This is a genomic window from Streptosporangium sp. NPDC002524, assembly GCF_040295985.1.
GTDB lineage: Bacteria > Actinomycetota > Actinomycetes > Streptosporangiales > Streptosporangiaceae > Streptosporangium.
Map to the genome: position 1 here is coordinate 344,488 of NZ_JBEOWK010000001.1, position 114,848 is coordinate 459,335.

Annotated in this window: 102 protein-coding genes, 7 tRNA genes and 1 riboswitch (1 of these 110 running past the window's edge); of the genes, 68 read left to right on the forward strand and 41 right to left on the reverse strand. The window is 70.8% G+C overall.

What is annotated here, in order from left to right; genetic code table 11:
• The 3 genes from ABT053_RS01375 to ABT053_RS01385 all read left to right on the forward strand — a co-directional run.
• Positions 1–51 carry the final stretch of an SDR family oxidoreductase gene (locus tag ABT053_RS01375; RefSeq protein WP_350966817.1) on the forward strand. The gene continues 690 nt to the left of window position 1, outside the view, so 51 of the gene's 741 nt are visible here — the last part of the coding sequence; the start codon falls outside the window, past its left edge; the stop codon is at positions 49–51.
• 127 nt (positions 52–178) lie between these two features.
• The gene (locus tag ABT053_RS01380; protein ID WP_350966818.1) at positions 179–2,671 is read left to right on the forward strand and encodes a DEAD/DEAH box helicase; all 2,493 of its coding nucleotides are present in this window, start codon (positions 179–181) and stop codon (positions 2,669–2,671) included.
• Positions 2,672–2,732: 61 nt separating this feature from the next.
• Positions 2,733–3,251, forward strand: a complete 519-nt coding sequence (locus tag ABT053_RS01385) for a DUF2087 domain-containing protein (protein ID WP_350966819.1) — start codon at positions 2,733–2,735, stop codon at positions 3,249–3,251.
• Between the two features lie 61 nt (positions 3,252–3,312).
• On the opposite strand, the gene ABT053_RS01390 is transcribed toward ABT053_RS01385, so the two are convergent.
• Positions 3,313–4,275: a helix-turn-helix transcriptional regulator gene (locus ABT053_RS01390; RefSeq protein WP_350966820.1), complete on the reverse strand. Its 963-nt coding sequence runs from the start codon at positions 4,273–4,275 to the stop codon at positions 3,313–3,315.
• Between the two features lie 63 nt (positions 4,276–4,338).
• Between ABT053_RS01390 and ABT053_RS01395 the strand changes: the two genes are divergently transcribed.
• Positions 4,339–6,591 carry an excinuclease ABC subunit UvrA gene (locus ABT053_RS01395; RefSeq protein ID WP_350966821.1) on the forward strand — a complete coding sequence of 751 codons (2,253 nt, stop codon included), beginning with the start codon at positions 4,339–4,341 and terminating at the stop codon, positions 6,589–6,591.
• Between the two features lie 218 nt (positions 6,592–6,809).
• On the opposite strand, the gene ABT053_RS01400 is transcribed toward ABT053_RS01395, so the two are convergent.
• The 4 genes from ABT053_RS01400 to dusB all read right to left on the reverse strand — a co-directional run bounded on the left by ABT053_RS01400 (position 6,810) and on the right by dusB (position 12,722).
• Positions 6,810–7,901, reverse strand: coding sequence for a sulfite oxidase (locus ABT053_RS01400; RefSeq protein WP_350966822.1), 1,092 nt, complete (start codon positions 7,899–7,901; stop codon positions 6,810–6,812).
• Between the two features lie 268 nt (positions 7,902–8,169).
• Positions 8,170–9,159 (reverse strand): TAXI family TRAP transporter solute-binding subunit, encoded by a 990-nt coding sequence (locus ABT053_RS01405; protein WP_350966823.1) that lies wholly within the window; start codon positions 9,157–9,159, stop codon positions 8,170–8,172.
• Positions 9,156–11,117: a TRAP transporter permease gene (locus tag ABT053_RS01410; RefSeq protein WP_350966824.1), complete on the reverse strand. Its 1,962-nt coding sequence runs from the start codon at positions 11,115–11,117 to the stop codon at positions 9,156–9,158. Before ABT053_RS01410 ends, ABT053_RS01405 begins: the two co-directional genes overlap by 4 nt.
• A 483-nt stretch (positions 11,118–11,600) precedes the next feature.
• Complete coding sequence (gene dusB / locus ABT053_RS01415; RefSeq protein WP_350966825.1) at positions 11,601–12,722, reverse strand: tRNA dihydrouridine synthase DusB; 1,122 nt, start codon at positions 12,720–12,722, stop codon at positions 11,601–11,603.
• Between the two features lie 91 nt (positions 12,723–12,813).
• Here dusB and ABT053_RS01420 point away from each other — a divergent pair, with 91 nt between their 5' ends.
• From ABT053_RS01420 to ABT053_RS01480, 13 genes are all read left to right on the forward strand, one after another.
• Complete coding sequence (locus ABT053_RS01420) at positions 12,814–13,485, forward strand: ACT domain-containing protein (RefSeq protein ID WP_350966826.1); 672 nt, start codon at positions 12,814–12,816, stop codon at positions 13,483–13,485.
• A 176-nt stretch (positions 13,486–13,661) separates the two neighbouring features.
• Positions 13,662–13,733 (forward strand) — tRNA-Gly (locus ABT053_RS01425).
• A 25-nt stretch (positions 13,734–13,758) separates the two neighbouring features.
• Positions 13,759–13,829: transfer RNA gene (locus tag ABT053_RS01430), tRNA-Cys, on the forward strand.
• A gap of 17 nt (positions 13,830–13,846) precedes the next feature.
• Positions 13,847–13,921 (forward strand) — tRNA-Val (locus tag ABT053_RS01435).
• 248 nt (positions 13,922–14,169) lie between these two features.
• A complete protein-coding gene (locus tag ABT053_RS01440; protein ID WP_350966827.1) occupies positions 14,170–14,445 on the forward strand; it encodes a hypothetical protein in 276 nt (91 codons plus the stop codon).
• A complete protein-coding gene (locus ABT053_RS01445) occupies positions 14,414–14,932 on the forward strand; it encodes a DUF6879 family protein (protein WP_350966828.1) in 519 nt (172 codons plus the stop codon). Before ABT053_RS01440 ends, ABT053_RS01445 begins: the two co-directional genes overlap by 32 nt.
• 13 nt (positions 14,933–14,945) lie before the next feature.
• Positions 14,946–15,803 (forward strand): helix-turn-helix domain-containing protein, encoded by an 858-nt coding sequence (locus tag ABT053_RS01450; RefSeq protein ID WP_350966829.1) that lies wholly within the window; start codon positions 14,946–14,948, stop codon positions 15,801–15,803.
• Positions 15,804–15,990: 187 nt separating this feature from the next.
• A complete protein-coding gene (locus ABT053_RS01455) occupies positions 15,991–16,227 on the forward strand; it encodes a hypothetical protein (RefSeq protein ID WP_350966830.1) in 237 nt (78 codons plus the stop codon).
• Positions 16,228–16,354: 127 nt separating this feature from the next.
• Entirely contained in the window at positions 16,355–17,035 is a 681-nt protein-coding gene (locus ABT053_RS01460) for a hypothetical protein (protein WP_350966831.1), read from the forward strand.
• Between the two features lie 125 nt (positions 17,036–17,160).
• Positions 17,161–17,379 (forward strand): DUF397 domain-containing protein, encoded by a 219-nt coding sequence (locus tag ABT053_RS01465; RefSeq protein ID WP_350966832.1) that lies wholly within the window; start codon positions 17,161–17,163, stop codon positions 17,377–17,379.
• A 194-nt stretch (positions 17,380–17,573) separates the two neighbouring features.
• Positions 17,574–17,870, forward strand: a complete 297-nt coding sequence (locus ABT053_RS01470) for a hypothetical protein (RefSeq protein WP_350966833.1) — start codon at positions 17,574–17,576, stop codon at positions 17,868–17,870.
• Positions 17,871–18,064: 194 nt separating this feature from the next.
• Positions 18,065–19,318, forward strand: coding sequence for an alkyl sulfatase dimerization domain-containing protein (locus tag ABT053_RS01475; protein ID WP_350966834.1), 1,254 nt, complete (start codon positions 18,065–18,067; stop codon positions 19,316–19,318).
• Positions 19,319–19,681: 363 nt separating this feature from the next.
• Entirely contained in the window at positions 19,682–21,322 is a 1,641-nt protein-coding gene (locus ABT053_RS01480) for a DUF885 domain-containing protein (protein ID WP_350966835.1), read from the forward strand.
• 366 nt (positions 21,323–21,688) lie between these two features.
• On the opposite strand, the gene ABT053_RS01485 is transcribed toward ABT053_RS01480, so the two are convergent.
• Positions 21,689–24,895, reverse strand: a complete 3,207-nt coding sequence (locus ABT053_RS01485; protein WP_350966836.1) for an AfsR/SARP family transcriptional regulator — start codon at positions 24,893–24,895, stop codon at positions 21,689–21,691.
• 359 nt (positions 24,896–25,254) lie between these two features.
• The gene (locus ABT053_RS01490) at positions 25,255–25,404 is read right to left on the reverse strand and encodes a hypothetical protein (RefSeq protein WP_350966837.1); all 150 of its coding nucleotides are present in this window, start codon (positions 25,402–25,404) and stop codon (positions 25,255–25,257) included.
• 250 nt (positions 25,405–25,654) lie between these two features.
• Here ABT053_RS01490 and ABT053_RS01495 point away from each other — a divergent pair, with 250 nt between their 5' ends.
• From ABT053_RS01495 to ABT053_RS01505, 3 genes are all read left to right on the forward strand, one after another.
• Positions 25,655–25,993 (forward strand): hydroxyisourate hydrolase, encoded by a 339-nt coding sequence (locus ABT053_RS01495; RefSeq protein WP_344748401.1) that lies wholly within the window; start codon positions 25,655–25,657, stop codon positions 25,991–25,993.
• A gap of 41 nt (positions 25,994–26,034) precedes the next feature.
• Positions 26,035–26,874, forward strand: coding sequence for an AfsR/SARP family transcriptional regulator (locus ABT053_RS01500; protein WP_350966839.1), 840 nt, complete (start codon positions 26,035–26,037; stop codon positions 26,872–26,874).
• An 86-nt stretch (positions 26,875–26,960) separates the two neighbouring features.
• On the forward strand, positions 26,961–27,740 hold the full coding sequence (locus ABT053_RS01505; protein ID WP_350966840.1) for a hypothetical protein: 780 nt from the start codon (positions 26,961–26,963) through the stop codon (positions 27,738–27,740).
• 279 nt (positions 27,741–28,019) lie between these two features.
• On the opposite strand, the gene ABT053_RS01510 is transcribed toward ABT053_RS01505, so the two are convergent.
• The 13 genes from ABT053_RS01510 to ABT053_RS01570 form a co-directional block, all read right to left on the reverse strand.
• Positions 28,020–29,066: an FAD-dependent oxidoreductase gene (locus ABT053_RS01510; RefSeq protein WP_350966841.1), complete on the reverse strand. Its 1,047-nt coding sequence runs from the start codon at positions 29,064–29,066 to the stop codon at positions 28,020–28,022.
• 13 nt (positions 29,067–29,079) lie between these two features.
• Positions 29,080–30,375 carry an MFS transporter gene (locus tag ABT053_RS01515; protein WP_350966842.1) on the reverse strand — a complete coding sequence of 432 codons (1,296 nt, stop codon included), beginning with the start codon at positions 30,373–30,375 and terminating at the stop codon, positions 29,080–29,082.
• Positions 30,372–31,610, reverse strand: a complete 1,239-nt coding sequence (locus ABT053_RS01520; RefSeq protein ID WP_350966844.1) for an ATP-grasp domain-containing protein — start codon at positions 31,608–31,610, stop codon at positions 30,372–30,374. The genes ABT053_RS01515 and ABT053_RS01520 overlap by 4 nt, the downstream gene beginning before the upstream one ends.
• A 65-nt stretch (positions 31,611–31,675) precedes the next feature.
• Positions 31,676–33,052: a cation:proton antiporter gene (locus ABT053_RS01525; protein ID WP_350966845.1), complete on the reverse strand. Its 1,377-nt coding sequence runs from the start codon at positions 33,050–33,052 to the stop codon at positions 31,676–31,678.
• On the reverse strand, positions 33,049–34,854 hold the full coding sequence (locus ABT053_RS01530; RefSeq protein ID WP_350966846.1) for an ABC transporter substrate-binding protein: 1,806 nt from the start codon (positions 34,852–34,854) through the stop codon (positions 33,049–33,051). The genes ABT053_RS01525 and ABT053_RS01530 overlap by 4 nt, the downstream gene beginning before the upstream one ends.
• A gap of 2 nt (positions 34,855–34,856) precedes the next feature.
• Positions 34,857–35,252 carry an avidin-fold protein gene (locus ABT053_RS01535; protein ID WP_350966847.1) on the reverse strand — a complete coding sequence of 132 codons (396 nt, stop codon included), beginning with the start codon at positions 35,250–35,252 and terminating at the stop codon, positions 34,857–34,859.
• Positions 35,249–36,097 carry a dimethylargininase gene (gene ddaH, locus ABT053_RS01540; protein WP_350966848.1) on the reverse strand — a complete coding sequence of 283 codons (849 nt, stop codon included), beginning with the start codon at positions 36,095–36,097 and terminating at the stop codon, positions 35,249–35,251. The genes ABT053_RS01535 and ddaH overlap by 4 nt, the downstream gene beginning before the upstream one ends.
• Positions 36,094–37,353: an ATP-grasp domain-containing protein gene (locus ABT053_RS01545; protein WP_350966850.1), complete on the reverse strand. Its 1,260-nt coding sequence runs from the start codon at positions 37,351–37,353 to the stop codon at positions 36,094–36,096. Before ABT053_RS01545 ends, ddaH begins: the two co-directional genes overlap by 4 nt.
• On the reverse strand, positions 37,350–38,885 hold the full coding sequence (locus tag ABT053_RS01550) for a class I tRNA ligase family protein (RefSeq protein WP_350966851.1): 1,536 nt from the start codon (positions 38,883–38,885) through the stop codon (positions 37,350–37,352). The genes ABT053_RS01545 and ABT053_RS01550 overlap by 4 nt, the downstream gene beginning before the upstream one ends.
• Positions 38,882–39,247, reverse strand: a complete 366-nt coding sequence (locus tag ABT053_RS01555; protein WP_350966852.1) for a cupin domain-containing protein — start codon at positions 39,245–39,247, stop codon at positions 38,882–38,884. Before ABT053_RS01555 ends, ABT053_RS01550 begins: the two co-directional genes overlap by 4 nt.
• 37 nt (positions 39,248–39,284) lie before the next feature.
• Positions 39,285–40,583: a SidA/IucD/PvdA family monooxygenase gene (locus ABT053_RS01560; protein ID WP_350966853.1), complete on the reverse strand. Its 1,299-nt coding sequence runs from the start codon at positions 40,581–40,583 to the stop codon at positions 39,285–39,287.
• A gap of 73 nt (positions 40,584–40,656) precedes the next feature.
• Complete coding sequence (locus ABT053_RS01565) at positions 40,657–40,791, reverse strand: hypothetical protein (protein ID WP_350966854.1); 135 nt, start codon at positions 40,789–40,791, stop codon at positions 40,657–40,659.
• 151 nt (positions 40,792–40,942) lie between these two features.
• Positions 40,943–41,311 (reverse strand): hypothetical protein, encoded by a 369-nt coding sequence (locus tag ABT053_RS01570; RefSeq protein ID WP_350966855.1) that lies wholly within the window; start codon positions 41,309–41,311, stop codon positions 40,943–40,945.
• A 473-nt stretch (positions 41,312–41,784) separates the two neighbouring features.
• Between ABT053_RS01570 and ABT053_RS01575 the strand changes: the two genes are divergently transcribed.
• Positions 41,785–42,774 (forward strand): LuxR C-terminal-related transcriptional regulator, encoded by a 990-nt coding sequence (locus tag ABT053_RS01575; RefSeq protein ID WP_350967100.1) that lies wholly within the window; start codon positions 41,785–41,787, stop codon positions 42,772–42,774.
• A gap of 119 nt (positions 42,775–42,893) precedes the next feature.
• On the opposite strand, the gene ABT053_RS01580 is transcribed toward ABT053_RS01575, so the two are convergent.
• Entirely contained in the window at positions 42,894–43,424 is a 531-nt protein-coding gene (locus ABT053_RS01580) for a hypothetical protein (protein ID WP_350966856.1), read from the reverse strand.
• Between the two features lie 296 nt (positions 43,425–43,720).
• Between ABT053_RS01580 and ABT053_RS01585 the strand changes: the two genes are divergently transcribed.
• From ABT053_RS01585 to ABT053_RS01600, 4 genes are all read left to right on the forward strand, one after another.
• Positions 43,721–45,394, forward strand: a complete 1,674-nt coding sequence (locus tag ABT053_RS01585) for a purple acid phosphatase family protein (RefSeq protein WP_350966857.1) — start codon at positions 43,721–43,723, stop codon at positions 45,392–45,394.
• 340 nt (positions 45,395–45,734) lie between these two features.
• Positions 45,735–46,415: a hypothetical protein gene (locus ABT053_RS01590; protein ID WP_350966858.1), complete on the forward strand. Its 681-nt coding sequence runs from the start codon at positions 45,735–45,737 to the stop codon at positions 46,413–46,415.
• Entirely contained in the window at positions 46,382–47,212 is an 831-nt protein-coding gene (locus tag ABT053_RS01595) for a nickel/cobalt transporter (protein WP_350966859.1), read from the forward strand. Before ABT053_RS01590 ends, ABT053_RS01595 begins: the two co-directional genes overlap by 34 nt.
• Positions 47,213–47,668: 456 nt before the next feature.
• Positions 47,669–48,067, forward strand: coding sequence for a hypothetical protein (locus ABT053_RS01600; RefSeq protein WP_350966860.1), 399 nt, complete (start codon positions 47,669–47,671; stop codon positions 48,065–48,067).
• An 85-nt stretch (positions 48,068–48,152) separates the two neighbouring features.
• Here the strand turns inward: ABT053_RS01600 and ABT053_RS01605 are convergent, their stop codons facing one another.
• Positions 48,153–48,668, reverse strand: a complete 516-nt coding sequence (locus ABT053_RS01605) for a methyltransferase family protein (RefSeq protein WP_350966861.1) — start codon at positions 48,666–48,668, stop codon at positions 48,153–48,155.
• A 249-nt stretch (positions 48,669–48,917) separates the two neighbouring features.
• Here ABT053_RS01605 and ABT053_RS01610 point away from each other — a divergent pair, with 249 nt between their 5' ends.
• From ABT053_RS01610 to ABT053_RS01620, 3 genes are all read left to right on the forward strand, one after another.
• Positions 48,918–53,159, forward strand: a complete 4,242-nt coding sequence (locus ABT053_RS01610; RefSeq protein ID WP_350966862.1) for a Pls/PosA family non-ribosomal peptide synthetase — start codon at positions 48,918–48,920, stop codon at positions 53,157–53,159.
• 67 nt (positions 53,160–53,226) lie between these two features.
• Positions 53,227–54,519, forward strand: coding sequence for a M1 family metallopeptidase (locus ABT053_RS01615; RefSeq protein WP_350966863.1), 1,293 nt, complete (start codon positions 53,227–53,229; stop codon positions 54,517–54,519).
• Positions 54,520–54,573: 54 nt separating this feature from the next.
• Positions 54,574–54,888, forward strand: coding sequence for an L-rhamnose mutarotase (locus ABT053_RS01620; protein ID WP_350966864.1), 315 nt, complete (start codon positions 54,574–54,576; stop codon positions 54,886–54,888).
• A 263-nt stretch (positions 54,889–55,151) separates the two neighbouring features.
• Here ABT053_RS01620 and ABT053_RS01625 read toward each other — a convergent pair whose 3' ends face one another.
• The 6 genes from ABT053_RS01625 to trxA form a co-directional block, all read right to left on the reverse strand.
• The gene (locus ABT053_RS01625) at positions 55,152–55,751 is read right to left on the reverse strand and encodes a dihydrofolate reductase family protein (RefSeq protein WP_350966865.1); all 600 of its coding nucleotides are present in this window, start codon (positions 55,749–55,751) and stop codon (positions 55,152–55,154) included.
• A gap of 286 nt (positions 55,752–56,037) precedes the next feature.
• Entirely contained in the window at positions 56,038–56,505 is a 468-nt protein-coding gene (locus ABT053_RS01630; protein ID WP_350966866.1) for an ester cyclase, read from the reverse strand.
• A gap of 125 nt (positions 56,506–56,630) precedes the next feature.
• The gene (locus tag ABT053_RS01635; RefSeq protein WP_350966867.1) at positions 56,631–57,782 is read right to left on the reverse strand and encodes a glutathione-independent formaldehyde dehydrogenase; all 1,152 of its coding nucleotides are present in this window, start codon (positions 57,780–57,782) and stop codon (positions 56,631–56,633) included.
• Between the two features lie 198 nt (positions 57,783–57,980).
• On the reverse strand, positions 57,981–58,430 hold the full coding sequence (locus ABT053_RS01640) for a DUF1931 family protein (RefSeq protein WP_350966868.1): 450 nt from the start codon (positions 58,428–58,430) through the stop codon (positions 57,981–57,983).
• A 27-nt stretch (positions 58,431–58,457) separates the two neighbouring features.
• Entirely contained in the window at positions 58,458–60,128 is a 1,671-nt protein-coding gene (locus tag ABT053_RS01645; protein WP_350966869.1) for an FAD-dependent oxidoreductase, read from the reverse strand.
• A complete protein-coding gene (gene trxA / locus ABT053_RS01650; protein ID WP_350966870.1) occupies positions 60,112–60,747 on the reverse strand; it encodes a thioredoxin in 636 nt (211 codons plus the stop codon). Before trxA ends, ABT053_RS01645 begins: the two co-directional genes overlap by 17 nt.
• 1,044 nt (positions 60,748–61,791) lie before the next feature.
• Between trxA and ABT053_RS01655 the strand changes: the two genes are divergently transcribed.
• Genes ABT053_RS01655 through ABT053_RS01670 form a run of 4 tightly spaced genes read left to right on the forward strand, consistent with a single transcriptional unit; the run spans position 61,792 to position 65,196 of the window.
• Positions 61,792–62,706, forward strand: coding sequence for an SRPBCC family protein (locus ABT053_RS01655; protein ID WP_350966871.1), 915 nt, complete (start codon positions 61,792–61,794; stop codon positions 62,704–62,706).
• 23 nt (positions 62,707–62,729) lie between these two features.
• Complete coding sequence (locus ABT053_RS01660; protein ID WP_350966872.1) at positions 62,730–63,899, forward strand: zinc-dependent alcohol dehydrogenase; 1,170 nt, start codon at positions 62,730–62,732, stop codon at positions 63,897–63,899.
• A gap of 16 nt (positions 63,900–63,915) precedes the next feature.
• Complete coding sequence (locus ABT053_RS01665) at positions 63,916–64,353, forward strand: ribosomal maturation YjgA family protein (RefSeq protein ID WP_350966873.1); 438 nt, start codon at positions 63,916–63,918, stop codon at positions 64,351–64,353.
• A gap of 33 nt (positions 64,354–64,386) precedes the next feature.
• Complete coding sequence (locus ABT053_RS01670; protein WP_350966874.1) at positions 64,387–65,196, forward strand: Fpg/Nei family DNA glycosylase; 810 nt, start codon at positions 64,387–64,389, stop codon at positions 65,194–65,196.
• Positions 65,197–65,293: 97 nt separating this feature from the next.
• Here the strand turns inward: ABT053_RS01670 and ABT053_RS01675 are convergent, their stop codons facing one another.
• Positions 65,294–66,148 carry a tryptophan 2,3-dioxygenase gene (locus ABT053_RS01675; protein ID WP_350966875.1) on the reverse strand — a complete coding sequence of 285 codons (855 nt, stop codon included), beginning with the start codon at positions 66,146–66,148 and terminating at the stop codon, positions 65,294–65,296.
• Positions 66,149–66,297: 149 nt separating this feature from the next.
• Here ABT053_RS01675 and ABT053_RS01680 point away from each other — a divergent pair, with 149 nt between their 5' ends.
• Positions 66,298–66,723, forward strand: a complete 426-nt coding sequence (locus ABT053_RS01680; protein WP_350967101.1) for an Lrp/AsnC family transcriptional regulator — start codon at positions 66,298–66,300, stop codon at positions 66,721–66,723.
• 176 nt (positions 66,724–66,899) lie between these two features.
• On the opposite strand, the gene ABT053_RS01685 is transcribed toward ABT053_RS01680, so the two are convergent.
• A complete protein-coding gene (locus tag ABT053_RS01685; protein WP_350966876.1) occupies positions 66,900–68,261 on the reverse strand; it encodes an alpha/beta hydrolase in 1,362 nt (453 codons plus the stop codon).
• Positions 68,262–68,289: 28 nt separating this feature from the next.
• On the reverse strand, positions 68,290–68,976 hold the full coding sequence (locus ABT053_RS01690) for a GntR family transcriptional regulator (protein WP_350966877.1): 687 nt from the start codon (positions 68,974–68,976) through the stop codon (positions 68,290–68,292).
• Between the two features lie 246 nt (positions 68,977–69,222).
• Between ABT053_RS01690 and ABT053_RS01695 the strand changes: the two genes are divergently transcribed.
• The 5 genes from ABT053_RS01695 (at position 69,223) to ABT053_RS01715 (ending at position 74,306) form a co-directional block, all read left to right on the forward strand.
• Positions 69,223–70,623 carry an MFS transporter gene (locus ABT053_RS01695; protein ID WP_350966878.1) on the forward strand — a complete coding sequence of 467 codons (1,401 nt, stop codon included), beginning with the start codon at positions 69,223–69,225 and terminating at the stop codon, positions 70,621–70,623.
• 234 nt (positions 70,624–70,857) lie between these two features.
• Complete coding sequence (locus tag ABT053_RS01700) at positions 70,858–71,877, forward strand: SPFH domain-containing protein (protein ID WP_350966879.1); 1,020 nt, start codon at positions 70,858–70,860, stop codon at positions 71,875–71,877.
• A gap of 248 nt (positions 71,878–72,125) precedes the next feature.
• Complete coding sequence (locus ABT053_RS01705) at positions 72,126–72,683, forward strand: GNAT family N-acetyltransferase (protein WP_350966880.1); 558 nt, start codon at positions 72,126–72,128, stop codon at positions 72,681–72,683.
• Positions 72,684–73,085: 402 nt separating this feature from the next.
• Complete coding sequence (locus ABT053_RS01710; protein ID WP_350966881.1) at positions 73,086–73,832, forward strand: sirohydrochlorin chelatase; 747 nt, start codon at positions 73,086–73,088, stop codon at positions 73,830–73,832.
• A gap of 66 nt (positions 73,833–73,898) precedes the next feature.
• Complete coding sequence (locus ABT053_RS01715; RefSeq protein WP_350966882.1) at positions 73,899–74,306, forward strand: nitroreductase family deazaflavin-dependent oxidoreductase; 408 nt, start codon at positions 73,899–73,901, stop codon at positions 74,304–74,306.
• Between the two features lie 43 nt (positions 74,307–74,349).
• On the opposite strand, the gene pgeF is transcribed toward ABT053_RS01715, so the two are convergent.
• Positions 74,350–75,036 (reverse strand): peptidoglycan editing factor PgeF, encoded by a 687-nt coding sequence (gene pgeF / locus ABT053_RS01720; protein ID WP_350967102.1) that lies wholly within the window; start codon positions 75,034–75,036, stop codon positions 74,350–74,352.
• A 96-nt stretch (positions 75,037–75,132) separates the two neighbouring features.
• Between pgeF and ABT053_RS01725 the strand changes: the two genes are divergently transcribed.
• Complete coding sequence (locus ABT053_RS01725) at positions 75,133–75,498, forward strand: PH domain-containing protein (protein WP_350966883.1); 366 nt, start codon at positions 75,133–75,135, stop codon at positions 75,496–75,498.
• Positions 75,499–75,615: 117 nt separating this feature from the next.
• Here the strand turns inward: ABT053_RS01725 and glgA are convergent, their stop codons facing one another.
• Positions 75,616–76,800, reverse strand: a complete 1,185-nt coding sequence (gene glgA / locus ABT053_RS01730; protein WP_350966884.1) for a glycogen synthase — start codon at positions 76,798–76,800, stop codon at positions 75,616–75,618.
• A gap of 48 nt (positions 76,801–76,848) precedes the next feature.
• Here glgA and glgC point away from each other — a divergent pair, with 48 nt between their 5' ends.
• Positions 76,849–78,075: a glucose-1-phosphate adenylyltransferase gene (glgC, locus tag ABT053_RS01735; protein WP_350966885.1), complete on the forward strand. Its 1,227-nt coding sequence runs from the start codon at positions 76,849–76,851 to the stop codon at positions 78,073–78,075.
• Between the two features lie 246 nt (positions 78,076–78,321).
• Positions 78,322–79,557 carry a DUF5685 family protein gene (locus tag ABT053_RS01740; RefSeq protein WP_350966886.1) on the forward strand — a complete coding sequence of 412 codons (1,236 nt, stop codon included), beginning with the start codon at positions 78,322–78,324 and terminating at the stop codon, positions 79,555–79,557.
• A gap of 49 nt (positions 79,558–79,606) precedes the next feature.
• Here ABT053_RS01740 and ABT053_RS01745 read toward each other — a convergent pair whose 3' ends face one another.
• From ABT053_RS01745 to ABT053_RS01770, 6 genes are all read right to left on the reverse strand, one after another.
• Complete coding sequence (locus ABT053_RS01745) at positions 79,607–80,740, reverse strand: mechanosensitive ion channel family protein (protein WP_350966887.1); 1,134 nt, start codon at positions 80,738–80,740, stop codon at positions 79,607–79,609.
• Between the two features lie 79 nt (positions 80,741–80,819).
• Positions 80,820–81,815: a ribonucleotide-diphosphate reductase subunit beta gene (locus tag ABT053_RS01750; protein ID WP_350966888.1), complete on the reverse strand. Its 996-nt coding sequence runs from the start codon at positions 81,813–81,815 to the stop codon at positions 80,820–80,822.
• Between the two features lie 45 nt (positions 81,816–81,860).
• Positions 81,861–84,308 carry a ribonucleoside-diphosphate reductase subunit alpha gene (locus ABT053_RS01755; protein WP_350966889.1) on the reverse strand — a complete coding sequence of 816 codons (2,448 nt, stop codon included), beginning with the start codon at positions 84,306–84,308 and terminating at the stop codon, positions 81,861–81,863.
• 116 nt (positions 84,309–84,424) lie between these two features.
• A riboswitch (cobalamin riboswitch) is annotated at positions 84,425–84,625 on the reverse strand.
• Between the two features lie 4 nt (positions 84,626–84,629).
• Entirely contained in the window at positions 84,630–85,565 is a 936-nt protein-coding gene (locus ABT053_RS01760; RefSeq protein WP_350966890.1) for a tripartite tricarboxylate transporter substrate-binding protein, read from the reverse strand.
• Positions 85,566–85,903: 338 nt separating this feature from the next.
• Positions 85,904–87,724: a glutamine--fructose-6-phosphate transaminase (isomerizing) gene (gene glmS, locus ABT053_RS01765; protein ID WP_350966891.1), complete on the reverse strand. Its 1,821-nt coding sequence runs from the start codon at positions 87,722–87,724 to the stop codon at positions 85,904–85,906.
• A gap of 51 nt (positions 87,725–87,775) precedes the next feature.
• On the reverse strand, positions 87,776–88,051 hold the full coding sequence (locus ABT053_RS01770) for a hypothetical protein (protein ID WP_344743159.1): 276 nt from the start codon (positions 88,049–88,051) through the stop codon (positions 87,776–87,778).
• A gap of 153 nt (positions 88,052–88,204) precedes the next feature.
• Here ABT053_RS01770 and ABT053_RS01775 point away from each other — a divergent pair, with 153 nt between their 5' ends.
• From ABT053_RS01775 to ABT053_RS01905, 27 genes are all read left to right on the forward strand, one after another.
• Positions 88,205–90,763 carry an N-acetylmuramoyl-L-alanine amidase gene (locus ABT053_RS01775; RefSeq protein ID WP_350966892.1) on the forward strand — a complete coding sequence of 853 codons (2,559 nt, stop codon included), beginning with the start codon at positions 88,205–88,207 and terminating at the stop codon, positions 90,761–90,763.
• An 88-nt stretch (positions 90,764–90,851) separates the two neighbouring features.
• Positions 90,852–90,923 (forward strand) — tRNA-Gly (locus ABT053_RS01780).
• 25 nt (positions 90,924–90,948) lie between these two features.
• Positions 90,949–91,019: transfer RNA gene (locus ABT053_RS01785), tRNA-Cys, on the forward strand.
• 74 nt (positions 91,020–91,093) lie between these two features.
• A tRNA-Gly gene (locus tag ABT053_RS01790) sits at positions 91,094–91,165 on the forward strand.
• Positions 91,166–91,178: 13 nt separating this feature from the next.
• A tRNA-Val gene (locus ABT053_RS01795) sits at positions 91,179–91,253 on the forward strand.
• A 245-nt stretch (positions 91,254–91,498) separates the two neighbouring features.
• Positions 91,499–91,738 carry a hypothetical protein gene (locus ABT053_RS01800; RefSeq protein WP_329429265.1) on the forward strand — a complete coding sequence of 80 codons (240 nt, stop codon included), beginning with the start codon at positions 91,499–91,501 and terminating at the stop codon, positions 91,736–91,738.
• Positions 91,713–92,234: a DUF6879 family protein gene (locus tag ABT053_RS01805; RefSeq protein ID WP_350966893.1), complete on the forward strand. Its 522-nt coding sequence runs from the start codon at positions 91,713–91,715 to the stop codon at positions 92,232–92,234. The genes ABT053_RS01800 and ABT053_RS01805 overlap by 26 nt, the downstream gene beginning before the upstream one ends.
• A 19-nt stretch (positions 92,235–92,253) precedes the next feature.
• Positions 92,254–93,099 (forward strand): helix-turn-helix domain-containing protein, encoded by an 846-nt coding sequence (locus ABT053_RS01810; RefSeq protein WP_350966894.1) that lies wholly within the window; start codon positions 92,254–92,256, stop codon positions 93,097–93,099.
• Between the two features lie 156 nt (positions 93,100–93,255).
• Positions 93,256–93,552, forward strand: coding sequence for a hypothetical protein (locus ABT053_RS01815; protein WP_350966895.1), 297 nt, complete (start codon positions 93,256–93,258; stop codon positions 93,550–93,552).
• Entirely contained in the window at positions 93,549–93,734 is a 186-nt protein-coding gene (locus ABT053_RS01820; protein WP_350966896.1) for a hypothetical protein, read from the forward strand. Before ABT053_RS01815 ends, ABT053_RS01820 begins: the two co-directional genes overlap by 4 nt.
• The gene (locus tag ABT053_RS01825) at positions 93,731–94,372 is read left to right on the forward strand and encodes a hypothetical protein (protein WP_350966897.1); all 642 of its coding nucleotides are present in this window, start codon (positions 93,731–93,733) and stop codon (positions 94,370–94,372) included. The genes ABT053_RS01820 and ABT053_RS01825 overlap by 4 nt, the downstream gene beginning before the upstream one ends.
• Before the next feature lie 923 nt (positions 94,373–95,295).
• Positions 95,296–96,843: a pyridoxal phosphate-dependent decarboxylase family protein gene (locus ABT053_RS01830; protein WP_350966898.1), complete on the forward strand. Its 1,548-nt coding sequence runs from the start codon at positions 95,296–95,298 to the stop codon at positions 96,841–96,843.
• Positions 96,840–98,381, forward strand: coding sequence for a phenylacetate--CoA ligase family protein (locus ABT053_RS01835; RefSeq protein WP_350966899.1), 1,542 nt, complete (start codon positions 96,840–96,842; stop codon positions 98,379–98,381). The genes ABT053_RS01830 and ABT053_RS01835 overlap by 4 nt, the downstream gene beginning before the upstream one ends.
• Before the next feature lie 48 nt (positions 98,382–98,429).
• Positions 98,430–98,969, forward strand: coding sequence for a DUF8788 domain-containing protein (locus ABT053_RS01840; RefSeq protein ID WP_350966900.1), 540 nt, complete (start codon positions 98,430–98,432; stop codon positions 98,967–98,969).
• Positions 98,970–98,994: 25 nt separating this feature from the next.
• Entirely contained in the window at positions 98,995–99,777 is a 783-nt protein-coding gene (locus ABT053_RS01845; RefSeq protein ID WP_350966901.1) for a hypothetical protein, read from the forward strand.
• Between the two features lie 34 nt (positions 99,778–99,811).
• A complete protein-coding gene (locus ABT053_RS01850) occupies positions 99,812–100,297 on the forward strand; it encodes a DUF8788 domain-containing protein (RefSeq protein ID WP_350966902.1) in 486 nt (161 codons plus the stop codon).
• Positions 100,294–100,842: a DUF8788 domain-containing protein gene (locus ABT053_RS01855; protein ID WP_350966903.1), complete on the forward strand. Its 549-nt coding sequence runs from the start codon at positions 100,294–100,296 to the stop codon at positions 100,840–100,842. Before ABT053_RS01850 ends, ABT053_RS01855 begins: the two co-directional genes overlap by 4 nt.
• A 562-nt stretch (positions 100,843–101,404) precedes the next feature.
• Positions 101,405–102,169, forward strand: a complete 765-nt coding sequence (locus ABT053_RS01860) for an MBL fold metallo-hydrolase (RefSeq protein ID WP_350966904.1) — start codon at positions 101,405–101,407, stop codon at positions 102,167–102,169.
• 513 nt (positions 102,170–102,682) lie between these two features.
• The gene (locus ABT053_RS01865; RefSeq protein WP_350966905.1) at positions 102,683–104,614 is read left to right on the forward strand and encodes a condensation domain-containing protein; all 1,932 of its coding nucleotides are present in this window, start codon (positions 102,683–102,685) and stop codon (positions 104,612–104,614) included.
• 99 nt (positions 104,615–104,713) lie between these two features.
• Positions 104,714–104,965, forward strand: a complete 252-nt coding sequence (locus ABT053_RS01870) for a hypothetical protein (protein WP_350966906.1) — start codon at positions 104,714–104,716, stop codon at positions 104,963–104,965.
• A gap of 50 nt (positions 104,966–105,015) precedes the next feature.
• Positions 105,016–105,447, forward strand: coding sequence for a PPOX class F420-dependent oxidoreductase (locus ABT053_RS01875; RefSeq protein WP_350967103.1), 432 nt, complete (start codon positions 105,016–105,018; stop codon positions 105,445–105,447).
• Between the two features lie 580 nt (positions 105,448–106,027).
• Positions 106,028–106,915 (forward strand): hypothetical protein, encoded by an 888-nt coding sequence (locus tag ABT053_RS01880; protein WP_350966907.1) that lies wholly within the window; start codon positions 106,028–106,030, stop codon positions 106,913–106,915.
• A 30-nt stretch (positions 106,916–106,945) separates the two neighbouring features.
• Complete coding sequence (locus ABT053_RS01885; protein WP_350966908.1) at positions 106,946–108,130, forward strand: hypothetical protein; 1,185 nt, start codon at positions 106,946–106,948, stop codon at positions 108,128–108,130.
• A gap of 163 nt (positions 108,131–108,293) precedes the next feature.
• Positions 108,294–110,147, forward strand: coding sequence for an endonuclease/exonuclease/phosphatase family protein (locus tag ABT053_RS01890; protein ID WP_350966909.1), 1,854 nt, complete (start codon positions 108,294–108,296; stop codon positions 110,145–110,147).
• 28 nt (positions 110,148–110,175) lie between these two features.
• Positions 110,176–110,667, forward strand: a complete 492-nt coding sequence (locus ABT053_RS01895; RefSeq protein WP_350966910.1) for a thiol-disulfide oxidoreductase DCC family protein — start codon at positions 110,176–110,178, stop codon at positions 110,665–110,667.
• Positions 110,664–111,290 carry a pyroglutamyl-peptidase I gene (gene pcp / locus ABT053_RS01900; RefSeq protein WP_350966911.1) on the forward strand — a complete coding sequence of 209 codons (627 nt, stop codon included), beginning with the start codon at positions 110,664–110,666 and terminating at the stop codon, positions 111,288–111,290. The genes ABT053_RS01895 and pcp overlap by 4 nt, the downstream gene beginning before the upstream one ends.
• Before the next feature lie 145 nt (positions 111,291–111,435).
• Entirely contained in the window at positions 111,436–112,173 is a 738-nt protein-coding gene (locus ABT053_RS01905) for a class I SAM-dependent methyltransferase (RefSeq protein WP_350966912.1), read from the forward strand.
• 38 nt (positions 112,174–112,211) lie between these two features.
• Here ABT053_RS01905 and ABT053_RS01910 read toward each other — a convergent pair whose 3' ends face one another.
• Both ABT053_RS01910 and ABT053_RS01915 read right to left on the reverse strand, forming a co-directional pair.
• A complete protein-coding gene (locus ABT053_RS01910; RefSeq protein WP_350966913.1) occupies positions 112,212–113,261 on the reverse strand; it encodes a hypothetical protein in 1,050 nt (349 codons plus the stop codon).
• Between the two features lie 135 nt (positions 113,262–113,396).
• Complete coding sequence (locus ABT053_RS01915; protein ID WP_350966914.1) at positions 113,397–114,833, reverse strand: glutamate-cysteine ligase family protein; 1,437 nt, start codon at positions 114,831–114,833, stop codon at positions 113,397–113,399.
• Positions 114,834–114,848: the final 15 nt, after the last annotated feature.

The window sequence follows — 114,848 nt, forward strand, 5'->3', positions numbered from 1 at the left end:
GCCCGCTGGGTCAACGGGCAGGTGCTTCGCGTCAACGGCGGCATCATCTGATTTGATCAGCATTTATGCCGAAAAAAGCAGCCATAACTACACAAAGTCACGCACTTTACCTGGAATGTAAGGTGATCCGTGACCGCCTCCGGTCCGACCACCTCAAGTTCTTCGGCAGTATTGAACCGTGAGCCTCGTAGACCGCCTGCCAGAAGAGATCGACGCCGACCCCGATGCCATCTTCGACGCCTTCGTCGAATGGAACTCCGAGCGGGGACTGACCCTCTACCCGGCGCAGGAGGAGGCTCTTATCGAGGTGGTGTCGGGAAACAACCTCATCCTGGCCACCCCGACCGGCTCGGGCAAGAGCCTGGTCGCCGCCGGAGCCCATTTCACCGCGCTCACCAGGGACGTGCGCACCTTCTACACCGCGCCGATCAAGGCGCTGGTGTCGGAGAAGTTCTTCGACCTGTGCGCGGTGTTCGGCACCGCGAACGTCGGGATGATGACCGGCGACGCGAGCGTGAACCCCGGGGCGCCGATCATCTGCTGCACCGCGGAGATCCTCGCCAACGTCGCGCTGCGCGACGGCGCCGCGGCCGACATCGGCCAGGTGGTGATGGACGAGTTCCACTTCTACTCCGAGCCCGACCGCGGCTGGGCCTGGCAGGTGCCGCTCCTGGAGCTGCCGAACGTCCAGTTCATCCTGATGTCGGCGACCCTGGGAGACGTCACCAGGTTCGAGGAGGACCTCACCCGGCGCACCGGCAGGCCCACCGCCGTGGTGAAGAACGCCGAGCGCCCGGTCCCGCTCGTCTACTCGTACCGGATGACCCCCCTCCACGAGACGCTGGAGGAGATGCTCACCACCAACCAGTACCCCGTCTACGTCGTCCACTTCACCCAGGCCTCGGCCATGGAGCGGGCGCAGGCGCTGATGAGCATCAACATGTCGACCAAGGCCGAGAAGGAGGCGATCGCCTCCATGATCGGCCACTTCCGGTTCACCACCCGGTTCGGCAAGGCGCTCTCCCGCCTGGTCCGGCACGGCATCGGCGTGCACCACGCCGGGATGCTCCCGAAGTACCGCCGCCTGGTGGAGCGCCTCGCCCAGGCGGGCCTGCTGAAGGTCATCTGCGGCACCGACACGCTCGGGGTCGGCGTCAACGTCCCGATCAGGACCGTGCTGTTCACCGCGCTGTCGAAGTACGACGGCAACAAGGTGCGGCGGCTGCGCGCCCGCGAGTTCCACCAGATCGCCGGGCGGGCCGGCCGGGCCGGGTTCGACACCATCGGCTACGTCGTCTGCCAGGCCCCCGACCACGTCGTGGAGAACGAGAAGGCCCTCGCCAAGATCGGCGACGATCCCAAGAGACGGCGCGGGTTCGCCCGCAAGAAGCCGCCGGAGGGCTTCGTCGGCTGGAGCGAGGAGACCTTCGAGAAGCTGCAGACCGCCGAGCCGGAGCCGCTGAACTCCCGGTTCAAGGTCAGCAACGCCATGCTCCTCGCGGTGATCAACCGGCCCGGCGACTGCTACGCGGCGATGCGCCACCTGCTCACCGACAACCACGAGGACCGCAAGTGGCAGCGGCGGCATATCAGCCAGGCCATCGCGATCTACCGGTCGCTGCTGGCCGGGGGCGTGGTGGAGAAGCTGGAGGAGCCCGACGACCACGGCCGGATGGCCCGCCTCACCGTCGACCTGCAGGAGGACTTCGCGCTGAACCAGGCGCTGTCCACCTTCGCGCTCGCCACCCTGGAACTCCTCGACATGGAGTCGCCCAACTACGCCCTGGACATGGTCTCGATCATCGAGTCCATCCTCGACGACCCCCGCCAGATCCTGTCGGCGCAGCTCAAGAAGGCGCGCGGCGAGGCGGTGGCGCTGATGAAGGCCGACGGCGTCGAGTACGAGGAGCGGATGGAGCTCCTCAACGACATCACCTACCCCATGCCGCTGGCCGACATGCTGCTGGGCGCGTACGAGACCTACCGGCGCGGCCACCCCTGGGTGGGCGACTACACGGTCAGCCCCAAGAGCGTCGTCCGCGACATGTACGAGCGGGCGATGACCTTCGCCGACTACGTGCAGTTCTACGAGCTGACCCGCTCCGAGGGCACCGTGCTGCGCTATCTCGCCGACGCCTACCGCACCCTGTCGCGGACCATCCCCGAGCACCTCAAGACCGAGGACCTGGTCGACCTGATCGAGTGGCTCGGCGAGCTGGTCCGCCAGGTCGACTCCAGCCTCCTGGACGAGTGGGAGCAGCTGCAGAACCCGACCGGGGAGGTCGAGGCGCCCTCGCTGGAGGAGAGCACCAGGCCGGTCACCGCCAACACCCGCGCGTTCCGCGTGCTGGTCCGCAACGCGATGTTCCGCCTGATCGAGCTCGCCTCCGTGGAGAACGAGCAGGAGCTGGAGCAGCTCGCCCCCGACGTCGACTGGGGCGCCGCGCTCGACGCCTACTACGACGACCACGAGGAGATCGGCACCGGCCCGGACGCCCGGGGGCCCGGCCTGCTGCGCATCGAGGAGGAGAAGGAGTTCTGGCGGGTCCGCCAGGTCGTCTCCGACCCGGCCGGCGACGGCGACTGGGGCATCGACGCCCAGGTCGACCTCGCCGCCTCCGACGAGGAGGGCCGCGCGGTGGTCCACGTCATCGGCCTGAACCGCCTCTGACGGCGCCGGGCCCTCACCCCACGGCGCGGAAATCCCGGGCGGGACCGGCGAGAATGGCGAGATGAGCGACGACGCGATCAGGCAGGTGCTGGGCCTGCTGTACCAGGAAGACACGTTGAAGGTGCTGGCCGCCCTGGCGCTGGGCGGCAAGCCGGAGGAGGAGACCGGCCTCGACAGGGAGGCGGTCAGGCGCGCGCTGGACCGCCTGGAACGCGGCGGGCTCGCCGTACGGGCGGAGGGCGGCGAGTGGGAGGTGCGGCGCGAGCGCTTCCGCGAGCTGCTGCACGCCACGGCGAGGCCCGCCACCCCGGTCTCCCCCGAGGAGAGGGTGCTGCAGTCCTTCCTCGTCGAGGGACGGCTGCGGGCGATCCCCACCAAGCGCGACAAGCAGCTCGTCGTGCTCGACTACGTGGTCCAGGTCTTCGAGCCGGGGGTCCGCTACTCCGAGAAGGAGGTGAACGTCGCGCTGCGCGCCTTCCACGACGACTACGCGGCGCTGCGCCGCTATCTGGTCGACGAGGCCATGCTCAGCAGGGAGAACAACGTCTACTGGCGCAGCGGCGGCTCCGTCGAGGCCTAGGAGAACGAGCGGCGAAGGCCCCGCCGAGACCTGAAGGCGAGCGGCCGGCGTCCGGCCACGCCTACCGGCGCGGCGAAGGCTCCGTCGAGGCCTGGAGGCGGGCGGCCAGCGTCCGGATGTGGTCGATCAGCTCGGGCGGCTCCCGTACGGTGAAGTCCAGGCCGAGCTGACCGACGGTGAGCGCCAGCCACTCCAGCGAGTCGCCGCCGGTGCGCAGCAGGCAGCTGCGGCCGTCCAGCTCCTCCAGCGCCCAGTCGGGTCCCGAGAAGCGTTCGGCGACCACGGCGAGGGGCGCGTGCACGACAACCACCGCCCGGTGGCGGCTGATGGGGGCGACGATCGACTCCTCGACGTAGCCGGGGGGCGGCTCGCGCGGCGGGAAGCGCACGCCGGTGCCCAGCGGGGCGGTGAGCCGGTCCACCCGGTAGGTCCGCCAGTCCTCCCTGCCGGTGTCCCACGCCACGAGATACCAGCGCCGCCCGGTCGAGGCGAGCCGGTACGGGTCGGCGACCCGGGCGCTCTCCCGCCCGTCGCGGCGGCGGTAGCCGAAGCGGATCCGCTCGCGGTCCCGGCAGGTCTGGGCGAGCAGCGCGAGGGTGGCCGCCTCCACGGTGGGCGTCGCCCCGACCGGCGCCACCGCCTGCGTCTGCGTCTGCAGGGTGTGCACGCGCAGGCGCAGCCGGGAGGGCAGGACCTGTTCCAGCTTGGCCAGGGCGCGGGCCGAGGTCTCCCCGATCCCGGCCACCGTGCCGCCCGCCGCCGTGCGCAGGCCCACCGCGATGGCGACGGCCTCCTCGTCGTCGAGGAGCAGCGGCGGCATCGCGGTGCCCGCCTCCAGCCGGTACCCCCCGGCCGGGCCGGTGGTCGCGTGCACCGGGTAGCCCAGCTCGCGCAGGCGGTCGATGTCGCGCCTGAGCGTGCGCGGGCTCACCTCCAGCCGCTCGGCGAGCTCGGGCCCCGGCCACTCCCGGTGGGCCTGCAGCAGCGACAGCAGTCTCAGCACCCGTCCCGTGGTGTCGGCCATGCCGTCCACGATGCCACCGGTCGCGGCCAGGATCTGACCTAAACCGTGGCTAGCGTGCTCCGGATGAGCCACATCGAGATAACGGGCGCCCGGGAGAACAACCTCAGGAACGTCTCCCTGAAGATCCCGAAAAAGCAGATCACGGTCTTCACGGGCGTCTCGGGGTCGGGCAAGTCGTCCATCGTCTTCGACACGATCGCCGCGGAGTCGCAGCGCCAGCTCAACGAGACCTTCACCTCGTTCGCCCGCAACCGCCTGCCCCACTACGGCCGGCCGGACGCCGACGCCATCGGCAACCTCTCCGCGGCCGTCGTCGTCGGCCAGCGGCGGCTGGGCGGCAACTCGCGCTCCACCGTCGGCACCGTCACCGACATCAACCCGCTGCTGCGGCTGCTCTACTCGCGCGCCGGGACGCCGCCCGCGGGCTACTCCAACGCGTTCTCCTTCAACAACCCGGCCGGGATGTGCCCGGAGTGCGAGGGCGTGGGCCGGAAGATCGCCCTGGACGTGAACCTGGCCCTCGACCGGTCGAAGTCGCTCAACGAGGGCGCGATCCTGCTGCCGGGCTTCCGGGTCGGCACCTGGCAGTGGAACCTGTACGCCCACTCGGGGCTGTTCGACAACGACAAGCCGCTGGCCGACTACACCGACGACGAGTGGGAAACGCTGCTGCGCGGCAACGGTCCCGTCATCTCCTTCAGGACCAAGGCCGGGATGGCCCCGCAGAAGTACGAGGGCGTGATCGACAAGTTCAACCGGCTCTACATCAAGCGGGACATCGAGGAGAGGGCCAACCGGGACGCGGTGATGGAGTTCGTCTCGGCGCTGCCCTGCCCGCTGTGCGAGGGGGCGAGGCTCAACCAGGCAGCGCTCGCCTGCCGGATCGGCGGGCGCAACATCGCCGAGCTGGCCGCGATGGAGGTCCGGCACCTGGTCGACGTGGTCGCCGGGATCGACGCCCCGGTCGCGGCGACGATGGTCCCGGCGATCCTGGCCCGGCTGCGGCACCTGGTCACCATCGGCCTCGGCTATCTCAGCCTGGACCGGCCGACGCCCACCCTCTCCGGCGGGGAGTCGCAGCGGATCAAGATGGTCAAGCACCTGGGCAGCAGCCTGACCGACATGACGTACATCTTCGACGAGCCGACCATCGGGCTGCACCCGCGCGACGTGACGCGCATGAACGACCTGCTGCGCGAGCTGCGGGACAAGGGGAACACCGTGCTCGTCGTCGAGCACGACCGCGACGTCATCGAGATCGCCGACCACGTGGTGGACGTCGGGCCGCGCGCCGGGACGAACGGCGGCGAGATCGTCTACGAGGGCGGCGTCGAGGGCCTGCGGCGGGCCCGCACCCTCACCGGGCGGCACCTGCGCCGCAACCCGCCGCTCAAGGCGTCGTTCAGGGAGCCGACCGGCGCGCTCGCCGTCACCGGCGTCACCGCGCGCAACCTCAGGAACGTCACGGTCTCCTTCCCCACCGGGGTGCTCACCGTGGTCACCGGCGTCGCGGGGTCGGGCAAGAGCACCCTGGTCAACGAGGCGCTCCTGGTCCGGCACCCCGAGGCGGTGGTGATCGACCAGGCGGCGGCCGGGACCTCGATCCGGTCCAACCCGGCCACCTACACCGGGCTGATGGACGAGATCCGCGGCCTCTTCGCCGCCGCGGGCGGGGTGAGCCCCGCGCTGTTCAGCTTCAACTCCAAGGGCGCCTGCCCGGAGTGCCAGGGCCTCGGGGTCATCCACACCGACCTGGCGTTCATGGACGGGATCACGTCCCGGTGCGAGGTGTGCCGGGGACGGCGGTTCCGGCCCGAGGTCCTGCGGCACACGCTGCGCGGCAGGTCCGTGTCCGACGTGCTGGAGATGACGGTCGACGAGGCCGCGGAGTTCTTCACCGAGCCGAGACCGCTGCGCACGCTGGGGACCCTGCGGGAGGTCGGCCTCGGCTACCTCGGCCTCGGCCAGCCGCTCAGCAGCCTGTCGGGGGGCGAGTGCCAGCGGATCAAGCTGGCGGGGGAACTCCACAAGAAGGGCAGCGTCTACGTGATGGACGAGCCGACGACCGGGCTGCACATGGCGGACGTCGAGCACCTGATCGGGATCATGGACAGCCTGGTGGACGCCGGCAACACCGTCATCGTCGTCGAGCACAACCTCGACGTGATCAAGAACGCCGACTGGGTCGTCGACCTCGGCCCCGACGGCGGTGACCGGGGCGGCACCGTGGTCTTCGAGGGCACGCCGCTGCGCCTCCTCGACGCGCGGGGCTCCTTCACCGCCGAACACCTCCGCCGCGACCTGGCCAGACCGTAACGGGCCTCCGCGCCGCGACGGAGCCGGGGACACGCGGCGAACGCCCTCCCGAACCTTTCAAGGAGCGGACGCAGGCGTCCGGCGGCGCGCCTCCGGACCCTGTACGCGCCCGGCGGCCGCCCTCCCAAAACTCGCAGGCGTCCGGCGGCGCGCCTCCGGACCCCGTACGCGCCCGGCGGCCGCCTCCCAGACCCCTGACGCTCCCACCCCCCGTTCCCTCAAGGAGCGCAGGTGACGCGGACGCGGGACCACGACGTGTTGGCGTACCCCTTGGGATTCCACACGTCCTGGGCCGACTCCGGCTGGGTGGCCCCGCAGCTGTCCCAGGCGCGGGCGGCGATCACGGTCTCGCCCTCCCCCAGCTCGGCGGTGGTGTGCCAGTGCCGCCACGCCCAGGGGCCCGCCTGCTCGCCGAGATCCGCCTGGATCCAGCTGCCGCCCCCGTCGAGGGAGACGTCGACGCGGGCGACGGTCCGGCCGTCCCCGGCGTAGGCGTAGCCGGTGATCCGCGTGAGCCCCGGCCGAAGGCGGTCGCCGTCGCCGGGGCTCAGGATCGCGGTGTTCAGGACGACGGGTCCCAGGGAGATGCCGTCACCGGGTCCCGCCTTGGCGGGGTCGGCCTCGGGGGGCAGGAGGCGGTAGGCGGTCGCCTGGAAGTAGTTGTCCGAGGGATCCTCCCGCGCGGTGACGCGCTGCAGCCATTTCACGCTGCGGGCGCCGATCCAGCCGGGGACGACGACGCGGAGCGGGGCGCCGTGGGCCGGGGGCAGCGGCCGGTCGTTCATGGCCCAGGCCAGCAGGACGTCCCCGCCGACGGCCTTGGCCACGGGGATCGAGCCGCCGTAGGGCTGGGCCGGATCGGCGAGCTGCGAGACGTCGGGGGCGGCGAAGGCGATGTGCGCGGCCTCGGGGCGCAGCCCGGCGCGGGCGAGGACGTCGGCCAGGCCGACACCGCTCCAGCGGGCGGTGGAGGTCGCGCCCGGCCCCCAGGGATCCTCACCGGGGATGTCGCGCACCTCGGCCAGCCCGGCCCGGCGGTTGCCCGCGCACTGCAGGGTCGCCACCAGGCTGCGCTCCGGGAACCCGGAGCGCAGGTCCTCCAGGGACAGCGTCAGCGGGCGCTCGACCAGGCCGTCCACGGTGAGGCGCCAGGCCCCCGGATCCAGGTCGGGGACGGGACCGTGGTTGCGGCTGTAGAAGGTGTCGAGCGGGGTGAGGATCTGGTCGGCCAGGGCACCCGGCGGCGCCTCGGCGTTGTACGGGTCGGTCCCGTGGACCACCATGTCGTTTCTTTTGTCCCAGGTGTTCACACGCTTCGGAGTACCCGAGGACGGGGACACGACACGGCCTCCGGCCGAGACGGGCCGGACGGCTCGACCGGCGGGCCCGCACCGATCTCGCCGACACGGCCCGTAAGGCCGGGGTTCGCGTGAGGCCAGAAGTCGTATAAGACCAGGAGTCGCGTGAGACCAGAAGTCGCGTGAGACCAGAAGTAGCGTGATCGCCATCGCGTCCGGCGACCCACGGCCGGGCGCCCCCGTGATCGGGCGGGCGCCGGGAGCCCGCGCGAAACGCCGTTCAGCCGTAGTACTTCTTCGCGCCGTCGTGCAGGGGCACCGGGTCGGTCTTCTGAGCGTTGTCGCGGGTGATGTCCTTGGCCGCGGGGTGGACCTTCTCCAGGTCCGCCTTGCGGTCGAAGAGCAGCTTGGTCAGGCTCCCGGCCAGGGCGGGGTCCATCTTCTCGCTCACGACGAGCAGGTTGGGAACCGAGATCGTGGACACGTCGGCCGGGGTCTCGTAGACGTCCTTCGCGATCGTCCCCGCGGCGTACACCGGGCCGTGCTCGGCCTGCATCGCGGGCAGCACCCCGTCCAGCGGGACGAAGGCGACCTGGTCCTTGAGGGAGGTCAGCAGGTCGGTGAGGCCCGGCGTGGGCAGCCCGCCCGACCAGACCAGGGCGTCGAGGTCGCCGTCCTTGACGGCCTGCACGCTCTCGGGCAGGCCCAGCGACTGCCGGGTGACGTCCTTGTCCGGGTCGAGACCGGCGGCCTTCAGCAGGCGCAGCGCGATCACCTCGGTGCCGGAGTTGGGCGAGCCGGTGGAGACCCGCTTGCCCTTGAGGTCGGCCACGGACTTCACCCCCGAGCCGGTGGTGGCGACCACCTGGGTGTAGTTGTCGTACAGGCGGGCGACGGCGCGGATCGGCTGGGGCGCGGTGAAGGCGCCCTTGCCCGCGACGGCGTCGGCGGCGGAGTCGGCGAGGGTGAAGGCGATGTCGGAGTCGCCCCTGACGACCCGCTGGATGTTCTCCACCGAGGCGCCGGTCGCCTCGGCCGTGGCCTGGTAGCCGGGGAGGTTCTTGCCGATCTGGTCGGCCAGGCCCCCGCCGAGGACGTAGTAGACGCCGGTGGTGTTGCCGGTGGCGATCGACAGCCGCTTGCCAGCGGCGCCGCTCTGGCCCGCGCTCTGCCCGGCCTGCCCGGCCCGTTCGGCCGACCGGTCGCCGCCGCACCCGGTGAGGAACAGGACCCCCGCCGCCAGCAGGACGGCCACGCGTTTGACGGTCATCGAACCACCTCTCGTTTGCGCATCACCAGATGGAGGGAGACGGCCACGACCAGGAGCCCCGCCCCGGCGAGGGCGGGCACGGGCGACAGGAACAGCAGCAGCACCGCGGCCACCGCGCACAGCACCCGCTCCACGGGACCCGCCGGGCCGAACAGCCGCCCGCCGGTGGCGGCGGCCAGCGCGGCGACCGCGAGCGCCGAGACCCCGGTGGCCGCCAGGATCTCCCCGATCGTGCCCTGGGCCAGCAGCCCGGCCCCGCCGGGGGTCAGCACGAAGGCGAACGGCACCAGGAACGCGGGCAGCGTGTACTTCCAGGTCGCCATCATGGTCCGGTAGGCGTTGCCCCCGGTGATGGCCGACGCCGCGAAGGCCGACAGCGCCGTGGGCGGGCTCACCTCCGACAGCACCGCGTAGTAGAAGATGAACATGTACGCCTCGGCCTGGCTGACGCCGAGGTCCGTGAGCGCGGGCCCGATGATGACCGCCGCGATGACGAACGACGCGGTCACCGGCACGGCGAGGCCGAGCACGAGCACCGCGACCGCGCACAGCAGCGCGGTGACCACGAGGATGCCGCCCGAGGCCCCGACGATCAGCGAGCTCGCCTTGAGGCCGAGACCGGTGAGCGTGACGACGGCGACGATGAGCCCGGCGGCGGCGCAGGTCGCCGCGACCGGCAGCACCCCGGTCGTCCCCGCGGCCAGGGCCCTCGCCGCCCTGCGCGGGGTGAGGGCGTGCTCCCTGTCGAGGAAGGAGAGCGCGACGGCCAGCAGCGTGGCGTACACCACGGCGCGGAACGGCGACTGGCCCAGCGCCATGAGGATGACGATCACGAAGAGCGAGCTGAAGTGGTAGCCGAACCTCCTGACCAGCGGCCAGAACCTCGGCGCGTCCACCTGGACGGCCCGCGTCCCGTACTTGCGGGCGTCGATCTCGATGGCGAGGAAGATGCCCAGGTAGTACAGGACCGTGGGGATGGTGGCGTAGAGCAGCACCGTGAGATAGCTCACCCGCATGTACTCGGCGATGATGAACGCCGCCGCGCCGAGCGTGGGAGGCGACAGGATCGCCCCGATGCCCGCCGCGGCGAGCACTCCCCCGCCCTGCTCGGGCGGGTATCCCGCCCTGCGCAGGATCGGCCAGGCGACGCTGCCCACGCTCACCGTCGTCGCGACGCCCGAGCCGCTCACCGTGCCGAGCAGGAACCCGGCGAGGGTGACCGTACGGCCCGGCGCCGAGCGCGAGCGGCGGAACGCGGCCAGGGAGACGTCGACGAAGAACCTCCCCGCCCCCGAGTGGTCGAGGACCGCGCCGTAGACGGTGAACAGGATGATGTAGGTGGCCGCGACGTCGAGCGGCACCCCGTACACGCCGTCGGTGCCCATCACGAACGAGACGACGATCCGGTCGATGTCGTAGCCGCGGTGCCCGATGACCCAGTCGAAGGGCAGGTAGCCGCCGTAATAGGCGTAGAGGACGAACGCGACGCAGACCGCGGGCAGGATCCATCCGACGGTGCGGCGGCAGGCCTCCAGGACGAGCAGCACGATGACGGCCCCGGCCGCCACGTCGAGGGCCGTCGGCTCGAAGGCGCGCCGGATGAAGTCGTCGAAGACCACCAGCGGGTAGAGGCAGGCCGCGAGCGCGAGCAGGGCGAGCGCCCAGTCCGCGACGCCCGGCCGGTCGGTGCCCCGCCGCCCCGGCTTGTAGCAGACGAAGACGAGCGGCAGCACGACCGCGAGGAAGATCATCCGGTACGGGAGCACGGAGCCGGGCCGGAAGGCCCGGTACAGGACGTACAGCGACAGCCCGAGGGCGACCAGCGTGACGGCCCCGGCCACCCAGCCGGAGAGCCGCCGGGCGGGCCGCTCCGCGTCGAACTCCGCGATCAGCTCGTCCGCCGACGCGGCGCCCGCTGTCGTACCGCTCGCCGATCCCGCCGATGTGGTGCCTGTCAAACCGCCGTCTCCACGTGTGAGCCGCGACCTTTGACCGCACATTACATAGATCACTGACGCCCGTCCGTCAGGGCACGGTCACATTCGCGTCACACCTGCTGTGCGGGAGGCGTCAGGCCATACGGAACGTACGAAGAGAGCGAAATGTCCGGAGAGCAGGACCGAAACCGGAGCGACCGGGAGCGAACGCCGGGACTGGAGGACGTGACCTCCGGGACGGGAGAACCCGGTCACCGGGACGGGAGGCCCGGTCACGGGAGCGGGAGAATCCGGCCACCGGAGCGGGAGGCCCGATCGCCGGAGCGGGAGAATCCGGTCGCCGGGCGGGAGGACCCGCTGCCGCCCCGGATCCTGGAGCGGGCCCTGAGCCCTGGAGCGGCCCCAGCCCCTGGAGGGCCCCTGGGTCCTGGAACGGCTCCGAGCCCTGGAGTGACCTGAGTCCTGGAGCGGCTCCGGCGCCGTCGGACGTCGGCCGCCCGGGGTTCAGCCGCCCGAGGTGTCGTTCTCGGCGTCCGCGCTGGGGACCGCGAGGTCGTAGGGGTCGTCCAGCCACCCGGCGGGCAGGTGGACGCGGTCGCGCGGGTTGGTCTTGCCCCGGGGGGTGTCGACGCCGTCGGGCCACGGCTGGGTGACGTCGAGCTCGGCGAGCCCCTCCCGCAGACCGGCCAGGCTCTCCGCGGTGGCCAGGCGGCGGCGGAGCTCGGCACCGACGGTGAAGCCCTTGAGGTACCAGCCGACGTGCTTGCGGAAGTCGACCACCGCGTGCCGCTCGCTCTCGAAGCACTCGGCCATCAGGGTGGCGTGCCGGTCCATGGTCGCGGCGACCTCGCCCAGCAGGGGGCGGCTCCGCTCGTCGCCGCCCTCGCACATGGCCGCCAGGTCCGCGAACAGCCACGGACGCCCCAGGCAGCCCCGGCCCACGACGACCCCGTCGCAGCCGGTCTCGTCCATCATGCGGCGCGCGTCGGCGGCGCTCCAGATGTCCCCGTTCCCCAGCACCGGGATCTCCGTCACGCTCTCCTTGAGCCGCGCGATCGCCTCCCAGTCGGCGTTGCCGCCGTAGTGCTGGATCGCGGTGCGGCCGTGCAGCGCGACCGCGGAGACGCCCTCCTCGACGGCGATCCGCCCGGCGTCCAGGTAGGTCAGGTGGTCGTCGTCGATGCCCTTGCGCATCTTCACGGTGATCGGCAGCGTCCCCGCGTTGCGCACGGCCTCGCGCAGGATCGCCCGGAACAGGTTCCGCTTGTACGGCAGCGCGGAGCCGCCGCCCTTGCGGGTCACCTTGGGCACCGGGCAGCCGAAGTTGAGGTCGACGTGGTCGGCCAGGTCCTCCTCCGCGATCATGCGGACGGCCCTGCCGACGGTCACCGGGTCGATCCCGTACAGCTGGATGCTGCGCGGGCTCTCCTCGGGCTCGAACCGGATCATCTTGAAGGTCTTGGGATTGCGCTCCACCAGCGCCCGCGTCGTGATCATCTCGCAGACGAACAACCCGCCGCCCTGCTCCCGGCAGAGCGTACGGAACGGCGCGTTGGTGATCCCGGCCATCGGGGCGAGGACGACCGGCGGCCATACCTCCAGCGATCCCAGCTTCAACGACTCCACCTGGCTTTTCTACCGCACTGCGACGAGCAGGACGAATCATCGCTGGGTATGGTGACTCTGACGTAGATCAACGTGACACGGGAGGCCGCGGATGCTGTTGCGACTGCGGATCGCACTGCCCGATCAGCCGGGCTCCCTGGGGAAGGTGACCCGTGTCCTCGGTGTCGCGGGCGCGGACATCACCCAGGTGGTCGTCCTCGAACGCGGCGAGGGCCGGGCGCTGGACGACATCACCGTCTACTGGCCCGACTCCGCTCCCAGGGAGAACCTGGCCGAGGGGCTGGAGAGCGTCCCCGGTGTGAGGATCGAGGGCATCTGGAGCACGCGCGAGGCGCCGGGGACCTACCCGGAGCTGGAGATCCTCAAGTACATCACCACTGCGGGCGACCGCGCCCTCGCCACCCTGCTCGACTCCATGCCCGTGCTGTTCAGCGCCGACTGGGCGGCGGCGGCGACCGAGAAGAGCCCGCGCACGATCGTCCACTCCAGCTGGCGCGCGCCCGAACAGGTGCCCTTCCCCGACGAGACCCCGGTCCGCCCGGCGGCCTTCACCCTCGGCTCCGGCCTGCACGTGATCGCCGCCCCGCTGCCCCCGCTCGCCCTGACCTTCCTGCTGGCCCGCGCCGACGGCCCCGCCTTCCACCGCATCGAGGTGCACCGCCTCACCCGCATCCTGGAGATCTTCCTCACCCTGCCCGCCGTGGAGCGCGTCGTCGCCCGCCAGCTGCGCCGCCCGCCCGAGCAGCCCGAGCAGGACGTCTGAACGATCACCCGGCCGAGCCCCTCCGTACGGGGCCCGCGGGCGGGTTCGCCCGACGGCCACGGGACCGTTCGCGCGACGGCCACGGGACCGGCGGCTGAACGCGCGGTTACGCAACCGCCGGGAAAACCCGCTAGAGTTCTCTCGTCGCCACCGGGTACGAAACCCGGAGGAAACACGCGGAAGTGGCTCAGTGGTAGAGCATCACCTTGCCAAGGTGAGGGTCGCGGGTTCGAATCCCGTCTTCCGCTCGAAGGGTCTTCGGGCTCTCACTCCGGTGGAGTGGCCGAGAGGCGAGGCAACGGCCTGCAAAGCCGTCTACACGGGTTCAAATCCCGTCTCCACCTCTGGTCTTTCCCCATGCGGACGATTAGCTCAGCGGGAGAGCACTTCCCTGACACGGAAGGGGTCACAGGTTCAATCCCTGTATCGTCCACCACCGCCCATCCACGGGCAGCTCAACCAGAACGGCCGCCAAAGTCCCAGCTTCAAGGGCCTTGGCGGCCTTCTGCTTTCTTTGGTTGGTTACCGTTGATCAGCGTTGACTCCTGTCCTGTGATGACTTGTGCTGACCTATATCAATACGCCAGAAGCCCAGGTCAGGTCGTGGACAACAGAACCTTGACTCTGCCGACCCATCGCATGACTCTTGGGGCTCACGGGTGTAGACCAGGAGGGCGAAATCTCGTGCAATCCTACGATGATGGAGACAATCTCTCTCTTAACTTCTACTGCAAGGACCCTAACTCCAATCAGGACAACGAGTGCGAGACGTTCTATCGGACGGATCGAGGGTCGTGGCTCGTACAGGTCAAGAAGCGCGGCCCCAGGGTAGGGGCACAGCTCATCGGCCTCGGGGAAGATGAGACGTTCGGGGAACTCTCCGAGCGCACCATGAACTCGTTCGTCCGGATGTACGTGAGGGAGCACTATGGAGTCGATCTCCCCGAAGGAACGGGCTGATCTGGTCAACAGCATCGGCAGGGAAGCACTCCATGTCGAGATGCGAGACAACTACGGCATAGACGCTGATCTGTTCGCCAATTGGCAGGCAGGTGACCGTGAGGAGGTCCCTCGCGTCCTCAAGCCGTGGTGTGACCGGGTCAAGGCCGGGATCGCGGAGGGGAAGACATACCGTCGTGTGTGCGTGGTGTCGGAGCCTCTTTCGGCCTACCAGCGGTGGTGCTTCGAGGCGACGAACGGCCTTAAGGTCGAGGCCGGGGAAGACCTGCGTTGGGTTCCGCGACGGCTGACCTCGACGTTGAGCCTTCCGGGGAATGACTTCTGGTTGCTCGACGGTGAGACGGTCGTGTTCAACGTCTTTGACGGAACGGACAAGCGCTCCGAGATTCAGCTCTACCGAGACCCTGCCATCGTGAAGCACTGCGCTGACGCCTTCTCGGCTTTGTGGGATCTGGCCATCCCGCACCGCGACTACCGGCCCGCCTGACAGCGTCCCGGCCTTGTCCGAACAAGATCAAGTACAAGCCGCCCGCAAGGCGTTCGGGCAACGGCTTCGCGGCCTGCGCCTGGACGCCAACCTCAACGGCCGTCAACTCTCGGCTCGATCCGGAATGCGCGACTCCAAGATTTCCCGGATCGAACTGGGACGACAGAACCCCACGGAAGACGACATCCGGGTTTGGTGCCGTGCGTGCGACGCAGAAGACCAGATCCCCGAACTGATAGCCGCACATCGGCAGATCGATGAGATGTGGGAGGAGCACCGGCAGGCGATGCGTGCCGGGCTCAAGCAGCAGAGCGAACGAATTAAACCGCTTTACGAACAGACCAGGCTGATACGCGCCTACGAGCCTCAGACCGTTCCCGGCTTCCTTCAGAGGCCGGGATACACGCGGGCCGTCATCGAAGATGTGGCCCGGTTCCACGGCCTGACCGACGATATAGACCAAGCCGTCGAGGGACGGCTGAACCGGTTGCGTGTCCTTGAGTCCGGCAAGTGCATGTTCTCGTTGGTCGTCGAGGCTGGGGCGCTCTATGCCCAACGTGGCAGTGTCGCGGTGATGTTGGATCAGCTCGACTACGTCGAACGCGCGGCCGGCTTCGCGAATGTGGCGCTGGGCATCATCCCTCTCGGCCGACTTCGAACCATCTGGCCGGGGGAAGGGTTCTACGTCTATGACGAGTCGCTTGTTCGCAGCGAGCACTGGACCGGGGGTTACCGCGCCAAGCGCCCCAGCGAAATAGAGACATATTTACGAATCTTCAAGCTGTTGCAGTCTCAGGCCGTCTATGGCGATTCCGCACGAGCGGAGATAGACGCCGCACGGAGGTTGCTGCAATCCCGGGAAATTTCCTAGCTCCAGTTCTGGCCGGACTCCTACCGTCTGGGTTATGACATCCGGACAGACAGTGACAGAGGCCCGCGCCGGGGGGCGAGGGGACGGCGAGACAGCGACCTCTGCAAGGCAAGAACCCCCAGAGGGGTTGAGTGACCTCGCACAGCTGGTCAGCGCTCATGGTGTTCGAACGTCGATCATTCACCGCGTGGGGCTCCGCCTCTACGGTGACCGGCCCGATCCGTTCCCCCGAAGCGATCGTTTCGAGCTGGTCGTCCATAACCGTGGTGGCTGGGAAGTCGCGACGGTGACCGTGGGGGACCACTCCGGATACTTCATGGTCTCGCTTCCCACGGTCGCGGCCGGTTGCCGGCCGGTCGACGCCGACCAGCCTCAGGCGGTCGTGGACCTGATCCTCGCGGCGCTCTCGAAGGAGACGGTGTGAGGCGGGAGATACCGGAGTTCGAGGTCACGGAGAACTTGGACGGCTTTCTTGAGGCACGTCACAAGGGCGGCTCCGCGAGTGATCCTGCTGACGTGACCGGATCGGCTTTCCGAAAGCTTGAGATGGGGTGCCTGGCCGCTCGGGTGGCGTGGTCGCCCTGGCCGGACGAGAGTGCCGGATGACCTCCGCCGCGCTGACACGGCTTCGGGTCCCCTACGTCATCGCCCACGCCGACGAGGTCGCACCTCAACCCCTGCGGTTCGTCCGGCGCCCTCTCGGTGGGTTGCGGCTCGCCTACGACGACCCGCGCCGGGGCGACATGGCCCACGGGGTGCTACGCGTTCGCGTGCTGACCACCCGCCGAGGGGCGCCGCAGTGGCGCAAGCTCAACACGCTGCGCCAGTGGCGCTGCATGGAGAGGCTGCGGTGTCAGGTCTGCGGGAAGGCCGCGACCGACCCCGACACGGGACGCATCCCCTGGATCATGACCGAGACCGCGTTCCGCGAGATCCCCGGGGACTCCACCGGCGGTCTCACCAGTGCGCCGCCGACCTGCTGGGCCTGTGTCCCGGAGGCGTTGGCCACCTGCCCTCAGCTCGGAATCTCCTCGACTGTTTGCACCGTCGCCCGCGCCGAGCCCGCCGCCGTACTGGCCGACATGTTCACGCCCGGTCCAGGCCGGAGAGCCATCCCCACGGGGGAGCGCAGCGTCGAGGTCAACCTGAAAGACGAGGTGTCGATTCCCAGGGCGCTGGCCACCCAGCTGATCGTCCGCGTCGAGGACATGCGGCCCCTGAACGTGGCATGAGTTCCTCCCTCCGCTTCCTGGAGGGGCAGGTGTCTTCCCCTGCGCGGCCTCACACCCGTGGCTCGCCTTCCTGTCCCTCCGGGAATCCAAGGTCGCTTCTTCACCATGAAGGGAGGTGTATGTACATGGACATTTATCTCGTGGATATGACCGGGGTCTCGTTCCGTCGTCTCTGCGGAGGAAATCAGCAGGAGGAAGATCAGGAAAGCTGCGTGGAAATAGCGGATGTTCCGGGACGGCCGGGAACGTTCGCGCTGCGGGACAGCAAGAACCCGGCGGCGGGCACGCTGCGGTTCACGCACGATGAGCTGGTCGGATTCGCCGCCGGCGTGGGTACGCTGTGAAACCGGAAACGGCTCCCGCGTATCTCCGCGCGGGAGCCGTTGTTCTTAGCGAGGGTCGAATGTGGTGGCATTACCATGCATTCCAGTGGATCGGTCAATCCACCTCTCTGGGCAAAGCGGATGGACTCCGCAGACCTCCGCTTCCGCCGACATCGCCGGAGGAGTTTCGTAATTCTCCGCTGCCGCCGTTCCGTATGTGTGACTGGCTTCTGAAGCCACCCACCCACATCAAGGTGACCGGAGACCTGGAGACCGTGCTGGGCTGGCTTGACCAGCAGTGGCGGCAGCTTGAGCCGTCCTTCGCCCACCCCGGCCGGGAAAAGCGCCTGGGCGGCGGGCAGGAGCGGCTCCAGATGGCCGAAGACACGCTGAGGCACTGCGGGAGCATGGCGTGGGGACACTGGTTGAAAGGGGAACGCTTCGGCCACACCGCCGCGGTCGGCTGCCCCGATGTGCACGCTCCCCACTACCGGTGCCCGACCGGCTCGTGAGCCTGGAATCACCCGCGGGATGCGCTCACCTCGGATTGGATCAGCCATGAATGGTGACATATGCGGTGTCGCTCGGCTGGAATGGGCTTGTTCTCCAAGGACCCCATCGATCCCGGACGGCGGAGGACGCGGCATCCGGTCGCGGGGCACCGGCCGGAGCGCGGCGGAAGACGTCGAGGAAGGGCTGGCCTCCCATGAACATCACCGAGTACGCCGACAGCGTGTGGCGGGGCGAGGTCCCCGACAGCATCGTGCACACGGGTCCCGCCGGGCAGGGCTTCGTGGAGATCGCCGACGGGGTGGGGTTCCGCAGCGGCTTCGGCAATGTGATCGCGCTGCGGCACGGCGGGGAGGTGACCCTGTTCGACACGGGCAACCCCTTCGACGCGGACCGGCTGCACACCGATCTGCGGGCCTGGACCGACGATCCGGTGACCGCGGCGATCTACTCCCACGGGCACATCGACCACGTCTCGGGCGTCGGCCCGTTCGACGCGGAGGCCGACACGGCGAGACGGCCCCGGCCGACGGTGGTGGGGCACGAGGCGGTCTCCGTCCGTTTCGAGCGTTACGTGCTGACCAACGGCTACAACGCCATCGTCAACCGGCGGCAGTTCCAGGCTCCCAATCTGACCTGGCCCACCGAGTACCGCCATCCCGACGTGGCCTACCGCGACGTGATGTCACTCGGCCACGTCGACCTCTTCCACGCCAAGGGCGAGACCGACGACGCGAGCGTCGGCTGGGTGCCCTCGCACCGCATCCTGCTGCCGGGCGATTTGTTCATCTGGGTGACCCCCAACTGCGGCAACCCGCAGAAGGCGCAGCGCTATCCGCGCGAGTGGGCGATCGCGCTGCGCAGGATGGTCGAGCTGCGGCCGGAGATCATGCTGCCCAGCCACGGCGCCCCGGTCTTCGGCGCCGACCGGGTCGAGCAGGCGCTGACCGAGACGGCCGAGTGGCTGGAGTTCATGGTCGAGCGCACCCTGGGGATGCTCAACGAGGGCGCGAGGCTGGACGACATCGTGCGCGCCGTACAGCCTCCCGCGCGGCTGGCTGAGCGGCCCTATCTGCGCCCGCACTACGACGAGCCGGAGTTCGTGGTGCGCAACATCTGGCGGCTGTACGGCGGCTGGTACGACGGCAACCCGGCCAACCTCAAGCCCGCGCCCGAGGCGGCGCTGGCCGCGGCGGTGGCGGAGCTGGCCGGGGGCGCGGGGCGGCTGGGCGAGGCCGCGCTCGGGGCACTGGCCTCGGGAGACCAGCGACTGGCGGGGCACCTGGCCGAGATGGCCGTACAGGCCGCACCGGACGACGCGGCGCTGCACAGGGTGCGGGCCGAGGTGTTCGCCGCCAGGGCGGAGTCGGAGGCGTCGCTGATGGCGAGGGGCGTGTTCACCTGGGCGGCCGAGGAGTCCCGCAGGGCCGCGGGAGACACCCCGGCCTGACCTCCGGCCTCCAAGCTCTGGGCCCTGGGTTCCGGTGTTCCGGGCTCTGGGCCCCGGGCCCCGGGTTCCGGGTTCCGGGCTCCGGGTTCCGGGCTCTAGGCCCCGGGTTCCGGATTCCGGGCTCCGGGTTCTGTGCCTTGGGCCCCGGGCCCCGGGCTTGCGGGCTTCCGGGCTCCGGGCTCTGTGCCCCGGGTCCCAGGCTCCGGGCTCCGGTGTGGGTGGGCCTCCCGGAATGCGGGCACGCCCTCGCGGTGTCCGGGCTTCGGGGGGAGCGGGTGCTCGTGGCGCCGGGTTTCCGGAGGTCAGGGGGGCGGATAGCGAAGGGATAGGGGGCGGATGCCGGGCGATTTTACGGTCCGAGACATGAGCACTCCGATCTTTGCGCTTTGCGATGAGTACGTCACCCGCTGGGCGGCGCTCGACCCGATCGCGGCAGGTGCCGAGGGCATCGTGTCCGACTTCGTGGCCGCCACCGACCACAGCCCGGCCGGGAGCGCCGCCCGGGCCGAGCTGATCCGTTCGACCCTGAAGCGTCTCGACGAGCTGGTCCCGACCGGTGAGCCGGACGTCAGGGCGGCCACCCACCTTCGGGAGCGGCTGGAGGCCGAGCTCGCCTGGCACGACACGGGCGAACCGCTCCGCTGGGTGGCGGCGCCGTACGGGCTGCCCTATCGGGTACGCTCCAGCGTCGTCCTCCTCCCCCACGGCACCGACGACGAATGGCGTGACGTCGCGGCCCGCCTGGCGGCGATCCCGGAGATGCTCGCCGGGTGGCGGGAGAGCCTGGAGGTCGGCCTGGAGATGGGCCTGCGGGGCGCCCGCAGGCAGGCGCTGGCCATGGCGGACCAGGCCGACCAGTTCGCCGGTGCCGGTGGGACTCCCCCGGCGCATGACGCCTTCGTCGCCACCTACGGTGAGGGCCCGGTCAAGGAGGAGCTGCTCAAGGCGGCCGCGGCGGCCCACGACGCCTACGCCTTCGCGGGGCGCTACCTGCGCGAGGAGTACGCGCCCCGGGCGAGCGAGGCCGACGCGGTGGGCCCCGAGCGCTACGCGGTCGCCGCCAGGATCAGCCTGGGCGCCGACATCGACCTGCGTGAGGCGTACGAGTGGGGCTGGGCGGAGCTGGAGCGCATCGGGGCCGAGACGGCCGCGGAGGTCGAGCGGATCAAGCCGGGCGCGACCATCGAGGAGGCGACCGCGATCCTCAACGAGACCCAGGCGGTCGACTCCCTGGAGGAGTACCAGGCGTGGCTGCAGGAGCGTCACGACCGGGCGGTCGAGGAGCTGAACGGCACGCACTTCGACATCCCCGAGCCGCTGCGGCGCATCGTGGCCGAGGTCGACGTGAGCTCCACGTCCGGCGCGGCCTCCTACAACGCGCCCAGCGAGGACCTGTCGCGGCCGGGGCGCACCCTGTGGCCGGTCGGGGGGCGGACCCGCTTCGCCACCTGGAGCGAGCTGACCACGATCTTCCACGAGGGCGTACCGGGCCACCACCTGCAGTTCGGCGCGATGCGGACGGCCGGGGACACCCTGTCCAGGTTCGCCAAGGTCTCCTGGGTGGACGGCCACGGCGAGGGGTGGGGCCTGTACGCCGAGCGGCTCGCGGACGAGCTGGGCTGGTTCACCGAGCCGGGCACCCGGCTGGGCATGCTCAACTGGTCGGCGCTGCGTGCCGCCCGGGTGGTCATCGACCTGGGCGTCCACCTCGACCTGCCGCTGCCCGACGGTTCGAGGTGGACCTTCGAGAAGGCCTGCGAGGTGCTGCGCGAGCAGGGCCGCTGCGAGCCGCACCGGGTCGAGGCCGAGGTGGTGCGCTACTTCGGCTGGCCCTCCCAGGCCATCTCCTACAAGCTGGGCGAGCGGGCGTGGGTGCAGGCCCGCGAGGAGGCCAGGCTGCGCCTGGGTGACGCCTTCGACCTGCGCGCCTGGCACACCGCCGCGCTGGAGCTGGGGCCGGTCGGCCTGTCCAGTCTCGCGGAGGCACTGCGCCGCATCTGCTGAGCACCGCCGCCCCCGCGACCCGTGCTCCGGAAACCAGTGGCACGGTGACCGGTTGCCGTACGACCGGTGGCCTCGCGACCGGGGGTACGACAACCCGTGGCACGGCAGCCGGTGGCCGGTGGCCGTACGACCCGGTGGCACGGTCGCGACGGCAGACGGCAGTGAGCGGCAATGGGCAACGGCAGGCGACGACAGGTAGCGGCAGGCGGCGGCGAGGTCTGCGACGAGCGTGTGGAGAGGTCCGGATTCCGGACCTCTCCGGGTGGCTCGTCGCTCAGGACGCCGTCGCCTGCCAGACCGTCCGGCGTGCCAAATGCTCGGGATGCCCGTGATACCAGGAACGTTCTACGCCCGAAGATCCGGGCTTCAGGACGCCGGGACCTTTCCCGCGTGCCCCCGTGGTTGTTCCGGGCCGGGCGACGGGCTGGGCGACGTACTAGGTGACGTGCTGGGCGACGTACCGGATGACGGGCCGGGTGACGGAGGGGTCTCCAGCTGGGCGCGTATCCGGGCGGCGATCGCGGGGGGCATCGTGGCGGCGAGTTCGAGGGCCTCCTCCGAGACGCTCAGCGCCGCCTCCGCCTCGCCGACGGCGGCGTACGCCGCGCTGAGCATGACCAGGACGCGCACCTGGTGGAGCGGCGCGTCGATCTTGTGGAACAGGCCGAGGGCCTGGTGGAAGCGGCCGATGGCCTGTTCGGTCTGGTCGACGGCGAGGGCCAGCTCGCCGAGCCCGAGCACGACCCTGGCCTCGGCGAGCCGCTCCCCCGCGGTGGTCGCCACCTCCAGGGCGTTCTGGAGCGTGCGCTCGGCCTCCTGGAGGTCGCCCTGGCGCAGCCGCGTGATGCCCAGGCCGTGCAGGGCGTACGCCTCGCCGGTCGGGTCGCCGATGTTGCGCACGGTCATGAGCGTCTGCTCGAAGACCTCGGCCGCCGACGCGTACTCCTCGGACCTGAGGTAGGTCTCGCCCAGGCGGTGCAGGACCTGCGCCTCCACCCGGCGGCTGCCACCGACCCTGCTGAGTTCGAGTGCCTCGCCCAGCAGGCGTTTGGCCTCGTCGAGCTCGTCGCAGTCGAGCCTGATCTGGGCCATGCTGTGGAGGACGTAGGCGGAGGCGACCTGGTCGCCGGTGCCGCGGAAGATGCCCAGCGCGCGATCATAACGTTCCACGGCGTCGTCGAGCCGGCCGCTCACCCGGTCCAGGAAGGCGATGTTGCGGATGACGAGGGCCACCCCCAGGTCGTCCCCGGCCTCCTCGAACAGCTCGGCCGCCGACTCGAAGTCGCGCCGCGCGTCCCCGAAGCGCTGCTCGGCGATGTAGAGCGAGCCGATCGAGTAGAGCATCGCCGCCTGTCCCCTGCGGTCCCCCGCGTGCCGGGCGGCGGCCAGGGCGACCTGGTGGGTCTCCCGCCAGTCGTCGAAGTAGATCCTCGACTCGAACAGGGTGACCGCGCTGATCGCGAGGTCCCAGCACAGCTCGACGAACCCGGCCTGCGCGGCCTGGCGGATGCCCGAGACGAGCGTGAGCCGCTCGCGCTCGTACCAGGGAAGGGGGGCCATGACCAGCTTCTCGACCAGCCGCGCGGGCAGCGGCCAGCGCGGCGCGTCGCTGTGGATCTGCACGTAGTCCCCGCCGTACTCGCGGCGGTGCGCCTCGCCGGTCAGGAAGAGCAGGCCGCCGAGCACCCTCTCCAGCGCGGCGTTGCGGTCGGCGACCGCCTCCTCGCCCGCGAGGCGCTCGCGGGCGAACACGTGGATCAGGTCGTGGAAGCGGTACTGGCTGTGCACGCCGTACCCGGCGTCGGTCGTCTCGACCAGCTGGCTGTCGGCCAGGTCGTCGAGCAGGTCCTGGGCGTCGGAGGGATGGCAGTCGAGCAGCGCGGCGGCGACCCAGCCGGAGAAGTGCCGGGACTCCAGGATGGCCAGGCGCCGGAACAGGCGGCGCGCGTCCTCGCTGACGCTCTCGTACGTCAGGGAGATGCTCGCCCTGATGCCCAGGTCGCCGTGTTTGAGCTCGTCGAGCCTGCGGGTCTCGTCCTCCAGCCGCCCCACGAGCTGGTCGATCGTCCAGTGCGGGCGGGCGGCGAGCCTGGCGCCCGCGATGCGCAGTGCCAGCGGCAGGTGGCCGCAGAGGTCCGCCAGCTCGGCCGCCGACTCCCGTTCGGCCTGTACCCGCTCGACACCGGCGATGCGGGAGAGCAGGTCCACCGACTGCCTGGAGTCGAAGAGGCCGACGTCGAGGTGGGCCGCGCCCGGCAGGCCCGCGAGGCGGCTGCGGCTGGTGATGATCACCGCGGCCTCGGGGTTGCCGGGCAGCAGCGGCAGCACCTGGCTCTCGCTCCTGGCGTCGTCCAGGACGATCAGCATCTTGCGCCCGGAGAGCAGCCCGCGGTACATCTCGGCCCGCTCGTCCACCCCGTCGGGTATCGCGTTGCCCGGCACGCCGAGCGCGCGCAGGAAGCGTTCGAGCACCTGACCGGAGCCGACCGGGTGGGACTCCCCGCCGTGCAGGTCGGCGAAGAGCTGACCGTCCTCGTAGCGTCCGGCGACGCTGTGCGAGACGTGCACCGCGATCGTGGACTTGCCGATGCCCGGCTTGCCGACGACGGCGATGACGGGGACGGCGAGCCGCTGGCGGTCCTCCGCGGCGAACGTGAGCTGGCGGCGGATCGCCTCGACCAGCTTGATCCGGCCGGTGAAGTCGGCGATGTCGGTGGGGAGCAGGCGGGGAATCGTCCGGCGGGCGGCCGGCGCCTCCTGCGTCTCCCCGTGGCGCTGGGACTGCTGCTGCTGTTGATGTTGCTGCTGTTGCTGCCGCCCCGGCGCGTCGAGGCTCTCGTCGGAGGTGAGGATGGCGTACTCGAGCTGCTGGAGGCTCTCGTTGGGTTCGATGCCCAGCTCGTCGATCATCGTCTGGCGGGCGCGGCGATAGACCGTCAGCGCCTCGGCCTGGCGGCCCGAGCGATAGAGCGCGAGCATCAGCTGGCCGCGCAGCCGTTCCCTGAGCGGGTGTTCCTCGACGAGCTCGCTGAGCTCGCCCACCAGCTCGTGGTGCCTGCCCAGTTCGAGTTCGAGCTCGACGCAGTCCTCGTTCGCGGTGATCCGGCGCTCGCCCAGCCTGCCGACCGCCCCCTGCACGAGCCGGCTCTCCTGGCCATCGAGGGCGGGACCCCGCCAGAGGGCGAGCGCCTCCCGGTAGTGCCTGACGGCGTCCTCCGGGCGGTGGCCCTCGCGTGCCTGGCGGGCCTGGTTCAGCAGGCTCTCGAAGTTCTGGGAGTCGAGCTCCCCCTCGGCGACCCGAAGCGTGTATCCCTGGGAGTGGGTCGCGATGACGTCGGGCCCGCCGTTGGCGGCGAACAGCCGCCGCAGCGAGGAGATGCAGATCTGCACCTGCGCGCGCGAGGTGCTGGGGAGGTCCTCACCGTAGATCGCGTCCGTCAGACGCCCGATGGTGACCATCCGGTTGGCCTCCAGCAGGAGGCAGGAGAGGACGACCTGCTGCCGAGGCGCGCCCAGATCCAAGCGTCGGCCGTCGGCGACGACCTCCAGGGGGCCGAGGATCCGATACTCCACCGACTCTCCTTACAGAATCGCGGCCTATCCGGGAGTTCACCGCACAGTTGGTGTAAGAGAGACATCAGGGATCTAACCACTGCCTTAAAACCAGGCAACAATCGACTCAACCCCACCCTCCATGATCTCCGGGCATATAACCCAGCGATCACGACGGGCAATTTTATATGCATGAAACGCGTTCTGCCCGGGATCATACAGCGCCGCTGGTTGGAGAACCAGGGGGGTTTGTAAAGGTCTGGCCCGATTTGCGACTAACGGGCGGGTTTGAGACGCGAAGAAGCGGCCGGGCCTTGGAAGGCTCCGACCGCTTCGGCGGACCCCCGCCGCCGGCGACCTCTCCGGGCGGGGGGTGCAGTTCAGCCCCAGGGAGTGTTGCTGGCGAGCACGGTGGTCTTCGCGGCCCCGTCGGCGACCGAGGGGACGACGGCGGCGAGACCGAGGCACCCGAGGACGGCGACGGCGGAGACGATGATCCGGAGGGTGTTGAAGCTCGCGAAGTTCCGCATTTCCTGTACCTCTTCTTCGTGTCTCGCAGGCCGTTCACTGCTGTCCGCCTGTCTGCTTCAAAACGTAAATAGCGCCCCTATCCGCCCCTTATCCGATTCCTTCTGATCCGGCATCCGAGCCATCCGGCACGAAAAAATAGGCTCGGGTAGCCGATGGATAGCGGACGGATAGCCCGCCCGTGGAACCTGATGGGACCGAGGCCGCGCGATAAGGGTCACGCGGCCCCGACCAGCAGATGGGTAACCTCACATGAGCATCGCCACGCAGGCACTTGACGGCGTTTACGGCCGGTCCGCGGCCGGTGTCCGAGCTCGCCTGGAGCGCGCCTCGGGCACCGGCTGGGAGCCGGTCTCCGAGGGCGAGACCGACATCGATGGAAACGTCAAAGAATGGACGGACGAATTCATGGAGCGCGGGCTCTATCGTCTCGTCCTCGCCACCGACCACTATTTCGCCGGGCTCGGCATGACCACCTCCTACCCGGAGATCACGGTCATGTTCAGAATGCACGACGAGCGCATGCCGTACCACGTCCAGGTCGTGCTGGCACCACACTCGTACTCAACGTGCTTCGGCGTCCGCGGGTGAGCCCGCGAGCGGCGGAGGCCGTCCTCCAAAGGGAAGCGAACATGCCCGTTCAGCAATTGGCGAAAGCCGGTCCCCACAACGCCGGGCAGGACGAGGGCACGCCCTCGGTCATCGCCCGATGCCTGAGCAACTTCCGCCTGGAGGTCGACGGGCAGGCCGTCTCGCACTGGCGGGCCGGCAAGTCGAGGGCCCTGTTCCAGTACCTGCTGGTCAACCGTGAGCGGTTCGTCCACGGGGACCGGTTGCGCGAGGTGCTGTGGCCGGAGCGGGAGGACCACCGCTCCAGCTCGCTCAAGGTCGCGGTGCACGGCGTGCGGCGGGTGCTCAACGAGTTCGAGGACAGGGACGGTTTCACCCTGCTCCACCAGGACCGCGGGTACGTGCTGCGGACGAACAGCGCGTGGGTGGACATCGAGGAGTTCCAGCGCGCCTTCGACCGGGGCAGGAACGCGTGGGTGGCCAAGGACCACGACACCGCGATCGCCTGGTTCCAGCGGACCGCCGACCTGTACGCCGGGGACTTCCTCTCCGGCGAGAGCGGCGACTGGATCAACGAGCAGCGGCAGTGGATGCGCGGGACCGCGCTGCGCGCCCTGACCGCGCTGCGCACCGAGGCGCTGGAGCGCGAGGACTGGCCGGCCGCGATGCACTGGTGCCGCAGGGCCCTCGACGTCGATCCCCACCACGAGACCACCTACCAGACCCTGATGATGATGCACGGCGAGCTCGGGGAGCTCGGACGCGTCCTGAGCTGGTACGAGGTGTGCCGCCACCGGTTGCGCACCGACCTCGACGTGGAGCCGAGCGAGCGCACCGAGCGGCTGCTGGCCACGCTCATGCGGGGCCGGAGCCGCCCGCCTTTGACCGGGCCGCGCCCGTGACGGCATCCGTGAGAGCGTCCGTGACGGCATCCGTGAGAGCGTCTGTGACAGCATCCGTGCCTGTATCCGTGCCTGTGACTATGCCTGTGCCCGCGACACCCCTCGACCGGGGATCCGGCCTGGAACGCCCCCGCGACCCGGGCGGCCCGCCGGAGGCGGCGCGCGACCGGGGGCCCGACCTGGGACGCCTGCGCGACCCGGGCGGTCCGCCAGAAGCGGCGTGCGACCGGGGGCCCGACCTGGGACGCCTGCGCGCGGCCGTCGGCGAGTTCGCCCGTTACGGCGCGGCCGACAGATCGTGGGAGCGGCTGCTGCTGGCGACCGGGCCGCGGGTCGACCCCGCGCTCGCGGCCCATCGCCGGGCGCTGCTGGCCTGGCTGAACGCGTGGGGATGCCGGCTGCGCTATCCGCGCGACGGCGAGCCCGACGTCTTCGGCGCGGAGACCGCGGCCTGGTGGGACCGCTGGAAGGGGCACCTCCCCGGCCCGGACGTCACGCTCGCGACGCTGGGCGACGCGGAGATCGAGGTGCTGGGCGCGTGCTACGCGGACCTGTCGGCGATGCGGGCGGCTCCCGGGGCCAGACCCCGCTCCCTGGGGCCGACCGCCGCGACCAAGATGCTGCACGCCCTGCGCCCGGAAGCGCTGATGCCCTGGGACGCGGCCATCGCCGACGCCCTGCACGGGTCCCGTACGGCGGACGCCTACCGCGCGCACCTGCGGCTGGGCCGGGAGTGGGCGCGGCGCCTGCTCGCGGAGGCGGGCGTCGGCGAGCGGGAGCTCGCGGTGGAGCTGGGCCGCCCCGGGCGCCCGCTGGCGAAGATGCTGGACGACTACTGCTATCTGGCGTTCACCGCGGGGACCTGACCGGGGCCGAACGCGTTCCGCCGCTCGCCGACGGCATGAGCCCGGCCGGGGCCGCCCCCTCTTCGGGGCGGGGCCCGGCCGGGCTCCGTTCTCACGGTTCTCGCGGTCTCCGGAACGCGACCCTTCACGGTCTCCGAGACTCGACTCTTCACGATTTCCGGGACGCGACCTCTCACGGTCTCCGGGACGCGACCCGGACGGGCTGTGTTCCCGGTGTTCCCGGTGTTCCCGGTCCGCCCGGTTTCCCCGACGTCTCCGGCATCTCCGGCGGCCCGGCGCTCACCGTAGCGACCTGACCAGGCTTCGCGCGGCCGTGCGGCTCGCGGCGAGCACGGTCTTGCCCGCGCCCCCGCTCCCCCCGGTGAAGGTGTAGACGCCCTTGGCCAGGGGCCGCAGCGACAGTCCTCCCGTGGGGTGGTAGCACTCGACCGCGGTGACGGCCTTGACCTTCCTTCCCGGTGGCCGGTATCCGATCCTGGCCTCGGCGACGTCCAGGATCCTGCTGGTGAGTACGGGGTCGGTCGGCGTGGGTCCAGGGGTGATGTCCCATCTCTCGGTGGGCAGCCCGAGCAGGACCCGTCCTTCGGAGTAGGACCTGCCGTACAGCCCGGACGTCTCGTCGACGAACGCGTCCGGATTCTTCCCCGCCGAGGGGCCGAGCACGTACTGGATCACCTTGGTGCGCAGCCCCGCGTCCGTCAGGCCCGTACGGGCGAGAAGGCCCTGGGTCCACGCCCCGGCGGCCACCACGACGGCGTCGAACCTGGCCGGGCTGCCCTCGGCCGGCCGGACCTCGGCCTCGGCGGTGATGCCGTCCACCTGCCCGTCGGTGACGAAGGCGCCCGACCTGGCGAGCTCGACGAGGAGCCGGTCGCGGAAGGCGTTCGGGGAGAGGTATCCGGCGCGCTTCTCGACGACGGCCACGCTCCCCTCGGGCAGCTCGCGGAACGTCCCCCTGGTGCTGAGCTCGGCGCCGCTGACCAGGGAGATCGAGCCGGGCAGGCGGCTGCGTACCAGCTCGACCAGGCCCTCGGTGCCCGGCCCGAGGCCGGGCAGCAGGTACACCGAGCCGGTCTCCCGGTAGGAGGCCCACTCGCGCAGTTCCCGGTTCGAGTGGAGCTCGGCCAGGCTGTCGGCGGCCTCCAGGCACAAGGCGGCGTCGGGTTCGAAGGCCCTGGTCAGGCCCCCGGAGGCGGCGCTGGCGTCGGCCCTCCTGTGCGGCTCTCCGGTGTACAGGTGGACGGCGCTCCCCCTGACGACCTCGCACAGCCGCCAGGCCAGCATGGCCCCGGCGATCCCTCCGCCCACGACAGCGATTCTGATCATGGCACTCCTCCGTTCATGTCGCCGAGGCGGTCGCGGTGGTCCGCGACTCGTCGGTCTTGTTCGGGTCCCGCATGCCGATCAGGCCCGCCACGGTCGCGATCGCGGAGACCAGGGCCGCCCACAGCCACACCGAGCGCCCCACCTGGAACCACACGAGGGTTCCGATGACCGGGCCGATCGCGGTGCCGAGCCCGAAGACGCTCTGCATCGCGCCGATGTAGCGCCCGCGGAGCCGCTCGGGACCCGCCAGGGCGGGGTAGGCGAACGTGGTGGGCCCGCCGATGATCTCCGAGAGCGTCCAGACCAGGGTGCCGAGCATGAACCAGATCGGCAGGGGGGAGATCGCGTAGATGGCGTAGCCGACCGAGACGAGGCCGAGGCCGAGCAGCGCGGTGAGCCGGATCGGCCACTTCTGCACGACCTTCGTCATCGCCAGCTCGCAGGTGATGACGATGAGGCCGTTCAGCGAGACGGCCGCGCCGTACCACCACAGGCTGATGCCGGCGGCGGAGATGTCCAGCGGGAGGGTCGCCGTGTACTGGCAGTAGACGATGGAGGTGAGCAGCATCGCGACCAGGTAGACGCTGTAGCGCCAGTCGGCGAGGACCGCGAGGTAGCCGGTACGGCCTTCCGGTGACGACGCGGCTGCCTCCTTCTCCCCCGGCGTGGCCGCGACACGCGGGCCCCGCTTGGGCAGCGCGAACATCACGATCCCGCCGAAGATGAGTGCCGCGGCGGCCTCGCCCCAGAAGAGCGCGTTGTAGGAGACGGCGAGCAGCGCGGCGCCGATGAGCGGGGCGGCGGTCATGCCGAGGTTCAGGCCGAGCCGGTACATCGCCGTGATCATCACGACCCGGTGGCGAGGTGTCAGCTCGGTGAGCATCGTCTGGGCGGCGGGCCGGTAGAACTGGCCGACCGTGCTGACCATGAAGACCGCGGCCAGGATCATGGCGTAGGACGGGGCGTAGAGGATGGACACGATCAGGAGGGCCGAGCCGCCCATGCTGATCAGGGTGACCGCCCGCGCGCCGAGCCGGTCGGAGAGCGAGCCCCCGGCCAGCGAGCCCACCACCGCTCCGGCCCCGTAGACCCCCAGCGCGAGCCCCGCCTGGGTGGCGGAGAAGCCCCGGTCGGTCAGGAACAGCACCAGGTAGATCTGGATGAACGCGGCCAGCCTGCTGATGAAGCCTCCGAAGAGCAGCGCCTTGACGGCGCGCGGAGACTCCCGCAGGGTGGCGAACACCCCGTCGTCCGGCTTGTCCGGGGGTGTCGAGGACAGGTTGTTCTCGTTCTCGATAACGGCGGTCATGTGGCTGCCTTCACCTTCAGGTTCGCCTCGGCCGCGTCCAGCGCGGCCCGGCACTCGTCGACGGTCGGGGAGAGCGCGGTGGCGTAGGCGATACGCCCCCACAGGGTGCCCTTGGGCGGTGGTGAGACGGTCGCGCCCGCGGCGACCACCGGGACGACCCGGTCGATCTCGGGGGGCAGGCCGGTCTCGTCGAACGCGATCGACTCGATCGTGGTGTCGTCCTCGGCGACGTAGAAGAAGCGCACGCCGCCGACGAGCTTGCGCTCGGGGACGAGGTCGGGGGTACGGCCGCAGGCCACCGCCGCCGCGGCGAGGCCGGGGTCGATCCCGGTGGTGATCATCCCGAGGTAGGGGATCATGTCCCCGCCCAGGCGCGCGTTCACCTCGATGACGCGCAGCCCCCGGGAGGAGAGCTTGACCTCAGTGTGGGTGACGCCGTCGGTGAACCCGAGCGCGGTGTGCGTGTCCTGCAGGACGCGGCAGAACTCGGGGTCCTGCAGCAGCTCGTCCTGGGCGTCGACGAAGTGGCCGACCTCCTCGCAGTAGGGCTCGTAGCCGAGGACCTTCCTGCCGAGGAAGAGCGGGGTGACCACGCCGCCCTGGACAACGGCGTCGACGCTGACCTCGGGGCCGTCGGCGAACTCCTCGACCAGGACGGGGACCTCGAACGTCGCCCCGCCGGGGACGGTCAGGTCGTGGACGAAGGCGAACCGCTCGGCCAGCTCCCCGGGGTCCTCGACCCTGATGACGCCCAGGCTGCCGCCGAGGCCGCGCGGCTTGAGGATGGCCGGGTAGCCGACCGTCTCGGCGGCGGCCAGGGCCTCGTCGAGCGTGGAGACGGCGAGCGACCTGGGCTGCGGGACGCCGAGCGCGTCGAGCGCGACGCGGGTGAGGTGCTTGTCGCGGCAGCGGCGCACCATCTCGGGGTCGCCGCCCGGCAGGCCGAGAGCCTGCGAGACGTGCGAGGCGGCCAGGATCGTGGCCTCGTCCCAGCACAGCACCCCGTGCACGGGCTCGCGGGCGGCGAGCTCCAGCGCGGTGGCGGCCAGGGCGGGGCCGTCGCCCAGGGTGGCGACGACGGTCCAGCCGGTGGCGTACTCCTTCTCCCAGCCGGGCTCGGCGGCCACCAGGAGGTGGACGCGGTACTCGGTGGCGATGGAGCGCAACAGGTACTCGCGGTAGTGCCGCATCCCCGTCGCGACCACCAGGATCAGCGGCCTGGTGTCGGTGGTCATGTCACGCCTCCCTGGCGGTGGTCACGAACTGCCTGTCGGGGCCCTGCGGGGTGCCGGTGGTCATGTCACGCCTCCTTGGCGGTGGTCACGAGCGGCCTGTCGGCGCCGTCGGCGCCGTCGGTGCCCTGCAGGGTGTCGAAGAACTCCTCGCGGACGACCTCGTCCTCGGTGGGGGCGATCCTGGCCGCCGCGTAGCGCAGCAGCGGCGGCGCCATCATCGAGGTCACGACCGCGACCAGGACGATGACCGTGTACGACGCCGTGGTGAGCACGCCCAGCCGCAGGCCCACCATCGCGATGATCACTTCGATCACCCCGCGGGAGTTGAGGCCGGCGCCGAGCGCGAGGGCCTCCCAGCGGGTACGGCGGGCGATGCGGGCCCCGAGGTAGGCCCCGGCGAACTTGGCCGCGATGGCGACGGTCAGCACCACGATCCCGGCGATGAGCACGGGCGGGTTGGCCAGCTCGGTCAGGTTCATCCGCAGGCCGGCCGTCGCGAAGAAGATGGGCGCGAGCACCGCGGCGACGAGTGTCTGCAGGGGCGCCAGCCTGGCGACCTTCAGGTCCGGCGAGGAGCCGACGAGCGCCCCGCAGATGAAGGCGCCGAGGATGGCCTCGAAGCCCATCGACTGGGTGGCGGCGGCCGAGAGCAGGATCATGGTCGCCACCGCGGCGATCGTGGTGGCGCTCCCGCCCCGGTCGGCGGCGCGCAGCACCCCGGCGACCACCCTGCGGCCGAACAGGACCGACACGGCCACGAGGCCGACGAGCAGCGCGATCGCGGTGAGCGCGGCCTGCCCGGTGCGCGCCCCGGCGGTGGCGAGCGCGGAGACCACCGAGAGCAGGAACCAGCCGACCACGTCGTCGATGACGGCGCTGCTCAGGATGAGCTGGCCGATGTCGCGGTGCAGCAGGCGCATCTCCATCAGCACCTTGGCGATGACGGGGATGGCGCTGACGCAGAGCGCGACGCCGAGGAAGAGGGCGAAGACGGTGTGGTCGACGCCCGCGGCGATCATCTCGGAGGGGGCGAGGAACCCGATCCCGACGCCGAGGGCGAGCGGGACGACCAGCCCGGCGCCGCTGATCCAGGCGGCGCTCTTCCCCTGGCGCCGGATGAACCCCAGGTCGAGGTGCATGCCGGTCAGGCCCACCAGCAGCAGGACGCCGACCTGGCCCACCGCGTCGATCATGTGGAATCTGGCCGGGTCGGTGGGCAGCAGCCAGGCGGAGAACTCGGGGGCGACGTTGGCGAGCAGCGAGGGCCCGATCAGGATGCCCGCGCTCAGCTCACCCAGCAGGGCCGGCAACCCGAAGCGGACGGAGAGACGTCCCAGGACGGTGGCGAGCCCCAGGAGCACCCCGAGTTGCAGCAGGAGGATCATCAAGTCGTGAGCGGGGATGACGGCGACGGGGGCCGCGGCGATCGTCACGGGGGTCACTCGCCGTTCTCGACGTAGTACCAGTTCTCCGGGCTGATCATCCCGAAGGGGTTGATCGGCTCGAAGCCGCGGAGCTTGTTGGAGACCTCGAACAGCCGCAGCGAGAAGTTCGGGATGAAGATGACGGGGACCTGCTCGGCGATGTAGTCCTGGTACTCGTAGAGCGCGGCGGGGTCGTCGCTGGTCAGGGTGCGGTCGATGAGCTCGTCGGCCCTCGGGTCGGTGTAGTGGCCGAAGTTGCCGCCGGCGTCGGTCCGGAAGAGGATCTCGCCGCTCGGGTAGTGGTAGACCCAGCCGCCGCCCCAGGTGCTCAGCTCCCACAGGCAGGGGCTGTCGGGCCCGACGACGCAGGGGGCGTCCTCGGCCACCAGGACCGAGCCGTAGACCTCCTGCAGCCGCAGCTCGATGCCTGCCCTGGCCGCGTCGTCGCGGAACTGCTCCATCAGGCGGGTGAGGGCGGGGCGGCCCTCGGCGTACCTGAGGGAGAAGCTGAGCTTGGTGCCGCCGGGGATGTCCGCGCCGGCCTGGCCGGGGCCCTCGCCGGGGTTGACGCAGATCGCCGGGGTCGTGCTGGTGTCCCAGCCGTTCGCCTCCAGCAGCTCGCGGGCCCGCTCGGCGTCGAAGGGCAGGATGGGCGAGCCCTGCAGGGTGGGCGAGACGAGGTCGCTCACCGGGTAGCGGGGCACCGGCCCGTCCTGCCGGTAGGCGTAGCCGTGGTAGATGTCGCGGGCCGCCCGGTCCTGGTCGAGGGCGTGCTGCATCGCCTGCCGGATGTAGGTCTGGGCGAGCATCTTGCCGGCGACGGTCGGGTTGTTGTAGTTGAGCGGGATGTAGCGGATGCAGAAGGCCGCCTGCGGGACCAGCGTGTAGTGCTCGCCCAGCGGGTTGGGGCCGCCCTTGGTGGGGTCGTCGGTCGGCTCGGTGCTGAAGCTCAGCGGGAGGTAGCCGACCTGGATGCCGTCGGGCCCGTCCGGCCCCTCCAGCAGTTTTTGATACTCCTCGCCGTCGGACATGAAGGGGATCTGCCGGAACTCGTCCAGGTGCGCCTTGTTCGGCCCGGAGTAGTGCTCGTTGGGGACGAAGGTGACGACGCCCTCCATGGTGTAGCTCTTCAGCCGCCACGGGCCGCTCACCACGCTCCACACCGGGCTGGTGGCCCAGTGGACGCGGTCGGAGTTGTCCTCCTCGATGACGCCGCCGTTCTCCCCCATCAGGAAGTCGTAGACGGCGGCGACGTTCTCCAGGCTGAACGAGGCGTCGGACGGCCCGTCGGCGGTGCGGTCCCAGGCCTTGGGCATCGGGGTGATGGTGCTGAGCTGGTTCATCAGCACCCAGCGCTTGGAGTAGACCTTGTCGAAGGTGAAGTAGACCTTGTCCTCGGCGAGCTTGCCGTAGGAGACGAGGTTGTCGGGGAAGCAGCCGGGGACGTACTCGCCGTAGCGCTCGCCCTTGACGGCCATCATGTTCACCCAGAACAGGACATTGTCCGCGCAGATCGTCTCGCCGTTGGACCACTTCCAGGGCTTGACGGTGACGGTGACGGTGAGGCCGTCCTCGCTCCACTGCGGGGGCTCGCCGATGCTGAGGTCGTAGTCGACCTCGGGGGTGCCGTGCGTGCCGAAGAAGTACAGCGGCCGGTACATCAGGATCTGGAACTCGAGCAGGTTGCGGGTGCCGAACCGCTCCGGCGGGGTGAAGGGGAAGATGATGGACGGGGGGAATCCGGGGGCGCAGGCCCAGGTCACCGTGCCGCCCTTGACGGGCTTCTCCACGTTCGGGCGGGCGATGGTGTTCAGCGTCATGGTCAGCTCTCAGTCCTCTGGTGCGGAAGCGTGACGGTGCCGGGGTCGATCTCCTCAAGGAGGCCGGGGTCGATCTCTTCGAGGAGGGAGACGCCGCTGCTCGCGTGGGCGCCGTAGCGCTCCCACGTCTCGTGGAGCAGGACGCGCCCGTCGGGGAGCAGTTCGGGGGTGCTGCGGCAGTGGCCCGACACGACGGCCCCGGTATCGAGGACCATCGTGTAGGCGAAGTCGAGGGTGCCGTCGGGGGCGCAGAGCCCGGTGAGGGTCCCCCGGCGGGCGTGGCCGCCGGAGAACTCGCCCCACAGCAGGTCGCCCTCCTGGCGGTACAGGGCGATCGGGTGCCTCTCCCCGGAGGGGACGCCGCCGGTGGTGAAGCGGCGCCCGTTGTAGTCGATCATGAGCGGGCCGCCCTGAGTTCGAGGGTGCAGCACTTGGCGCTGCCGCCGGACTTCAGCAGCTCGGAGAGCTCGACGCCGATGGGCTCGTAGCCGCGCTCGCGCAGCTCGCCCATCAGGTGGGTGGCCGCGGGCGGCAGCAGGACGTGGCGGCCGTCGGAGACGGCGTTCAGCCCGAACACCTCGGCGTCGGCCTCGTTGGCGATGATCGCGTCGGGGTACAGGACGCGCAGCACGCCCTGGCTCTCCCTGGAGAACGCCCCCGGGTAGTACATGATCTGGTCGCGGTCGAGCACGGCCAGCGCGGTGTCGAGGTGGTAGAAGCGCGGGTCGACCAGCCTCAGCCCCGCCACCGGGATCCCGAAGAACCTCTCCGCCTCGCGGTGCGAGCGGATGTCGGTACGGAAGCCGGTGCCGGCGAGCAGGTACCTCCCGGCGTGCAGGTAGTCGCCCTCGCCCTCGTTGACGTGGACCGCCTCGCGGGTCCGGTAGCCGCGGGCGCGGAACCACTCCAGGTAGGCGGGGCCCTCGGCGGCCCGCTCCTCGTACCGGAACCTGGCCGACAGCACCTTGCCGTCGATGACCGTCGCGCCGTTGGCGGCGAAGACCATGTCGGGGTAGCCGGGCAGCGGCTCGATGAACTCCACCTGGTGGCCCAGGGCGCGGAAGGCGCGCAGCAGGCCGTCCCACTGGAGCCTGGCCAGCGAGCCGTCGACCGGTTTGCCGGGGTCCATCCAGGGGTTGATGGAGTAGACGACGTCGAAGTGGGTGGGCGGGCACATCAGGTAGCGGCGGGTGCGGGCGACCCGCAGGGTCCGGTGCGGCGCCTCCTCGATCAGCTGTGTCATGACAGTTCTCCGTCCTGGACGAGGGTGACGTTGATCTTGGAGGCGTAGTCGAGCATCGTCTCCCTGGCGTCCTCCAGGGAGGTGCCGGTGGTGCCGAGGAAGCCGAGGATGCTGTTGCCCTCCGGCGGGCGCCGGACGACGTCCCCGGGGCTGGCGGTGATCTTGAGGAAGAAGACCTTCTCGGACTCGGAGACCTCGGCCGGCACGTCGATCGCGGTGATCCGGCCCGCGTCGCACATCAGGCACATCGCGGTGACGTGGACGCCGGTCGGCCGGTAGTGGCGCACCCTCGGCGCCGCGCCCCGGGCCACGTCCATCACGGCGCGGATCGGGTTGTGCGCGGCGGTGATCCCGGCGATGAGGTCCAGCCCGCCGCCGCCGGGCCTGATCGCGATCTCCAGCAGGTACGGCTCGCCCCGGTGGAAGCGCACCTCGGCGTGCAGCACGCTGCGCCGCAGCCCCTGGGAGTGCGCCCCGGCCCTGACCACGCGGTGCACCGCGGCCACCTGCTCGGTGGTGAGCGCGGTCGGCCCGTGGTGCACGTCGTCGTCGAAGGTGCCTCCCTCGACGGTGATGCGGTCCACGATGGAGCCGAGGTAGACCTCGCCGTCCCAGGCCACGGCCTCGATGAGGAACTCGTCCCCGTCGAGGAAGGACTCGACCAGCAGGCCGTGCGGGCCGAGGTCGAGGCCGTGGGCCTCCATCTCGAACCACGACATCCCCTCGATCCCGGCCAGCGCCCGCGGGAACAGCTCCGCCATCTCCTCCGCGTCGTCGATCTTGAACACGAAGTTGCTCGCGGCGCCCAGGGTGGGCTTGAGGATGACCGGGTAGCCGAAGTCCTCGGCCGCGCCGAGTGCCGCGTCCAGCTCGGTGACGAAGCGGAAGTCCGGGTGCGGCGCCTCGTACCTGCGGTGCGCCTCGCGCATCAGCAGCTTGTTGCGGCTGGTCCTGGCCGCCTCGACGCCCACGCCCGGCAGCCCGAGCGCCTCGGCGACGGCCGCGACCGTGGTCACGCCCGACTCGGAGAAGGTGATGATCCCGTCGAAGCGCTCCTGCTCGTGCCACTCCTTGGCCTCGGTGATGAGGTCGTCGATGTTCTGCGAGCCCACGACGCGGTAGCGGTCGGCGGGCCAGAAGTCGGGGGTGCCGATGCCGTTGAGCACGTAGAGCTCGGCGCCGTAGTCCTGGACCTGCTGGTAGCGGGAGCGGTAGTAGGTGGCGTTCTGGCGGGCTTCCATGGCGAGGAGTTTCATCGGGGGCTCCCGGGCAGTCGCGGTAGCAGGAAGGCGTCGATCGTCTCGGCGGAGGTGTCGAGGGTGAGCCCGACACCGGCCGCCTCGGCCTCGGCCGCGACGTCGATGAGGATGGGGGCCGCGCAGGACAGGAAGGCGCGCACCTCCATCAGGAGGTCGCCGGGCTCGTCGCGCTCGGCGGTCAGCAGCCTTCCGAGCTGGGTGACGATGCCGTCCGCCGCCCTGGTCAGGCTGAACGAGGTGAGGTCGTAGCAGAGCCGGAACCTCTCGACGACCACCGCGGCCCGGCGGCGCCCGGCGTCGGTGACCTTGAGCTCCTCCCCCGGGTCGGTGACGAGGGCGTCGAGGCGGTCGGCGAGGGCGTTCCACGGCTCGCGCAGCCTGCGGGAGGTGACCTTGTCGAGCCCCTCCCGGGTGAAGTTGGCCCGCTGGTCCTCGGGGCAGGTCAGGGCGAGGTAGAACCGGACGAGGTCGCGCGGCACCTCGGCGACCAGGTCGGCGCCGCGGATGAGGTGGCCCCGGCTGGTGGAGAACTTCTCGTTCTCCAGCTCGTAGAACTCGTTGCAGACGTTGGCGTCGGGGGTGATGTAGCGGTCGCCGTGGGCGAGCAGCATGACCAGGTCGACCATGCCCCAGAAGTAGACGTTGTCGAACCCGTGGAAGTAGACGAGGCCGTTGCCGCTCTCGGCGCGCCAGGCCTGGTCGACGGGGCCCTCGGGCTCGCCGGCCGCCTTCCAGGTGCTGTAGATCGAGGCGGGCATCGCCTCTACCCACGGGTAGAGAATCTGGCCGGGCGTCTCGGCGAACGGGGCGTCGATCCCCCAGCCGGGCGACGGCACGGTGATCGGGATCTCCGGGAGCGGCCGGGCCAGGATCTCGCGGATGAGCTGCCGGCTGTGTCCCCTCCAGGTGTTCTCGCGGGCGGCGTAGTAGGCGGTGAGCTCCTCCCGGTAGTTCTCGATGGGCAGGACCAGGACGGTGACCTCGCGCGAGGTCACCGGGTCGGCGGGGTCGAGGACCGAGCGCGGGTCGCCCAGGCCGTCGAAGTGGTTGGGGTGGCCGCAGCCCTCGCACGACCCGCCGCAGCTCTCGGTCAGGCACGCCGGGCACTCGCCCTTGACCAGGCCGTCGAACAGGTAGGTGCCCGCGTTCTCCGCGTACGGCATGCGCACGGTCCGCGTCTCGAACCGGCCCGCCTCGTGGAGGGCGGTGACGAAGTCGAGCACGGTCTCGCGGTAGGTGTCGTCGATGGGCGGCATGGGGGCCAGGGAGATGCCCATCGCCTCGACCGACCGCTGGATGGCGGCGGTGGACGCCGCGCACAGCTCGGCGGGCGTGGTGCCGTTCCTGCGGGCGGTCGAGATCATGTACGACTGGCTGTCGTCGGTGCAGGTGTTGTAGTTGACGGGGCGTCCGTCGGCCCGCAGGTAGCGGGCGTAGACGTCGCCGGCGACGTAGGGGCCGGCCATGTGGCCGACGTGCAGGTCCCCGTTCGGCGTGGGGGTCGCGGCGATGACGATCGTCTCCGTCATGTCTCCTCCTGGTGACGGCTCTCGAACACGCGGGTCATGTCGTGGTCCCACCAGATGCCGTACATCTCGAAGACGTCGGTGCCGTCGTTGACGACCTGGTGGTCGGTGCCGGGCGGGAAGTAGGCGACGTCCCCGGCGGAGAAGGGGGCGCGCTCGCCCTCGCTCTCCAGGACCGCCTCGCCGGAGACGGCGATGAAGATCTCGTACTCGTGGTGGGCGTGCCGGGTCGAGGCGGTGCCGGGCGCGACGACGCACCAGGCACCCTCGAACGGCGCGTTCAGCGTGTCCCAGGGCATGAGCCGCTTGGCGAGCAGGCCGTTGTCCCTGCGCAGGTGGGCGGGGTCATAGGAACGGAGGTCCACGGGGGTTCTCCTCGGGGGATTCGGGGATCAGGAGAGATCAGGAGGCGATCGGGAGGGCGAACGGCGCCAGGAGCTCGGCGGCGGCGTTGCCGTTCCGGATGTCGTCGACGATCTCCTCCGCCCGGTTGGCCAGCGTGCTGAGCAGGGAGTCGGCGATGCCGTGCGTGTCCTCGTTCACGCCCTGCAGGTAGCAGGAGGCGCCCGAGCCCGCGGGCAGGGTCAGCTTGTAGAAGCGGTCGACGCCGATCTCGCCGAGGCCGGCCCTGGCGGCGAGGTCGCGGATCAGGCCGGGCATCCGGCGGTCGAAGCCGGTGCCGAGCAGCAGGACGTCGCAGGGCAGCTCGTCGTAGCCGCCGCTCTTCCTGTCCTGGAGGGTGAGGACGATCTCGTCGCCCTCCAGCCTGGCCCCGGCGATCTCGGCCATCGTGATCATCTGGATCCGCTCCTGGCCGGTGAGGCGCTCCAGGTAGATCTGCCGGTAGAGGTTCTCCAGCAGGCCCGGGGACAGGCCCGCGTAGTTGGTGCGGTGCATCTCGCCGAGGAGCTGGCGCCGCGCGTCGGGGCGCGAGCGGTGGAACTCGTCGACGAAGGAGGCGTAGAAGAGCTCGTTGGTGAACTTGCTGCTCTCGTAGCCGTTGAGGCCGATGGAGCGCATCACCATCGTGCACCGGGCGTTGGGCATGTTCTGGTGGGTGGCCCACAGCATCTCGGCCGCGCTCTGCGCGCCGCCGATGACCGCGACCCGGTGCGGGGCGTCGTGGTCGAGCCCGGCGATCTTCCGGCTGTACTCGGTGCTGTGGATGATCCGCTCGCGGGGAAGCGTGTCGAACACCTCGGGGACGTGCGCGTCGCGCCCGGCGCCGACCACCAGGGTGCGGCAGCCGATGGTCGAGCCGTCGGCGAGCCGCACGATCCAGCTCTCGACGCCGCCGTCATCGGTCAGGACCGGCTCGACGGCCACGCAGCGCCGGTCGTACTCGATGCGCACCTGGGCGAGCGACTCCGCCACCCAGAGGAGGTAATTCGAGATCTCCATTCTGTACGGCGTGAAACTGCCCAGATTGACGAATTCACTGAGCCTTCCCACGGAGTGCAGGTGGTTCACGAAGGAGAATCTGCTCTGCGGGTTTCTCAAGGTGACCAGGTCCTTGAGAAAGGAGACCTGGCTCTGGGTCCAGGGCAGCAGCATTCCCCGCTGCCAGACCACGTTCTCGTGCTGCTCTATGATCAGCGTTTCGGTGGCCAGTTCCGGAGCGAGCTCTTCGAGGGCGACGGCGAGGGCGAGGTTGGACGGCCCTGCGCCGAGGGCGAGTAACTCGACTTCCTGGTGCTTCACGGTGGTCGCCTCCCGGACGACTTCTCGGGCGCGGTGCCCGTGACGAATGGTTGCTGGGTCTCTCCTGGTCGGCTCACTGCCAGCCGGCTCCGCCGGCCGGGGCGAGGGCCGCGACGGCCGCGAGGCCGGCCCTCCCCCCGGGGGCGGGGGAGGCGGTGAGCGGGCGGGCGCCGAGGGTGGGGGCGATGGAACGGAGTGTGGTGCTCATTGTTCTTCTTTCCTTTCGGCCGGCGATTCTCGGCGCCCTTTTCCTGTTTTCACGGGGGCTCTCCGGATTTGCTTTCCCGGACATTTCCCGCTTCGTTCTGACACTTTGATTCTTGGCCGATCGGAGTTGGTTGCGGAAGTACCGGAGCCTGTCAGCGCGCTGCAATGGCAGGACGCTGACAGGCCTCCTCGTCGAATGCTTCGAGACGCCCGAGCGCGAGGTCGAGATCGGTGCCGCAGGCCGCCAGCGACCAGCCGGAGAGCTCGGGCACGATGTCGAGGGCGCGCAGGCACAGCCGGGCCGCAGCGCTCTCGGCCTCGTCGAGGGTGTGCCTGCGGATGAAGAGCCCGAGACGGATTCCGGCGGGGTGGTCCTCGCCGTAGATGTGCTCTATCCCCTCGGCGGGTTCCGCCAGCGCCAGGAGCAGCCGCCGGAGCTCACGCGCGGGTATCCGTCCGGCGGGCGGGGCCGGACGGCCTTCGATCTCGGGGGCGCGCAGGCGCGCGTTGATGAGATACATGAATCGACCGTGGTTCGCGCGCGGCGATTCCACCAGGTGTTTCCCCTGGCAGGTCCGTGGCGTGGCAGGATCATGCCATCGCGCCGCGCTGCCGCGTACCGTCTCCGGCGGGGCTCGCGGAACCCCGGAATGCCCGTGCGCGCCTTCTCCGGCGGCCCTCCGGAACGACACCTCACGGGACCCCGGAATCCCCGTGCGCGCCTTCTCCGGCGGTCCCCCGGAATCCCTCCGCGTGCCGACTCCGGTGGCCTCCGGACGACGGCCCGCGAGACCTCGGAATCCCCGTGTGCGCCGTTCTCCGCGCACGGCGCGGAGCAGGTCCTGAAGGGTTTCCAGGGGCCGGCGTTCCTCGGGAGGAAACAGGGCGATCGCGTAACCCGGTCATCACTGTCCCCGGTTAGTTTCAGACTGCGATCGTCGTGGGCCCCGCCCATCGGATCGTGTCTCGTTCGAACCGTGGAGGGGTCGTGCTCATGCTGCTTGGCATCGGGTCCGCCGAGGAAACCGTCTACCGCACCATCCTGGAGAACCCCTCGTACGGGGTGACCGAGCTGAGCCTGGAGCTGGGATGGCCGGTCCACCGGATCCGCGCCACCCTGGACGAGCTGGCCAAGCTGTCGCTCCTGCGCCCCTCGTGGGAGGAGCCGGACGTGCTGCGCCTGGTCCGCCCCGAGGTGGGACTGGCCGCGCTGCTGGCCCGCGAGGAGGCCGCGCTGCTGGCCAAGCAGCAGGAGATCGAGCGGAGCCGGACGGCCGTCGCCCAGATGATCGCGGCCTACGGCGACCACCACCCGGCGCGCCCGGGTGACGGCTCCGAGTCGCTCGTCGGCATCGACACGATCCGCACCCGGATCGAGGAGCTGGTCGCCGACTGCCGTCAGGAGCTGCTCGGGTTCGAACCCAAGAGCGCCCAGACCCCGGAGAACATCATGGCGAGCCGCCCGCTGGACGAGTCCCTGCTCGGCCGCGGCGTGGCGATCCGCATCGTCTACCCCGACAGCGTCCGCAACGACCAGGCGACCACCGGCTACGCGACCTGGCTCACCGGGAACGGCGGCCTGGTCCGCACCACCCCCGGTCTGCCGCTCCGCATGCTCATCTTCGACCGGCAGGCGGCCCTGCTGCCGACGGACCCCTCGGACAGCAGCGTTGGAGCGGTCCTGTTGCGCGGGGCGGGCGTCGTCGCCGCCCTGACCGCCCTGTTCGAGCAGACCTGGGGGGCCGCCAGCCCTCTCGGCGAGGAGCGCAGGCGCGACGAGAAGGGCCTCAGCGGCCAGGAGCGCGAGGTGCTCCGCCTGCTCTCGACGGGACTGACCGACGAGGCGGTGGCCCGCAGGCTCGACGTCTCGGTACGCACCCTGCGGCGGGTCACCGCCGAGCTGATGGAACGGCTCGACGCCCGCAGCCGGTTCCAGGCCGGATACCTCGCGGGTGCCAAGGGATGGCTGCCGTCTTGCCTGTGACCACACTCACGGGCGTCCTCGTCCGGTGTGGACCGGTACACGGAACCGGCACGGGACCGGCACAGGACCGGCACAGGCTCCGGCTTAGATCCCGGCTTCGGCCCTCGTGTGAACGGGATTCATCTCGCCAGGGGGAGCGCCGAGCCGTCCATCGGGCCGCCGGGGCTGTAGACCACGCACATGACGTCGCGGTCGCCGCCGGCCCAGGTCTCCCTGGTCGGCAGGACCGGATAGAACCTCAGCTCCGAGGCCGTCCCCCCGCCCCAGTGGCTGTCGAACCCCCGCCCGCAGCTCCGCCACGCGAACGCGCTCAGCGCGGCCGGATCCCACGCGCCCTCGGGAGCGTGCACGAAGCCGTACGACTGGTTGGCCGCCCGCTCGTGGCAGGGCGTGTACAGCACGACGACCTCGGCCGCCTCCTCGGAGTAGGCCGGGTCGGTGAAGCACTCCCCCGCCTCGATGTGCAGGATCCCGCTCGTCCGCGCGGTGACGAAGTTCTCGCCCTTGACCAGCGGCACCGCCGTCCCCGCCGTCCCCGTCGTCCCCGTCGCGGTCGGCGGCGGGACCAGCGCCCCGAGCGCCACGAGGCCGAGCAGCAGGGCCAGGCGACGGGCGGGCCGCCGGGTACCGGCCTGGCGGGTGACGGTCAACGGGACGTCCTGTTCCTCGGGAAGCGGTTCCTCACCCGGGGAGCGATTCCGCTGTTCGACGGCTGGTCGGCCACACCATAGGAGTGGCCCGCGGAACGTACGGGCAACGGAGGGTGGCGGTCGCGCGGACTTCCGGCGACATCGGCGGTACGGCCGGGGTCACAGGTTCCAGAAGGGACATGTTCATCCGGGTGCAATGCTCCATACGGGCATTCGATGATCCCTTCTGGATCAATACGGACGTCCACCGCACTCCCTCGGTGGACAGTGATTCCTCCCCCGGAAAAGAGCTCATGATGGGCGAAGTCACCATGCCCCGGCCCACCGGATCCCGGCGAACGAAGCTGACGGCGGCGGGCGCGGGCGTGCTGCTCCTCGGCGGCCTCGCGTTCGGCCCGGTGGCGTTCGGCGCCGCCGCGCCGCCGAAATATCCCGCCGCCGACATCCACAAGCCCTCCCCGATGCCCGACCGCGTCATCCTCACCCCGACCACCACCCCGTCGACCAGCCAGAAGGTCACCTGGCGGGCCGTGGCCGACGCCGAGTCGGCGCAGGCGGAGATCCTGGAGGCCCCCCGCGCGCTCGGCGCGGTGGCACCGGCCGCGGGCGCGGTGGCCAACGTCAAGGCGGCCAGCACCACCCCGGTCAACACCACCCTCGGGTACGCCTCCATCTATCACACGGTGGAGTTCACCGGCCTGAAGCCGAACACCCGGTACACCTACCGGGTCGGCGACGGCACCAACTGGGCCGAGTGGAGCGACTTCACCACCGCGGCGGCCCAGCTCCAGCCGTTCTCGTTCATCTACTACGGCGACGCGCAGAACTACATCGACTCCGCGGTGCCGCGCGTCTTCCGCCAGGCGTTCGCCGACCGCCCGCAGGCGAAGGTGATCGTCAACGCCGGTGACCTCATCGACTCCGCGAACAGCGAGGAGCAGTGGGGCCAGTGGTACAAGGCCGCGGGCTTCATCGACAGCCAGGTCAACAACATCTCGATCCCCGGCAACCACGAGTACAGCGGCGGGCTGTCCGCCTTCTGGCGCCCGCAGTTCCCCTATCCGGACAACGGGCCGGGCAACCCCGAGCTGAAGCAGACCGCCTACACCGTCGACTACCAGGGCGTGCGCTTCATCGGCCTGGACTCCAACGTGCAGGGCGTCCCGGCCCTGATGGCCGCGCAGGCCACCTGGCTGGAGGGCCTGCTCAAGGACAACCCGAACAAGTGGACGGTGGTGACCTTCCACCACCCCGTCTACTCCACCACCGGCACCCGCAACAACCCCGCCGTACGTGACCAGTGGGGCCCGCTGTTCGAGAAGTACGGCGTGGACCTGGTCCTGCAGGGCCACGACCACTCCTACGGCCGGGGCAACGTGGCGACCGCCCGCAAGTCGGTCACGGTCAACAACGGCGTCGCCTACGTCGTGTCGGTCTCCGGCGGCAAGATGTACGCCCTCAACAACGGCGAGAACTGGACCGGCAACGGCGCCGAGGTCGTCAGCAAGAGCGAGAACACCCAGCTCTACCAGCTGATCGACGTCGAGGCCGACCGCATCACGTTCGAGGCCCGCTACGCCAACGGCGAGCACCACGACGGTTTCGTCATCCGCAAGAACAAGGCGGGCGAGCGCACGGTCAACGAGGTCCGCACCCCGGAGAACACCGTCGGCGAGCAGGTCACCGTCGACAGGACCACCGTCGGGACGCGGGGCGAGCTCAAGATCTCCGCGTACGGCTACGACCCGGGCGAGCGCGTGTCCGTCTACCTGCGCAAGGCGAGCGATCGCGACAGGGGACACGGGCACGACAGGGACGACGCGATCGGCGTCCGGACCGCCGACGAGCTGGGCCGCCTGACCTACACCTTCAGGCTGCCGAGCAGGGCGAGGAAGGGCGACACCTACGTGGTGTACCTGGACAGCGCCCACCAGAAGATCACCAGCCCGGTCATCACGGTCACCAGGTAGTGACCTCTCCGGGCGCGGGGGCGGCCACGACGGCGCCCCCGCGCCCGGAGGCGCCCGGGGGTACCGGTACCCCGCCCGAGTCGTGTCAGCCTCATGCCAGAACCGGCGTCACGCCAGAGCCGCCGTCGTACCAGAGCCACTGTCATGCCAGAGCCACTGTCATGCCGAGGTCGCGCCAGGACCGTGCCGAGGCCGTACCGAAGTCACGCCGAGGTCACGCTGAAGCCGTGCCGAACCGTGCCGGAGTCATGCCGAGCCGGAGCCGTGCCGACCCGAACCGGAGCCGAACCGTGCCGGAGCCCTGCCGGAGTCGTGTCGAGTCGTGCGAACAGGAGATCCGTTGAGAATCCACACCCGCGTGCTGGCGGGCGTACTGCTCGTCTGTGCCCTGGGCGGCTGGACGGCACCCGCGGCAGCGTCCGCCGCGTCCGCCGCCGTCGCCCACCCCTTCGGGCCGCCGTCCACCGCGCGGATCGGGGCCGACGGCTCGCGCGTGACCATCTCGTGGTTCGCGGCCGAGGACGACTGGGTCGCGCTCGGCCAGTCGATCGGGGCGTTCGAGGACCCGGCCTCCGGTGCCGTGTCGACGGAGCTGACCGGTGAGCAGAAACTGGAGCGGTCACCGGCCCTGCGCACCTACCTGCTGGATCGGGTCACGGTCGCCCAGGACGGCCGTCGGTGCGAGAGCCGGCTGGAGGAGCTCCGGGAGCTGGTCACCGACGGCGCCCGGTTCGTCTTCGACTGCCAGAGCCCGGTCACGCGGCTGGACGTCACCGTCGCCGCCCTGACCGACCTCAACAAGGCGTACCGGACGATGCTCGTCGCCGAGACGCCCGCGACCCCCGGGCGGACGCTTCTCACCGAGGCCGAGAGCACCCGGCGCCTGACCTTCTCCGGTACGGGCGGGGGCGGCCTGCCCCCGGGCACGACGAGCGTCGTCGTCTGGGCCGCCGTACTGCTGGCCGGGGCGGGGGTGTCCGCCGCGCTGTGGAGGCGGCGCGGGACGGGCGGGCGGCCGTGACGGGGTTCGGCGGCCTCGAGAGCCGGTTCGTCTCGCTCTTCGACGACAGGGGCGTCTTCTGGGCGATCCTCGCCGTCGCGCTCGTCGCCGGGGCCCTGCACGCGGTCGCGCCCGGCCACGGCAAGAGCGTCACGGCGGCGTACCTGGTCGGCACCCGGGGCGGCTACCGCGACGCGCTGCGCCTGGGGGTCATCGTGGCGCTGATGCACACCTTCTCGGTGTTGATGCTGGCGTTCGCCTGGGTGGGACTGAGCGGCGCCGCGAGTTTCGGCACGGAGGACGTCACCGCCTGGATGCAGGTCGCGGCCGGACTGGTCACGATCGGCGTCGGCGCCCACCTCACCTACCGCCACCTGCGGCAACGGAACCGGAACCGGCCGCGAGCCCACCAAGAGCACGGACACGGACACGGACATGAGCACGAGCACGGCCACGGGCATGGCCATCAGGTCGAGGACGGTACGGATCCCTGGTCGCGCCGGGGCCTCGTCGCGCTCGCCCTCTCCGGCGGGTTGCTGCCCTCGCCGTCGGCCTTCGTCGTCCTGATGAGCGGGCTGCTCACCGGCCGGGCCTTCGACGCCGTCGTGCTCGTCGCCGCCTTCGGCGTGGGGATGGCCCTCACGCTGACCGGCGTGGGCGTCGTGACGATCCGGGGGTACGCGCTGCTGGACCGGGGAACCCGCGGGTGGTCACGGGCCTCCGCGGCGCTGGCCTGGGCCCCGGCCGCCGCCGGGGTCGTGGTCTGCTCCGCCGGTGGTCTCTATCTCGTCGCGGCGCTGGGCGTCGTGACCGGCTGACCGGCTGACCTGCTAACCGGAGCGGACGACCGACCGGGTGACTGGACGGACGACCGGCCAGGTGACCGGACGGACGACCGACCGGGTGACCGAGCGGACGACCGGCCGCCCGGACGACGGCACCGGCCGCCGTCCGGGCGGCGTGTGAAACGAGCCGATTCGCCCCATACCGTGGCCCGAGCGTCGAGACGACCGGAGGATCCGGCCGGGCACGTCCCACCCCCGTCCCAGGGCGAGGTGATCACTGCACGTCAACAGCATGATCATCTCTCATCGTCCCAACCGCCCCGCGCTCGTTGCCGGACGGGTTCGCGCGTTGCCACGCTGGCCGACGTTGATCGACGTTGATCGACTTTGTCGGCCGCGCGATCGTGTGACCGCGCGGTCCTCCCCAGCCGCAGATGGAGCGACATGAACCTGAGCGTCCGTCCGATCGTCCGTAATCTCATGCTGGTAATGACGCTGATCGCGTCACTGATGACCTTCCAGGCGACCGTCGGGGCGTCGAGCGCCCGCGCCAGCGACTGCGAGCGGGTCCCGCCGGTCGTCGGGGCCGTGTACTGCGGGGTCGTCTACAACAAGACCCCCTACGAGCTGGTGGCGGCCTCCTACGACCACCGGGGCGGCAACTGCAACGGCACCAACAACTGCGGCACGTGCGCCGTCCCGGCGGGTTCCAACTCCACGTCCGCCTGCGGCCGGCTGTTCAGGGACACCGACGCCGTGACCTTCCAGTTCCGGGCCTGGTACTTCGAGGGCGTCAGGAAGTCCGCCAACCAGTACGTCAAGATCGACAGCCTGACGGTGCTGGACTGCTACGGGTCCGGCACCCCCCAGTGCACCGAGAGGCCGTAGAGGTCCACGCACGGACGGCCGCCGGCGACCTCGCCGGCGGCCGTTCGCGTGCGGCGCCCGATCCGTTCGGGTGCGGCGCGCCCGGTCAGGGCCGGTAGGCGCGCGAGCGGGGCCACCAGCCGGGCACCGCCGCACGGTACCTCTCGTAGTCGGCGCCGAACGCGCGGCGCAGGGTCGGCTCCTCGTACCAGCGGACGAACGCGACGACCGGCACGGCCGTGACGACGGCGTACAGCAGGAGGACCGGGCGGCCCAGCAGGAGGGCCTGCCCGGCGATGATGGAGAAGACCGCCACGTACATCGGGTTGCGGACGTGCCCGTACAACCCGCCGACGACCAGGTGCTCGGTGGGGGCGATCGGGGCGGGGGTGCCGAGGCCCTCCACGACGAACCGGACGAACGCCCTGACCAGCACCGCGGTCCCGGCGAGGACCAACGTCACCCCGACGAGGCGCAGGGGCACCGCGATCCAGGGCGGCGCCCCGGACAGGAGCTCCCCCACCTCCCAGCGGGTGATCCACCAGGGCAGCAGCCCGGCGACGGTGCCCGGAGCCAGCGCGAAGAAGATCGTGGTTCCGACGGCGGCGGGCGTCCTGCGCATCGCGTCACGCTCCTGTGACAGGGCCGCCGGAGACGTGCGGCCGTCGCGGTGGCGGTTAATTCATTATGTGTTGAGTTTAAAACCAGGCCCGGGGAGCGTCAACGGTGCGACGACCCCGCGTGGTTCATCTGGGTGAAAGATGCCCGAAAGGGAAGGTTCACAGGGGTATGGCTGCGCGGGGAAACGCGTTAACCCCGTGCACGTAGGCTGTCCCGGGCCCACAGGGGCGCCGTACACAGGGGGAAGACAGTGATTCCGTTACCAGCCGACACCGGCATGCCGTCGCGAGCGCTCCTGCCGGGAGGGGCCGCGCCGCAGGCCAGGACGTTGCTGGACATCCTCGACCAGACCACGCGACGTCATCCTCACGCACTCGCGCTCGACGACGGACGGACCCGTCTCGACTACACCGGGCTGCGCGCCGAGGCGGGCCGGATGGCCCTGGAGCTGCGGGCGGCCGGAGTCGGGCGCGGAGACCGGGTCGGGGTGCGGATCCCCTCGGGCACCGTCGGCCTGTACGTCGCGATCGTGGCCGTGCTCACCGCCGGGGCCGCCTACGTCCCGGTGGACGCCGACGACCCCGACGAGCGCGCTGAGCTGGTCTTCGGCGAGGCGCGGGTCCGCGCCGTCATCGGCGACGGCGGGAAGATCACTCCCTACGGCGACCCGTACGAGCGCCTGGACACCCCCTCGTCTGGCGACGCCACGGCCCCTCGAACCGGCCGCGACGGCCATGACGGCGAGCACACCGGCGACTGTGAGATTGGTCACCCCGAGACGCACGCCGAAAGCGACTCCGGAAGCCACACCGAGACGCACGCCGAGAGCGACGCCGAAAGTCGCTCCAAGAACCCCGCCGAGGGACGCGCCCTCGCGGCGGAGCCCCGGCACACCGGCGGGTCCGAACTCGACTACGCGGCGGAACTGCACGGCACCGGCCGCGGTACTACCAAGAGCGATACCACCAAGAGCGGTACCGCCATGAACAGTGCCGCCACGAACGGTGCCGCCAAGAGCACCGCCCCGGGCACCGGACGTGACGGGAACCCCGCGGCGTACGGCAACCGGGACCGGGAACGGGAGCGGAGCCGGGGCAGCGGCAGGCCGGGACCCGAGGACGACGCGTGGGTCATCTTCACCTCCGGCTCCACCGGCAAGCCCAAGGGCGTCGCGGTGACCCACCGCAACGCGGCGGCGTTCGTGGACGCCGAGGCGCGGATCTTCCTCACCGGGGAGCCCATCGGGCCCGGCGACCGGGTGCTCGCGGGGCTGTCGGTGGCGTTCGACGCCTCCTGCGAGGAGATGTGGCTGGCCTGGCGGTACGGCGGCTGCCTGGTGGCGGCGCCCCGCGCGCTGGTCCGCACCGGCATGGACCTGGGCCCGTGGCTGCTGGACATGGGCATCACGATCGTGTCGACCGTGCCGACCCTGGCGGCGCTCTGGCCGGTGGAGACGCTCGACGACGTACGGCTGCTGATCTTCGGCGGCGAGGCGTGCCCGCCGGAGCTGGCCGAGCGGCTGGCCGTGCCGGGGCGCGAGGTGTGGAACACCTACGGCCCGACCGAGGCGACGGTGGTGGCGTGCGCGGCGCCGCTGACCGGTGAGGGCCCGGTGCGGATCGGGCTGCCGCTGGCGGGCTGGGACCTGGCCGTCGTCGGCAAGGACGGCGAGCCGGTGGCGATGGGCGAGACCGGTGAGCTCGTCATCGGCGGGGTCGGGCTCGCCAGATACCTGGACCCGGCCAAGGACGCGGAGAAGTACGCGCCGCTCGCGTCGCTCGGCTGGGAGCGCGCCTACCGCAGCGGCGACCTGGTACGGGCGGAACCCGAGGGATTGATCTTCGTCGGGCGGGCCGACGAGCAGATCAAGCTCGGCGGGCGCAGGATCGAGCTGGGCGAGGTGGACGCCGCGCTGCAGGCGCTGCCCGGGGTCGCCGGGGCGGCCTCGGCGGTCCGCACGACCGGCGGCGGCCACCAGCTGCTCGTCGGCTACGTCGTGCCCGGTGAGGATTTCGACAAGGAGGACGCCAGGGACCGCCTCCGCCACTCCCTGCCCGCCGCGCTCGTCCCCAGGATCGCCCTGGTCGACGAGCTCCCGACGCGCACCTCCGGGAAGATCGACAGGGACGCGCTGCCCTGGCCGCTGCCCAAGAAGGCGGGGGCGCCCGACGCCGGGGTGCCGGACGTCGACCCGTGGGTGGCCGAGTGCTGGATGGACATCCTGGGCGGTGTCGAGGGCGACTTCTTCGCCGAGGGCGGCACCAGCCTCGCGGCGGCCCGGCTGGTCTCGGCGCTGCGGACCCGCTACCCGGCGGTCACGGTCGGCGACGTCTACGACAACCCGACGCTGCCCAGGCTCGGCAGGCACCTGTCGGCGCTCGACGCTCCGGAGATCGTGACCACCGACCGGGTCGTCACGCCGATGCCGCGCCTCGCCGCGATCGCGCAGGCGGCGCTCACCGTGCCGCTGCTCAGCGTCGGCGCGCTGCGCTGGGTGGTGGCGCTGGCCGCGCTGAACAACCTGGCAGGCCTGCCCTGGGCCCCGGTCGTCTCGTGGTGGTGGGTGCTCGCGGGCGCGCTGCTGTTCGTCAGCCCCGCGGGCCGGATCGCGCTCGCCGCGGGCGGCGCCCGGCTGCTGCTGCGCGACCTGAGACCGGGCACGTACCCCAGGGGCGGCGGCACGCACCTGCGGCTGTGGTTCGCCGAGCGGCTCTCCGAGCGGCTCGGGGTGGGCGAGGTGTCCACGGCCCCGTGGCTCATCCACTACGCGCGGGCGCTCGGCGCCCAGGTCGGCGACGACGCGGACCTGCACTCGATGCCGCCGATCACCGGGATGCTCAAGCTGGGCAGGTACGCGGCCGTCGAGCCCGAGGTCGACCTGAACGGCTACTGGATCGACGGCGACCAGGTGCACGTCGGCGAGATCAAGATCGGCGCCTCCGCCACGGTCGGCGCCCGCACGACCCTCTTCCCCGGCTCGAAGATCGGCAAGAACGCCCAGGTCGCGCCCGGTTCGGCGGTGGCGGGCTCGGTGCCGTCCGGAGAGCGCTGGGCGGGCGTGCCCGCGAGCCGGATGGGCAAGGCCCGTCCCCCGGCCGCCGCCCGCCCGCCGCGCTCGTGGCACTGGGCGACGGTCTACGGGCTGTCCGCGCTGGTCCTGGGCGTCCTCCCGGTGATCGCCGCGCTGCCGGGCCTCGCCGTCCTGCTGCGCGACGGCGCGCCCTCCCTGGCCTCCGTCCTGTACGGGGTGCCGCTCGCCACCGTCGCCTCGATGGCCGCCTTCGCCCTGCTCACCGTGGCCTCGGTCCGGCTGCTGTCGGTCGGCCTGCACGCCGGGCAGCACCCGGTGCACAGCCGCCAGGCCTGGCAGGCGTGGGCGACGGGCCTGCTGATGTCGATGGCCCGCGTCTGGCTGTTCCCGCTGTACGCGAGCATGGTCACCCCCGCCTGGCTGCGCGCCCTGGGCATGAAGGTCGGCCGGGACGTGGAGCTGTCGACGGTGCTGGCGCTGCCCTCGATGACCTCCGTCGGCGACGGCGCCTTCCTCGCCGACGACACGATGGTCGCGCCGTACGAGCTGGAGGGCGGGCGGCTGCGGGTCGACCACGTGCGGATCGGCAAGCGCGCCTTCCTCGGCAACTCGGGGATGACCGCGCCGGGGCGCAAGGTGCCCAAGGACGGGCTGGTCGCGGTGCTGTCGGCGGCGCCGAAGAAGGCCAAGGCGGGCTCGTCGTACCTGGGGATGCCCCCGGTGGAGCTGCGCAGGGCCGCGGACGAGGGCGACCGGAGCCGCACTTATGACCCGCCGCCGAGGCTGAGGTTCGCCCGCGCCGCGGTGGAGGTGTGCCGCGTGGTGCCGGTGATGTGCACGGTCGCCCTGGCCGTGCTCGTCGCGGCGGCCCTGGAGTGGCTGGCCGGGGCGTACGGCTTCGCCGCGGCGGCGGCCCTGTCGGGCGTGGCGGTGCTGGGCGCCGGGGTGCTCGCCGCGGCGGCGGCGACCGTGGCCAAGTGGGTCCTGGTGGGCCGGATCTCGGTGGGCGACCGGCCGCTGTGGAGCTCGTTCGTCTGGCGCAACGAGCTGGCCGACACCTTCGTGGAGGTGCTGGCCGCGCCCTGGTTCGCCCAGCGCTGGCTGGGGACCGCGCCGCTGAACCTGTGGCTGCGCTCCCTGGGGGCCCGCGTGGGCCGGGGGGTGTGGTGCGAGACCTACTGGCTGCCGGAGGTCGACCTGGTCAGCCTGGGTGACGGGGTGACGGTGAACCGGGGATGCGTGTTGCAGACCCACCTGTTCCACGACCGTGTGATGAGCATCGATACTGTCCTCATGCGGGACGGCTCCACCCTCGGACCCCACGGGGTGGTGCTGCCTGCGGCGACGATCGGGGAGAACACCACGGTCGGACCGGCGTCCCTGGTGATGCGCGGCGAGTCCGTGCCCGCCGGGACCCGCTGGTTCGGCAACCCGATCGCGGCGTGGGCCCGGCGAGGATAGGCACGCGGAACACCCGATCGCGGGGCGGGCCCGGCGAGGACAGGCACGAAGAACAGAGGAAGCCGGTGTGACCCTGAGCACGACCTCCATCCCTCAGCTGTACTTCCCCATGCACGGCGACGACGGCTACCGGGTGGAGCACTACGACCTGACCCTCGACTACCGGGTGACCCCCAACCGCCTGGGCGGGGTGGCCCGGATCTCCGCGGTGGCGCTGCGGCGGCTCACCCGGGTCGCCTTCGACCTCGGCGCCCTCCGGGTGAGCGGCGTGCTGATCGACGGCGCCCCGGTGCGCTTCACCCATCGCGCGGGCAAGCTCCACCTGTCGCCGCCGGGGCTGCGGCCCGGCCGGTTCACCGTCGAGATCCGCTACTCGGGCACCCCCCAGCCGGTGACCAGCCACTGGGGCGGGCTCGGCTGGGAGCAGCTCACCGACGGCGTGATCGTGGCCAGCCAGCCGATCGGGGCGCCCTCGTGGTTCCCGTGCAACGACCGGCCCGACGACAAGGCCACCTACCGGATCTCGGTCACCACCGCCTCCGCGTACCACGTGGTCGCCAACGGTGAGCTGACCTCGAAGCGGCGGGCCGCCTCGACGACCACGTGGGTGTACGAGCAGGCCGAGCCGATGGCCTCCTACCTGGCGAGCGTGCAGATCGGCCGCTACCAGCAGACCGAGCCGAGCCCGGGGACGCGGCTGGTCTTCCCCGCCAGGTTCGCCACGCGGGTGCGCCACGACTTCGAGCGCCAGGACCGGATGATGGAGGTCTTCCGCGAGCGGTTCGGCCCCTACCCGTTCGGCTCCTACACGGCGGTGGTCGTGGACGACGAGCTGGAGATCCCGGTCGAGGCGCAGGGCATGTCGATCTTCGGGAGGAACCACGTGGACGGCAGGCGCGGCGAGGAGCGACTGGTCGCCCACGAGTTGGCCCACCAGTGGTTCGGCAACAGCCTGACGGTGGCCGACTGGAGCGGCATCTGGCTGCACGAGGGGTTCGCCTCGTACGCGGAGTGGATCTGGTCGGAGAGCTCCGGCGGCCTGTCATCCGATGACCACGCGCAGCGATGGCACCGCCGCCTCTCCACGCTCCCCCAGGACTTCGTGCTGGCCGACCCGGGGCCGCGACGGCTGTTCGACGACCGGATCTACAGGCGCGGCGCGCTCACCCTGCACGCGCTCCGCCGCACCGTCGGCGACGAGCCCTTCTTCGCGCTGCTCAGGGAGTGGACGGCCGGGCACCGCCACGGGACCGTCACCACCGGCGCGTTCACCGCGCTGGCCGCGCAGCGCACCACCAGGCCGCTGGACAAGCTGTTCGCCGCCTGGCTCCAGGACCGCCGCCTGCCCGCCCTCCCCTGACCCTTATACATCGGATGAATGCTATAACGGTCTACAACTTCGTGGAGGTACGGCATGCGCGTCGCGTTGCACACCCGGGTCAAGCCGGGCAGGGAGTCCGAGTACGACCAGGCGCACCGGGAGGTGCCCGCCGAGCTGACCGAGGCCATCAGGCGGGGCGGCGCGCACGAGTGGACGATCTGGCGCAGCGGCCAGGACCTGTTCCACGTGATCGACTGTGACGACTACGAGGCGCTGCTGGCGTCACTGGCGGACCTGCCGGTGAACATCACCTGGCAGGCCCGGATGGCCGAGCTGCTGGAGGTCGTGCACGACTACTCCGCGGAGGGCGCGGGCAAGGGCCTCCCCGCGGTGTGGCGGCTGCCCTGACGCCTTTCCGGAAACCGCGCCGGAGGACCTGAGGCACCCCGGGAAGGCCCGGCGCCCTCCGGATCCCGGGCCGGGTGGGCGGCCGGGAGCGGGCGGGCCGCCGGTGGCAGGCGGATCGGCTCTGGCCAGGGCGCCCAGCAGACGGATCGGCTCTGGCCAGGGCGCCCAGCGGGCGGCCCGGTGCTCGCGGGCGATCGGCGGCAGCGGGACGGTACGGCTGGAAACCGGTCGCCGATCAAGGCTCCACCCCGTCCCTCACCCCTCTACCGGATCACCCGGTACGTCAGGTGGGCGACGAGGCTGGTGCCCGCAGGTTCGCCGATGGGTTCGAGAGTGATGTTCCCGACGTTGTCGAGCAGTCGCTCGCCTCCGCCGAGGATCACGGGCGCGACGTGCAGGCGCAGTTCGTCGATGAGCCCCGCCGCCAGATACCGGTTCACCGTCTCGGCACCTCCGGCGACGGCGACGTCGCGGTCACCGGCGGCCTCGCGCGCCCGGGCCATCGCCGCCTCGATCCCGTCGGTGACGAAGAAGAACGTCGTGCCGCCCTTCATCGGCAACGGCTCGCGCGGGTGGTGGGTGAGGACGAAGACCGGCCCGTGGTACGGCGGCTCCTCACCCCACCAGCCGCTCCAGTCCAGGTCCCAGGCGCCGCGGCCGGGGCCGAACATGTTGCGGCCCATGATGAAGGCCCCGGCCGCGGTAATACCCTCGAGCACCGCGGTGTGCCGCTCGGGCTCCTCGAACATCCACCGATGCAGGCACTCCTCCGCGCCCTCACCGAGCGGGTTGGCCAAGCTCTGGTTCGGTCCCGCCACGAAGCCGTCGAGGGACATCGCCATGTCACACGTGACCTTGCTCATCTCGCTGCCTCCCGCGTTCCGGCGCCCGTCTGGCACCTTCACCAAGGAGTCGGAGTCAGCCGTCGTTCCTCTACGTGCCGGCCGGAATCTTTTTCAAGAGGGTGGCGCACGGCCGCCGCGACGTCGACGGCGGGATGGGGCACCGGCGTCATTACCCGATGGCACGCCGACGACGAGGGAGTTGCGTGCAAGCCGGAAGGCTCCCGGGCGTACGACATCGGCAGGGCAGCATCCTCGGCGAACTCGTCACCGGTGCGCTCGCCCGTACCGGCCCTCCCGCGAATCCTCAGTCGCCGGACGCCCGTCCCTCGCCGGCGGATGACGAGCGATCGTCGAAGACGAGTCCGCCACCGAGCTGGCTGTACAGCTCCAGTTGGTCGTAGTAGATCCGGTAAGCGATGATCTTGTCGTTGCCGACGGAGCAGGTGCTGGTGCCGCGAACGGCGACAGGACGGTCCGTCCCGTCCAGCACACCTCCGCCGGGCAGCATGAAGGGCCCGTTGTGCGTGCCGGTGAGCAGCCATTCGGTCACCGCGGGATCGGCGCAGAACACCGTGTGCCAGACCGTCATGCGCAGGTCCGGAAACCCTTTGAAGATCTCCTCGTAGAAGGAGGCGATCTGGTCGTGTCCTTCCGCGACGCCCTCCGGGGTCACCAGGACCCCGTCCCGGCTGTGGCACTGAAGAATGCGGTCCAGATCGTGGGCGTTGAAGGCCTCCAGCAGCTTGTCCTTGAGCGCGCGGGCGTCGCCCATGGTCATCCCCCCTTCGGCAGGGACCCCTTCCGGCGACGGACACGCCGTCACAGTGACCGGCCCCGGGCGAAGGCCGGCCGCCGTGATGGCGTGCGCGCTCGCGGCGGTGGTCCGGGCGCCGCTTGTCAGCCCAGCTCGCCGGGATGGATGACGACCTTGGTCCAGCCGAGATCCCTTCGGTCGAAGTGCGCGTAGCCGTCCGGTGCGTCGTCCAGGTTCAGTTCGTGCGAGACGACCCAGGACGGCCGGGCCTTTCCTTCGTGGATGAGCGTGCGGAGCTGCCGGTTGTAACGCTTCACGTTGCACTGGCCGTTGCCGATCATCTGGCCCTTGAACCAGAACATCCCGTAGTCGAAGGCGATCTCGCCCTGCTTGAAGAGATCGTCCGGGCTGCCGGGGTCCGACGGGACGAAGACGCCGACGACGCCGATGGTCCCGGTGAACTTGACCGACTTGACGAGGTTGTTGAGCGTCATGTTGGGGTGCTCGTGCCCCTGTGGGTCGTGGGCCTGGTAGCCCACGCACTCACAACCCCGGTCGGCGCCCAGGCCGTCGGTGAGCTCCATGACCTGATCGACCGGTGACGCCTGGGAGTCGTCGATCGCGATCGCGCCGATCTCCTCGGCCTTGGCGAGCCGGTCGGGGTGGCGGTCGACGACCATCACCTTGCTCGCGCTCTTGAACGTGGCGGAGTAGGCGGCCATCAGCCCGACGGGCCCCGCCCCGTAGATCACGACCGAGTCGCCCGCCTCCACCTGGGCGAGCTGGGTCGCGTGCCAGCCGGTCGGCCAGATGTCGGCGAGCATCACGTAGTCGTTCTGCTTCTCCTTCGCGTCGTCGGGGAGGACGAGGCAGTTGAAGTCGCCGTAGGGCACGCGCAGCAACTCGGCCTGGCCGCCGTTGTAGGGCCCCATGTCCGCGAAGCCGTAGGCCGCCCCGGCCATGCCCGGCTCGGGATTGGTGGTGAGGCAGTAGGCCGTCAGGCCCTTTTCGCAGTTCGCGCAGAAGCCGCACGAGATGTTGAACGGGATGCAGACCACGTCGCCGACGCGGACGCGGTCGACGGCCGGTCCGACCTCGACCACCTCGCCGAGGTTCTCGTGACCGAGGACGCGGCCCGTCTCGAAATCGGTCCGGCCTTCGTACATGTGCAGGTCAGACCCGCAGATGTTGGTGGTGGTGATGCGGACCAGGACATCGGTGGGCCGCTCTATGCGCGCGTCCGGGACTTCCTCGACGTTGACCTGTCGAGGACCGTTGTACACGATCGCTTTCATGATTTCCTCGCATGCGGTTGATTGCGAAGGATCGCCTTACCCGTCGACGACGGGGCGAGAGGTTCTACGCCGTGCAGCAGGTCAACGGTTCGTTCCTCCTTCCTCGCCCGCCGCGCCCCTGGGAGGGCTCGGCGCCGGATTCACTGGGCGCCCGGGGCGGGCCGTTGCGAGCCGATCGCCGAGGCCGTCCCGGCCGCCTCAGAGCAGCAGGCCGAAGACACGTGTCGTGCGTTCCCACTGCTCGGTCGCGGGGTTCTTCACCTCCGGATCCACGATCTTGAAAGCCTGGGCCAGTGCCACCGACAGGCCGCCGACGATCTCGGGCAGGCGGCCGGCGGTCTCCTCGCCGACCGACAGGTCGAGCGGAGGCAGCGTGGCGAGCTGCTCCAGGACGGGTTTCAGCTCGATGTCCTCGTCGAGGAGGCGGAACCGGTGGATGCTCTCCTGGAGGCCCTTGGTGACGGGTAGGTCCCAGGGTTCGATAACGTCGCGGCGGTTCGCCTTGGCGTGGGCCTGGCCGATCACCAGAAGGTCGTAAAGCTTGTCGTTCACGAAGTCGCCGTAGCGCCGCAGGTCGTCCTTGTCGACATCGACACCTGCGGCGCTGCGGAAGAAGCGTTCGAATCTCGGCACCGCCATGACAGCCATGGAGGTCTCCTTCCTTCCGGCCCGGAGTCACGCTCCGGCCTGGAGGTAGTCGTGGATCAGCCGTACGGCCATAGCGCCCTCACCGACCGCCGCGGCCACCCGCTTGATCGACCCGCTCCGCACGTCCCCGGCCGCGAACACGCCCGCCCTGCTCGTCTCCAGCGGGAACGGCCGGCCGGCGGATTCGGGCACGCCTTCCTTGCCGCACCGGGTGGCGTCCGCGCCCGTCAGGATGTAGCCCCGCGGGTCGAGCGCGATCTCGTCGGCCAGCCAGGCGGTGTAGGGCTTCGCGCCGATGAAGATGAACATCGCGCGGGCCTCGATCGTGGAACGCTCGCCGGTGACGTTGTTCTCGGCGATGACCGCGGCGAGCCTCTCCTCCCCCGTCAGCTCCCGGACCTCGGTGTTCAGCATGATCTGGATCTGAGGGTGCCGTTCGATCTCGACGGCCAGGTAGCGGGACATGTTCGCGGACAGCGCGTCCTCGCGCACGAGCAGCCGGACGCGGGCGGCGTGCCGGGCCAGGAACAGGGCGGCCTGGCCGGCCGAGTTGCCTCCGCCCACGACGACGATCGGATCCTGCTCGCACATCTGGGCTTCGAACATGGTCGCCGCGTAGTAGACGCTCGTGGGCTCGAACCTTTCCAGGTTTCTGACGTCGAGCCTCCGGTAGCGGACGCCGGTCGCGACGAGCAGGGTGCGCGCGTGGATCGTGGTGCCCTCCCCCACGGTGACGATGTGATCGCCCGCGTCCAGGCGCAGCCCGCGTGCCTGTGCGGGGACGTGGAAGCCCGCGCCGAACTTGCCGGCCTGGATCGCCGCCCGCTCCGCCAGTTCGCCGCCGGAGATCCCGGAGGGGAAGCCGAGGTAGTTCTCGATCCGCGAGGAGGTACCCGCCTGGCCGCCCGTCGCGACATCGTCCAGGACCGTCGTCGCGAGGCCCTCCGACGCCCCGTAGACCGCCGCCGCCAGCCCCGCAGGCCCGGCCCCGATGACGAGCAGGTCGCATCGGGTCTCCCGCACCCGTGGTGCGAGGAGCCCGACCGCCCGGGCCAGCTCCGCGGTGCTCGGGTTGCGAAGCACCCTCTCGCCACGCCAGATCACGACCGGGGTCTCCCGCGGGGTGAGGCCCATGCTCCGCAGGAACCGCTCCGCCTCCTGGTCCTGCTCCAGGTCGATCCACCGGTGCGGCAGCCGGTTGCGTGCCGCGAACTCCCGCAGCCGCCGGGAGTCGGCCGAGAAACGGGAGCCGATGATGCGAAAGCCCGCCCCCAGTTCGATGAGCATCGTGCGGCGGATGAGGTAGGCCCGCAGGATGAGGTCGCCGAGTGCCGGATCCCCCGCGACCAGGCGGCGCAGCGCGTCCGCCGGCACGGCGAGGACCTCGCCGTCCTCGGCCACCACGCCGGTGACGAAGCCCACCTGGCCGGTGAGCACGTTGAGCTCCCCCAGGAACCGGCCTGCCCCGTGAACGCCGATCACCTCGTCGTCCGTCCCGAATCCCTCGACCGTCGCCACCTTGCCGGCCAGGATCGCGAAGAACTCGGTGCACGGGAGGCCCTCCGCGTACAGGACCTCGTCCTGGCGGACGCGGCGCCTCTCGCCGTGCGGGGCAAGCGCCCGGAGCTGCGCGTCGCTCAGCCGCGGGTAGGCCCCCTGCGGGTCCGGCGTCTCGCGGAGCTCAGGCGGCCAGCGCATCGTCTATCCATTCGCGGAGGGCGGGAGCCGGCGCCGCGCCCGATCGCCGGGTGAGGACCCGACCCTGATCGATCACGACAAGCGTCGGGATGGCCTGTACGGTGAAGCGCTCCGAGAGCCGGGGCGCTTCGTCCACGTTCACCTTCACCAGCTTCAGGCGACCGGCCAGATCGGCCGCGACCTGCTCCAGCGCCGGGCTGACCATGCGGCACGGCCCGCACCAAGGTGCCCAGAAGTCGACGACCACCGGGACCCGGGCCGCCTCGACGACCTCGCCGAAGTCGTCGTCCCCGGCCTCGGTGACCCAGGGAAGCGGCTGGTGGCATTCGCCGCACCGCGGGATCCCCGAGGCGGCGCGGGGCAGCCGGTTCCTCCGTCCGCATTTCGAGCATGGGACGACGCTCGCGTCCTTGGTCTGTGACCGCATGGTCAGACCTCCGGATTCTCGTACGTCACCGAGAGCGTGCCGCCGGTCGTTCCGACACGGATGACGGCGCCGTCGCTCGTGGTTGCCGGTCACGGCCGCGGGCAGCGACGTGAACGCCCTGCGCCGCATGGCGTAGCCGACCGCACCCTGGATCAGGCCGGGCATGAGCGGCCCGGCGCCTTCTCCTCCCACCGCGGGGCCGTCCTCACGATGGAGACATGTTCGACGCGAAGTCGTGCCGGGCGAGTGTGTCCACCGCGTGCTGGACCGCTTCGCAGGCGCGTAGGTCGCCGGCACCGTCTTGTGGTTCTCGTGGATCAAGTCCTGTGGTTGGTCGTTCCGGCTACCGAGAAACCTCGGTCACGCGCCATCAGCCATGGCCTGAAAATCAGCCCTCCGCTCTTTGACCCCTACCGATCCAGTCAAAGGGTTCGAATGACGTCCCAAAACCCCTAAATATCCATTTTTCAATCAAATAGCAAAAGCCGCGGTGATTGAACAACTTCCCGGGCCGCCACCACTTCTCCCTGCCCGAGACCATCCGCGCCGGCCGCCTGCGGCCACGGCGCCCCGTCCGCCCCCTGAACCGTGGCCGGCCACCGGCGCTGGGCCCGGCGTCATCGCCGCTTCACCGGACACCTGGCGGAAATCACCGGCATCACGTCCACGCGAACCACCGACGGTTTCTCCGCGCAACACCGGAAGACATATATGCGCTGGTCCCATGATGGATATTTCAGAAGATCTCCGGCCAGGCCCTGCCCTGCCCCGTGGGCAATGACGGTGGCCTCCGGGATTTATCCGAAGTGATCGGAAAATGATGTTTGGCAGGTAATGACCGGTCGGTTACCCGGGCGGCATCGGCGGCGTAGAACTTGAACAGACGTTTCCTCCCGCTTCTTTTCCGCGACCGGCATCGAGGGCAGCCTGAAACAGGGAGGGTCTTTCCCCGTATGCCGGGACACCGTAGCGGCGGACCGCAGGCAGGAGAGGCCCACGGCGGCTGGAACGGCTTCACGGGTTCCCGCGGATCGCGAGATCTCCTGGCCGCGCAGGACGGCGACGTGCCCCGGAGCGCGTGACCGGCACCACGCACTCCGGCCGCGACTTACGGTGCCCGCCGCCTGCGGGCGGGCGCCGCCGATGCCCGCTCACCGTCGGGCGGGCACCGCCGGTGCCCGCTCACCGTCACAGAGCGACCAGCCGTACAGAAGTGACCAGCCATACGGAGGCGACATGAGCGAAGAATACGATCGCACGACCGACCGGCTCGCCCGCGCGCTGGGCTGGGCCAGTCTGGGGCTGGGCGTGGCACCGCTCGTCGCGCCGGGCGCCGTCAGCCGGTTCTGCGGCGTCGACGACTCGGCCCAGGCCCGTGGCGCGGTGGTGCTGGTGGGCGTGCGGGAGATGTTCCACGCGGCGACCCTGCTGGGCAGCCGCAAACCCGTCCCCTGGGTGTGGACACGCGTCGCGGGCGACATCATGGACCTGACGACACTGAACCGGGCACTCTCCAGCCGCACCGGCTGGAGGCGCGGCCGCGTCGCGACCGTCACGGCGGCGGTCGCCGGGATCACGGCCCTCGATCTGTACACCGCGATACGGGCGTGGCACTCGGAGCGAGGGCACGCGGGCCCGCTGGGCCTGCGCACGGCCATCACGATCAACCGCCCCCGCCGGGAGGTGTACCGGTACTGGCACGACTTCGAGAACCTCCCCCGCTTCATGACGCACCTGGAGTCGGTGGAGACGACCGGTGACGGACGCTCGCACTGGAAGGCGACGGGCCCGCTGAAGCCCGTCGAGTGGGACGCGGAGATCGTCGAGGACAGGGCGGACGAGCTGATCGCCTGGCGTTCCCTGCCGGGCGCCCTGGTCGGCAACAGCGGTTCCGTGCGCTTCGCCGACGCCCCCGGCGGACGCGGCACGGAGGTGCGGGTGAACCTCATGTACGACCCGCCGGGCGGCAGGGCCGGAATGACCTTCGCCAGGCTGCTGGGCGAGCATCCCGAGCAGCAGGTACGCGACGACCTGCGCCGGTTCAAGCAGGTCCTGGAGACCGGTGAGGTGGTCCGTTCGGAAGGCAGCCCGGAGGGCACCCGCGCGCTGCGGCAGGCCATGCAGCGTCCCGCCCAGCCCGTGCCGCTGTGAAACCGTGACGTGAGGAGAATTCCATGAAGGCCACCTGCTGGATGGGCCGCAACACCGTCGAGGTCCGGGAGGTTCCCGACCCCAGGATCCTGAACTCCCGCGACGCCGTCGTCCGCATCACCTCGTCCGCGATCTGCGGCTCCGACCTGCACCTCTACGACGGCTACGTCCCGACCATGAAGAAAGGCGACATCCTCGGCCACGAGTTCATGGGCGAGGTGGTGGAGGTGGGCCCGAAGGTGTCGACCCTGAAGGTCGGCGACCGGGTGGTCGTGCCCTTCCCGATCGCCTGCGGCAACTGCACCTCCTGCGAGCACGGCATGTACTCGGTGTGCGAGAACTCCAACCCCAACGCGGGCCTGGCGGAGAAGCTCATGGGTCACGCCCCCTCGGGCATCTTCGGCTACTCCCACATGCTCGGCGGCTATCCGGGAGGCCAGGCGCAGTACGCGCGCGTGCCCTTCGCCGACGTGGGACCGATCAAGATCGAGGACGACCTGCCGGACGAGAAGGTGCTGTTCCTGTCCGACATCCTGCCCACCGGCTGGATGGGCGCGGAGATGTGCGACATCAAGCCCGGCGACACGATCGCCGTGTGGGGGGCCGGTCCTGTCGGCCAGTTCGCGGTCGCCAGCGCCTACCTGATGGGCGCCGAACGGGTCATCTGCATCGACCGCTTCCCCTACCGGCTGAGGCTCGCCGAGCGCGCGGGCGCGGAGGCGCTCAACTACGAGGACGTCGACGTCCTCGACACGCTGCGGGACATGACCGCCGGTCGCGGCCCGGACGCGTGCATCGACGCCGTGGGGATGGAGGCCCACCACCCCACCCCCGCCATGTACGCCTACGACCGGGTCAAGCAGGCGGCCCGGCTGGAGACCGAACGGCCGTACGCCCTGCGTGAGGCGATCATGGCCTGCCGCAACGGCGGGATCGTGTCCGTGATCGGCGTGTACGGCGGCGTGCTCGACAAGTTCCCGATGGGCTCCCTGATGAACCGGTCACTCACCCTCAGAAGCGGCCAGTGCCACGTCCAGCGCTACCTGAAGCCCCTGCTGGCGAAGATCCGCGACGGCGAGATCGACCCCAGCTTCGTCATCACCCACCGCATGCGACTGGAGGACGCCCCGCGCGGCTACGAGATGTTCAAGAACAAGACGGACGAATGCAACAAGATCGTCCTGACCCCGTAGTCGCTATCGTGGGCGGGTGCCTCCCGTCCCCGGTGACCAGCCACCCCGCTTCCTTCGCACCCGCCTGCTCGCCGCGCTCGCCGCCCTCGTGGTCGTCGCCGCCGGGCTCACCGTCCGCGCGGTCACCGGCGGCTGGTTCGGCAAGTACGCGGGCGACGCCCTCTACACCGTGCTCGTGTACGCGCTGGTGGTGCTGGTGTGGCCCCGGGTCACCCCGGTGCGGGCCGCGATCGGCGCGCTGGCGTTCAGCTGGGCGGTCGAACTGGCCCAGCTGACGCCCGTCCCCGCCGCGCTCTCCGAGGCGAGCGTCGTGGCCAGGCTGGTGCTCGGCAGCACGTTCGGCGTGGCCGACCTCGTGGCGTACGCGGCCGGGGCCGTCCTCGCCGCGTCGGCCCATACCCTGCTGGAACACCGTTCCCGGCACCGGCGGGAGCGACCGGCCGCGACGCCCTGAGCATCGCCGCGCGGATCGTATGATTTTCAGACCATGCCTGAAGGACACACCATTCACCGCCTGGCCGGAGAGCACCGGCGGGCGTTCGGCGGGCGGGCCGTGCACGCGGAGAGCCCTCAGGGGCGGTTCGCCGCCGGGGCCCTGCGGATCGACGGCCGGGTGCTCACCGAGGCCGACGCCCACGGCAAGCACCTGCTGCTGGGCTTCGACGACGAGCGGTGGCTCCACGTCCACCTCGGCATCTACGGCAAGTATGCCTTCGGCCAGGCCCCCGTGCCCGCGCCGACGGGGATGGTGCGCCTGCGCCTGAGCAACGAGGGCCGGTACGCCGACCTGCGCGGCCCCAACACCTGCGAGCTGCTCGACCCGGCGGGGAAGGCGGCGCTGCACGCCAGGCTCGGCCCCGACCCGCTCCGGGCCGACGCCGACCCGGAGGCCGCCTGGCGGCGGATCAGCCGCAGCCGCGCCTCGGTCGGGATCCTGCTGATGGACCAGTCGGTCGTCGCGGGCGTGGGCAACATCTACCGGGCCGAGGCGCTGTTCCGGCAGGGCATCGACCCGTCACGGCCCGGCCGCGACCTCACCCACGGCCAGTGGGAGGCGATCTGGGCGGATCTGGTGCTCCTGATGGCCGAGGGCGTCCGGGTGGGTCACATCGACACGGTCAGACCCGAGCACACGCCGGAGGCGATGGGCCGCCCGCCCCGCGTCGACGGCCACGGCGGCGAGGTCTACGTCTACCGGCGCTCCACCATGCCCTGCTTCCTGTGCGGCACCGAGATCCGCACGGAGGTGCTCGCCGGGCGCAACCTCTTCTGGTGCCCGGTCTGCCAGGCCGGCTGACCTCTCCCCGGACCTCCTGGACCGCTCAGGGTCGTGGTCACCGCGCATCGCAGGACATCGGAGCGAGACGAGATCACCGGTACCGGGGAACCGGGCCTCACATCAGCGTCCGGGCCGTCCAGAGCTCGGGGAAGATCTCCCGCCGCATGCTCCGCTCCAGCCAGCTCAGGCCGCTCGACCCGCCGGAGCCCGGCTTGGCGCCCATCGAGCGCCGTACCGCCATGAGGTGCCGGTAGCGCCAGTCGGAGAACTGCTCGGCCAGGTCGGTCAGCGCCTCGGCCAGCGGGGCGAGTGGGCCGCCGTAGACCTCGACCCAGACCGCCTCGACCTCGGGGTCGGGCCCGTACTCGGCGACCAGGTCGCGCTCCAGCACCGAGCGGGGGACCGCGTGGCCAGCGCGGGCGAGGAAGGCCAGGACCGAGTCGTAGAGGCTCGGCCGGTGCAGCGCCTCCACCAGCTCCTCATACGCCTCGGGGTTGCGGCGGTGCGGCCGGATGAGCGCCTCGGACTTGTTGCCGAGCAGGAACTCCACGTGGCGGTAGAGGGCCGACTGGAAGCCGGACCCCTCGCCGAGGGCGTCGCGGAAGGAGTTGAACTGCGCGGGGGTGAGCCAGCTCAGCGCGGCCCAGGCGGCGTTGAGCGCCTCGAAGTGCCGCACGGTGCGCCTGATCGTCAGGATCGCGGCGGTGACGTCGTCCGCGTCGAGCTGCCGCTGGGCGAGACGCCACTCGGTGCGCAGCAGACCGAAGTAGAGCTCCATCACCTGGGTGGTGACCAGGAAGGGAAGTTCCTCCGGGGCATCGGTGATCGTGCGCTGGAGCCCGTGCAGGGTGGCGGTGCCCACGTAGTCGTCGTAGGGCGTACCGGTTTCGAAGCCCAGCGTCGGCAGCCCCTCGTTGGCCTCGGCTCGCGCCTTACGGTCCTGTTCCGTGAGCTGCTTGATGCCGGTCATCACTCCTCCTTCGTCGGTATACCTCCATGGTGGTCTGTATCGGTCTGTACGGAAATAATAGAAGAAAGGCGATTATTGGATTGGGCCTTCGGAACGGAAGGCATCGAGCGGATCAAGTTACGACGTGACGGAGCGTGACCGTGGACGCGATGGATTGGGCGTTGCTGGCCGAACTTCAGGGCGATGCGCGGCTGTCGTACAGCGAGCTCTCGCGCCGGGTGCACCTGTCGGCTCCGGCGGTGGCGGAGCGGGTACGGCGGCTGGAGGAGACCGGGGTGATCACCGGCTACCACGCCCGGGTCGACCCGGCGATGGCCGGGCGCGGTGTGGCCGCCCTGATCAGGATGTCGTGTTACGGGCCCCGCTGCGTGCTCCGCGACGAGCAGGCACTGGCCTGGCCGGAGATCCTGGAGGTGCACCGGGTGACCGGCGACGCGTGCTGCCTGCTGCGGGTGGCCGCCTCCTCGATGACGGCCTTCGAGGAGATGATCGACCGGCTCGCCCCGTACGGCCACCCGTCGAGCATGATGGTGCTCTCCAGCCCCGTCCCCTGGCGCCCGCTCTCCCCCACCTGAAAAGCCCCGCCGAAGGCCTTCAGAGAGACCTAGACCCGGCGAGCCTGTCACCACCGGAAACGGCCCGTCGGAGAAGGCGGAGAAGGGCTCCCAGGGAACGCTACGAAAACCCTTCCGAAGGGTCTTCGCCCGGAGAGCCCGTCACCACCCGCGAGAGGCCCGCCGGAGGAAGCGGGTCAGGAGGGCCTGCGGTGCTCGGCGACGGCCCCGGCGGTGGCTCGCCAGATCGGTGACGCGGGATCGATGACGTCGAAATGATCGCCCGACATTTCCAAATAAGTCACCTGATCGCCTGACTCCTGGGCGGCTCGCGCGTAGCGGCGGCCGAAGTCGACCAGGTCGAGATCGTCCCCGCCGCCCTGCACGATGAGCTGGGGCACCCCCAGGGGAAGCCGTTCCATCGGCCCCGAACTCCGGTAGGCGGCGGGCGCCTCGGCGGCGGATCCGCCGAGCGCGACGGCCACCGCGCCGGAGCTCATGTGCCTGCGGTCCCCCTCGGCCAGGTCGAGCACCCCCGCCAGGGAGACGGCCAGGGTGATCCGGTGGTCGTCGGCGGCGGCGCGGAGGGCGAGCTGCCCGCCCGCCGAGTGGCCGATCACCACGAGCGGCCCCCGGGCACTCTCCGCCGCGAGGGCGACGCCCCGGGCGACGTCCTCGGTGGTCGCGTCCCAGCCGTGCAGGTCGGGACGGCGGTATTCGAGGTTCCAGGCGGCGAACCCGCGCTCGGCGAGGTCGATGGCGAGCGCGTCCATCAGGTCCGCACCCCAGATGGACCGCCAGAAACCACCGTGCAGCAACACCACGGTGGGTGTCCGCTCCCCGGCCTCGCGCGTCGCCGTCGTGGGCACCTGCTCGACGGTCTCGTACGAAAACGGCTCGACGGCCACCTCACGCGGCGTGACCTCGGCGGGCGCCCGACCCGCGATCTCGTACGGGGGACGCACCTCCGCCCACTGGTCGGGATGGTCGCCATAGGCGATCCGGTGCGCGGGACGGCGCAGGCGGTGGACGGCGTGCCTGATCGCCCAGGTCAGCCCCCAGATCCCCCGCCCGTGAATGTGCGTCCCCAACGCGCTCCCCGCACCGCCCGCGCCACCCGAGCCCCCCACGGACCCCGCGCCGCCCGGCACCCTCGGGCCACCACCCGGGCCCCCCGGAGACCCCGCACCCCCCACGGCCCCCGCGGCCCCCGCGCCATCCGCGAACGCCGCACCGCCCACCACCCCCGCAGCACCCGCGAACCCCGTACCACCCGGGGCGGCGGGAAGCGGGGCGTCGGCCTTCGTCAGGTCGAGCCAGACCGCGTCGGGGCGCTCGGCGAACAGGGCGCGGACCTCCGGATCCGGGCCGGGCAGGACGACCAGGACGTCGGGGGATCCAAGCGCCGTCCGGAAACCAGGCAGATCCGGGGCCGCCGACACCGTCCCGCCGACGCCGAGAGCCGCGAACTCGCGGTCGGCCACCTCGGTGAGCAGGCGAAGGTCCGCGACCAGACCGGGACCGGCGAGCACCAGCACGTGCGGATTCGGAGTAAACATCCGTTTATTCTGCCCCATTGCCGCGTGTTTACGGCTCGGGGATATATGCCTGCATCAGCAGTTTCTCGGCGTCGTCCAGATAGCTCTCCAGGGCCCGCTCGGCCTCGGCCGCGCGTCCGGCCTCCATGAGCTCGACCAGCTCCAGGTTGCGGGCCACGAAGGGCTCGTGGAAGGCGCGGGGGTTCTTCATGACGTGGAAGACCAGGCGGAGCTCGGCCAGCAGCTGGCGCATCGCCTCGTCCAGGCGGGGGCTGCCGTTGAGGGCGGCGAGGCCCTGGTGGAAACGGATGTTGGCCGTGCCGACGTCCTGCCAGCGCCCCTCCCCGGCGGCGCGGGACGCCTCGGTGACGGCCTCCTTGATGGCGGCCAGGGCGTCACGGGAGGCGTGCGCGCCGTTCCGCACCGCGGCACCCTCGATCACCCTGCGCACCCGGTAGAGGTCGGCCACGTCCTCGGCCGACAGCACGCGCACGAACACCCCGCGGTTGAGCCGATGCTCCAGCAACCGTTCGTGGCCGAGCAGCCGGAACGCCTCGCGCAGGGTGTTGCGGGAGACCTCCAGCGCCGCGCCGATGCTCTCCTCCGACAGGCGCTGACCCGGGACGAAGAGCCCCTCGGCGATCCGGTCCCTGAGGATGTCGGCGACCACCTCGGCCGCGCTGCTGCGCCCGAGGCGGCCGCGGTCGCGCTGTAGCGCCGCGGTGACGTTTTCCACGGTCCCAAGAAATCATCAAACAAACCTATTGTCGAATTGTTGAACGATTCTTATGTTGATAGGACCACGACGAGCAGCCGGATCACCAAACCCACCACGAGCGAGACACGCCACCGGAACACCCGCCGCGAGCGAGACACCTCCCACGAACACGAACGCGAACGCGAACGCGAACGGAACATCCCACAAAGACGAAACACCTCCCACGAGCGGGACATCCCCCCGAAAAGGTAAGGAGCACACGCGATGGCAAGCTCCCAGACCAGGCGGGTCATTGTGGCCGGACTGGTCGGCACCTCCCTGGAGTGGTACGACTTCTTCCTCTACGGTTCGGCCGCCGCGCTGGTCTTCAACAAGCTCTTCTTCCCCACCTTCGAACCGCTGACCGGCACGCTGCTGGCGTTCCTCACCTACGCGATCGGGTTCGTCGCGCGACCGCTCGGCGGGATCGTGTTCGGCCACTTCGGCGACCGGGTCGGCCGCAAGAACGTGCTGGTGGTGACGCTGCTGCTGATGGGCGTCGCCACCTTCCTGATCGGCCTGCTGCCCGGCTACGCCACCATCGGCGTGGCCGCCCCGCTGCTGCTCGTCACCCTGCGCTTCGTACAGGGGCTCGGCCTGGGCGGCGAGTGGGGAGGGGCCGTGCTGATGTCCATCGAACACGGCGACCCCCGGCGGCGCGGGTTCAACGCGAGCTGGCCGCAGGTCGGGGTGCCCGCGGGGAACCTGCTCGCGGCGGCCGTGCTCGGGATCATGTCGGCGGCGCTTCCCGAGGAGGCGTTCCTGTCGTGGGGGTGGCGGGTGCCGTTCCTGCTGTCGGGAGCGCTGGTGGTCGTGGGTCTGTGGATCCGCCTGCGGATCGTGGAGTCGCCGCTGTTCGCCCAGGTCGAGCGGGCGGGCGCGAAGGCCCGGATGCCGCTGCTGGAGGTGCTGCGCACGCACCCGCGCGCGCTGGTCTCCGCGGGTCTCGCGCGCATCGGCGTGGACGTCGCCTTCTACATCTTCGTGACCTACATCCTGGCCTACGTCACCGGTCCGCTCGGGCTCGAACGCGGGGTGGCGCTGAACGCGGTGCTGATCGGCTCCGCCTTCCAGCTCTTCCTGATCCCGCTGTTCGGCGCGCTGTCGGACAGGGTCGGCCGCCGGCGGGTCTACCTGGCGGGCGTGATCGGGGCCGCGGTCTGGGTGTTCGCCTTCTTCCCACTGCTCGACACCAGGTCCTTCCCGCTGATCGCGCTGGCCTCGATCGTGGCCCTCGCCTGCCACGCCGCGATGTACGGGCCCCAGGCGGCCTTCATCGCCGAGCTGTTCAGCACCCGCCTGCGCTACAGCGGCGCCTCGATGGGCTACCAGGTCGCCGGGATCTTCGGGGGCGCCCTCGCCCCGATCGTCGCGCTGTGGCTGTTCGACCGGTTCGGCGGCACCCTCGCCGTCTCGCTCTACGTGGTCGCCGCGCTGGCCGTCACCGCGGCGGGCCTCGCCATGGCCCCCCGGACGCACGACGACACGCCCGGCCCCGGCAGCACCCTCGGCGACGCCTCCACCGGAGACCCCGGCGACCCCCGAAACCCCGAAGACCCCGAAGGCACCCGCGACGGCGTCGGCGACCCGGGAACGCGCACGGGGACCGCTTCCCGGGACGCCTGACCTCCCCGGCCGCGGCCACCGGCCCTCCCCGGTGGCCGCGGCTCCCCCCGACGCCTGGAACCTCCCGGTTTTCCCGACAATTCACCGAACTCACCGGCCCACCGGCTCGTCAAACCCCGTTGGAGTACGTGAGGAACCGCCAGAGCCCGCCACGAAGGACGCCGGCCGGGCCGGTGGCCGGGGACGGCCATCCCCGGTCACCGGCCTCCGGTGCCCGCCCAGAGGAGGATCGACATGCCCATCGGAAGAAGCGTCGCCGTCGCGGTGTTCGCGGTCATCGCGGTGATCGTCCTGATCAGCGTCGGAGGCGGCTTCGAACGCACCGAACCGGGCCAGGTGGCCGTCGTCAGGGACGGCGGCCCGCTGGACGACTCCGGGATCCGGCAGGTCATCCCGCCCGACTCGGGGCTCACCTGGGTCGGCCTGTGGTCGTCGGTGCACTCCTACCCGGCCCAGCAGCGGATCTACACCATCACCACCGACGCCAAGCGGGCCAGCTCCAGCGGCGTGGACGAGGTGACCGTGCCGAGTTCCGACGGGGTGAACCTCGGCATCGAGGGCACGCTCTACTTCACGCTCAACCTCGACCAGGAGATGCTCAAGCGCTTCGACGACCGGTACGGCACCCGTACCTACCTGGGCCAGGACGGCGAGCTGCGCTCCGCCTGGGACGGGGACGAGGGCTGGAACGCGTTCTTCATCCAGTCCGTGCGACCGGTGATCTACAACGCCCTGCGCAGCCAGATCGGCGCCGCCGAGTGCGTCGAGCTGCTCTCCTCCTGCTCGCTGGTGCAGACGACCTCGAACAAGAAGACCCTCCCCGCCGTCATCGACAGCAACGCCTCCATCATCCGCGCCCAGAACGGCATCAACCAGCTCCTTGAGCGCGACCTGGAGCAGCTGCTCGGCGGCCGTTTCTTCACCGGCCTGCGGTTCACGCTGGTCCGGGTGACGCTGCCGCCCGAGATCCAGGCCGCGGTGAACAAGACCCAGGTCGCCCAGGCGGGGATCGCCGAGGCGGAGGCGAAGGCGTCGCAGGCCGACGTCGAGGCCGAGGCGAAGATCAGGCAGGCCGAGGCGGACGCGAAGGCGTCGGTCGCGCTGGCGAAGGGCGAGGCCGAGGCGAACAAGCAGCTGCAGGAGAGCTACCGCAAGTGCCGTGCCTGCGTCGAGATCGACAAGCTCAACGCCCTCCCCGACGGCATCACCGTCTACGCCCCGGGCAATTCCGACGTCGTCGTCCCGGCGAAGTGACCCCGCCCCCCGGCCCGACCCCCGGCGCCGCCGCTCCCTCCGGACGGCGGCCCCGGGACGTCCGGCCCGTTCCGGACTCGGGTGAACCCGGCCCTCGCACGCGGGGCCGGGTTCGCCTGAGTCCGGGCACAGGCCTACCAGGCCTGGGCACATCCGGAGTCGTGCATATAAGATCACTAAAATGATGGTATGTCCGCTTACCGGAAAGATCTCTAGCCGTGGAACCCCCGAGACGTTAACGTCTGCGCATGCGCCACGTTGAGATCTCGGGCAAGCGGCTCCGGCTCAGGGAGATCACCATCGACGACGTGGACGCCCTGCATGCCGTCTACGGTGATCCGACCGCCACCGAGCACCTGCCGTTCGACCCCCGCACCCGCGAGGAGGTCGAAGAGACGATCATCGAGGCGATCAAGTGCTCGGAGGTCGAGCCCCGGCGGCTCTACGTGCTGGCGGTGACCGACCTCGACGGCGGCGAGGCCTTCGGCGTCGCCCGGCTGCACATCGAGGCCGACCACCCGCACAGCGCCGAGATCGGCCTCGGGCTCCGTCCCGACCACTGGGGCCGGGGCATCGGCACCGACCTGATCCGGCTGATCCTCACGTTCGGCTTCCGCGACCTGCGCCTGCACCGCATCTGGGGCGCCCGCTCCCCCGCCAACACCGCCGCGCAACTGGCGATGCTGGTCGCCGGGATGGTCGAGGAGGGCAGGATCAGGCACCACGTACGGGCCCGCGGGGTCTGGCGCGACTCCGTCGTGCACTCGGCGCTGGAAGACGAGTGGGAGGGCCACCGCGACGTCTGACCCGGAAGATCCCCGGCCCGAACCGGCCGTGGACCAGCCGTGGACCGGCCCCGAGCCAGCCGCGAACCGGCCACGCGTCTGCCGCGAACCGGTCGCGCACCCACAGCGCGCCCGCCGCAGTCCCGCCATGGCCCCGTCGCGGCCTCGCCGTGGTCCCGTCGTGGACCGGTCCCGAGCCAACCGTGAACCGGTCACGCGTCTGCCGCGTACCTGTCATGAACCGGCCGCGGACACGGGAGACCCCACCTCCGCGCCCCCCTTTCAGAATGTTGTGACGGGAATGCTGCCGTTTCCGGTCACGGGAAGTGTCAAATGGCCCTAGAGTCCGCGCATGTGAGCGAAAGTCCCATCCTCCCCGTACGAGGGCGCCCGGTGCGGCCCTCCGGAAGGCACCGCAGACCGGTGCCCTCCCAGCTCCCGCCCGAGGCGCCAGCGCTGGTGCTGGCCGCGCTCGGCGACGCCTCCGGCACGGCCGCGGAGCTCGCGGCGCTCATACGGGGGGACAACCCACAGATCCAGGTCCGCCTGGCCGCGCTCGGCGAGGACGGCAAGGAGCTGACCTCCGAGCTGGAGGCCGCCGCCAGGGAACGGCCGGAGGACGCCACGGCCGCGGTCGTGGTGCCGCTGCTGACCGGCCCGCACCCGGTCGCGGACCGGCTGATCGCCGAGGCCGTCGCCTCCAGCAAGGTCGCGGTGACGGTCACCGACCCCCTGGGGCCGCACCCGCTGCTCGCCGAGGCGCTGCACATCCGCCTGTCGGAGAGAAGCCTGGCGCGGGCCGACCGGATGCGGCTGCTCAACGTCTCCAGCCCGGTCGACGCGGTCATCCTCGCCACCGTCGGCGGCGAGAACGCGGCGGCGGAGGCCCAGCCGACGGCGGTGTTGCTCGCCTCGCGGCTGACCCTGCCCGTCCTGGTCGCCTCCCTCGACAGCGCGCCCGCCGTGGCCGACGCGGCCGGGCGGCTGCGCGGCATTGGCGCCCAGCGCATCGCCCTGTCCCCCTGCGTCCTGGGCCCCGAGGCGCCCCCCGGGCTCGCGAGCGCGGCGGCCGAGGAGGTCGGGGCCGAGTGCGCCGACCTCCTCGGGGCGCACGACCTGATCGCCGACCTGGCCGCCCGCGCCTACGGGAGCGTCCTGTCCGCGGATTGAGCGTCCCCGTGTGATCCGTCTCCTCTGACGGGTAATGACCCGCGTAGCTGTCAGAGGAGATAGATCATGCTGTTCGGAAAAGAACACGTCGACCGATACATAGCGACCGACGGAGCCGAGGGACACGAGTGGCAGGGCACCACCGCCCTGCTCCTCACCACCACCGGCCGCAAGTCCGGCGAGCCGCGGACCAGCCCGCTCATCTACCAGCGCCACGGCGGCGACCTTCTCGTCGTCGCCTCCAAGGGGGGCTCCGACAAGCCGCCGCTGTGGTACCTCAACCTCCAGGAGAACCCCGAGGTCGAGGTGCAGGTGCTGGGTGACCGGTTCAGGGCCAGGGCCCGCACCGCCACGCCCGAGGAGAAGCCGGAGCTGTGGTCGATCATGACCGCGGCCTGGCCCGCCTACGACGAGTACACGCGGAAGACCGACCGGGAGATCCCCGTGGTCGTGCTGGAGCGGATCACGTCGTGACCGGAAACCGGCGCGGCCGGGCCCGGCGAGGAGTAGGGGCGGGTCAGGGCTCCAGCCAGACGTAGCCCGCGAACCTGCCGGTCGTTCCCTCCCTGCGGTGGGAGAACAGGTCGGCGCTCTCGATGGTGCAGCGGGTGTCGTGGGTGATCTCCCCGACGCCCGCCTTGCCCAGCTGCGAGGTGATCGCGGCCCGCAGGTCGAGGGCCGGGGTGTCCTGGCGGGTGATCGACCACGCCTCGGGGAGCAGCACCGCGACCTCGTCGCGCATCCCCGCGGGGACCTCGTAGCAGGTGCCGCAGGCCATCGGGCCGATCAGGGCGGTCATCCTCGCCGGGTCCGCGCCGCGCTCGGCCATCTCCTCGACCAGGGCCGTGACCACGCCCGACATGGTGCCGACCCGTCCCGAGTGGGCGGCGCCGACCAGCCCGGCCGTCGGCTCGGCCAGCAGGACCGGCGCGCAGTCGGCGCAGAGCGCGGCCAGGCCGAGGCCGGGCACGTCGGTGCAGACCCCGTCCAGCGGCGGCGGGTCGGCGCCGAACGGCTCCTTGACGTACCGGACGTCGGCGCTGTGGACCTGCCGCATGAACACGACCCGCTCCAGGCCGAACTCGGCGGCCGTCCTGGCCCTGTTCGCCGCGACCGCGTCCGGCTCGTCGCCGCACATGCCCCCGAGGTTGCGGCTGCCGTACGGGCCGGCGCTGACCCCACCGTGACGATCGGTGATCCTCATCTGAAAGTTCACGGGCCGACCCTACCCGCCCAGGAACCCGGTCCCCCGGACGTTCGTTTCACAAGGACACAGAACTCCTCAGAGATTGCGAGCGTCATGGCGCAGGTTGTGTACGACCGCAAGGAGCAGTACCAGCAGATCGAGAGCGGCCTGATGCCCGGCGAGCAGATCATCGCCGTCTACGACGCCATCGGCACGGGCACCGGTTTCCTGGGGCTCACCGACAGGCGCGTGATCGTGCAGGACAAGTCGTTCGTCGGCAAGAAGATCGCCATCACGAGCATCCCGTACAACAAGGTCTCGGCGGTGAGCGTGGTGAGCAACAAGTCGATCGCGGGCTCGTTCTTCTCCTCGGGCGCCATCGCCATCCACGTGGGCACCCACACGTACGAGGTGGAGTTCCGGGGCGACAACAAGGCGCACCACGTGCACAACGTGATCCTGCACTACATCACCGCCTAGGAACCCCACCTCGGGAAGCCCCGGCCCGGGAGCTCACCTTGGAGAGACCCGGCCCGGGAGCTTCACCTCGGAGAGACCCGGCCCGGGAACCCCGCCTCGGGGAGACCCGCGGAAACGTCACACCCCGGCGACTCCGGCGACGCTCCGGTAGAGCTCCATCGTCCGCTCGGCGATGCGCTCCCAGGAGAAGTGCTCCACCGCGCGGATCCGCCCGGCCTCGCCCATCCGGGTCGCGAGCGCGGGGTCGGCCAGCAGCCGGTTGACCCGCTCGGCGAGGCCGGCGGCGAAGGCGTCGGGGTCGTGCGGGGTGCCGTCGGCGGCCTGGTCGATCGGGACCAGCAGGCCGGTCGAGCCGTCGGCCACGACCTCGGGGATGCCGCCGGTCGCGGTGGCCACGACGGCGGTCTCGCAGGCCATCGCCTCCAGGTTGACGATGCCCATCGGCTCGTAGACCGAGGGGCAGACGAACACGGTGGCGTGGGTGAGGATCTGGATCACCTCGGGGCGGGGGAGCATCTCCGAGATCCAGACGACGCCCTCGCGGTCGAGCCCGCGCACGAGCGCGGTCACCTCGGCGGCGATCTCGGGCGTGTCGGGCGCGCCCGCGCAGAGCACCAGCTGGGCGTCGGGGTGGAAGTCGCGCGCCGCGTGGAGCAGGTGGACGAGCCCCTTCTGCCGGGTGATGCGGCCCACGAAGACGACGTACGGCCTGCTCGGGTCGATGCCGTGCCGCTCCAGGACGTCGGTGTCGCGGTCGGGGGCGTACTCGCCGGTGTCGATCCCGTTGTGGATCACCGTGACCTTCTCCGGCGGGATCTCCGGGTAGCTCGCCAGCACGTCGCGGCGCATCCCCTCGGAGACCGCGATGATCGCGTCGGCGGTGGCCAGGGCGCCGCGCTCGGCCCACGACGACAGCGTGTAACCGCCGCCCAGCTGCTCTGCCTTCCACGGCCGCAGCGGCTCCAGGCTGTGCGTGGTCACCACGTGGGGCGTCCCGTAGAGCATCTTGGCGACGTGGCCGGCGAAATTGGCGTACCAGGTGTGGCTGTGGACCAGGTCGGCGCCCTCGCACCCGGCGGCCATCTCCAGATCGACCCCGAGCACCTGGAGCGCGGCGTTGGCCGTCTCCAGGCCGCCGGGCACCCGGTAGGCCGCGACGCCCTCCTCCTGCCGAGGCGCTCCGAAACAGCGGACCCGGGTGTCGGCGAGCCTTCGCAGCTCCCGGGCGAGGTATTCGACGTGAACTCCCGCCCCTCCGTAGACGTCGGGGGGATATTCACGGGTCAGCAGATCCACTCGCATGCGATCAGCCTAGTGTTTCATCCCTGTTCATCAGGTTAAGGTCCACCTATGAGAGTCCTCGCGATCGTGCTCGCCGGTGGAGAAGGTAAGAGGCTCATGCCTCTGACAGCTGATCGAGCGAAGCCTGCGGTGCCTTTCGGGGGGATATACCGGCTCGTCGACTTCGTGCTGTCCAATCTCGCCAACGGTCACTACCTCCAGATCGTCGTGCTGACGCAGTACAAGAACCACAGTCTCGACCGGCACATCTCCCGGACATGGCGCCTGTCGGCGATGCTCGGCAACTACGTCACGCCGGTTCCCGCCCAGCAGCGCCTCGGGCCGCACTGGTTCTCCGGCTCCGCCGACGCGCTGTTCCAGAACCTGAACCTGATCTACGACGAGATGCCCGACCACGTGATCGTGTTCGGCGCCGACCACATCTACCGGATGGACCCCCGGCAGATGGTCGAGCAGCACATAGAGTCCGGGGCGGAGGTGACGGTGGCCGCGATCCGGCAGCCGCTGTCGCTCGCCGACCAGTTCGGGGTCATCGAGGCCGACCCGGCCGGGCGACGGATCGTCGCCTTCCGCGAGAAGCCGAAGGACGCGGTGGGCCTGCCGGACGCCCCCGACCAGGTGTACGCGTCGATGGGCAACTACGTCTTCAAGACCCAGTCGATGATCGACGCGCTCAGGGAGGACGCGCTCGACCCGACGAGCAAGCACGACCTGGGCGGCAACATCATCCCGATGATGGTGAAGTCGGGCAGCGCGGAGGTCTACGACTTCGCCGACAACATCGTGCCCGGCTCCACCGAGCGCGACCGGGGCTACTGGAGGGACGTCGGGACGCTCGACGCCTATTACGAGGCCCACATGGACCTCATCTCGGCGCACCCGGTCTTCAACCTCTACAACAGCCGGTGGCCCATCTACACCGGTCACGACCCGCTCCCCCCGGCCAAGTTCGTGCACAACGACGGCGACCGGGTGGGCAGGGCGATCGACTCCCTCGTCTCGGCGGGCGCGATCGTCTCCGGCGGCCTGGCGGAGCGCTCCATCCTCTCCCCCGGCGTGGTGCTGCACTCCCACTCCCAGGTCGAGGACTCGGTCCTGATGGGCAACGTGAAGGTGGGCCGCGGCGCGATCGTCCGCAAGGCCATCATCGACAAGAACGTGATCATCCCGGACGGCGCCAGGATCGGCTTCGACCTGGAGTACGACCGCAGCCGCTTCGCGGTGACCAGCGGCGGCATCGTCGTCATCGGCAAGAACGAGATCGTCGAACGCTGACCCGGCCTGACCTCCACCGGTCCCGCCGTGACGGCGGGACCGAAAACCGGGGTGCACGAAAACGCGTTGACGGAGTGAGTACTCACTCCGCAGAAGGTCATGTCCGACTGACCGTGAGCGTCGCCCGGGGGGGACGGCGACCGCGCCGCGCGACTTCTTGATCCGTACGGGATAGATTCTCCCGGTACGTCACACGACTCCCCCTCCCCGGCCTCCCGGGCAGGCCCCCCGAGTACGAGAGATCGCATGTTCGGCATCATCCGCCCCTGCGGCGAGCACTCCTGTCCGACGCTGCACCGAGCCTGGATGGCGCACCTGTGCGGGCTGTGCCTGACCCTCAGGGACGGGCAGGGGCACGCGGCCCGGCTGGCCACCAACTACGACGGCCTGATCATCTCGGTGCTCGCCGAGGCGCAGGGCCCGGCGGGCTCCCCGCACCGGACCGCGGGCCCCTGCGCGCTGCGCGGGTTCCGTCCGGCGGACGTGGTGGACGCGCGGGCCTCGGGCGTACGGCTGGCCGCCACGGTGTCGCTCGTCCTCGCGGCGGGCAAGCTGCGCGACCACGTGGCCGACGGCGACTCCGCGCCGGGCACCGGCGCGGCGCGCAGGATGCTGGCGGCCCGCTGGGAGGCGGCGGGGGCCCGGATGGGGGCCGGGATCGGGTTCGACACCGCCTCGCTGGCCTCGACGGCCGAACGCCAGATCGAGCTGGAGCGCGGCCGGGGAGTGACGCTGCTGGAGCTGACCGGTCCCACCGAGGAGGCCGTCGCCGCCGCGTTCGCGCACACCGCGACGCTCGCGGGCACCCCCGGCAACGCGGCGGCACTGGCCGAGGCGGGCCGGTTCTTCGGCCGGATCGCCCACCTGCTGGACGCCGTGGAGGACCGGGAGGAGGACGCGGCCCGGGGGGCGTTCAACCCGCTGACCGCCACCGGCACCTCCGTACGGGAGGCGCGGCGGCTGTGCGACGACGCCGCGCACGGCCTGGGACTCGCGCTGCTGGAGCTGGAGCTGGCCGACCGGCACCTGGTGGACGTGCTGCTGGGCACCGAGGTGCGGCGGGCGGTCGACAGGACGTTCCGCCACGCCTCCGGCGAAGATCACGGCCCCGCCCGCGGGACGTGCGCGAGCCCGCACGGAGAGCAGCATGGGGAGCACGACCGCCCTTCGGCGGGACACGACCACGTCCCCGGAGAGCACTTCCACGCAGAGGACAGACAGGATGCACCGTCCTCTCGCGGCGAGTCGGGCCACTCCTACGAGCGGCCCGGATTCGTCCGCAAGTCCGCCGCCGGGGTGGGGAGCCTGTTCACCTGCGGTCTCTGGCGGCCCCGGTGGAGCTCACGAAAGCATCGCTCCTGGGACGAGCGCTGCTATCTGAGAGGGTGCGACAGCTGCGGCTGTGACGGGTGTGACGGCTGCTGCGACTGCTGCAGGTGCTGCGGCAAGTGCGACGGGTGCGGCTGCGACTGCGGCGCCTGAGACTCCGGGAGCGGCCCGCCGAACGTCACGGACGGCCTCCGCCTCCGCCTCAGACCGGGTCGGGCCGGTCGCCGTCCTTCTCCCGGGCGCCGTCCCGCTCGCTCGGGTCGCCGCCCAGCCCCCGCGACATCAGGCCCGCGCCCATCAGCCCGGCGAGTGTCCCGGGGACGGCCGCGGACGGGGGCGGGGTCTCGACCCGGAAGCGGGGCAGCGCCTCGGGATACCTCTCGCGGACGAAGCTCACCATGTGCTCGCGCATGTCGCACTTGAGGTCCCAGGCGCTGGCGGAGTCGGCGGCGCTCATCAGGGCGCGCAGCTCCAGCAGCCCGTTGGGGAGGGTGTCGGTGACCTGGAGGGTCCAGTCCTTCTGGTCCCAGAGCGGGTGCTCGCGCAGCGCCCGGTAGAGCTCGGCGCGCAGCTCGTCCACCGGCACCGACCAGTCGACCCTGAATATCACGTGGCCGATCACCCGGCTGCTGTGCCGGGTCCAGTTCTCGAACGGGTTGGCCGTGAAGTAGGAGACCGGCAGGACGAGCCGCCGCTCGTCCCACAGCCGAAGCACCACGTAGGTGAGGCTGAGTTCCTCGATCCGGCCCCACTCGCCCTTCACCACGACGACGTCGTCCAGCCGGAGCGCGTCGCTGAAGGCAAGCTGGAGCCCGGCGAGCATGTTGCCCAGGGTCGACTGGGCGGCGATACCGACGACGACACCGGCGATACCGGCCGAGGCCAGCAGCCCGGCGCCGAGCGCCCGCACCTGCGGGAAGGTGAAGAGCATCGCGCCCAGCGCGACCACGATGATCACCGCGGAGGCGACCCGGCGGACCAGGGTGATCTGGGTGCGGATGCGCCGGGCCCTGCGGTTGCCCTCGCCCTCGACGGTGATCAGGCGTTCCAGCACCACGTCGGTGACCGCGTAGGCGGCCTGGATGACGAGCCAGGTGGCGCACCCGATCATCGCCAGGCTGAGGCCGCGGTCGATCGCCTGGCCGACCGAGGCCGTCGCCATGTCCGGCTCGTAGATGGTGTGGGCCGTCGCCACGGCGGCCGTGGCGAACCCCGGCCAGGTGCAGCGGCGCACGAGCGGACCGGCGAGAACCCATTTCTCACCGATCAACCGTGAGCGCAACACCCGTCGCACCACCTCCACCGCCACGACAGCGGCGGCAACGGAAACGATCATGATGATCCAGCTGGACACTTGCGGCGTCCCCCTCGACGTCTTTCATCCTCGTCGTTCTCTTGCCTGGATCACCAGCTAATCAGAAGGATTCGTCGAATGTGACATTCCCTTCCACGGCTATCTGGTAGGCCGAAACCCGCCGTTCGAAGAAGTTGGCCAGCTCCTGCACGTCCTGCAACTCCATGAACGCGAACGGGTTGGCCGTGCCGTACCGGGCAGGCATCCGCAGCCTGACCAGGCGCTGGTCGGCCACGTACTCCAGATACCGCCGCATCTGGTCCACGCTCATCCCGAGCAGGCCGTCGCCGCACAGGTCGGCCGCGAAGGCCAGCTCGGCCGCGACCGCCTCCTCGATCATCCGGGTCACCTGCTCGGCGAGCTTGTCGTCGAACAGGTCCGGCTCCTCTGCCCGTACGGTCTCCACGACACCGAAGGCGAACTCCATGTGCATGGACTCGTCGCGGAACACCCAGTTCGTCCCGGTGGCCAGGCCGCTGAGCAGGCCCCTGGAGCGGAACCAGTAGACGTAGGCGAAGGCCCCGTAGAAGAACAGCCCCTCGATGCACGCCGCGAAGCAGATCAGGTTGAGCAGGAACGCCCGCCGGTCCTCCCGCGTCTCCAGCCGGGTCAGCCCGCCGAGCGAGTCGATCCAGCGGAAGCAGAACTCCGCCTTGTCCCGGATCGAGGGGATGTGCTCGACCGCGGCGAAGGCCTTGACCCGCTCGTCGGGATCGGGCAGGTAGGTGTCCAGCAGGGTCAGGTAGAACTGGACGTGCACCGCCTCCTCGAACAGCTGCCTGCTGAGATACAGGCGCGCCTCGGGGGCGTTGAGGTGCTGGTAGAGGTTGAGGACGAGGTTGTTGGCCACGATCGAGTCACCGGTGGCGAAGAACGCCACGAGGCGGTTGATCAGGTGGCGCTCCTCGGGCGTCATCCTCGCCAGGTCGGCCAGGTCGGAGGTGAGGTCCACCTCCTCGACGGTCCAGGTGTTGCGGATCGCGGCCCGGTAGCGCTCGTAGAACTCGGGATAGCGCATCGGCCGCAGGGTGAGGTCCATGCCGGGGTCGAGCAACATCGGGATAGTGCCTTTCCGAAAGCTTTCAGGGAACCGGGGCGACGGCTACTGGCAGGCGTCGCAGTACTCGGGGTTCTCCAGGGAGCAGGCCACGGCCCCGGGATCGGCGACCGGCGCCGCCACGGTGGCCTGCGCGATCCGGGTGGCCGGGCGCGAGCGCAGGTAGTAGGTGGTCTTGAGACCCGACTTCCACGCGTAGGCGTACATCGAGGAGAGCTTGCCGATGGTCGGCGTGGCCATGAAGAGGTTCAGCGACTGCGACTGGTCGATGTACGGGGTGCGCGCGGCGGCCAGGTCGATCAGCGCCTTCTGCGGCAGCTCCCAGGCGGTCCGGTAGAGCTCCTTCAGGTCGGCGGGGATCTCCGGGATGTCCTGGACGGAGCCGTCGGCGCGCTTGATCGCGTCGCGGATCGGCGGGGTCCACAGCCCACGTGCCTGGAGGTCGCGGACGAGATAGCGGTTGACCTGAAGGAACTCCCCCGAGAGGGTCTCGCGCTTGAAGACGTTGGAGACCTGCGGCTCGATGCACTCGTAGCAGCCCGCGATGGAGGCGATCGTCGCCGTCGGCGCGATCGCGATCATCAGCGAGTTGCGCAGCCCGGTCCCGGCGATCCGCTCCCTGAGCTCCGCCCACTCCGCCGACCCCGCCGCCCCGTAGTGGTCGGGGTGCAGCACCCCGCCCGCGGCCCTGGTCTCCTCGTACGAGGGGTGACGGCCCCGCTCCACGGCCAGGTCTGAGGAGGTCCGGTAGGCGGCGAGCGCGATCTCCTCGGAGATCCGGGTGGACAGCTCCAGGGCGCGCGGCGAGTCGAACGGCAGCCGCAGCGTGAACAGCACGTCGGCCAGGCCCATCACGCCGAGCCCGATCGGGCGCCACCTCCGGTTGGCCGCCTCCGCCTCGGGGGTCGGGTAGAAGCCCAGGTCGATGGTGCGGTCGAGGAACCGCACGGCGGTGCGGACGGTCGCGCGCAGCCGGGCCCAGTCGATCCCGTCCCCGGCCTCCCCGGCCTCTCCGGACGCCCCGGCCTCCGCCGCCAGGTGGGCGGCGAGGTTGATCGAGCCGAGGTTGCAGACGGCGGTCTCCGCGTCGCCGGTGACCTCCAGGATCTCGGTGCAGAGGTTCGACAGGTGGATGACGTTCTCCGGCCTGGCCGTCTGGTTGGAGGTCCGGTTGGCCGCGTCCTTGAAGGTCATCCAGCCGTTGCCGGTCTGGGCGAGCGTGCGCATCATCCGCCCGTACAGGGTGCGGGCGGGGATCTGCCTGGTGAACCGGCCCTCGGCCTCGGCGGCCCGGTAGGCGTCGTCGAACGCGGCGCCGTACAGGTCGGTGAGGTGCGGGACGTCCTTGGGGTCGAACAGCGACCAGACCCCGTCGGCCTCGACGCGGCGCATGAACTCGTCGGGGATCCAGTTGGCCAGGTTCAGGTTGTGCGTGCGGCGGGCCTCCTCGCCGGTGTTGTCGCGCAGCTCCAGGAACTCCTCGACGTCGGCGTGCCAGGGCTCCAGGTAGACGCAGGCCGCGCCCTTGCGGCGGCCTCCCTGATTGACCGCGGCGACGCTGGAGTCGAGCGTGCGCAGCCAGGGCACGATGCCGTTGGAGTGGCCGTTGGTGCCCCGGATCAGCGAGCCCCGCGAGCGGACCCTGGTCCAGGAGATCCCGATGCCCCCCGCGTACTTCGACAGCCGCGCGACCTGCCCGTAGCGCTCGTAGATGGACTCCAGCTCGTCGCGGGGCGAGTCGAGCAGGAAGCACGAGGAGAGCTGGGGCCTGCGGGAGCCGGAGTTGAACAGCGTGGGCGAGCTGGGCAGGTAGGACAGGGTGGCCATGAGCGCGTACAGCTCGGCGGCCTCCTCGACGGTCTCGGACAGGCCGCAGGCCACCCGCAGGAAGAAGTGCTGCGGGCGCTCCAGGACCTTGCGGGTCCGCGGGTGGCGCAGCAGGTAGCGGTCGTAGACGGTACGCAGCCCGAAATACTCGAACCTGGCGTCGGCCTCCGGATCGGCCAGCGCGTCCAGCGCCCCGGCGTGGGCGGCCACGAACTCCGCGAGCCCGTCCTGGATCAGCCCCGCCTCGTGGGTCGCGGCGACGGACTCGGAGAAGTCGCGGACGCCGTGCTCGGCGGCCTCGTCGGCGATCAGCTCGGCCAGCATCGCGGCGGCGGCCCTGGAGTTGGCGGGATCGGTGATCACCCGTGCGGCGGCCTCGTCGATCGCCAGCCTGCGCCCGTCCAGCAAACTCCCGACGCCCCCGACACCGTCGCCGCCCGTCGAGGTCGCCACGCCCCCGACACCGTCGCCGCCAGTCACGGCCACCGCGTCCCCGACACCGGCGCCGCCCGCCGCGGCCACCGCGTTCCCGACGGCGCCCTCGCTCGTCGCGGCCGTCACCGTGCCCGCGGCACCCGCGACGTTCTCCGCGTCTCCGATGTCGCCGTCGTCCGTCGCGGTCCCCGCCGCGCCACCCGTCGCGGTCTCCGCCAATGCCTGTGTCACGTAGTGCCCCTCGCTCGATCGGACTTCCCCGTACGGCTCCGCCGGATGGGCACGCGTCCGCGAGCGATCCCGGGCACGCCGGATCGCCTCGTTCCGCGGGCCCTCCCACGAGGCCCTGGACAATCACGTCACCGGCAGGTCTTCGGACTCACGGGCGCACCACACACGCCTACCGGCCGTCGCTTCCCGGGCATGGCTCACCCAGTGCTCAATGACGGCTTTCGTTCCCGTTCACCGCTGCGGGGCAGTCCCGGAATCTCACCGGGTTCCCTCTTGCCTCGCCCCTCGCGGGGCGAACCAGCAACGAGCAGGATCCTACATCTAGGGGCGTCTGACGCAACTACCCCAACAAGTTGTGTCGGAGGACTTCAACAGTCCGAGCTCGTGCAGCACGCCGCGCGTGCGGGCCGTCTCGGTGGAGAGCCACTGGCGGAACTCGTCGCCGCTGAGGTAGACCCGGCTCCAGCCGTGGGACGCGCACAGGGCACGCCAGCGCGGCGCGGCGTCGATACCGTCACACAGGGCGATCGCGGCGTCCCGGTCCCCCGGGCTCATGTCCTTGGGGCCCAGCAGGCCGCACCAGTCGCTGTACTCCAGCCGGACGTCGACCTCCATGAGCGTCGGGGCGTCGATCCCGTCGATCCGGCCACCGGAGGAGACCACCAGGGGCCGCAGCCGGCCTGCGGCGATCTCGGGCCGCAGGGCGCGCGCCGACCCCAGCAGGGCCGCCACCCGGCCGACGTGGAGCGCCTCGGAGGCGTCCTCGGGGGCGAGGTATCCGGCGTACTCCAGCAGCCGGGTGTCCACCCCGAGACACTTGCCGATCATGCCGTAGAGCACGTGGTCCGAGCCGCCCTCCGACCGGCCGCCGACCGTCAGCTTCGCGGGGTCGTGCCGCAGCCGCGTGACGAAGTCCTCGAAGGTACGCAGGGGGGAGCCGGAGGGGACGACCAGGACCGCCCAGTCTCCGGCCAGGCGGGCGATGGGGGTGGCGGCGTTCACCACGGCCGCGGTGTTGGCGATCTCCGCGGCGGCCACCATCGGCATCGAGGTGACGAGCAGCCTGCCCTCGCGCGCGAAGGGGCCGCGGAAGACGCCGAACGCGTCGCGCGGGGCGGAGCCCAGGGCCCCCTGCCGCTCGACGGCCATCGCGGTGCCCACCAGCCCCGACTGGACCAGGACGGTCGCCAGCCTGCCCGCGATGCCGTCCCAGCCGTGGCCGTCGGCGGTCGATTCGAGGAGGAACAGGCGCTTCACCGCGGAATCGGGGCCGGTGTCCGTGCCGCACCCCGCGACGAGCACGGCCCCCGCCGCCAATGCGAAAAACCCCCTACGGCGCATAAGCGCCCCTTCCCCCAAGAACCCCCTATTCCATAGGTTACCTACCCATCACTTTCCGTGATGAAGTGGGGTATGCCGGAATTTCCGGCAGTCCATCACTCAGCCGCAGATCACCGGAAAAACCACCAAAAATCCGGATATCGGGGGCGGCTGTCTCCACGGGAGAGGAGCCCCGGAAGGCGTACCCCGCCCCCGGCAGACCGGAGACGGGAACGGGGACGGGACGGGGACGGGGACACGAGAGGAAGCGGGGTTCACTCCACCGTGACGCTCTTGGCCAGGTTCCTCGGCTTGTCGACGTCCCGGCCCAGCGCCACGGCGGCGTGGTAGGCGAAGAGCTGGAGCGGGATCGAGAGCAGGATCGGGTCCAGCTCGGTCTCGTTCTTGGGCACCACGACGCAGTCGTCGGCCAGCTTGGGGTCGGCCGTACGGTGGCCCACCATGAGCACCCTGCCGCCCCTGGCGCGGATCTCGCCCAGCGTGGTGAGGTTCTTGTCCAGCAGCTCGTCGTCGGGGACGATCGCCACCGTCGGCATGTCCGGCCCGATCAGCGCCAGCGGCCCGTGCTTGAGCTCGCTGGCCGGATACGCCTCGGCGTGCACGTACGAGATCTCCTTGAGCTTCTGCGCGCCCTCGCGGGCCACCGGATAGCCCCTGACCCGGCCCACGAACATCATGCTCGGCGACTCGGCGTACTTGCCGGCCAGCTCCTTGAGCTGCGGCTCCAGCGCCAGGATCTCCTTGATCTGGTCCGGCAGCCTCCGCAGGCCGTCGCAGATCCTGCGGCCGTCGGCGGGAGACAGGTCACGCACCCGGCCCAGGTGCAGCGCGAGCAGCGCGAAGGCCACGGCGGTCGAGGTGAACGCCTTGGTGCTCGCCACCGAGACCTCGGGACCCGCGTGCAGGTAGACGCCGCCGTCGCACTCGCGGGCGATCGCGCTGCCCACGGTGTTGACGATGCCGAGCACCCTGCCGCCCTTGCGCTTGAGCTCCTGCACGGCGGCGAGGGTGTCGTAGGTCTCCCCCGACTGGCTGATCGCCACGTAAAGGGTGTCGGCCTCCACCACCGGGCTGCGGTAGCGGAACTCGCTCGCCGGCTCCGCGTCGGCCGGGATGCGCGCCAGCTCCTCGATGAGCTGCGCGCCGATCTGGCCCGAGTAGTACGCGGACCCGCAGCCGATGATCTTCACCCGGCGGAACGAGCGGGTCTCCCGCGCGTCCATGTTGAGACCGCCCAGGTGGGCGATGTGGAAACGGTCGTCCAGCCGCCCGCGCAGCGTCCTGGCCACCGTGTCGGGCTGCTCGGAGATCTCCTTGAGCAGGTAGTGCTCGTAGCCGCCGGTGTCGTAGTGCCCCGCCTCCCAGTCGACGGTCAGCGTCTCCTTCGCCGTCTCCCGCGCGTCGCTGGCGAAGGTGTTGAACCCGTCGGCCCGCAGCACGGCGATCTCGCCGTCCTCCAGGTGCACCACCTGGCGGGTGTAGCGGACCAGCGCGGCGACGTCGGACGCGGCGAACATCTCCTTCTCGCCGATGCCCAGCACGATGGGGCTGCCGTTGCGCGCCACGACCACCTCGCCGGGACGCTCGGAGTCGATCACCGCGATCCCGTACGTGCCGACGACCCGCTTGAGCGCGGTCCGCACGGCCTCCTCCAGCGAGTCGGCCTCCTTGACCGTACGGGCGATCAGGTGCGACAGCACCTCGGTGTCGGTCTCCGACAGGAAGATCGCCCCGTCGGCCTCCAGCTTGGCGCGCAGCTCGTCGGCGTTCTCGATGATGCCGTTGTGCACGACGCCGATGCGCTCGTCGGTGGACAGGTGCGGGTGGGCGTTGACGTCGCTGGGCGCGCCGTGGGTGGCCCAGCGGGTGTGGCCGATGCCCAGGCCGCCCTTGAACCGCGCGGGCACGACCGCGGCCAGGTCGGCCACCCGGCCCTTGACCTTGCGCATCTTGAGGCCCTTGTTGGAGATCACCACACCGGCCGAGTCGTAGCCCCGGTACTCAAGACGCTGCAGGCCCTCCAGCAGGATGGGTGCCGCGTCCTTGGGCCCCACGTAGGCCACGATTCCGCACATGTAACCGCTCCTTATCCGTTCATCCGTAAACGATCGAGGTGCCGTCGTCCGCTACCCGTAGACGATGCGGCGAAGCTGTCGCAGGGAGAGTTCGGGGGCCGCGACACGGCGCACCGCCAGTTCGGCGGCGACCCTGGGGAAGATCTCGTCGTTGACCAGCCCCCTGGCCTTGAGCTCCGCGTGACGCCGCCGGACGAACTCGTCGACGGGCTCGGAGAAGTAGGCCAGCACGTCCGCGACGACCCGCGCCGCCTCGCCCGGACCGAGCGCGCTCGTCCGGGTCAGGTGGGTGATCAGATCCTCGTGCGGATTCCGTGCCGTGGACACAGAGCAGGACCATACGCATCCGGGAGAGAACACACCAAGTTTCCTGCCCGATTTCGGGCAGAGAATCTCTTCAACATCTCAATCCCGTCGCAACGCGCGACACTCGGTAATCTCTGATAACTCTAGGTAGTTACCAGAGGGGGAGGAACCGCTATGCACCGCCTGCCGGGGATCACCGTCGTCGCCGCGCTCACCGTCCTGGCCACGATCGCCGCACCCCCGGTCGCCCCGGCCTCGGTGCTCCCGGCCCCGGCCGTCCTGGCCTCGGTCCTCCCCGTCTCGCTTCTCCCGGTCTCGGTCGTCCAGGTCCCGGGCGCCCCGGTCTCGGGCGTCCCGGTCCCGGGCGTCCCGGTCTCGGTCGCCCAGGCGGAGGCCGTACGCCCCGGGGATCGGCCCGCCCCCGCCCGGAGCACGGAGCCTCCCGGCGCGGCGACATCGACGGCGGCGGGAACGGGGCCGGGGCCGGGTTCCGGCAGGCAGGCCGCCTTCACCGAGGCGGCACGGCGGTACGGGGTGCCGGAGAGCGTGCTGCTCGCGGTCTCCTACCTGGAGTCCCGCTGGGAAGACCACGGCGGGCTGCCCAGCGTCTCCGCCGGGTACGGCCCGATGCACCTGATCGACGGCCGGGCCGAACCCGGGCGCCCCCACGGCGCCGGGGAGGACCCGCGCGGCGACGAGTCCCGGCCACGGGTGATCGCCCTCCCGCCCATGGCGGCGGACCCGCCGGAGGACACCCTGCGACGGGCCTCGGAGCTGACCGGTCTCTCCCCCGACCGGCTGCGCGAGGACCCCTCCGCCAACATCATGGGCGGCGCCGCGCTGCTCGCCGACCACCGGCGTCGCACCGGCGGCACGGGCCCCGCCGACGACCCGGCGAGCTGGTACGACGCCGTGGCCCGCTACCCCGGCGTCCCGGAGAGGAGCACGGCGGGGAAGGATGCGGTGGACAAAGGGACGGCGTACAAGGGGACGACGGGCAAAGGGACGGCCGGCAAGGAGAGGGCCGACAGGGGGACGGCGTCGTCCTTCGCCGACGAGGTCTACGCGACGATCCGGTCCGGCGTCTCGCGGGTGACCGACGACGGCGAGCGGGTGACACTCCCCGCCACCCCGGGCCTGTCCACGCCCTTCAAACCCCTCACCCCCGCCACGCGCTCCGGCCTCCTCACTCCCGCCGCGCCTTCCGGCTCCCTCACCCCGGCCATACGCCCCGAACCCCTCACCCCCGCCACGCAGCCCCTCCCCTCTGCACGGCACTCCGGACAGTCCGACCCCCTCACCTCAGCGCGGCGCTCCCGACCGTCCGATCCGCGGGCACCGCTCCCCCTGGAACGGCGCGCCTCCCCCTCCGGACAATCCGGACCGTCCGAACCACCCGGATCACCCACCGCTCCCCCCACCCCCGGCCCGGTCACCCCGGTCACCCCCGGCCCGGTCACCCCCATCCCGTCGCCCGCTCCCGCCACGAGGACCCCCGCTCCCCCCAAGAAGACGCCCATGTCGCTCGCCCAGCGGCCCGCTCCCGTACCGGGCCCCGACTGCCCGAGGAGCGTCTCCTGCGAGTGGCTCCCGGCCGCCTACCAGCGGCTCCCCGGCGGCGGGTACGGCAACCACGACCGGTCCCCCGGCCCCCGGAAGATCGACTACATCGTGATCCACGACGGGGAGACGAGCTACGACGCCATGATCCGCCTGGTCAAGAACCCCGCCTACCTGAGCTGGCACTTCACCATCCGCTCCGCCGACGGCCACATCGCCCAGCACCTGCGGGCCAGGGACATCGGCTGGCACGCGGGAAACTGGTACGTCAACTCCCGCTCCATCGGCCTGGAGCACGAGGGCTACCTGGCCAGGGGCGGCGCCTGGTTCACCGAGGCGATGTACCTGGCGTCGGCCAGGCTGGTCCGTCACCTCGCCGCCAAGTACGACGTCCCCCTCGACCGGGCGCACATCCTGGGGCACGACAACGTGCCGGGCACCACCCCGGAGACCGTGAGCGGCATGCACGACGACCCCGGCCCCTACTGGGACTGGGCCCACTACTTCGAGCTGCTCGGCAGGCCGCTGCGCGCCTCGGGCGGCGAGGACGCGCGCTCGGTGCTGATCAGGCCCGACTACGGCACCAACAGCCCGGGATTCACCGGCTGCACCGGGGGGTGCCGCGCCCTGGGCGCCGCCTCGGTCTGGCTGCGCACGCGCCCCTCCGCCTCCGCACCCCTGGTCAGGGACGTCGGCAAGCACCCCACCGGCGGCTCCTCGTACAGCGTCTACGACCACGCCGCCCGCGCCTCCACCGGCCAGCGGTACGCGCTCGCCGAGCGCAGGGGCGACTGGACCGCGATCTGGTACCTCGGCCAGAAGGCCTGGTTCCACGATCCGGCCGGGGCCCCCACCTCCGTACGCGCGTCCGGCCCCCTGGTGACGCCCAAACCGGGCCGCTCCCCGGTCAGGGTGTACGGCAGGGCGTACCCGAAGGCGCCCGCCTACCCGGGGGGCGTTCCCGTGCAGGCCCTGGCCCCGCTGCAGTACTCGATGCCCGCCGGGCAGGCGTACAGCTCCGGCGAGACGACGCGGGCCTCCTACCTCAGGGCGGCCGCCTTCGACCCGTCCGATCATCGTGTCGTGACGGGCGGGATCCGTTACCGGCAGATCCAGTTCGGGCACCGGATCATGTTCGTCCGGGCCTCCGACGTCCGGCCGGTCACCAGGTGAGGATCTTCGGCAGCCCGTCCGGTTGCGCACATCCGCCCTGCGGAGGCGCTAGAGTTTTCACGTGCCCCGGAGCGTTTTCCGGGGTCACGCGGAAGTGGCTCAGTGGTAGAGCATCACCTTGCCAAGGTGAGGGTCGCGGGTTCGAATCCCGTCTTCCGCTCCGGCGGGTCCTCAGGGGCCTGACCGGTGGAGTGGCCGAGAGGCGAGGCAACGGCCTGCAAAGCCGTCTACACGGGTTCAAATCCCGTCTCCACCTCAACGCACGACCATCGGACCCCCAGGGATCCGGTAAAGTAGTGCGAGCGCGGAGGGGAAACCCGAAGCCGAAACGCGGAAGTGGCTCAGTGGTAGAGCATCACCTTGCCAAGGTGAGGGTCGCGGGTTCGAATCCCGTCTTCCGCTCTGGTTCACCCGAGGACGATTAGCTCAGCGGGAGAGCGCTTCCCTGACACGGAAGAGGTCACAGGTTCAATCCCTGTATCGTCCACCACCGCCCATAGCATCCACGGGCCGACCAGGTCAAACGGCCGCCAAAGTCCCACCTCAGGGGCCTTGGCGGCCTTCTGATTTCTCTGGCTCGTCACCGTTGATCGGCGTTGTCCCCCGTCTCGGCGCTGCCATCGTGCTGGCCCTTGACGCCTTCCATCTGCACCAAGTCGCTTGACTACCTCGGCGCCGGCGTTCAACCTCGGGGAGCGTACAAGCTCATGCATGCTTCCAGTACAGGAGACCCCCATGGCGCTACGGTTCTACGGCAAGGGCGGCAGTGAGCAGAACAGTTGCCCCTCGGTCTCGGTCGATGAAGCGGACGGCAGTCTCGTGTTCGTCGGCTGGCCGATCGAGGACCCGGACGTGATAGCCGAGATTCAGACCTACAGTCACATCGAGGCCGATGAACGAGCGTTCCGGGTGCCCTCCGAGCTGCGTAAGAGCATTTGGGAGGCATTGGGTGGCCACGACCCTAAATTTGACTGAGCTGTTCGAGAAGACCCAGCGCTCGGTGACGCACTTGGAACTGCGCGACACCTACGGCACCGAAAGCCAGGGCTACCGCGCATGGCGTGAGGGCGTTCCCATAGAGGAGATCTCGCGGTACGACTACCTCACCCCTTGGGTGGACATGATCAGAGGGCACGTCGCCCGAGGTGTCACCTTCCGTCGCGCCAGGGTGATCTCCGAGCCGGTCAGCGACTACATCCGTTACGAACATGCCGTTACCCCCGCTGCCAACCTGGCCGGAGGTGAGCAGGTGCGATGGCTGCCTCGGCCTCGGGCGTCCGATCTGGCGCTGCCCGGTAGCGACTTCTGGCAGTTCGACGACGGCCTGGTTTGCTTCATCTTCCAGACTGGTGACGGCGACCCTGCGGGTTCCGAACTGTCCGAAGACCCTGCCGTGGCCAAGTTGTGCGCCTCGGCCTTCGAGGCTGTCTGGGGACGGGCCGTCGACCACGCGGAATACAACCCCGCCTAACGTCCACCTCACCGCACACGTGTCCACCTCACCGTCTACCAGCGCCCAGCAAGCCCGTCAGGCCATCGCTGACCGGCTGCGTGAGATTCTGCGTGACTCGGGTATGACCGCTCGGGCGTTCGCCCGGCAAGCCGGATGGGACGAGACCAAGTGCTCTCGTCTCATCCACGGCCGGACCCCACCTTCGGATGAGGACATCCGTACCTGGTGTCGGATCTGTGGGGCCGAGGATGAGATCCCCAACCTCATCGCCGCTTCCCGTAACGCCGACGCCGCCTATGTGGAGTGGCGCAGAGTCCAGCGCAGCCAAAAGCGCATGCAGGAACTACGGCTTTCGCTGTACGAAGAGACCAGCCTGTTTCGCTTCTACTGCTGCAATGTCATCCCCTGGCCGTTGCAGACGCCTGGCTACATGCGGGCCCTCATGACGAACTTCTCCGCGTTCCACGGGGCGGCCACCGACATCGAGGAGGGTGTCCAAGCGCGGGTGGCGCGACGTCGCTTCCTGGCGGGGAACAGCCGCCGCTGCGCCATGCTCATTGAGGAGTCGGTGCTGCGCAACCGAATCGCGGACGATGACGTGATGGTTGAGCAACTCCGCTACGTGATGCCCGCCATGCGCCAGCCGAATCTGTCCTTGGGCATCATCCCGATGTCCGCGCGCCGGAGCCAGGTGGTGACCGAAACCTTCTCCATCTACGACGATGCCCGAGTGTTCGTCGAGCTGGTCTCAGCCGCCGTCACCGTCACCCAACCACGCGAGATCGACTTGTACGTCAGGTACTTCGCCGAACTGGCGACTTCTGCTGTCTACGGAGAGGAGGCGCGCGTACTCATATCCGCAGCTATCGAGGCCCTGGAGTAATTGGCGTACAAGTTCGTACAGGTTCGTTGAGCCGTGGAAACCCCCGCTCCTACTGTCTGGGTTATGACATCCGGACAGACAGTGACAGAGGCCCACGCCGGGGGGCACGAGGACGACGAGACAGCGAGACCTGCCGGGCAGGCGCCCCCTGAAAGGTTGAGTGATCTCGCACGGCTGGTCAGGGCGCAAGGCGTACGTACGTCGATCGTGCACCGGGTGGGGCTCCGCCTCTACGGGCATCGGCCTGACCCGTTCCCGCGAGACGACCGCTTCGAACTGGTCGTCCGCGGTCGCGACGGCGGGGAGGTGGCGACGGTGACCGTGGGGGACCGCTCGGGCTGCTTCATGGTCACGCTTCCCACGGTCGCGGCCGGTTGCCGGCCGGTCAGCGCCGGCCGGCCGCAAGCGGTCGTGGACCTGATACTCGCGGCGCTTCCGAAGGATGCGGCATGACACCGGAGCCGCCGGAGTTCGACGTGGTCGAGAACCCGGACGGCGCTCTTGGAGCACGCCGCGAGGACAGTTCCGCGAACGCCCCGGCTGACGTGACCGCGTCGACGTTCCGGGACCTTGAGCTGGGGGGCCTGGCCGCACGGGTGGCGTGGACGCTCAGGCCGGGCGGGGAGACGGGATGAGCGGCGACGCACCGGCACGGCTTCGTGTCCCCTACGTCATCGCGCATGCGGGGGAAGCCCTGCCGCAACGCCTGCGGTTCGCCCGTCGCCCGCTCGGCGGGCTGCGGCTCGCCTACGACGACCCGCGCCGAGGCGATGTCGTACACGGCGTGCTTCGTGCCCGCGTCCTGAACAACCGCCGGGGAGCGCCGCAGTGGCGCAAACTCAACACACTGCGCCAGTGGCGGTGCATGGAGAAAAACCTGTGCCAGGTCTGCGGCCTGGACGCGACCGACCCCGACACCGGACGCATCCCCTGGATCACCACCGCCACCGCTTTCCGCGACATCCCCGACGTACCCAACAGCGGCTACACCAGCGCACCCGCCACCTGCCGGGCCTGCATCCCCGAATCACTCGGCATGTGTCCCCGGCTTCACGTGTCGTCGGCCGTCCACACCGTGGCCCGCAGCGAGCCCGCCGCCGTCCTGGCAGACATGTTCACCCCCGGCCCGGACGGGCGACCCGTCCACACGGGAGAGCACAACGTCCTGGTCGGCCTGAACGAACCGGCCCTGCTTCGCAACGCGCTCGCCACCCAGCTGATCGTCCAGCTCCACGACCTCCAGCCGGCGCTTCACCTGGCGAACCGAAGCTGAGGGCGAATCCGAGATTCCCCAGGGCGATCCTTTCCCTGGAGGCCTCCCCCTGACCGCCACCTGCCGATCACCGGTTTCCGCCGGGCGGTAGAGCCGCGGGGGCTCGATCTGCCGCAGTCCCAGGTCGACGAGAAGTGGACGCCCTTCTCGCGCCGGTTGACGCCCCGCGAGCGGTCGTCGTTCCATGGGGACCTTTGCCACATTTCGGCGATAACGCCATATATATATGAGAAATATTCGGCTAATAGGGGCGCCTGTCGCAGCGGCGACCTCGAATTTCGGACTTAATTCGCGTTCGCGAGAAAAGATCATAAACCCCAAAACAACTGTGACTCACCGAGCGTCTCCCCACCTCAATCTCCTCGCGTGAGTAACTGTGGCCGGAATCTGCCACTCCACCTGCGTCCGAGGTCTTGCGCCCCTCCTGTCATCAATGGTTAGGTCGCTTACATGACGAGCGGGCCAACGTATACGGCGGGCGGAATTCAGCTCGAAACAATCGCGGTTCGTCCACGAAGAGCCTCCTCCAGACCCTGATCGTCGGCGACATCCTCGCCGGAGTGATCCAAACCGCTCGAACAAGGCTTGAACAGGGACAGCGCAGCCCCCTCACACCCTCCCCACCCTCACCGATCAACAATCCCTCCTCGATTTGGACCGTTCCAAGTCTCCGGAACGGCCCGGCGGCGGCACGAATTCCGCCCCACGTCCCCAGATGCCGGGGGCCTCTTTCCCGCACGACACACCACCGCAGATCACGCATTTATTCACGAGAACCCTCATGTGATCGCCCGGGAGTTCAATTAACCATGCCCGAACTCCTGTCCAGGCGCGATCATATGGACGTTCTCGACGCCGGATCGTTTGGAGCCTCCTCCGTGACGAGTTCGCTTTCCGATGTCCAGAGTCCCTTTCCAGAGCCGATGGCCCAAGAGCCGTCGACCGGCGAAGGCCACCGGTCGCCCGCACCGGGCCTCACCGCCGCCTTCGACCCCGAGCGTTTCCACGACGGCGCCGTCGACATCGTCAGCCGCCTGACGACGTATCTGGGCGACCGGTCGGTCCGCGGGCTCGACCTCCTCGATCCGGCGGTGCTGCTGAAGGCCGCGCGGGGGCTGATGACCCCCGAACGACAGCGCGTCGCCGACTTCGACGCCGACCGGGTGAACCAGATCGTCGACCTCTACACCGGGACCGGCATCCCGGTCTACTCACCCGGCTACATGGGACGGCAGTTCTCCGGTGTGGTGCCGCTGGCCAGCCTCATGGACCTGGTCGGCTCGGTGGTCAACCAGCCCTCCTCCTTCTACGAGGCCGGGCAGCTCCCCAGCGTCGCCGAGCGGCTCATGGCCGAGGAGCTCAACCGGTTCATCGGCTGGGACCGCGACCGGTTCGCCATGGTGACGACCTCGGGGGGCTCCTTGGCCAACCTGACCGCGCTGCTGGCCGCCCGCAACCGCGCCTTCCCGCAGATCTGGACGCGCGGCGCCGGAGACATGTCGGGCCCCCCGGCCATCGCGGTCAGCGAGGAGGCCCACTACAGCGTGACCCGGGCGGCCGGGGTGCTCGGCATCGGCGAGCGGCAGATCATCCGGCTCCCGGTCGACCGGGCCGGGCGGATCCGCCCCGATCTGGCCGGTCCGGCGCTGACCGAGGCGCACCGGCGCGGCCTGCGGCCGTTCTGCCTGGTGGCCTCGGCCGGGACCACGTCGATGGGCGCCTTCGACCCGCTGGAGGAGCTCGCGGCCGTGGCACGCCGCCACGGGCTCTGGCTGCACGTGGACGGGGCGCACGGGGCGAGCCTGCTGCTGTCGGACCGGCACCGCGACAGGCTGCGCGGCATCGAGCAGGCCGACTCGCTGACCTGGGACGCCCACAAGATGCTGTTCATGCCGGCGCCGTGCACGCTGCTCTTCTACCGCGACGGCACGACGGCGCGCGGCGCGTTCCGGCAGCGCGCCAGCTACGTCTTCGACGAGGAACCGGACGTCTACAGCGCCTACGACAGCGCGGACAAGAACTTCGAGTGCACGAAACGCCCGATGATCATGCCGCTCTGGACGGTCTGGTCGGTCTACGGCCCGGCGCTGTTCGCGCAGCGGATCGACCGGCTGTGCGCCATGACCCGGCAGGCGTACCTGATGCTCGCCGCCGAGCCGGACTTCGCCGTGGCGCACGAGCCGGAGTCCAACATCCTGTGCTTCCGCTACCTGCCGGACGGCCTGGAACAGGCGACCGCGCACCGGTTGCAGCTGGAGATCCGCAACCGGATCCGGGGCGGCGGGCGCTTCTTCATCTCCAAGGTCGACATCGACGGGGTGGCGGCGCTGCGCGTGGTGGTGATGAACCACCTGATCGACGCCGACCACCTGGCAATGCTCATCGCCGAGATCAGGGACATCGGGCAACGGGTGCTGCGCGCGAGCGTCGCGACCCGGCACGACCAGCAGCGGAACGGGAGCCATTCATGACCATGACGGATCTGGACATCGCCACCTCGGCGGAGCTGGCGGCACGGCTGATCCCCGAGGAGGAGCTGCGGCCCCGCTCGGTGGACGACGTCACCCGGCTGCCGTCGTTCGCGGGGAGGCTGGAGGAGTGCGGGCGGCTCGCCGGGGTCCCCTACTGCGAGGCTCCGCTCGACCTCCAGAACGCGCTGGTGTTCCGCCGGCTGCAGCAGCTCGTCGGCGTCGCCCTGCTCAACCCGCTGTGGCGCGAGCGGCTGCACTACTTCGGGATCCACGACGCCCCCGCCGACATGTCCGAGTGGGAGCGGATCCCCCTGTCGGACAAGACCGTGCAGCGGGACATGTTCATGGGCGCGCGGGCCGGGATGGTCGTGCCGCTCGACCACGGCGGGTTCGAGGTGGTGGCCAGCGGCGGCACCGGCGACGGCATGCCCCTGGAGATCGTCTACTCCCTGCGGGAGCTGCGCGACACCTACCGCATCGCGGGGGCGTTCATGGGCGCCTACCAGCTCGGCCGCTATCTGCGCGGCCCCGCGCCGCGCTGGCTGTTCACCACCCTGGCCGACTACCAGATGTGGAGCAGCGGGACCATGGTCGGCGGCGTCCTGTCCCACGTCCCCGAGGTCAACTACATCGGCGCGGGGCCGGTGAGCGCGCCGGTGCTGGAGCACATGTTCTCCTACCCGGGCCACAAGGCGCTGATGGGCATCACCGCGGGCATCGCGCTCCTGCCCGAGCTCGGCGCGGGCCTGTCCCCGCACGCCAGGGCGAGCTTCCGGGTCGCCATGTACGGCAGCGGCTCCCTGCCGCAGCGCAAGCGCGACGAGCTGCAGGCGTTCTTCCCCAACGTGTCGATCCTCAGTTACTTCGCCGCGACCCAGGCCGAGTGCGTCGGGCTCCAGCTCGACCACACCTCGCCGGCGCTCTCGGCCGTACCGGGGCTGCACCTGGTGGAGATCGTGGACGAGCAGGGCCGCGCCGTCGCCGAGGGCGAGGAGGGCGAGCTGGTCGTCACCCGGCTGCACGCCGACGAGACGCCGCTGCTGCGGCTCAAGCTCGGCGACCGGATGATCCGCCGTCCCGCCCTGAACGGGCCGGGGCTGCGCACCGAGCGGTTCGAGTTCGCCGGGCGCACCGCCGACGTGCTGCATCTCAACGACAGCCAGTACTCCGCGACGCTCGCCTACGCCGCCCTGCGCGCGCGGCTGCGCTCGACGACCGGCGTCGACCTGGACCTGGTCGCGCACGAGGTCCAGTTCCACAACCACCGCGAGGACCGGACCCTCACCCTGCTGGCGGCGGTGGACGACGCCGAGGGCACCACCGCGGCCGTCGAGCACGCGCTCGGCCCGAGCGGGATCCGGCAGCTGTTCGCCCTGGCGCTGCCGAGCTCCCTGTCGCTCTTCAACGACCGGGAGGCCAACGCGGCCGCCATCGAGCAGACCGGATACGGGTTCCGGCTGGTGTTCGTGCCCCCCTCCTCACCGCAGATCGAGCGGACCACCGTCGGCAAGACGCCGCTGGTGCGGGACCGGGGCTGAGCACGCGGTGGCCCGTACGCCCGAATGACATCCGACAAGGGAGGATCGATGAAACAGAGGATCAGCATCGTCGTGATGGTCGACGCCGTGGGGGCGTTGTCCGACCGGACGCTGCACAACGGCAATCTCTCGCTGGTCGACGACAGCTCGGCGGGGAGCAGGCACCAGGGGACCCCCGACCTCGTCACGGCGGTGGTCCCGGGGCAGGTCGTCCAGTGGACGCCCATCCACGTGGACGTGCAGACCCCGGTCGAGATCCAGGCCATCGAGTTCCTGTCCGGTGCGGCCGTCCCGTCCCCGGCCGGCCAGGCAGGTCAGGTCGGTCAGGCCGGCCACGCCGGATCGTCGAACCAGGCGTCGCATCCGGCGAATTCCTCCGCGGTCCCGGCACCCGGTGTCGTGTCCGCGCCACGGGTCGACGCCACGGGTTCCAACGGTTTCGAGAACCACGACCTGCTGGTGTGGGAGGGAATCGTGCCCTACGACATGACGCCCGGTGTCCCGTACCGGTACCGGCTCTCCGTCAGGCTCCACGAAGGACCCAACAGCGTGCTGCACATCGACTCGCCCGCGCTGCTGCGCGTGTGAGACACGTTCTGCGAAAGGCGGTTCCATGGCCCAGCAACACGGGATCATCGTGCTCTTCGACGTCGAGAACGCGCTCCGGACGCGATCGCTCGACGGCAACACGTACTGGTTCGACAACATGAAGTTGTTCGGTTCCGCCGGGGTGGGCACCGAGCAGCTGGTGACGATCGTGCCCGGCACCCACTTCCTCGACGGGTCGCAGGCGACCGAGCAGGTCCTGAACTGGCTGCCCGCGGCGCTGGGGTCGATCCCCCCGACGGTGCCGCGCAACTACCTGGCCGAGCAGGAGCGCGCCGACGACCGGCGCACGCTGAGGGAGCTGGCCTCGCTCAGCACCGAGGACGGCGTGAGCGACACCGATCTCAAGCGGCTGCAGCGACGGGTCGGCAAGCGCGCCGGCAAGTCGAGCAGCGGGCGCGGCCTCACCGCGGCCAAGCTGCTGGACGTCACCGGCAAGACCACGAGCGGCAACACCGCGTACAACTACCCGGCTCCGGTGATCACCGACATCACCGGCGAGGCCGTCACCGAAAAGATCATGTATCCGGCCCAGTACGGGTCGCCCGACATGATCTACGACGGCTGGTACTGGGCCGCGACCGTGGACACGACCCGGCCCGGCGTCTACTCGTACACGGTGCACGTCCAGCTGCACGAGCTGGTCGAGCGGAACGACGACATGGTCTGGGAGTCCGTGGAGATGACCTGCAAGTCCAGCCTCAAGATCATCAACGACCCGAAGCGAAACGGGTTCACCGGTGCCGGAGTGGGCGTGCTCCCCCTCCCGGCGGTCCCGGCCGTCCGCTGACCCGACCCGGAGCATTTTCGAGCGGAGGAGCCACATGCCCCCGAGGAACAAGCAGCCAGAACGCCAGCCCGCCCAGTCCACCCAGTCCGCCCAGCCCACCCGGCCCGTGACGATCACCGCGGTGGTCGACCCGGTGGCCGCGCTGGCGTCGGAGAACCTGGACGACAACCTCTATTTCTACGACACCAACAAGTCCGCGGGATCCACCGGTTTCGGGACCCCCGCGCTGCACAGCCGGGTGCGCAAGGGCGACACCCTGCTGTGGAACGTGATCCCGCTGGAGTGCGAGACCTACGTGTCCCTCAGCGACATCGAGATCGACCCGCAGATCGCCGAGCCCACGCAGAAGGTGTATCCCGGCACCGACATCGTGTTCTGGACCGCCGAGGTCAAGCAGGACATCACCGAGCCGGTCCCGTACCGGCTCTCGTTCCTGCTCGGCACCGTCAGCACGCCGTTCACCCCCACCGCCCGGCCGGCCCTCGCCGGTCCCGCCAACGAGGGAAAGGAAGGCCGATGACCCAGGCGTACGCGGCCACGGACTTCACCGATCGCGGCCAGCTCAACTCCGTCCAGCTGAACGTGGTGACCCTCGTCGACATGGAGAGGGCCGCCGCGACGCAGTCCCTCGAGGGCTGCCTCTACATGATGGACAACAGCGTCGGCGGGGTCGGGCAGGGCAGCGACCACCTGGAGACCATCTGCAAGCAGGGTCAGGTGGTCAACTGGATCATCCGCCCGATCGACATGCACCGCGGCGCGGACGGCACCTGGCCCCCGATGCCGAAGATCAACAACATCGTCTTCCTCGACATCGAGAAGGGCGACGAGGACGACGTCGCCGAACGCCGGATCATGACCGAGCTCAAGGTCTACGGCGCTCCCGACCGGATGCGCGACAAGTACACCGCCGTCTACTACTACTGGGCCGGGGCGGTGATGAGCGAGGCCCGGCCCGGCCTCTACCGCTACCGGTTCGTCCTGGAGCTGGAGAAGGAACACGGCACCGACAAGCTGTACCTGAACTCGGTCCGCTATCCCGCGCTGCGGGTCCTGCCCGTCTGACGGTCCGCACGGGACCGTGAGCACGGCGTGGTGAGGGTGGAGGTCATGGCCGCCGGGCGGCGGCGGCCATGACCGGCCGACGCGCGGCCCGCGCCCATTCCTGCGGCCACAGGAAGGGGCGCGGGCTCTGTCTCTGTTCGGGGGCAGGTTGAGGCCCGGGGCCCGGCTCGGGGTTCGGGTTCAGGCTCGGGGTCAGGTCCGGGGTCGGGTCAGGTCTGGGCTCGGGATCGGGGTCAGGTCCGGGTTCGAGGTCGGGTCAGGTCTGGGATTGGGATCGGCGTCAGGGTCCGTGCTCGGGGTCAGGCTCCGGGGTTGGCTCTGGCTCAGGGATCGGCTCGCGCTCAGGGTCGGCTCGGGGTGGGGTTCCGGCTCGGGGCGATCGTGGTCAACGGGGGTCAACGGGAGGGTCGTCACCGGTACGGCCGGAGCCCCGGTACGGCCGAGGCCGGAGTCATCGCAGGTCACGGGGGTACCCGGGTCCGGCGTGTCCGGGAGGCGCGGGATCCCCGCTCGGCTAGCGTGATCCGGACGATGCCCGACCACGCAGCGAACGGAACCTCCCGTGACGACCACCATCACCGTGATCGGCGGCCCGACGGCCCTGCTGGAACTCGGCGGGCTGCGCATCCTCACCGATCCGACCTTCGACCCGCCCGGAGACCACCCCGCCGGGCCGCTCACACTCACCAAGACCGTCGGCCCGGCCCTCTCCCCCGCCGACATCGGCCGGGTGGACATGGTGCTGCTCAGTCACGACCAGCATCCCGACAACCTGGACACGCTGGGCCGCCGGATGATGTCCGCCGTGCCGCTGACCCTGAGCACTCCCGAGGCCGCCGCCCGTACCGGGGTCACCCCGATGCTCCCCTGGCAGCACCATGACGCCGGCCAGGTTCGCGTCACCGCCGTTCCCGCCCTGCACGGCCCGCCGGGGTGCGAGCCCGTCGTCGGCCAGGTCACCGGTTTCGTGCTCACCGGCCACGGGCTGCCCACCGTCTACGTCAGCGGGGACAACGCCTCCCTGAAGTGCGTGGAACTCGTCGCCGGGCGGTTCCCGGTCGTCGACATCGCGTTGCTGTTCGGCGGCGCCGTCCGCACCCCCATGATCGACGAGCGGCTCACCCTGAACGCCATCGAGATGGTGATCGCCGCGCGCCTGCTGAAGGCCCGGCGCGTCGTACCGCTCCACGTCGAGGGCTGGAGCCACTTCACCGAGGGCCGGGCGGATGTGCGGGCCGCCTTCTCGGAAGCCGGTCTCGACCACCTGCTCGTCGTCCCCGCCCCCGGACGACCGGTCCTCCTAGAGGAGACGGGAGCGAGCTGGTGACGGACCGCGTGCCGAACGACCAGCTCGCGCGGCCGTCGACCTCGGCGACACCGGCGGATCACCGCGCCTTCGCCCACGGCGCCCCTGGATCGGGCCACTAAGCCCCTGACCGCAAACATTCTTTACAGTAAAGAAACGATCACCAGCGTGACACGGGTCCGGAACGACTGGTGAGGCACGAAAACCGGGGCGGACAAGGGCTTGTCGCGTCTCTCGCGAACATGATTCACTGACGTCACCTTCGAAACTGTAAGCAAACTTTCCAATAACGGACCTTCCGGTTTGGTGGCTTCCCGTGGCACAACCGCTCTCGTTCGGACAGGAACGGTCCAGGTTCCTCCGCCGATCCGACCCGCAGGCCCCCTTTCAGGAGTCCGCCTTCCGGGAGTACGCCTTCCGGGAATCCGTGGATGTCCGGCGCGCGGGTGGCGTCCCGAGTGGCGTCCCCAGTGTGGATCGGCGCCCGGGGTACGCCGGGCGGACGAGCTCCGGCGTCCGGCCGGAGAGCGCTCTGTGACCACCGCGCGCTTCTCCGGTCTGACGGCGCGATCCGGCCCGCTGACGACGGGCCAGGCCAACATGGTCCGCTGCATGCTCACCGATCCGCCGGAGCACATGAACTACCGCGTCGTACGGGCCGTCCAGCCGGGCACGACGCTCGCCGTGATCGCCGAGGCCGTGGTCCAGCTGGTGACCCGGCACGAGTCCCTGCGCACGACCTTCCACGACGACCTCCAGCATGTCCTCGCCACCGGGGGCGTACCCATCGAGGTCCACGACACCGGCGAGCCCCCGGCCGGACCGGACTCCGCCGGGGACACGGGAGATCCCGGGGACGCGGTTGGCGCCGGGGGCGCGGGCGATCCCGGGGACGCGGGCGATGCACCGGTAGGCGTCGGTGGCGCGGAGAGCGGGGAGAGCCGACAGACCGGGGGGCGGGAGAGCGGCGGGGGCGCGGAGGGCGAGGGTTCGGAGGGCGGGGGTTCGGAGGGTGTCGGTGGCACCGGGGGCGGGGGGCCGGTTCGGGCTCGCGCCGAGACGCCCGACACCAGCCTCGCGGCCGAGACGCCCGACACCGACCTCGCGGAGGAGGTCGCGCGGCGGCTCCAGGGGACGCGCTTCGCGCTGGACACGGAGATCCCGCTCCGGGTCGCCGTGGTCACCTCCGGCGGCGTGCCGCGACAGGCCGTTCTGGTGACCACGCACAGCGCCATGGACGCGGCCGGGCTGGCCGTACTGCTCGCCGAGTGGGAGGAGCTCCTCCTCGGCAAGCCGCTCGCGCCGGTGACGGCGCCGCAGCCGCTCGACGTCGCGGCGGCCGAACACACCCCGGCCGGTCTGCGGCGGGCCGGGGCGGCGCTCCGCTACTGGGAGGGCCACCTGCGCCGGGTGCCCCGGTCCACGCTGACGGTCCCGGTGGACGGCGAGACGGACTGGCTCCTCCCCCGGCTGCGCGTGCGCTCGGTACCGGCGGCCAGGGCGCTGGGGCGGATCTCCGCACGCACCGGGACGAGCCCGTCGGCGGCGGTGCTCGCGGCCCTCGCGGTGCTCGCCGGGGCACGGGCCCGCCTGCGGACGGTCGTCGTGCTGTCCATCGCGGCGAACCGGTTCCGGCCCGAGCTGCGCGAGTACGTCGGGCCGCTCGCCCAGGACGCGCTGATCCCGGTGGAGGTCGGCGAGGACGGCTTCGACACCGTGTTGCGCGGCGCGCGCTCGACGACGATGGCCGCGTACCAGAACAGCCGGTTCGACTCGGACGCCCTCATCCGGATCATGGAGGACGTCCAGCGGGAACGCGGCCTCTTCTTCGCCCGGGACGTCGTGTTCAACGACATGAGCGTTCCCGGCCGGGGCGCGCGGGTCAGCCGTACCGGCGAGGACGTCCACTCGGTCTGGCTCCCGCCCGCGACCCTGCCCACGCGCACCTCGCTCTGGGTCCACCGGCTGCACGGCGAGTTCGACGTCACCCTGTGGGCCGACCCGCGATGCCTGCCTCGCGGCGACACGACGGCCCTCGGCGAGGGGATCGCCCGGCTGCTCATCGAGGCGGGCGACCGGGACGTGCCGCTGGCCGAGCTGACCGCCCTCACCGGCGTCGTCCCCGTCCCACGGGACGACGGCTGGCTGCTGGTCGACGGGGGCTGGGTCCACCTCCCCGAGGTCGAACGCCTCATGACGGACGCGCTCGCGCGGCTGACCGGCGAAACGGCCCTCACCGCAGGAACGACCGTCGTCGCCGAGCCCGACGAACGGCTCGGGCACCGGCTGGTGTGCTTCACGTCGGCCGAGACCACCCCGGAGGCGCTGCACTCCGCCTGCCTGAGCCTGCTGTTCGGCCGCATGTCGGCTATGACCCCGCACCACTACGTCGTCTGCGCGACCGCCCCGCCCCCGGGCGCGTCCTGGCGGGACCTACCGAGAGTCGCCGAGGGCTCCGGACGCTGACACGCCTCATCGTGCCCCCGCGCCCGGTCTGACGTCCGTGCCCATATCCGACGTCCGTAGCCATAGACGTGCCCGTGGACGTGTTCATGGACGAGGGCCATGGGCGTGACTCTGTGCATAGCCATGGCCATGAACGTGGCCGTGGCCACGGGCGTGATTGTGCCCATGCCCGTGACCGTGCTCATGCCCGTGACCGTGCTCATGCCCGTGACCGTGCTCATGGCCGTGACCGTGCTCATGGCCGTGACCGTGGCTGTGGCCACGGGCATGGCCGTGGCCGTTTCTCGGTCGAGGACGACTCCGTCGTTCCGAGGCCGGTCGAGCCACCACCTTCACCGCGCCCGGCCGTGATTCCGCGTCGTGAGGAATAACCGGCATCCGGTCGCGACTTGGCCCTGGACATGACCGCCACATCATTTGATCCGCGCACGCTGCTCGCGGAGAGCCGGCTCGGTGTCCTCGCGACGATCAAGTCGGACGGCCGCCCGCAGCTCTCCCCCGTCATGCCCTTCTACGATCGGGAGGCCGGTCTCCTCTACGTCTCGATGACCGAGGGACGCGCCAAGACGGCGAACCTGCGCCGTGACCCCCGGGCCACCCTGGAGGTCACCGGCCCCGACGGCCTGGCGTGGGCCACCGCCGAGGGCACGGCGACACTCACCGGACCGGGGACCGATCCCCACGGTCCCGAGGTCGAGGCGCTGGTCGACTACTACCGCGTCGCCGCCGGGGAGCACCCGGACTGGGACGAGTACCGGTCGGTGATGGTGTCGGACCGCAGGGTGCTCATGGTGATGACTGTCGACCACGTGTACGGCGAGAGGATCGGCTGACAACGCCCGGCGGAGTCCCCGCACGCCTGGTCCGTGCCGGTCCGTGCTGGTCCGTTCCGGCCCATGCGGTCCGTGCTGGTCCATTCCGGCCCATGCGGTCCGTGTCAGTCCATGCGGTCTATGCCGGTCCATGCGGTCCGTGCGATCCACGCGGACCATGCGGTCCGTGTCAGTCCACGCGAACCGTACGAACCGCGCGGTCCGTGCCGGTCCGTGTCGCGTCGTATTGCGCCGTACCGCGCCGCGTTCTCACCGGGTCGCGGTCCGTACGGACCGGGCCGGACGCCGGGGCTCCGTCGGCCGGTCGGCGCGCCGTCGCCGAGGGCCGGCAGGTCGCCGTGCCCCGGACCTGCCGTGCGGGACCTGCCCTGCACCGGCCGCGTAGGACCTGCCCCGGGGCGACCGTGCCAGGACCTGCCTCGGAGCGGACGCGTTCTCACCTGCGGTGATCCCCGGGCAATTATTACGATCATCTTTTTGGCACGCGATACTCGATGATGGGGAGGCACCATGTAAGGACGCATGACCTGAAACATGGTTAATCGCTATGCTCTTGAAACACGGCAAAGGGGGCGAGCCTGTGCAGCGCGTGGTGGTCGATCCTGAGGTGCCCAGGGAGGTCGCCGACCTCTTCCGCCGGAACGGTCCGCTGCTCTACCGCCTCCGCACCGGCCGCCCGCCCAGGGACAAGGACGACCCCAGGGTTCCCAGGGCGCTCGTGGGGATCTTCGGCGGGACGGTGGCGCTCGCGGGGGGCGGCATGTTCGTCATCGGCGCTCCGGGCCCCGAGACCGTCGTGGCGCTCACCATGCTGATCTTCGTCTACCTCTTCATCCTCGGGGTGATCTACCTCGCCAGGAAACCCTCTCCCGCCGACTCGATCGAGCGGATCCTGTACGCGCACGCCCGGCACTGGCAGGGACGCTTCCTGATCCTGGAGGACTTCGACCACGACGCCAGGCACCTGCTCGGCCGGGTCCAGCGCGCCATCGACTATGTCCTGCGCTCGCGGGTCAACGCGATGGGGATGCTCGACAGCGTGCGCAACTCGGTGATGCTCCCCGCCGAGGAGTGGGAGATCGCCCGGCTGCTGACCAAGCTCTCCGCGCTGCGGGCCAAGCACCGCCACCTCGCCAGGGGCGGCAGGAGTCCCGAGGTGGCCGCGGCGATGGCACCGCTGGAGCGGGCGCTGGCCGCCAGCGAGGCCGCAGTCCTCGCGCGGGTGGAGGCTCTCGAACGCTACGCGGGCCACGTGGCCGCCGCCGAGCGGGCGCTGCTCTCCCAGGGACAGATCGAGGCCCTGCGGGCGCACCTGCCCGAGTACGAGCAGCTCGTCGCCGAGGCGGGGGCGGCCAGGTTCTCCGGCCCGGAGATCGGGCATCTCAGCGACGACGCCGACATGCTCCGGCGGGCGCTCCGCGAGAGCGTACGCTCGGCGCACGAGGCGTTCCGCCATCTCGACGGCTGACGTGAATGTGATCGAAGGAGGGGCGAGCCCGTGCGGCGAGTGGTGGTCGATCCTGAAGTCCCCCCAAAGACCGCCGACCTGTTCCGCCGGCACGCGTCGATGCTGTCACGCATCCGCGCCGGTTGGAGCCCCGAGCCTCCACCGCCCAACTCGCGCCTGCCCGGAAGGTTCCTGAACGTCGGCGGAGGGGTCGCGGCGCTCTTCCTGGTGTGCCTGATGTTCCTCGCCGATGTCGGGCAGCTGCTGTTCTTCATGCTCGCGCTGCTCGTCTTCGTGGTCTTCGTCGGCCTGCTGGCCGCCCGTGAGCCGGCCGAGCCGGAGACGATCGAGCACGAGCTCTACCGCGAGGCCCGCTGGTACGAGGGCCGCTACCTGCTGCCCGCCGAGGACTTCGACTACAACGCCGGGCAGTTGCTCGACCGGACCCAGCAGGCGATCGACTACATCCTGCGCTCGCGGGTCAACGCGATGGGGATGCTCGACAGCGTGCGCAACTCGGTGATGCTCCCCGCGCAGGAGTGGGAGATCGCGCGGCTGCTGACCAAGCTCTCCGCGCTGCGGAACGAGCACCACGAGTTCGTGTACGGCGGCAGCACCCCGGAGGTGGCCGCCGCTATGGCGCCGCTGGAGCGGGCGCTGGCCGCCAGCGAGGCCGCCGTCCTCGCGCGGGTGGAGGCTCTCGAACGCTACGCGGGGCACGTGGCCGACGCCGAGCGGGCCCTGCGCGCCCACGAGCAGATCGAGGCGCTTCGCGCGCGGCTCCCCCGCTACGAGGAGCTGCTCGCGGAGTCCGGGGCCGACGTCTTCGCCGTACCGGAGATAGGGAGGCTGGCCGAGGACGCCGGTCACCTGGAGCAGGCGCTGCGCGACAGTGTCCGCTCGGCGCACGAGGCGTTCCGCCACCTCGACGGCCCTCCCGCCCCGCCCCCCGGCGGCCCCGCGCCCTTCGCGAACGGGTTCCCCGCCTCCCGCGACACCTCTCCCGACACCGCTCACGGACGGTCTCCGGGCCCGGAGGACGGGCCTCCCGTCTCCCCCGGCACCCCGCCCGGCCGGTCTCCGGACCGGGAGGACAGTCCTGCCGCCGCCTCCCCTGACACCTCTCCGGGCCGGGGGGACGGGCCTGCCTCCACCGCCCCCGACGCCCCTCTGGGTCGTGGGACCGCCGACCCTTCCGGCGGATCTTCGTCCCCGGATGAGCCTCCTTTCCCCTGAGGTCTCCCGAGATCCCCTGAGATCCGGCTTCTCCCGGAGCGCGGTCTCCGGTCGCCGGGACGCTCCGGTGGGGTCTCCCGGGCCCGGTGGCGGTTCGGGGAGGTCTCGCCCTTGTCATGGATCACGAAGAAGGCGAGGATAGCTCGCGTTCTTTGGAGGTAGCATGCGGATCCGCCTGGACGTGACCCTCGGCGTGGTCGTGCTCGTCGACGTGCTCAGGGTCTTCCTGCCGTCGCTGATCACACTCTTCGGCCGGGCGGGCAGCACCCCCGCGGAGATGATGGGCCTGTACGCCGCCTCCTGGTTCGTGCTGGCCTTCCTGACCGTCCCGCTGGCCAGGTCCGTCCGGCCGCCGCTGATCGCCCTCGGCGCCGCGGGCCTGCTGCTCCTGGCCAGGCTCGTGCTCCAGCTGACCGGCGGCGGGGACGCGCAGCTGTACGTGGCCAGCCTGGGCCTGCTGGCCGGGCTGGCCTGGCTGGTGGCGATCGCGATGAGCAGCCTGGACGCCCGGCCGGTGATGGGCGGGGTGATCACCGGTCTGGCCGCCTCCACGGTGGTCCACGCGGCGCTGGACGGCATCGACCTGATGTGGCGGCCTGGAGCGGTCCCGTGGATGCTGCTGCTGGTGGAGCTCCTGCTCTTCTGCGCGTTCACCGTCCGGGCCGAACCTCCGGACGAGGAGTACTCCGGGGCTCCCCGCGCCTGGCTGGCGGTCGGCCCCGCCCTGCTGCTCTGGGGCCTCTACACGGGCAACACCGCGCACGCCCAGGCGGCGACCGACTCCGCCCAGCAGGCCGTCGCCGTGATCGTGGCAGCGTTCGCGGTGGTCTCGGCGGCGCCCGCCGCGCTGCCGGTGCTGCGCCGCCCGCTCCTGCCCGCGGTCGCCCTGGTGGCCTCGGCGGTGGCGTTCACGCTGGGCAGGGCGACCGTGGACGGCGTCCACGGCGTGGCGCCCGGCTGGACGATCGTCGCGCAGATCGTCGGCCAGGTCGCGCTGGGAGCCTGCCTGGCGCACGCCGCGGCGACCTTCGGCCGGGACCGGCCCGCCGGGCGTGGCCTGGCGGCGGCCGGGGGGATGCTGCTGTTCCTCGTGTTCGCCTTCGGCTACTACGCCGCCTACGACCTCTACCTGCCCAACGGGTGGGTGCCGGTCTGCGCGGCGCTCGTCGTCGCGCTCCTGGCCGTGGTGGGCAGCGCGGGCCTGCCGCGCCGCTCCTACGACCGGCGGTTCGCGGCGGCGGCCGTGGCCTCGGTCGCCCTGGTGGCGGCCGTCCCCCTGTGGCAGGGGACCCCGCCCCGCTGGGAGCCGCCGGGCGACGGGCTGCGGATCGCGGCGTACAACATCAGGATGGGGTACGGCGAGTCGGGCAGGCTCTCCCTGGAGCGGCAGGCCGACGCGATCAGGGAGCTGAGGCCGCACGTGGTGGTGCTGAGCGAGGCCGACAGGGGCTGGCTGCTCAACGGCGGCCACGACGGGGTGCGGCTGATCGCCGAGCGGCTGGACATGCACTACATCTGGGCCCCGGCGACCGACGAGGTGTGGGGCGACGCCCTGCTCACCACGCTGCCGATCACCACTGTGAGGAACCACGTGCTGGTCCAGGGCGGCCCGACCGGCGCGCAGGCGCTGGAGGTCGGGCTGCGCTGGCAGGGCAGGGACGTCACCGTGATCGGCACCCACCTGCAGCCTCCGCCCGACTGGCGCGAGCTCGACCAGGTCGAGCAGCTCGGCGGGATCGTCAGGAACGCGGCGCGGAGCGGCGCCCCGGTGGTCGTGGCCGGCGACCTCAACCTCCAGCCCGGCGAACCCGCCTGGCGGGTGCTGACCGAGGCGGGGCTGACCGACCCCTTCGCCCCGGTGAGGCCGTTCAACACCATCCCGTCCCGGAGCGGCCCGGCCGAGCAGATCGACCACGTGCTCGTCACCCCGGGTTTCACCGGAAAAGACCAGGCCAACCCCGATGTCCCGTACTCCGACCACCGTCCGGTCGCGGTCACCCTGGTCGGCGGGCCTTGATCGAATCCCGCTGGGTAATGTCAGTCGCATGACGGGACAACCTGTACTGGTCTTCGACGGCGACTGCGGTTTCTGCACGACGAGCGTCCGGTTCGCCGAGCGCCGCGTCGGGGTGCGCGCCCAGGTCGTCCCCTGGCAGTTCGCCGACCTCCGGGCGCTGGGCGTCACGCGCGAGCGGGCCGAGCGCGAGGTGCTCTGGGTCGAGGACGGCCGGGTGTACGGCGGGGCGCAGGCGGTGGCCAGGCTGCTGATCTCCGCCGGGCTCCCGTGGAGTCCCCTGGGGCTCGTGCTGCGGGTCCCGCCGTTCCGGTGGGTGGCCCGGGGGGTCTACCGGCTCATCGCCGCCAACCGGCACCGTCTGCCGGGCGGCACCCCCGCCTGCGCCCTGCCCTCGAAGCCCTCGGACCCATCGGAGTCCTCGGAGTCCTCGGAGTCCCCTCGGTCCCCGCAGTCCCCTCGGTCCCCGGGGGCCCCGAAGTCCTCGGCGGTCTCCGGGCCCGCGGCTCCGGAACGCCGATGAAGGGCGTCCTGCTCACCGGGTTCGAGCCGCTCGACGGCGGCGCCAACCCGTCGTGGGAGGCGATCGGGCTCGTGCCCGGCGTTCGGACCGCGCTGCTGCCCTGCGCGTTCGGCGGGGCGCTGGAGCACCTGCGTACCGCGGTGGTGGAGCACGATCCGGCGGTGGTGGTGTGCGTCGGGCAGGCCGGGGGACGGCCGGACGTGACGGTGGAGCGGGTGGCCGTCAACCTCGACGACGCCCGGATCCCCGACCGCGCGGGGCACCGGCCGATCGACGAGCCGGTGGTGCGCGGCGGCCCCGCCGCCTACTTCTCCACCCTGCCGGTGAAGGCGTGCGTGGCGGCGGCGCGGGCCGTCGGGGTCCCGGCGAGCGTCTCGCAGAGCGCCGGGACGTTCTTGTGCAACCACCTCTTCTACGGCCTCATGCACATGATCGCCACCGAGCGTCCGGCGATCCGCGGGGGGTTCGTGCACGTGCCGTTCAGCCCCGAGCAGGTCCTGGGCGAGGCCAGGCCCTCCCTGCCCGTCCCGCTGGTCGCCCAGGCGCTCACCGCGATCGTGACCACCGCCCTCTCGGTCTCCCTGGGCGGCGACCTCCGCCTGGTCGGCGGCTCCCTCCACTGAGGGCCCACTCGTCGGCCGGCCGGGGGCTCGGCGGGTCAGGTGGCTCGGTGGCTGGGTGGGTGGGCCGGGTGAAAAGGTTGAGCGTTGACGGGCGGTTCGTGTCAGGATGCTCGGCATGTCTGGTCGCGCACTGAGCTTCGGAGCGATGGCGGAAGCGTACGAACGGTTCCGGCCGGGGTATCCCGCTGAGCTTTTCGACACGGTGATGGCGTACGCGGCCCAGCCGGTCCGGACCGCCCTGGAGATCGGGGCCGGGACCGGCAAGGCGACCCGCCTGTTCGCCCGGCGAGGGATCGCGGTCACCGCGACCGAGCCCGACGAGGCCATGCTCGCCGAGCTGCGCAAACACGTGCCGGAGGGCGTCAGGACCGTGCGGGCCGCGTTCGAGGACGTGCGGCCGGGCGAGAGGTACGGGCTGGTCTACGCGGCGGCGGCGTTGCACTGGACCGCCCCGGAGGGTCGGTGGTCACGCGTGGCGGCGCTCCTGGAGCCGGGGGGTGTGTTCGCCTCGTTCGGCGGGCCGATCCAGCTGGTCGACCCGGCCGTGGGGGAGGCCGTTCGCGCGGCGCGGGCACCGTTCCTGGCCAGCGACGAGATGCCGTCCCCCGACGGGACGCCTCCGGAGGAGGCCATGCAGTGGCCGGGCACGGAGCTTCAGCGGTCCGAGCAGTTCACCGACGTCCGGCAGTCCGTGATCGAGCGGCGCCTGACGATGACGGCCGGTGAGTACGTCGGCCTGCTCTCGACCGTCTCGGCCTATCTCATGTTGCCGCCCTCGGAGCGGGAGCAGGTGTTCGACCGGATCGCGCGCGTCCTGCCCGCGACGGTCGAGATCACCTCCGACATCACCCTCCATGTCGCCCGCCGGCGCCGCGAGCGGTAGTCCGAGAGGTCCGGCCCTCTCAAGAGGGGTGTGCGGCCTCAGAGGGGCACGCCGTACACCGCGCGGCGGCCCGCGAACTCGCTCACGCTCCACAGCGTCCTCTTGTCGCGGACGCAGGTCAGGTCCTCCGGGCCCACCGGGTAGGGGCGCCTGCGCACCGTGTCGCCGACCACGATCAGGGTGCCGTTCCCGGTGGAGCCCGCGGTCTGGCTGAGATACCAGCCGCCCTCGTAGGAGAGCGCGCCCTGGATCTTGCCCGCGGGCAGCGCGTAGGCGTCCACGGCCTTGACGACGCTCCCGGCGGGGGCATTCAGGATTCCCGCCTCGGTGAGCGGCCAGCGGGCCACCCGGCCGACCGTGCCCGCGGTGTCGACGTACTCGCCGGAGATCAGGGTGTCGGGGGCGGTGCTGCGGTCGACGGCGGCGAAGGAGAAGCGGACGGAGCCGCTGGTGGTGGTCCAGGCGTCGGTCTGCGGCATCACGTACCGGTAGCCGAATGCCTCGTACACGTCGCCCTTCCTGCCGATGCTCTCCGTGCCGTCCCCGTCGATCTCGAAGATCTGCCGGGTGTCGAAGACCCGCAGGCCCCGGGTGGTGTCGGCGACGTACAGCAGGTTGCCGTACCAGGCGACGCCGCCGGCGTGGATGTTGATCGGCGCGATGTTGCCGTCGGCGCCGGCCCGGACGAGCAGGACGTGCCGGTAGCGGAGCGTCGCGGTGTTCAGGAAGCTCAGGCGCACGCCCCGCTCGGCCCCCGACGGCGGGGTGTGGTACCAGCTCACCACGAACGTGCTCCCGCCGATCCCGGCGTCGGAGGCGCAGGTCAGCCCCTGGGGGTACCACTCCTTGGTGGTGTTGTCGCCGGCGTCGAAGCTGTACCAGTCGACCGGCTTCGGCCTCATCGTGGCGAACGCCCCGGCTCCGGCCGACCCCTTCCTGACCATGACCCGGTTGGCCTTGGCCAGGACGGTGTCGAGGGAGACCCGCTTGAGCTCCTTCTCCAGGACCTTGATCCCGGCCGCGAGACCGCCGCCGCCGTCCCGCTTCAGCCCGAACGGCTCCGCCGCTACGGCCTTCATCTGACTCATGAGGGGTCACTCCCTGTCCGGTTCCGCCAGGATCGGCGGATCAAGATACGGAGTTCATGAGTATGCCGGTACTCAAATCCCTTTTGTAGTTAAAAGTTGTAGTTAACAGGCCGGGGCGAACAGTCCCCTCCGTGGTCAGAAAGGCCAGGTGTGGACGGGCTCCCCGGCCAGCGACAGCTCCCGGTACCGGCTCACCACGCGCGCCGCCGCGGCCTGGTCGCCGCCCTCGCGGGCCAGCGCCTCCCGCTGCCAGATCGAGCCGGTACGGCGGCGGACGACGCGTTCGCGCACGATGTCCAAGGCCCACCGGGTCTCGTCCGGGTCCACGCCCATGCTGTCGAGCCCGGCCTCGGCGACCGGCAGCAGCTCCAGGGCGAGCCGCTCGGCCGGGACCTCCTCGTCCAGGCCCGGCCAGCTCAGCGGCGCGTCCAGGCCGTGGATCGCGGCGCGGTAGAAGTTGCGGTAGGCCCCGGCGAAGGGGAAGTCCTCCACCGGCTGGGCGGCGAGGGCGGCGGTCAGCCCGAGCAGGAACGCGGTGTTGGCCGCCATGTCGGGCGCGCTCGGCCCGGCGGGCAGCGCGCGCATCTCCACCCGCAGGTGGCCTCCGTCACCGGGGTCGTAGACCGGCCGGTTCCACTGCCACACGGTGCCCTGGTGGAGCCGGAGCTCGGCCAGCTCGGGGACGCCTCCGGCGGGCACCTCCTCCGGCACCGAGGTCATCGGCAGCACCGGCTCGTAGTCGCGGACGCAGGTCTCGAACATCTCCTCAATGCCCCGCACCCAGTCAGACCCGAACCCCACCCGCCGGTCCCTGCGGTCGAGCCGCTCCACGTCCCGGTCGTCGGCGGCCTCCTCGAACAGCGCGATCCTGGTCTCCTCCCACAGCCGCCTGCCCAGGAAGGAGGGCGAGTTACCGCTGACCGCGAGGACCGGGCCGATGGCCAGCTGGGCGGCGTTGTAGAAGCGGGCGAAGTCGGCGGGGGTGGTGCGGAGATGGACCTGCCAGGAGGTGTTGGCGCTCTCCAGGATCACCCCCTCGACCTCCAGCTCCAGCAGCTCGACGCCCTCGACGCGCACCCGGAACGGCTCCGTGCGCAGCCGCCGCATGCCCCTCGCCAGCGCCCGGTAGCGGCCCTCGCCGCTCAGCGCCTCGTGGGTGAAGTCGAACTCGCTCAGCGACGGCAGGATCCCGATCGCCACGGCCTGCCCGCCCTGCGTGGCGGCCGCCGCGTCCACCACGGCCATGATCTCCCGCATCTCGTCCACCAGGGCGCTGAACGGCCGCCCGGCGATCGGCAGCGGGGTCAGGTTGGCCTCCAGGTTGAACCTGCCCAGCTCCAGCGTGAGCCGATCGTCGTCCGCGGCGTCCTGCACCTCGTGGTTACGGGGAAGCGGGCGCCCGTCGGGCGTTATGAGGAACATCTCCAGCTCGGCTCCGATGGTCGCGGGACCGGCGCCGAAGCCCGGCCTCGCGAGCACCTCGCGGAGGGTGTCGAGCTGCTCCGCCAGTTTTCCCCTGAAACGGAGGAACTCCGCCTCGGAATAGCGGTCCTTGTCGACTTTCTGCCCCATCGCACCGTCCGATCA

Excerpts from the sequence above, each read along its gene's own strand:
- ABT053_RS01530 (WP_350966846.1), bottom strand. The coding sequence starts at position 34,854 with ATGACGCTGAACACCATCGCCCGCCCGAACGTGGAGAAGCCCGTCAAG.
- ABT053_RS01475 (WP_350966834.1), top strand. The coding sequence starts at position 18,065 with ATGAACATCACCGAGTACGCCGACAGCGTGTGGCGGGGCGAGGTCCCC.
- ddaH (WP_350966848.1), bottom strand. The coding sequence starts at position 36,097 with ATGACACAGCTGATCGAGGAGGCGCCGCACCGGACCCTGCGGGTCGCC.
- ABT053_RS01680 (WP_350967101.1), top strand. The coding sequence starts at position 66,298 with ATGGATTGGGCGTTGCTGGCCGAACTTCAGGGCGATGCGCGGCTGTCG.
- ABT053_RS01875 (WP_350967103.1), top strand. The coding sequence starts at position 105,016 with ATGACCGCCACATCATTTGATCCGCGCACGCTGCTCGCGGAGAGCCGG.
- ABT053_RS01905 (WP_350966912.1), top strand. The coding sequence starts at position 111,436 with ATGGCGGAAGCGTACGAACGGTTCCGGCCGGGGTATCCCGCTGAGCTT.
- ABT053_RS01800 (WP_329429265.1), top strand. The coding sequence starts at position 91,499 with ATGGCGCTACGGTTCTACGGCAAGGGCGGCAGTGAGCAGAACAGTTGC.
- glgA (WP_350966884.1), bottom strand. The coding sequence starts at position 76,800 with ATGCGAGTGGATCTGCTGACCCGTGAATATCCCCCCGACGTCTACGGA.
- ABT053_RS01635 (WP_350966867.1), bottom strand. The coding sequence starts at position 57,782 with ATGAAAGCGATCGTGTACAACGGTCCTCGACAGGTCAACGTCGAGGAA.
- ABT053_RS01845 (WP_350966901.1), top strand. The coding sequence starts at position 98,995 with ATGGCCCAGCAACACGGGATCATCGTGCTCTTCGACGTCGAGAACGCG.
- ABT053_RS01700 (WP_350966879.1), top strand. The coding sequence starts at position 70,858 with ATGCCCATCGGAAGAAGCGTCGCCGTCGCGGTGTTCGCGGTCATCGCG.
- ABT053_RS01660 (WP_350966872.1), top strand. The coding sequence starts at position 62,730 with ATGAAGGCCACCTGCTGGATGGGCCGCAACACCGTCGAGGTCCGGGAG.
- ABT053_RS01775 (WP_350966892.1), top strand. The coding sequence starts at position 88,205 with ATGCACCGCCTGCCGGGGATCACCGTCGTCGCCGCGCTCACCGTCCTG.
- ABT053_RS01470 (WP_350966833.1), top strand. The coding sequence starts at position 17,574 with ATGTGTGACTGGCTTCTGAAGCCACCCACCCACATCAAGGTGACCGGA.
- ABT053_RS01385 (WP_350966819.1), top strand. The coding sequence starts at position 2,733 with ATGAGCGACGACGCGATCAGGCAGGTGCTGGGCCTGCTGTACCAGGAA.
- ABT053_RS01835 (WP_350966899.1), top strand. The coding sequence starts at position 96,840 with ATGACCATGACGGATCTGGACATCGCCACCTCGGCGGAGCTGGCGGCA.
- ABT053_RS01565 (WP_350966854.1), bottom strand. The coding sequence starts at position 40,791 with ATGAGCACCACACTCCGTTCCATCGCCCCCACCCTCGGCGCCCGCCCG.
- ABT053_RS01390 (WP_350966820.1), bottom strand. The coding sequence starts at position 4,275 with ATGGCCGACACCACGGGACGGGTGCTGAGACTGCTGTCGCTGCTGCAG.
- ABT053_RS01830 (WP_350966898.1), top strand. The coding sequence starts at position 95,296 with ATGGCCCAAGAGCCGTCGACCGGCGAAGGCCACCGGTCGCCCGCACCG.
- ABT053_RS01645 (WP_350966869.1), bottom strand. The coding sequence starts at position 60,128 with ATGCGCTGGCCGCCTGAGCTCCGCGAGACGCCGGACCCGCAGGGGGCC.
- glgC (WP_350966885.1), top strand. The coding sequence starts at position 76,849 with ATGAGAGTCCTCGCGATCGTGCTCGCCGGTGGAGAAGGTAAGAGGCTC.
- ABT053_RS01910 (WP_350966913.1), bottom strand. The coding sequence starts at position 113,261 with ATGAGTCAGATGAAGGCCGTAGCGGCGGAGCCGTTCGGGCTGAAGCGG.
- ABT053_RS01570 (WP_350966855.1), bottom strand. The coding sequence starts at position 41,311 with ATGTATCTCATCAACGCGCGCCTGCGCGCCCCCGAGATCGAAGGCCGT.
- ABT053_RS01575 (WP_350967100.1), top strand. The coding sequence starts at position 41,785 with ATGCTGCTTGGCATCGGGTCCGCCGAGGAAACCGTCTACCGCACCATC.
- ABT053_RS01520 (WP_350966844.1), bottom strand. The coding sequence starts at position 31,610 with ATGACCACCGACACCAGGCCGCTGATCCTGGTGGTCGCGACGGGGATG.
- ABT053_RS01890 (WP_350966909.1), top strand. The coding sequence starts at position 108,294 with ATGCGGATCCGCCTGGACGTGACCCTCGGCGTGGTCGTGCTCGTCGAC.
- ABT053_RS01395 (WP_350966821.1), top strand. The coding sequence starts at position 4,339 with ATGAGCCACATCGAGATAACGGGCGCCCGGGAGAACAACCTCAGGAAC.
- ABT053_RS01740 (WP_350966886.1), top strand. The coding sequence starts at position 78,322 with ATGTTCGGCATCATCCGCCCCTGCGGCGAGCACTCCTGTCCGACGCTG.
- ABT053_RS01515 (WP_350966842.1), bottom strand. The coding sequence starts at position 30,375 with ATGACCGCCGTTATCGAGAACGAGAACAACCTGTCCTCGACACCCCCG.
- ABT053_RS01535 (WP_350966847.1), bottom strand. The coding sequence starts at position 35,252 with ATGATCGACTACAACGGGCGCCGCTTCACCACCGGCGGCGTCCCCTCC.
- ABT053_RS01840 (WP_350966900.1), top strand. The coding sequence starts at position 98,430 with ATGAAACAGAGGATCAGCATCGTCGTGATGGTCGACGCCGTGGGGGCG.
- ABT053_RS01405 (WP_350966823.1), bottom strand. The coding sequence starts at position 9,159 with ATGACCGTCAAACGCGTGGCCGTCCTGCTGGCGGCGGGGGTCCTGTTC.
- ABT053_RS01670 (WP_350966874.1), top strand. The coding sequence starts at position 64,387 with ATGCCTGAAGGACACACCATTCACCGCCTGGCCGGAGAGCACCGGCGG.
- ABT053_RS01725 (WP_350966883.1), top strand. The coding sequence starts at position 75,133 with ATGGCGCAGGTTGTGTACGACCGCAAGGAGCAGTACCAGCAGATCGAG.
- ABT053_RS01685 (WP_350966876.1), bottom strand. The coding sequence starts at position 68,261 with ATGTTTACTCCGAATCCGCACGTGCTGGTGCTCGCCGGTCCCGGTCTG.
- ABT053_RS01895 (WP_350966910.1), top strand. The coding sequence starts at position 110,176 with ATGACGGGACAACCTGTACTGGTCTTCGACGGCGACTGCGGTTTCTGC.
- ABT053_RS01490 (WP_350966837.1), bottom strand. The coding sequence starts at position 25,404 with ATGCGGAACTTCGCGAGCTTCAACACCCTCCGGATCATCGTCTCCGCC.
- ABT053_RS01600 (WP_350966860.1), top strand. The coding sequence starts at position 47,669 with ATGACGCTGATCGCGTCACTGATGACCTTCCAGGCGACCGTCGGGGCG.
- glmS (WP_350966891.1), bottom strand. The coding sequence starts at position 87,724 with ATGTGCGGAATCGTGGCCTACGTGGGGCCCAAGGACGCGGCACCCATC.
- ABT053_RS01545 (WP_350966850.1), bottom strand. The coding sequence starts at position 37,353 with ATGAAACTCCTCGCCATGGAAGCCCGCCAGAACGCCACCTACTACCGC.
- ABT053_RS01495 (WP_344748401.1), top strand. The coding sequence starts at position 25,655 with ATGAGCATCGCCACGCAGGCACTTGACGGCGTTTACGGCCGGTCCGCG.
- ABT053_RS01550 (WP_350966851.1), bottom strand. The coding sequence starts at position 38,885 with ATGACGGAGACGATCGTCATCGCCGCGACCCCCACGCCGAACGGGGAC.
- ABT053_RS01445 (WP_350966828.1), top strand. The coding sequence starts at position 14,414 with ATGGAGTCGATCTCCCCGAAGGAACGGGCTGATCTGGTCAACAGCATC.
- ABT053_RS01655 (WP_350966871.1), top strand. The coding sequence starts at position 61,792 with ATGAGCGAAGAATACGATCGCACGACCGACCGGCTCGCCCGCGCGCTG.
- ABT053_RS01825 (WP_350966897.1), top strand. The coding sequence starts at position 93,731 with ATGAGCGGCGACGCACCGGCACGGCTTCGTGTCCCCTACGTCATCGCG.
- ABT053_RS01870 (WP_350966906.1), top strand. The coding sequence starts at position 104,714 with ATGGGCGTGACTCTGTGCATAGCCATGGCCATGAACGTGGCCGTGGCC.
- ABT053_RS01420 (WP_350966826.1), top strand. The coding sequence starts at position 12,814 with ATGCTGTTGCGACTGCGGATCGCACTGCCCGATCAGCCGGGCTCCCTG.
- ABT053_RS01585 (WP_350966857.1), top strand. The coding sequence starts at position 43,721 with ATGGGCGAAGTCACCATGCCCCGGCCCACCGGATCCCGGCGAACGAAG.
- ABT053_RS01675 (WP_350966875.1), bottom strand. The coding sequence starts at position 66,148 with ATGACCGGCATCAAGCAGCTCACGGAACAGGACCGTAAGGCGCGAGCC.
- ABT053_RS01620 (WP_350966864.1), top strand. The coding sequence starts at position 54,574 with ATGCGCGTCGCGTTGCACACCCGGGTCAAGCCGGGCAGGGAGTCCGAG.
- ABT053_RS01695 (WP_350966878.1), top strand. The coding sequence starts at position 69,223 with ATGGCAAGCTCCCAGACCAGGCGGGTCATTGTGGCCGGACTGGTCGGC.
- ABT053_RS01820 (WP_350966896.1), top strand. The coding sequence starts at position 93,549 with ATGACACCGGAGCCGCCGGAGTTCGACGTGGTCGAGAACCCGGACGGC.
- pgeF (WP_350967102.1), bottom strand. The coding sequence starts at position 75,036 with ATGAGGATCACCGATCGTCACGGTGGGGTCAGCGCCGGCCCGTACGGC.
- ABT053_RS01605 (WP_350966861.1), bottom strand. The coding sequence starts at position 48,668 with ATGCGCAGGACGCCCGCCGCCGTCGGAACCACGATCTTCTTCGCGCTG.
- ABT053_RS01500 (WP_350966839.1), top strand. The coding sequence starts at position 26,035 with ATGCCCGTTCAGCAATTGGCGAAAGCCGGTCCCCACAACGCCGGGCAG.
- ABT053_RS01745 (WP_350966887.1), bottom strand. The coding sequence starts at position 80,740 with ATGATCGTTTCCGTTGCCGCCGCTGTCGTGGCGGTGGAGGTGGTGCGA.
- ABT053_RS01465 (WP_350966832.1), top strand. The coding sequence starts at position 17,161 with ATGGACATTTATCTCGTGGATATGACCGGGGTCTCGTTCCGTCGTCTC.
- ABT053_RS01630 (WP_350966866.1), bottom strand. The coding sequence starts at position 56,505 with ATGGGCGACGCCCGCGCGCTCAAGGACAAGCTGCTGGAGGCCTTCAAC.
- ABT053_RS01625 (WP_350966865.1), bottom strand. The coding sequence starts at position 55,751 with ATGAGCAAGGTCACGTGTGACATGGCGATGTCCCTCGACGGCTTCGTG.
- ABT053_RS01510 (WP_350966841.1), bottom strand. The coding sequence starts at position 29,066 with ATGATCAGAATCGCTGTCGTGGGCGGAGGGATCGCCGGGGCCATGCTG.
- ABT053_RS01750 (WP_350966888.1), bottom strand. The coding sequence starts at position 81,815 with ATGTTGCTCGACCCCGGCATGGACCTCACCCTGCGGCCGATGCGCTAT.
- ABT053_RS01850 (WP_350966902.1), top strand. The coding sequence starts at position 99,812 with ATGCCCCCGAGGAACAAGCAGCCAGAACGCCAGCCCGCCCAGTCCACC.
- ABT053_RS01705 (WP_350966880.1), top strand. The coding sequence starts at position 72,126 with ATGCGCCACGTTGAGATCTCGGGCAAGCGGCTCCGGCTCAGGGAGATC.
- ABT053_RS01855 (WP_350966903.1), top strand. The coding sequence starts at position 100,294 with ATGACCCAGGCGTACGCGGCCACGGACTTCACCGATCGCGGCCAGCTC.
- ABT053_RS01480 (WP_350966835.1), top strand. The coding sequence starts at position 19,682 with ATGAGCACTCCGATCTTTGCGCTTTGCGATGAGTACGTCACCCGCTGG.
- ABT053_RS01715 (WP_350966882.1), top strand. The coding sequence starts at position 73,899 with ATGCTGTTCGGAAAAGAACACGTCGACCGATACATAGCGACCGACGGA.
- pcp (WP_350966911.1), top strand. The coding sequence starts at position 110,664 with ATGAAGGGCGTCCTGCTCACCGGGTTCGAGCCGCTCGACGGCGGCGCC.
- ABT053_RS01915 (WP_350966914.1), bottom strand. The coding sequence starts at position 114,833 with ATGGGGCAGAAAGTCGACAAGGACCGCTATTCCGAGGCGGAGTTCCTC.
- ABT053_RS01640 (WP_350966868.1), bottom strand. The coding sequence starts at position 58,430 with ATGGCTGTCATGGCGGTGCCGAGATTCGAACGCTTCTTCCGCAGCGCC.